At 63.7% G+C, this 114304-nt stretch carries 105 protein-coding genes (2 of these 105 cut by a window edge); 53 read left to right on the forward strand and 52 right to left on the reverse strand.

Annotated elements, in window-relative coordinates; translation table 11 throughout:
- Together Q8L25_RS08505 and Q8L25_RS08510 are read right to left on the reverse strand one after the other, a co-directional pair.
- On the reverse strand, positions 1–453 hold the 5' portion of the coding sequence (locus tag Q8L25_RS08505) for a hypothetical protein (protein ID WP_308924443.1). 471 nt of this gene lie to the left of the window's left edge; the window shows 453 of its 924 coding nt (coding positions 1–453); the start codon lies at positions 451–453; its stop codon lies off the left edge, out of view.
- Positions 414–659 (reverse strand): hypothetical protein, encoded by a 246-nt coding sequence (locus Q8L25_RS08510; protein ID WP_308924444.1) that lies wholly within the window; start codon positions 657–659, stop codon positions 414–416. Before Q8L25_RS08510 ends, Q8L25_RS08505 begins: the two co-directional genes overlap by 40 nt.
- Positions 660–903: 244 nt before the next feature.
- Between Q8L25_RS08510 and Q8L25_RS08515 the strand changes: the two genes are divergently transcribed.
- Positions 904–1440, forward strand: a complete 537-nt coding sequence (locus tag Q8L25_RS08515; protein WP_308924445.1) for a YggT family protein — start codon at positions 904–906, stop codon at positions 1438–1440.
- Positions 1441–1555: 115 nt separating this feature from the next.
- Here the strand turns inward: Q8L25_RS08515 and Q8L25_RS08520 are convergent, their stop codons facing one another.
- The 8 genes from Q8L25_RS08520 to Q8L25_RS08555 all read right to left on the reverse strand — a co-directional run bounded on the left by Q8L25_RS08520 (position 1556) and on the right by Q8L25_RS08555 (position 8543).
- Positions 1556–2494: a carbohydrate kinase family protein gene (locus Q8L25_RS08520; RefSeq protein ID WP_308924446.1), complete on the reverse strand. Its 939-nt coding sequence runs from the start codon at positions 2492–2494 to the stop codon at positions 1556–1558.
- 11 nt (positions 2495–2505) lie between these two features.
- Positions 2506–3804, reverse strand: coding sequence for a DUF3426 domain-containing protein (locus Q8L25_RS08525; protein ID WP_308924447.1), 1299 nt, complete (start codon positions 3802–3804; stop codon positions 2506–2508).
- Between the two features lie 8 nt (positions 3805–3812).
- Complete coding sequence (gene prmA, locus Q8L25_RS08530) at positions 3813–4757, reverse strand: 50S ribosomal protein L11 methyltransferase (protein ID WP_308924448.1); 945 nt, start codon at positions 4755–4757, stop codon at positions 3813–3815.
- Positions 4754–6169 (reverse strand): acetyl-CoA carboxylase biotin carboxylase subunit, encoded by a 1416-nt coding sequence (gene accC / locus Q8L25_RS08535; protein ID WP_308924449.1) that lies wholly within the window; start codon positions 6167–6169, stop codon positions 4754–4756. The genes prmA and accC overlap by 4 nt, the downstream gene beginning before the upstream one ends.
- A 102-nt stretch (positions 6170–6271) precedes the next feature.
- Positions 6272–6736, reverse strand: a complete 465-nt coding sequence (gene accB, locus Q8L25_RS08540; protein WP_308924450.1) for an acetyl-CoA carboxylase biotin carboxyl carrier protein — start codon at positions 6734–6736, stop codon at positions 6272–6274.
- Positions 6737–6827: 91 nt separating this feature from the next.
- The gene (gene aroQ / locus Q8L25_RS08545) at positions 6828–7265 is read right to left on the reverse strand and encodes a type II 3-dehydroquinate dehydratase (protein ID WP_308924451.1); all 438 of its coding nucleotides are present in this window, start codon (positions 7263–7265) and stop codon (positions 6828–6830) included.
- An 83-nt stretch (positions 7266–7348) separates the two neighbouring features.
- The gene (locus Q8L25_RS08550) at positions 7349–7900 is read right to left on the reverse strand and encodes a TlpA disulfide reductase family protein (protein WP_308924452.1); all 552 of its coding nucleotides are present in this window, start codon (positions 7898–7900) and stop codon (positions 7349–7351) included.
- Between the two features lie 22 nt (positions 7901–7922).
- Positions 7923–8543 (reverse strand): hypothetical protein, encoded by a 621-nt coding sequence (locus Q8L25_RS08555; protein ID WP_308924453.1) that lies wholly within the window; start codon positions 8541–8543, stop codon positions 7923–7925.
- A 148-nt stretch (positions 8544–8691) separates the two neighbouring features.
- Here Q8L25_RS08555 and mpl point away from each other — a divergent pair, with 148 nt between their 5' ends.
- The 9 genes from mpl (at position 8692) to Q8L25_RS08600 (ending at position 29694) form a co-directional block, all read left to right on the forward strand.
- Positions 8692–10032, forward strand: coding sequence for a UDP-N-acetylmuramate:L-alanyl-gamma-D-glutamyl-meso-diaminopimelate ligase (gene mpl, locus Q8L25_RS08560; protein ID WP_374694293.1), 1341 nt, complete (start codon positions 8692–8694; stop codon positions 10030–10032).
- Positions 10029–10613: a YqiA/YcfP family alpha/beta fold hydrolase gene (locus tag Q8L25_RS08565; protein WP_308924455.1), complete on the forward strand. Its 585-nt coding sequence runs from the start codon at positions 10029–10031 to the stop codon at positions 10611–10613. Before mpl ends, Q8L25_RS08565 begins: the two co-directional genes overlap by 4 nt.
- The gene (locus tag Q8L25_RS08570) at positions 10610–11215 is read left to right on the forward strand and encodes a chorismate lyase (RefSeq protein ID WP_308924456.1); all 606 of its coding nucleotides are present in this window, start codon (positions 10610–10612) and stop codon (positions 11213–11215) included. The genes Q8L25_RS08565 and Q8L25_RS08570 overlap by 4 nt, the downstream gene beginning before the upstream one ends.
- A gap of 2 nt (positions 11216–11217) precedes the next feature.
- Positions 11218–13272, forward strand: coding sequence for an RNB domain-containing ribonuclease (locus Q8L25_RS08575; protein ID WP_308924457.1), 2055 nt, complete (start codon positions 11218–11220; stop codon positions 13270–13272).
- 387 nt (positions 13273–13659) lie between these two features.
- Positions 13660–15090 (forward strand): TolC family protein, encoded by a 1431-nt coding sequence (locus tag Q8L25_RS08580; RefSeq protein WP_308924458.1) that lies wholly within the window; start codon positions 13660–13662, stop codon positions 15088–15090.
- Complete coding sequence (locus Q8L25_RS08585; protein WP_308924459.1) at positions 15090–15875, forward strand: efflux RND transporter periplasmic adaptor subunit; 786 nt, start codon at positions 15090–15092, stop codon at positions 15873–15875. The genes Q8L25_RS08580 and Q8L25_RS08585 overlap by 1 nt, the downstream gene beginning before the upstream one ends.
- A 34-nt stretch (positions 15876–15909) precedes the next feature.
- Complete coding sequence (locus tag Q8L25_RS08590; RefSeq protein WP_308924460.1) at positions 15910–26151, forward strand: tandem-95 repeat protein; 10242 nt, start codon at positions 15910–15912, stop codon at positions 26149–26151.
- Positions 26152–26172: 21 nt separating this feature from the next.
- Positions 26173–27555 carry an HlyD family efflux transporter periplasmic adaptor subunit gene (locus tag Q8L25_RS08595; protein ID WP_308924461.1) on the forward strand — a complete coding sequence of 461 codons (1383 nt, stop codon included), beginning with the start codon at positions 26173–26175 and terminating at the stop codon, positions 27553–27555.
- Positions 27556–27558: 3 nt separating this feature from the next.
- The gene (locus Q8L25_RS08600) at positions 27559–29694 is read left to right on the forward strand and encodes a secretion protein HylD (RefSeq protein ID WP_308924462.1); all 2136 of its coding nucleotides are present in this window, start codon (positions 27559–27561) and stop codon (positions 29692–29694) included.
- Positions 29695–29781: 87 nt separating this feature from the next.
- On the opposite strand, the gene Q8L25_RS08605 is transcribed toward Q8L25_RS08600, so the two are convergent.
- From Q8L25_RS08605 to Q8L25_RS08615, 3 genes are all read right to left on the reverse strand, one after another.
- A complete protein-coding gene (locus Q8L25_RS08605; protein ID WP_308924463.1) occupies positions 29782–30168 on the reverse strand; it encodes a hypothetical protein in 387 nt (128 codons plus the stop codon).
- 219 nt (positions 30169–30387) lie between these two features.
- Positions 30388–30669 carry a hypothetical protein gene (locus Q8L25_RS08610; protein WP_308924464.1) on the reverse strand — a complete coding sequence of 94 codons (282 nt, stop codon included), beginning with the start codon at positions 30667–30669 and terminating at the stop codon, positions 30388–30390.
- Positions 30670–30737: 68 nt separating this feature from the next.
- Positions 30738–31025, reverse strand: coding sequence for a hypothetical protein (locus tag Q8L25_RS08615; protein WP_308924465.1), 288 nt, complete (start codon positions 31023–31025; stop codon positions 30738–30740).
- Between the two features lie 317 nt (positions 31026–31342).
- Here Q8L25_RS08615 and Q8L25_RS08620 point away from each other — a divergent pair, with 317 nt between their 5' ends.
- From Q8L25_RS08620 to corA, 4 genes are all read left to right on the forward strand, one after another.
- A complete protein-coding gene (locus Q8L25_RS08620) occupies positions 31343–32233 on the forward strand; it encodes a TonB family protein (protein ID WP_308924466.1) in 891 nt (296 codons plus the stop codon).
- On the forward strand, positions 32230–33072 hold the full coding sequence (gene aroE / locus Q8L25_RS08625; RefSeq protein ID WP_308924467.1) for a shikimate dehydrogenase: 843 nt from the start codon (positions 32230–32232) through the stop codon (positions 33070–33072). Before Q8L25_RS08620 ends, aroE begins: the two co-directional genes overlap by 4 nt.
- Positions 33069–33803: a monofunctional biosynthetic peptidoglycan transglycosylase gene (mtgA, locus tag Q8L25_RS08630; protein ID WP_308924468.1), complete on the forward strand. Its 735-nt coding sequence runs from the start codon at positions 33069–33071 to the stop codon at positions 33801–33803. The genes aroE and mtgA overlap by 4 nt, the downstream gene beginning before the upstream one ends.
- Positions 33804–33995: 192 nt before the next feature.
- The gene (gene corA, locus Q8L25_RS08635; protein ID WP_065309743.1) at positions 33996–34961 is read left to right on the forward strand and encodes a magnesium/cobalt transporter CorA; all 966 of its coding nucleotides are present in this window, start codon (positions 33996–33998) and stop codon (positions 34959–34961) included.
- Positions 34962–34984: 23 nt separating this feature from the next.
- Here corA and Q8L25_RS08640 read toward each other — a convergent pair whose 3' ends face one another.
- Positions 34985–35467 carry a nuclear transport factor 2 family protein gene (locus Q8L25_RS08640; RefSeq protein ID WP_308924469.1) on the reverse strand — a complete coding sequence of 161 codons (483 nt, stop codon included), beginning with the start codon at positions 35465–35467 and terminating at the stop codon, positions 34985–34987.
- 249 nt (positions 35468–35716) lie between these two features.
- Between Q8L25_RS08640 and Q8L25_RS08645 the strand changes: the two genes are divergently transcribed.
- Entirely contained in the window at positions 35717–36436 is a 720-nt protein-coding gene (locus Q8L25_RS08645; protein ID WP_308924470.1) for an HAD-IA family hydrolase, read from the forward strand.
- A 7-nt stretch (positions 36437–36443) separates the two neighbouring features.
- Here Q8L25_RS08645 and Q8L25_RS08650 read toward each other — a convergent pair whose 3' ends face one another.
- Complete coding sequence (locus Q8L25_RS08650) at positions 36444–37427, reverse strand: helix-turn-helix transcriptional regulator (protein WP_308924471.1); 984 nt, start codon at positions 37425–37427, stop codon at positions 36444–36446.
- A 32-nt stretch (positions 37428–37459) separates the two neighbouring features.
- Positions 37460–37750: a hypothetical protein gene (locus Q8L25_RS08655; RefSeq protein WP_308924472.1), complete on the reverse strand. Its 291-nt coding sequence runs from the start codon at positions 37748–37750 to the stop codon at positions 37460–37462.
- A gap of 141 nt (positions 37751–37891) precedes the next feature.
- On the opposite strand from Q8L25_RS08655, the gene Q8L25_RS08660 reads away from it, so the two are divergent.
- From Q8L25_RS08660 to Q8L25_RS08675, 4 genes are all read left to right on the forward strand, one after another.
- The gene (locus Q8L25_RS08660) at positions 37892–38224 is read left to right on the forward strand and encodes a hypothetical protein (protein WP_308924473.1); all 333 of its coding nucleotides are present in this window, start codon (positions 37892–37894) and stop codon (positions 38222–38224) included.
- Between the two features lie 13 nt (positions 38225–38237).
- Positions 38238–38927 carry a hypothetical protein gene (locus Q8L25_RS08665; protein ID WP_308924474.1) on the forward strand — a complete coding sequence of 230 codons (690 nt, stop codon included), beginning with the start codon at positions 38238–38240 and terminating at the stop codon, positions 38925–38927.
- Between the two features lie 7 nt (positions 38928–38934).
- Positions 38935–39801: a hypothetical protein gene (locus tag Q8L25_RS08670; protein ID WP_308924475.1), complete on the forward strand. Its 867-nt coding sequence runs from the start codon at positions 38935–38937 to the stop codon at positions 39799–39801.
- A gap of 149 nt (positions 39802–39950) precedes the next feature.
- Positions 39951–41669: a PepSY-associated TM helix domain-containing protein gene (locus Q8L25_RS08675; protein ID WP_308924476.1), complete on the forward strand. Its 1719-nt coding sequence runs from the start codon at positions 39951–39953 to the stop codon at positions 41667–41669.
- Here Q8L25_RS08675 and Q8L25_RS08680 read toward each other — a convergent pair whose 3' ends face one another.
- The 12 genes from Q8L25_RS08680 to Q8L25_RS08735 all read right to left on the reverse strand — a co-directional run bounded on the left by Q8L25_RS08680 (position 41670) and on the right by Q8L25_RS08735 (position 56107).
- Complete coding sequence (locus Q8L25_RS08680; protein ID WP_308924477.1) at positions 41670–44117, reverse strand: TonB-dependent siderophore receptor; 2448 nt, start codon at positions 44115–44117, stop codon at positions 41670–41672.
- 103 nt (positions 44118–44220) lie between these two features.
- Positions 44221–45171, reverse strand: coding sequence for a FecR family protein (locus Q8L25_RS08685; RefSeq protein ID WP_308924478.1), 951 nt, complete (start codon positions 45169–45171; stop codon positions 44221–44223).
- Positions 45172–45178: 7 nt separating this feature from the next.
- Complete coding sequence (locus Q8L25_RS08690) at positions 45179–45700, reverse strand: sigma-70 family RNA polymerase sigma factor (protein ID WP_308924479.1); 522 nt, start codon at positions 45698–45700, stop codon at positions 45179–45181.
- Between the two features lie 105 nt (positions 45701–45805).
- Entirely contained in the window at positions 45806–46537 is a 732-nt protein-coding gene (locus Q8L25_RS08695; RefSeq protein ID WP_308924480.1) for an SDR family oxidoreductase, read from the reverse strand.
- Between the two features lie 6 nt (positions 46538–46543).
- Positions 46544–48088: an FGGY-family carbohydrate kinase gene (locus Q8L25_RS08700; RefSeq protein WP_308924481.1), complete on the reverse strand. Its 1545-nt coding sequence runs from the start codon at positions 48086–48088 to the stop codon at positions 46544–46546.
- Between the two features lie 18 nt (positions 48089–48106).
- Positions 48107–49201, reverse strand: coding sequence for an alcohol dehydrogenase catalytic domain-containing protein (locus Q8L25_RS08705; protein WP_308924482.1), 1095 nt, complete (start codon positions 49199–49201; stop codon positions 48107–48109).
- Between the two features lie 22 nt (positions 49202–49223).
- Entirely contained in the window at positions 49224–50231 is a 1008-nt protein-coding gene (locus tag Q8L25_RS08710; RefSeq protein ID WP_308924483.1) for a ribose ABC transporter permease, read from the reverse strand.
- On the reverse strand, positions 50209–51705 hold the full coding sequence (locus Q8L25_RS08715) for a sugar ABC transporter ATP-binding protein (protein WP_308924484.1): 1497 nt from the start codon (positions 51703–51705) through the stop codon (positions 50209–50211). The genes Q8L25_RS08710 and Q8L25_RS08715 overlap by 23 nt, the downstream gene beginning before the upstream one ends.
- 60 nt (positions 51706–51765) lie before the next feature.
- The gene (locus Q8L25_RS08720) at positions 51766–52683 is read right to left on the reverse strand and encodes an ABC transporter substrate-binding protein (RefSeq protein ID WP_308924485.1); all 918 of its coding nucleotides are present in this window, start codon (positions 52681–52683) and stop codon (positions 51766–51768) included.
- Between the two features lie 84 nt (positions 52684–52767).
- Positions 52768–53646, reverse strand: a complete 879-nt coding sequence (locus tag Q8L25_RS08725) for an AraC family transcriptional regulator (RefSeq protein ID WP_308924486.1) — start codon at positions 53644–53646, stop codon at positions 52768–52770.
- Positions 53647–53928: 282 nt separating this feature from the next.
- On the reverse strand, positions 53929–55215 hold the full coding sequence (hemL, locus tag Q8L25_RS08730; RefSeq protein WP_308924487.1) for a glutamate-1-semialdehyde 2,1-aminomutase: 1287 nt from the start codon (positions 55213–55215) through the stop codon (positions 53929–53931).
- A gap of 37 nt (positions 55216–55252) precedes the next feature.
- Complete coding sequence (locus Q8L25_RS08735) at positions 55253–56107, reverse strand: hydroxymethylpyrimidine/phosphomethylpyrimidine kinase (protein ID WP_374694250.1); 855 nt, start codon at positions 56105–56107, stop codon at positions 55253–55255.
- 96 nt (positions 56108–56203) lie between these two features.
- Between Q8L25_RS08735 and Q8L25_RS08740 the strand changes: the two genes are divergently transcribed.
- The 7 genes from Q8L25_RS08740 to Q8L25_RS08770 all read left to right on the forward strand — a co-directional run bounded on the left by Q8L25_RS08740 (position 56204) and on the right by Q8L25_RS08770 (position 66775).
- Entirely contained in the window at positions 56204–56356 is a 153-nt protein-coding gene (locus Q8L25_RS08740) for a rubredoxin (protein WP_038488910.1), read from the forward strand.
- A gap of 157 nt (positions 56357–56513) precedes the next feature.
- Positions 56514–56918, forward strand: coding sequence for a response regulator (locus Q8L25_RS08745; protein WP_308924490.1), 405 nt, complete (start codon positions 56514–56516; stop codon positions 56916–56918).
- A gap of 32 nt (positions 56919–56950) precedes the next feature.
- On the forward strand, positions 56951–57316 hold the full coding sequence (locus tag Q8L25_RS08750) for a response regulator (protein ID WP_308924491.1): 366 nt from the start codon (positions 56951–56953) through the stop codon (positions 57314–57316).
- A gap of 3 nt (positions 57317–57319) precedes the next feature.
- A complete protein-coding gene (locus Q8L25_RS08755) occupies positions 57320–57949 on the forward strand; it encodes a chemotaxis protein CheW (protein ID WP_308924492.1) in 630 nt (209 codons plus the stop codon).
- Entirely contained in the window at positions 57949–60171 is a 2223-nt protein-coding gene (locus tag Q8L25_RS08760; protein ID WP_308924493.1) for a methyl-accepting chemotaxis protein, read from the forward strand. Before Q8L25_RS08755 ends, Q8L25_RS08760 begins: the two co-directional genes overlap by 1 nt.
- A gap of 55 nt (positions 60172–60226) precedes the next feature.
- Entirely contained in the window at positions 60227–65527 is a 5301-nt protein-coding gene (locus Q8L25_RS08765; RefSeq protein ID WP_308924494.1) for an Hpt domain-containing protein, read from the forward strand.
- Between the two features lie 288 nt (positions 65528–65815).
- Positions 65816–66775, forward strand: a complete 960-nt coding sequence (locus Q8L25_RS08770) for an IS110 family transposase (RefSeq protein ID WP_308922117.1) — start codon at positions 65816–65818, stop codon at positions 66773–66775.
- 82 nt (positions 66776–66857) lie between these two features.
- Here Q8L25_RS08770 and Q8L25_RS08775 read toward each other — a convergent pair whose 3' ends face one another.
- Positions 66858–68324 carry a deoxyribodipyrimidine photo-lyase gene (locus Q8L25_RS08775; RefSeq protein WP_308924495.1) on the reverse strand — a complete coding sequence of 489 codons (1467 nt, stop codon included), beginning with the start codon at positions 68322–68324 and terminating at the stop codon, positions 66858–66860.
- A gap of 290 nt (positions 68325–68614) precedes the next feature.
- On the opposite strand from Q8L25_RS08775, the gene Q8L25_RS08780 reads away from it, so the two are divergent.
- From Q8L25_RS08780 to Q8L25_RS08805, 6 genes are read left to right on the forward strand one after another with little or no spacing between them, the layout of a single operon-like run.
- Positions 68615–69262, forward strand: coding sequence for a YqgE/AlgH family protein (locus Q8L25_RS08780; protein ID WP_374694251.1), 648 nt, complete (start codon positions 68615–68617; stop codon positions 69260–69262).
- Entirely contained in the window at positions 69259–69657 is a 399-nt protein-coding gene (gene ruvX / locus Q8L25_RS08785) for a Holliday junction resolvase RuvX (protein WP_308924496.1), read from the forward strand. The genes Q8L25_RS08780 and ruvX overlap by 4 nt, the downstream gene beginning before the upstream one ends.
- Before the next feature lie 27 nt (positions 69658–69684).
- Positions 69685–70206, forward strand: coding sequence for a bifunctional pyr operon transcriptional regulator/uracil phosphoribosyltransferase PyrR (pyrR, locus tag Q8L25_RS08790; RefSeq protein WP_308924497.1), 522 nt, complete (start codon positions 69685–69687; stop codon positions 70204–70206).
- The gene (locus tag Q8L25_RS08795) at positions 70199–71164 is read left to right on the forward strand and encodes an aspartate carbamoyltransferase catalytic subunit (RefSeq protein ID WP_034746695.1); all 966 of its coding nucleotides are present in this window, start codon (positions 70199–70201) and stop codon (positions 71162–71164) included. Before pyrR ends, Q8L25_RS08795 begins: the two co-directional genes overlap by 8 nt.
- 23 nt (positions 71165–71187) lie before the next feature.
- Positions 71188–72489, forward strand: a complete 1302-nt coding sequence (locus Q8L25_RS08800) for a dihydroorotase (RefSeq protein WP_308924498.1) — start codon at positions 71188–71190, stop codon at positions 72487–72489.
- 60 nt (positions 72490–72549) lie between these two features.
- Positions 72550–73296 carry a lysophospholipid acyltransferase family protein gene (locus tag Q8L25_RS08805; protein WP_308924499.1) on the forward strand — a complete coding sequence of 249 codons (747 nt, stop codon included), beginning with the start codon at positions 72550–72552 and terminating at the stop codon, positions 73294–73296.
- Here Q8L25_RS08805 and Q8L25_RS08810 read toward each other — a convergent pair.
- The 7 genes from Q8L25_RS08810 to Q8L25_RS08840 form a co-directional block, all read right to left on the reverse strand.
- The gene (locus Q8L25_RS08810; RefSeq protein WP_308924500.1) at positions 73286–74050 is read right to left on the reverse strand and encodes an ABC transporter permease; all 765 of its coding nucleotides are present in this window, start codon (positions 74048–74050) and stop codon (positions 73286–73288) included. The two genes, Q8L25_RS08805 and Q8L25_RS08810, sit on opposite strands and share 11 nt — an antisense overlap.
- A gap of 2 nt (positions 74051–74052) precedes the next feature.
- Positions 74053–75297: an ABC transporter substrate-binding protein gene (locus Q8L25_RS08815; RefSeq protein WP_308924501.1), complete on the reverse strand. Its 1245-nt coding sequence runs from the start codon at positions 75295–75297 to the stop codon at positions 74053–74055.
- Between the two features lie 16 nt (positions 75298–75313).
- Positions 75314–76099 (reverse strand): ABC transporter ATP-binding protein, encoded by a 786-nt coding sequence (locus Q8L25_RS08820; RefSeq protein ID WP_374694252.1) that lies wholly within the window; start codon positions 76097–76099, stop codon positions 75314–75316.
- On the reverse strand, positions 76096–77178 hold the full coding sequence (locus tag Q8L25_RS08825; protein ID WP_308924502.1) for an acyl-CoA dehydrogenase family protein: 1083 nt from the start codon (positions 77176–77178) through the stop codon (positions 76096–76098). The genes Q8L25_RS08820 and Q8L25_RS08825 overlap by 4 nt, the downstream gene beginning before the upstream one ends.
- A 13-nt stretch (positions 77179–77191) precedes the next feature.
- Positions 77192–77746, reverse strand: a complete 555-nt coding sequence (locus Q8L25_RS08830; RefSeq protein WP_308924503.1) for a carboxymuconolactone decarboxylase family protein — start codon at positions 77744–77746, stop codon at positions 77192–77194.
- A gap of 118 nt (positions 77747–77864) precedes the next feature.
- Positions 77865–78785 (reverse strand): AraC family transcriptional regulator, encoded by a 921-nt coding sequence (locus Q8L25_RS08835; RefSeq protein ID WP_308924504.1) that lies wholly within the window; start codon positions 78783–78785, stop codon positions 77865–77867.
- Positions 78786–78863: 78 nt separating this feature from the next.
- Complete coding sequence (locus Q8L25_RS08840) at positions 78864–79709, reverse strand: symmetrical bis(5'-nucleosyl)-tetraphosphatase (RefSeq protein ID WP_308924505.1); 846 nt, start codon at positions 79707–79709, stop codon at positions 78864–78866.
- A 276-nt stretch (positions 79710–79985) separates the two neighbouring features.
- Here Q8L25_RS08840 and Q8L25_RS08845 point away from each other — a divergent pair, with 276 nt between their 5' ends.
- From Q8L25_RS08845 to waaA, 5 genes are all read left to right on the forward strand, one after another.
- On the forward strand, positions 79986–81080 hold the full coding sequence (locus tag Q8L25_RS08845; RefSeq protein WP_308924506.1) for a glycosyltransferase: 1095 nt from the start codon (positions 79986–79988) through the stop codon (positions 81078–81080).
- 109 nt (positions 81081–81189) lie between these two features.
- Entirely contained in the window at positions 81190–81459 is a 270-nt protein-coding gene (locus tag Q8L25_RS08850) for an H-NS histone family protein (protein WP_308924507.1), read from the forward strand.
- A 73-nt stretch (positions 81460–81532) separates the two neighbouring features.
- Positions 81533–82915 carry a phosphomannomutase/phosphoglucomutase gene (locus Q8L25_RS08855; protein WP_308924508.1) on the forward strand — a complete coding sequence of 461 codons (1383 nt, stop codon included), beginning with the start codon at positions 81533–81535 and terminating at the stop codon, positions 82913–82915.
- Between the two features lie 33 nt (positions 82916–82948).
- Entirely contained in the window at positions 82949–83929 is a 981-nt protein-coding gene (waaC, locus tag Q8L25_RS08860; protein ID WP_374694294.1) for a lipopolysaccharide heptosyltransferase I, read from the forward strand.
- Positions 83930–83955: 26 nt separating this feature from the next.
- Positions 83956–85230, forward strand: a complete 1275-nt coding sequence (gene waaA, locus Q8L25_RS08865; protein ID WP_308924510.1) for a lipid IV(A) 3-deoxy-D-manno-octulosonic acid transferase — start codon at positions 83956–83958, stop codon at positions 85228–85230.
- A 110-nt stretch (positions 85231–85340) separates the two neighbouring features.
- Here the strand turns inward: waaA and Q8L25_RS08870 are convergent, their stop codons facing one another.
- From Q8L25_RS08870 to Q8L25_RS08910, 9 genes are all read right to left on the reverse strand, one after another.
- Positions 85341–86285: a SprT family zinc-dependent metalloprotease gene (locus Q8L25_RS08870; RefSeq protein ID WP_308925694.1), complete on the reverse strand. Its 945-nt coding sequence runs from the start codon at positions 86283–86285 to the stop codon at positions 85341–85343.
- Between the two features lie 44 nt (positions 86286–86329).
- Positions 86330–87070 carry a lysophospholipid acyltransferase family protein gene (locus Q8L25_RS08875; RefSeq protein ID WP_308924511.1) on the reverse strand — a complete coding sequence of 247 codons (741 nt, stop codon included), beginning with the start codon at positions 87068–87070 and terminating at the stop codon, positions 86330–86332.
- Between the two features lie 13 nt (positions 87071–87083).
- Complete coding sequence (gene gmhB, locus Q8L25_RS08880; protein ID WP_308924512.1) at positions 87084–87662, reverse strand: D-glycero-beta-D-manno-heptose 1,7-bisphosphate 7-phosphatase; 579 nt, start codon at positions 87660–87662, stop codon at positions 87084–87086.
- Positions 87663–87676: 14 nt separating this feature from the next.
- The gene (gene glyS / locus Q8L25_RS08885) at positions 87677–89779 is read right to left on the reverse strand and encodes a glycine--tRNA ligase subunit beta (RefSeq protein ID WP_308924513.1); all 2103 of its coding nucleotides are present in this window, start codon (positions 89777–89779) and stop codon (positions 87677–87679) included.
- Between the two features lie 26 nt (positions 89780–89805).
- Positions 89806–90738, reverse strand: coding sequence for a glycine--tRNA ligase subunit alpha (glyQ, locus tag Q8L25_RS08890; protein ID WP_308924514.1), 933 nt, complete (start codon positions 90736–90738; stop codon positions 89806–89808).
- A 156-nt stretch (positions 90739–90894) separates the two neighbouring features.
- Positions 90895–92469, reverse strand: coding sequence for an apolipoprotein N-acyltransferase (lnt, locus tag Q8L25_RS08895; protein ID WP_308924515.1), 1575 nt, complete (start codon positions 92467–92469; stop codon positions 90895–90897).
- A gap of 16 nt (positions 92470–92485) precedes the next feature.
- The gene (locus tag Q8L25_RS08900; protein WP_308924516.1) at positions 92486–93364 is read right to left on the reverse strand and encodes a transporter associated domain-containing protein; all 879 of its coding nucleotides are present in this window, start codon (positions 93362–93364) and stop codon (positions 92486–92488) included.
- Positions 93365–93471: 107 nt separating this feature from the next.
- The gene (locus Q8L25_RS08905; protein WP_308924517.1) at positions 93472–93903 is read right to left on the reverse strand and encodes a DUF4259 domain-containing protein; all 432 of its coding nucleotides are present in this window, start codon (positions 93901–93903) and stop codon (positions 93472–93474) included.
- A gap of 30 nt (positions 93904–93933) precedes the next feature.
- Positions 93934–94869, reverse strand: coding sequence for a LysR family transcriptional regulator (locus Q8L25_RS08910; protein WP_308924518.1), 936 nt, complete (start codon positions 94867–94869; stop codon positions 93934–93936).
- Positions 94870–94940: 71 nt separating this feature from the next.
- On the opposite strand from Q8L25_RS08910, the gene Q8L25_RS08915 reads away from it, so the two are divergent.
- Complete coding sequence (locus Q8L25_RS08915) at positions 94941–95900, forward strand: MBL fold metallo-hydrolase (protein ID WP_308924519.1); 960 nt, start codon at positions 94941–94943, stop codon at positions 95898–95900.
- A 35-nt stretch (positions 95901–95935) separates the two neighbouring features.
- On the opposite strand, the gene ybeY is transcribed toward Q8L25_RS08915, so the two are convergent.
- Genes ybeY through miaB form a run of 3 tightly spaced genes read right to left on the reverse strand, consistent with a single transcriptional unit; the run spans position 95936 to position 98824 of the window.
- A complete protein-coding gene (gene ybeY / locus Q8L25_RS08920) occupies positions 95936–96406 on the reverse strand; it encodes an rRNA maturation RNase YbeY (protein WP_308924520.1) in 471 nt (156 codons plus the stop codon).
- Complete coding sequence (locus Q8L25_RS08925; protein WP_308924521.1) at positions 96390–97460, reverse strand: PhoH family protein; 1071 nt, start codon at positions 97458–97460, stop codon at positions 96390–96392. Before Q8L25_RS08925 ends, ybeY begins: the two co-directional genes overlap by 17 nt.
- Entirely contained in the window at positions 97457–98824 is a 1368-nt protein-coding gene (miaB, locus tag Q8L25_RS08930) for a tRNA (N6-isopentenyl adenosine(37)-C2)-methylthiotransferase MiaB (protein ID WP_308924522.1), read from the reverse strand. The genes Q8L25_RS08925 and miaB overlap by 4 nt, the downstream gene beginning before the upstream one ends.
- A 529-nt stretch (positions 98825–99353) precedes the next feature.
- On the opposite strand from miaB, the gene Q8L25_RS08935 reads away from it, so the two are divergent.
- Positions 99354–99683: a hypothetical protein gene (locus Q8L25_RS08935; RefSeq protein WP_308924523.1), complete on the forward strand. Its 330-nt coding sequence runs from the start codon at positions 99354–99356 to the stop codon at positions 99681–99683.
- A 160-nt stretch (positions 99684–99843) separates the two neighbouring features.
- Here Q8L25_RS08935 and Q8L25_RS08940 read toward each other — a convergent pair whose 3' ends face one another.
- Positions 99844–100707, reverse strand: a complete 864-nt coding sequence (locus Q8L25_RS08940) for an HDOD domain-containing protein (protein ID WP_308924524.1) — start codon at positions 100705–100707, stop codon at positions 99844–99846.
- Positions 100704–101036 (reverse strand): hypothetical protein, encoded by a 333-nt coding sequence (locus tag Q8L25_RS08945; RefSeq protein WP_308924525.1) that lies wholly within the window; start codon positions 101034–101036, stop codon positions 100704–100706. Before Q8L25_RS08945 ends, Q8L25_RS08940 begins: the two co-directional genes overlap by 4 nt.
- Positions 101037–101254: 218 nt before the next feature.
- Between Q8L25_RS08945 and Q8L25_RS08950 the strand changes: the two genes are divergently transcribed.
- The 3 genes from Q8L25_RS08950 to Q8L25_RS08960 are packed head-to-tail and all read left to right on the forward strand — an operon-like array spanning position 101255 to position 103851.
- Positions 101255–102871, forward strand: coding sequence for an ATP-binding protein (locus Q8L25_RS08950; RefSeq protein WP_308924526.1), 1617 nt, complete (start codon positions 101255–101257; stop codon positions 102869–102871).
- Positions 102852–103415 carry a DUF1697 domain-containing protein gene (locus Q8L25_RS08955; RefSeq protein WP_308924527.1) on the forward strand — a complete coding sequence of 188 codons (564 nt, stop codon included), beginning with the start codon at positions 102852–102854 and terminating at the stop codon, positions 103413–103415. The genes Q8L25_RS08950 and Q8L25_RS08955 overlap by 20 nt, the downstream gene beginning before the upstream one ends.
- 34 nt (positions 103416–103449) lie before the next feature.
- On the forward strand, positions 103450–103851 hold the full coding sequence (locus Q8L25_RS08960) for a DUF3224 domain-containing protein (RefSeq protein ID WP_308924528.1): 402 nt from the start codon (positions 103450–103452) through the stop codon (positions 103849–103851).
- Positions 103852–103858: 7 nt separating this feature from the next.
- On the opposite strand, the gene Q8L25_RS08965 is transcribed toward Q8L25_RS08960, so the two are convergent.
- Positions 103859–104233: a hypothetical protein gene (locus Q8L25_RS08965; RefSeq protein ID WP_308924529.1), complete on the reverse strand. Its 375-nt coding sequence runs from the start codon at positions 104231–104233 to the stop codon at positions 103859–103861.
- 332 nt (positions 104234–104565) lie between these two features.
- Between Q8L25_RS08965 and Q8L25_RS08970 the strand changes: the two genes are divergently transcribed.
- Genes Q8L25_RS08970 through Q8L25_RS08985 form a run of 4 tightly spaced genes read left to right on the forward strand, consistent with a single transcriptional unit; the run spans position 104566 to position 106676 of the window.
- Entirely contained in the window at positions 104566–104895 is a 330-nt protein-coding gene (locus Q8L25_RS08970; protein ID WP_308924530.1) for a metalloregulator ArsR/SmtB family transcription factor, read from the forward strand.
- A 4-nt stretch (positions 104896–104899) separates the two neighbouring features.
- The gene (locus tag Q8L25_RS08975) at positions 104900–105331 is read left to right on the forward strand and encodes a YeeE/YedE family protein (protein WP_308924531.1); all 432 of its coding nucleotides are present in this window, start codon (positions 104900–104902) and stop codon (positions 105329–105331) included.
- Positions 105332–105334: 3 nt separating this feature from the next.
- Positions 105335–105766 carry a DUF6691 family protein gene (locus tag Q8L25_RS08980; protein WP_308924532.1) on the forward strand — a complete coding sequence of 144 codons (432 nt, stop codon included), beginning with the start codon at positions 105335–105337 and terminating at the stop codon, positions 105764–105766.
- Between the two features lie 43 nt (positions 105767–105809).
- The gene (locus tag Q8L25_RS08985) at positions 105810–106676 is read left to right on the forward strand and encodes a ChaN family lipoprotein (protein WP_308924533.1); all 867 of its coding nucleotides are present in this window, start codon (positions 105810–105812) and stop codon (positions 106674–106676) included.
- On the opposite strand, the gene Q8L25_RS08990 is transcribed toward Q8L25_RS08985, so the two are convergent.
- Entirely contained in the window at positions 106677–107486 is an 810-nt protein-coding gene (locus tag Q8L25_RS08990) for an IclR family transcriptional regulator C-terminal domain-containing protein (protein ID WP_308924534.1), read from the reverse strand. It abuts the gene before it with no gap.
- 162 nt (positions 107487–107648) lie between these two features.
- On the opposite strand from Q8L25_RS08990, the gene Q8L25_RS08995 reads away from it, so the two are divergent.
- The 7 genes from Q8L25_RS08995 to Q8L25_RS09025 form a co-directional block, all read left to right on the forward strand.
- The gene (locus Q8L25_RS08995; protein ID WP_308924535.1) at positions 107649–108347 is read left to right on the forward strand and encodes a 3-oxoacid CoA-transferase subunit A; all 699 of its coding nucleotides are present in this window, start codon (positions 107649–107651) and stop codon (positions 108345–108347) included.
- An 11-nt stretch (positions 108348–108358) separates the two neighbouring features.
- The gene (locus Q8L25_RS09000; RefSeq protein ID WP_308924536.1) at positions 108359–109000 is read left to right on the forward strand and encodes a 3-oxoacid CoA-transferase subunit B; all 642 of its coding nucleotides are present in this window, start codon (positions 108359–108361) and stop codon (positions 108998–109000) included.
- Positions 109001–109032: 32 nt separating this feature from the next.
- Complete coding sequence (gene pcaF, locus Q8L25_RS09005) at positions 109033–110235, forward strand: 3-oxoadipyl-CoA thiolase (RefSeq protein ID WP_308924537.1); 1203 nt, start codon at positions 109033–109035, stop codon at positions 110233–110235.
- A 143-nt stretch (positions 110236–110378) separates the two neighbouring features.
- Positions 110379–111671 carry an MFS family transporter gene (locus Q8L25_RS09010; RefSeq protein ID WP_308924538.1) on the forward strand — a complete coding sequence of 431 codons (1293 nt, stop codon included), beginning with the start codon at positions 110379–110381 and terminating at the stop codon, positions 111669–111671.
- A gap of 81 nt (positions 111672–111752) precedes the next feature.
- Positions 111753–112448, forward strand: a complete 696-nt coding sequence (locus Q8L25_RS09015) for a fumarylacetoacetate hydrolase family protein (RefSeq protein ID WP_308924539.1) — start codon at positions 111753–111755, stop codon at positions 112446–112448.
- Positions 112449–112526: 78 nt separating this feature from the next.
- On the forward strand, positions 112527–112847 hold the full coding sequence (locus Q8L25_RS09020; RefSeq protein WP_308925695.1) for a thioredoxin family protein: 321 nt from the start codon (positions 112527–112529) through the stop codon (positions 112845–112847).
- Positions 112848–113425: 578 nt separating this feature from the next.
- A protein-coding gene (locus Q8L25_RS09025) for an MFS transporter (protein WP_308924540.1) crosses the window boundary here: on the forward strand, positions 113426–114304 show its 5' portion. It continues 432 nt past the right edge of the window; the window shows 879 of its 1311 coding nt (coding positions 1–879); the start codon lies at positions 113426–113428; its stop codon lies beyond the right edge, outside the window.

Genomic DNA, 114304 nt, shown 5'->3' on the forward strand with positions numbered 1-114304 from the left:
AGCAACCAAGCCTGTGGCGAAACCTGCGGCCAAAGCAGCAGCGAAACCAGCGGCCAAAGCAGCAGCGAAACCAGCGGCCAAAGCAGCAGCGAAACCAGCGGCCAAAGCAGCAGCGAAACCAGCGGCTAAAGCAGCAGCGAAACCAGCGGCTAAAGCAGCAGCTAAACCTGTAGCCAAGCCAGTAGCTAAAGCGGCAGCCAAACCAGCGGCAAAAGCAGCAGCGAAACCTGCGGCCAAAGCCGCAGCCAAGCCAGCAGCAAAAGCAGCAGCCAAACCTGCAGCCAAGCCAGCAGCAAAAGCAACAGCGAAACCTGCAGCGAAACCTGCAGCGAAAGCAGCAGCCAAGCCAGCGGCAAAAGCAGCAGCCAAGCCAGCAGCAAAAGCAGCGGCAAAACCTGCAGCCAAGCCAGCAGCTAAAGTAGCGGCCACACCAGCAGCGAAACCTGCGGCCAAGGCAGCGGCCAAACCTGCAGCGAAGGTTGCAGCAGAAGCCAAGCCGGCAGCGAAACCTGCCGCCAAAGCAGCAGCCAAGCCAGCAGCCAAGCCAGCGGCAAAACCTGCGGCAAAAGCAGCAGCCAAGCCAGCCGCAGCGCCAGCCGCCGCAGCACCGGTAGCCGCAGCAGCACCTGCACCGGCCGCGACGCCAGCAGTTGCAGCACCAGCCGCCGCCAAGCCAGCCGCCAAGAAGGCCGCGCCTAAAAAGGCCGCGCCGAAAAAAGCGGAAGCCGCCAAGCCGGCAGCAGCGCCGATCGCACCTGTAGCAAAAACCGTGTTGGCACCGGCCGCAGCTTGGCCATTCCCGACCAGCACCCGCCCATCGTAATGTGACGAAGCGGATGCCTGCATGAGGCAACACGCCGCTGTGTGATAATCACACAGCGGTTTTTTTTTGGAGAATTCGTTGTGCTGATCACTATCCTTACATTGATCGTTGATACCATTGCCACGCTGCTGGGCGGCGTGCTGCTGCTGCGCTTCTGGATGCAGGCCGTGCGCGTGCGTCCGCCGTCGTCGGTGGCGCAGTTCACCTTTCAATTGACCGACTGGCTGGTGCGCCCGCTGCGCCGCGTCGTGCCGGGCGTGGGCGGCTATGACTGGGCCAGCCTGATCGGCGCCTTCCTGATCGTGCTGCTGGCCACCTGCATCTGGTTTATCGCCGGCCTGCCGGTCGAGGCGGTGCTGCTGAAAGCCCTGCAGCGCTTCCTGCAATGGATACTGTACGGTTTCATGGCGCTGCTGATCATCGAGGCGATCTTCAGCTGGGTCAATCCGCATGCGCCGCTGGCGCCATTCGTACGGGCCCTCAACGAGCCGCTGCTGCGTCCGATTCGCAAGGTGGTGCCGCTGGTGGGCAGCCTGGATTTGTCGCTGCTGGTGGCGTTGATACTGCTGCAGATTGCGCAGATGCTGGTGGGGATGATTTTTGTGATGGGAAGGTGATGCGGGCGGGGTAGGTCGGATTAGCGTAGCGTAATCCGACAACATTGTTGTCGCGGCCGGTGGTGATGTCGGATTACGGCCTGCGGCCTAATCCGACCTACGGTATTAATATCTATTAATAGCGGTAACCAAACGCCGCTTCAAACTGGTCAGCAATGCTCTCCGGCGTAAACACATGGTTTTGCGCGCCTTGGGTGGCGATCTTGATGGCGCCCAGCAGGCTGGCCAGGCGGCCGCTGGTTTCCCAGCCCAGGTCGTTGGTGATGCCGAACAGCAGGCCGGCGCGGTAGGCGTCGCCGCAGCCGGTCGGGTCCAGCACTTCCTTGGCGGCCACGACAGGAATGTCGATGCGCTTGCCGCCCACATGAATTTCCGAACCATTTTCACCGCGCGTGATGACCAGCGCTTCCAGGCGGCTGGCGATTTCCGGCAGGGTCAAGCCCGTGCGTTCCATCAACATTTCCATCTCATAATCGTTGGCCGACACATACGTCGCCTTGTCGATGAAGTCGATCAGCTGTTCGCCATTGAAGCGTGGCAATTGCTGGCCCGGATCGAACATGAAGGGAATGCCCAGCTCGGCCAGGTCGGCGGCGTGTTTCAGCATGCCCTGGTCGCCGTCCGGCGAAATGATGGCGACGCGGGCCGGGCCGGCGTTGGCGATCGGGTTTTCATGCGCGAACGACATGGCGCCCGGGTGGAAGGCGTTGATCTGATTGTTGTCGCTGTCGGCTGTGACGAAGCACTGCGCGTTGTAGCTGTCGGCCTTGATCAGGATGTTGGCGGTGGAAATGCCCAGCTTTTGCAGGCGCTCCAGGTAGGCGGCGCTGTCCTGGCCCATCACGCCGACGATGCGCGGATCGCCGCCCAGCATTTTCAGGCTGTAGGCGATATTGCCCGAGCAGCCGCCGAACTCGGTGCGCATGGTGGGCACCAGGAACGAGACGTTCACTTTGTGCAACTGGTCGGCCAGCAGCGATTCGCCGAAACGGCCCGGGAATTGCATGATGGTGTCGGTGGCGAGCGAGCCGCAGATCAATGAAGTTTTGGTCATGATAGTGTCAGTCAAGGGTAAAAGATGGCGATATGATAGCCAGACGCCGCAAGCTGGTCCAAGCTGAAATACAGTTTGATGTTCTGTTCCGAGCGCGGCGCAAAGCCTTTACTCACATCGGTGCCGGCCGGCAGGTAATCGCGCGGGGCGACCACGCGGCGCAGCACGGGCTTGCCATCGTCGTCGTTGAGGATCAGTTCGATGTTCGGCCAGGCCTGTGCGCTGCGGCCCAGGTTGCGCAGCTGCGAGACGTAGGAAAAACGGTAGGGTGCCAGGGTCTGCAGTTCGCCCTGCTCGATGGCCAGCGCTTCGATCTGCGCAGGCAGGTCGACCTGGCAGCCGCTGACCGAGCACAGCGCGGCCAGGGCCGGCTTGAACTGCGGAAACTGCGCCGCCAGCGGATTGCGGAAGGTGGTCATCACCTGCAGCAGCAACAGCAGCAACAAGGCCACCGCGCCGGCCGCCATCGCGATGCGCAAGGCCTTGCCGCTCTGTTCGCGGCGCCGGCCCTGGGTCACGAAAGCGGGTTCTTCAACCGGTGGCAGGTCGTCCAGCACATGCAGCTCGTCCGCTGGCGGCGCGCTGCCTTCCGGCAGGTCGAAGGAATGGTCGCTCAGCGTGGGTTCCTGGCGCGCACCGGCCGGGGCCGGCTGCGCAGGTTTGTCCAGGCTGACTTTATACGCTTCGGCTTCAGGCTCGGCTACCTGCTCGGCTGCTGCCGGCGCCTCGGCCTCGAACTTCGGCTCGCGCCGGCTGTCGCGCAAATAGGTGACAAAGGCGGGCGCTTCCTCGGTTTCGCGGCGGCGGAAGGGCGCCATCGGCACGGCTGTCGCCGCAATCACCGGCGCCGGCTCAGGTTCGGGTCCGGATTCGGGCACGGCTTCAGGTTCAGCTTCCGGCTCGCCGGGCAGCGCCTGGCCGATATCGAGGTCGAGCTCGATGGCTTCCTCGTCGTCGCGCCGCTCGTCCTGGCCGGCCTTCAGCTGCGCCGTTTCGGGCAGGATGCCGAAGGGATCGAACGAGGTGTCGAAGTCGAGGGTGTACACCGGCTCTGCCTCATGGCCGGCATAGGGTGGGGTGTCGTCGGGAATATCGAGCGCCAGCACTGGCGGCAGGATAGGTGCCACAGGCACCGGAGGAATCGGGCCCGCAGACGGCAACAATGCCGCGCTTGGATCGACCAGCGCGGCATTGCCGTCAAAGACTTCCTTGCAGGTGCCACAGCGTACGATGCCCCCACGTAATTTCAACTGGTCAGCGGCGACCCGAAATATCGTGTTGCAATGGGGGCATTTGGTGGCGAGGGCCATTGCTGTGCTTATGCACCTTCCGCGCGCGGCGCCGGAGCGCTGGACGCACCCAGGCGGCCGTGCAGGGCCACCCAGCCGTCTTGCTCAGCCCAGACACCGAGCTGGATGAACGGTGCGTAGGCAGCAGCGACTTCCTCGGCCTGGCGCGCCAGCACGCCCGACAGGATCAAGGCACCGCCATCTGCCACGCGGCCGGACAGCATCGGCGCCATCAGCTTCAATGGGCTCGACAGGATATTGGCCACCACGACGTCAAACTTGGCCGTGGCATGGGCCGACGTGGCGAAGGTGTCTGGCAGGAAGTAGTCGATCTCGCAACCGTTGCGTTCGGCATTGTCGCGCGCCGATTCGATCGCCTGCGGGTCGATATCGACGCCGGCGACAGTTTCCGCACCGAGTTTCTTGGCCACCATGGCCAGGATGCCGGAACCGCAACCATAGTCGAGCACGGTCTTGCCGGGCGCGGGATGCGCTTCCAGCCATTCCATGCACAAGCGCGTGGTCGGATGGCTGCCGGTGCCGAAAGCCAGGCCCGGGTCCAGCTCCAGGATCAGGCCGTCAGGGTCCGGTGCCTCGTGCCAGCTCGGCACGACCCAGATGTTCTTGCCGATGTGAATCGGCGCGAACTGCGATTGCGTCAGGCGTACCCAGTCCTGTTCTTCGACCGGACGAGTGGTGAACGCCGGCGCGTCGGCCAGGCCGATGGCGGCCGCAGCTTCTGCCACGATGGCGGCCTGGTCGGCGTCGACGTCGGTCAGCGCGACCACGCGGCTGCGTTCCCACGCCGCTTCCTTCGGTTCCATGCCGGGCTCGCCAAACAGCGGCTGCTCGGCGTCGGTGCCTTCGTCGGCGTCTTCCACCGAGACCGACAGGGCGCCCGCTTCCATCAAGGCGTCGGACATGGCCTCGGCGTTGTCGCGCGCGATCTCGATGACGATTTCAGTCCAGCTCATGCGCCCGCCTTGATTTCCGATTTCTTGGCAATGCTCGGAGTGTCGCCATGAATGTTCTTGCCCAGGTCCGGCATGTCGGCCAGCTTCTGTTCCAGGTAATGGATGTTGGTGCCGCCTTCGATGAAGCGCGCGTCAATCATCAGTTCGCGGTGCAGGGCGATATTGGTGTTGATGCCTTCGACCACCATTTCGGACAGTGCGATCTGCATGCGGCGGATGGCCTGCTCGCGCGTGGCGCCGTAAGCGATCACTTTGCCGATCATCGAGTCGTAGTGCGGTGGTACATAGTAGCCGGCATAGGCATGCGAATCGACGCGAATGCCGGGGCCGCCTGGTGCGTGCCAGGAGATGATCTTGCCTGGCGAAGGCGTAAACTTGAACGGATCTTCGGCGTTGATGCGGCACTCGATGGCGTGGCCCGACAGCAGCACGTCGCGCTGGCGATAGCGCAGCTTTTCGCCCGCAGCGATGCGGATCTGTTCCTGCACGATATCGATGCCGGTGATCATCTCGGTGACCGGATGTTCCACCTGCACGCGGGTGTTCATTTCAATGAAATAGAACTCGCCGTTTTCATACAGGAATTCAAACGTGCCGGCGCCGCGGTAGCCGATCTTGCGGCAGGCTTCGGCGCAACGGTCGCCGATCTTTTCGATCAGTTTGCGCGGAATGCCCGGCGCCGGTGCTTCTTCGATCACCTTCTGGTGGCGGCGCTGCATCGAGCAGTCGCGTTCGCCCAGCCAGACGGCGTTCTTGTGTTCGTCGGCAAGGATCTGGATTTCCACGTGGCGCGGATTTTCCAGGTACTTCTCCATATACACTTCAGGGTTGCCGAAGGCGGTGCCCGCTTCGGTCTTGGTCATCGCCACGGCGTTGATCAGGGCCGCTTCGGTGTGCACCACGCGCATGCCGCGTCCGCCACCGCCGCCGGCCGCCTTGATGATGACCGGGTAGCCGATCTTGCGCGCAATTTGCACGATCGCCTTCGGATCGTCCGGCAATGCGCCTTCCGAGCCTGGCACGCACGGTACGCCGGCCTTGATCATGGTCTGCTTGGCGGACACCTTGTCGCCCATCAGGCGGATCGATTCGGAACGGGGGCCGATAAAGACGAAGCCCGATTTTTCGACGCGTTCGGCGAAGTCGGCGTTTTCCGACAGGAAGCCGTAGCCAGGGTGGATCGCTTGCGCGTCTGTCACTTCAGCGGCGCTGATAATGGCTGGCATGTTCAGGTAGCTCAGGGCGGACTGGGCCGGCCCGATGCAAACGGATTCGTCGGCCAGCTTGACGTATTTTGCGTCCTTGTCGGCTTCAGAGTGAACTACAACCGTTTTGATGCCCATTTCGCGGCAGGCGCGCTGAATACGGAGGGCGATTTCACCACGGTTGGCAATCAGGATTTTTTCAAACATGGTAGGTTCGCGTATGTCTGTGAGAGCCGGCTAGCCGGCGGAACAACAAGTGTGAGGGGCGTTAAACTGCAAACGGCCGTTGCCGGCCGTGTGGACAGGGTATCAGCCGATCACGAACAGGGGTTGGCCGAATTCGACCGGCTGGCCGTTTTCCACCAGGATCTGGGTCACGACGCCGGCTTTGTCGGTATCGATTTCATTCAACAGCTTCATCGCTTCGATGATGCACAGGGTGTCGCCTTCCTTGACGGTGGAACCGACTTCGACGTACGCGGCGCTGCCAGGAGCGGAGGAACGGTAGAAGGTGCCGACCATCGGCGACTTGACCACGTAGCCGGTTGGCTCGGCGGCCACCACCACGGGTGCCGCTGCCGGCGCGGGCGCGGCTTGCGGGGCGGTCTGGTAAGGGGCTTGCATGCCTTGCGGCTGCATCATGACCATCTGGTTTTGCGGCATGGCCGACGATTTGACGATGCGAACCTTGCTTTCGCCTTCGGTCACTTCCAGTTCTGCGATATCCGATTCGGCGACCAGGTCGATCAAGGTCTTGAGTTTTCGTAGATCCATGTGAAACCCCTAGGAATGTAATTTGTTTTATAAGTGGTGCGGTGCGGTCGAAAAACCCGTCGCCGCGCTAATTGCGTGCAGATCGCGTAGATTAACGTTTTTTAAGCGCAAAGTCGATGGCAAACCGATATCCATCGATACCCAGTCCGCAGATCGTCCCCTGCGCGATCGCGCTCAGGAATGAGTGATGACGAAACGTTTCGCGCTGGTAAATATTCGAGATATGAACTTCCACGAACGGAATGGCCACTCCCGCCAGCGCATCGCGCAAGGCCACGCTGGTATGGGTCAGGCCACCCGGATTGATGACGATCGCGTCCACCCCTTCCGCTCGCGCGGCGTGGATACGGTCGATCAGCGCCCCTTCATGGTTACTCTGGAAGCATACCAGATCGGCGCCGGCCGCCAGGGCTTGCGCCATCGCCGCCTGCTCGATATCGGCCAAGGTGCTGGCGCCGTAGACCTCAGGCTCGCGCGTCCCCAGCAAATTCAGGTTGGGGCCGTTGAGCAGGAGGAGGTTTTTTGCCATGTATGGAAGACCGTTTTAGCGAAAGTTCCGCATTTTGCCGCCAAAGATACGCATTGGCAAGAGAAAAAAGCACGCTGTCGAATTTACAATTTGGCCAGGTCGGCGCGCAATTGATCGAATTTCAGGCGGCCCAGATAGGTCTTCTTGACTTCGCCATCAGCGCCGATCAGCACGGTAAACGGCAAGCCGCCCGTGGCATTGCCGAAATGGCGCGACAGATCGGTGCCGCTCATGCCCGATACATACACCGGGTAGGCGATCTTGACCTTTTCGGCGAAGGTGGCGATATTGCTGGCCGAATCGATGCCGATGCCGATGATCTGCAGGTTTTTTCCGGCAAATTCGCCTTGCACTTCGGACAGTTCCGGCATTTCCTGCACGCAGGGCGGACACCAGGGCGCCCAGAAGTTCACCAGCAGGTTCTTGCCTTTCCATTGCGCCAGGGCTTGCGTGGCGCCGGCCGCGTCCGGCAGCGACAGCGCATACAGCTCATTGACGGGGCCGCTGGCGCCCGGCGCCATGGTGGTGGTCACGGGCGCGGCCGCTTCCTTGTTCTTGTTCAGGCCCACGTAGGCACCCATGGCGCCGAACAGCAGGGCGACGATGGCACAGGCAATAATGTTCTTCTTGGTCATTTTGATATAAATAAAGGTTTTCTTATTCAGTCCGTGGGTCGCTCAGCAAGGTACGCAAACCGGCGATATCGGTGCGCAGCAGCCTGCCATCGGCCTTGGGCTTGAGCGCGCCGCGCATGTCGTCGAGTTCGTACATGGCAGCATGCACGCCTTCGTTTTTCCACAGGAAACTGGCGGTCTCGACAGCATCATAACGCGGCCCCTTGAAATGCGGTGTTTCCGACATGTCCAGCACCACGTTTTTATTGAGCAGGAAGATGTGGATATCCTTGGCGCTCTCGGCAAACAGCTGCAGATAGATTTCATCGTGGGGACCAGCCGTGCCATTGAGCACGGGGCCGCTGAGCAGGGGATGAAACTGTTGCAACGCTTCCATCACCTGCAGCGCGATCGTGCGCAGCTGAAACAGCCGCGCCGGCTGGCTGTCGGCCAGGAATAGCGCATTGTACAGGCGCAACTGTTCTTCGATCAGCTCGTTATCGGGCAGCAGATTGGCCCCGCCCGGCGCATCGCCCAGGATTTGCCGCGCCGCCTTGCGCTTGGCGCTGCCATAGTCGGCGCCATCCTGCGCCACCAGGCGGGCGGCGGCGGCGGCAATTTCCAGCCGTAGTTGCCGGTTGTCATCAAAAGCATCGGTCGTCATTCCTGGATCATACTCTGAAGCGGAAAAAACCATGGCGTCGGTTAAAATCCCATACTTGACCTTCGTTCCTTACATTAACAAGCACGCCTTGCGCGACTGAACCACTGATCACATGCATATTCATATCCTCGGCATTTGCGGTACCTTCATGGGCGGCCTTGCTGTCCTGGCCAAGGAAGCCGGCCATAAAGTCACCGGCTGCGATGCCAACGTCTACCCACCGATGAGTACCCAGCTGGAAGCGCAGGGCATCGAACTGATCCAGGGATTCGACCCGAAGCAGACCGAGCTGAACCCGGATTTGTATGTGATCGGCAATGTCGTGTCGCGCGGCAATCCGCTGGTCGAGGAAATCCTCAACCGCAGCTTGCCGTATGTGTCTGGTCCGCAATGGATGGGCGAACATATCCTGCGCAATAAATGGGTGCTGGCGGTGGCCGGCACGCATGGCAAGACCACCACCTCGGCGATGCTGGCCTGGATACTGGAAGACGCCGGCTACGCGCCAGGCTTTCTGATCGGCGGCGTGCCGATGAACTTCGGCATTTCGGCCCGTCTGTCGGGCAAGATGGACGGCAAGAGCGCCGAGTCCGAATTTTTTGTCATCGAAGCCGATGAATACGACACGGCGTTTTTCGACAAGCGCAGCAAGTTCGTGCATTACCACGCAAAAACCGCCGTGATGAACAACCTGGAATACGATCACGCCGACATCTTCCCCGATCTGCATGCGATCGAAACCCAATTCCACCACCTGGTGCGCACCGTGCCCGGCATCGGCCGCCTGATCGTCAATGGCGACGAAGCTTCGTTGCAGCGCGTGCTGGCGCGTGGTTGCTGGAGCGAGCAGGAAAGTTTTGGCGAGCATGCCGACTGGCAGTTGACCGAACAGGAGAACGGCAGCTTCGACGTGCAGTTCAAGGGCAAGCATGAAGGCCATGTGGCATGGTCGCTGACGGGCAAGCACAACCGCAGCAATGCGTTGGCGGCGATTGCCGCCGCGCGCCATGTGGGCGTGCCGATTGCCCAGGCCTGTGATGCGCTGGCCACCTTCGAGAGCGTCAAGCGGCGCATGGAAGTGCGCGGCGTGGTCGACAATATTACCGTGTACGACGATTTCGCCCACCATCCGACGGCGATCGCCACCACCGTCGGTGGCCTGCGCCAGAAGATAGGCAAAAGCGGCCGCATCCTGGCCGTGCTGGAGCCGCGTTCGAACACCATGAAACTGGGCGCCATGAAAGATGCGCTGCCGGGCAGCCTGAAGGATGCCGACCTGGTGTTCGGCTTTGGCAGCCAGCAGGCGCTGGGCTGGAGCCTCGGTGACGCGCTGGCGCCGCTGGGCCAGATTGCCAGCGCCTATGAAGAGATCGATGCACTGGTGGCGGCCGTGGCTGCCGCCGCCCGCCCTGGCGACCAGATCATTGTGATGAGCAATGGCGGCTTTGGCGGCGTGCACCAGAAGTTGCTGGAGGCCCTGGGCCGATGATTTTGTACCTGCATGGATTCCGCTCGTCGCCGCTGTCGATGAAGTCGCGCCTGCTGGCCGCGCAGATGCAGGCGCTGGGCCGTAGCGAAGAATGGCGCTGCCCGCAACTGCCGGCCTCGCCGAAGCTGGCGATCGAATTGGCCTTGTCGCTGGTCAAAGACGTAACCCCAGCCCAACTGACGATTATCGGCTCCTCGCTGGGCGGCTATTACGCCACCTGGCTGGCCGAACAGCTGGGCTGCCGCGCGGTGCTGCTCAACCCCGCCATCGTGCCGCTGCTGGACCTGGAGCAGCATGTGGGCGTGACGACGGCGTTTCATTCCGATGAGCCGTTCGAATTCAGGCGCGACTATATTGATGAGCTGCGCGCGTTTGCCGTGCCGGCGATTTCCCGGCCAGAACGGTATTTCCTGCTCGCCGCCACCGGCGACGAAGTGCTCGACTACCGCGACATGGTGGCGCATTATGCAGGGGCGAGACAAACCATCATCGATGGCAGCGACCATGGCATCAGCGAGTTTGCCGACTATGTGGCGCCAGTCCTGCAATTTTGCGGCATCGGCATGGAAGCCGGCCGGTGAGGCCGGGTTCGCTGCGGCAGGCGCAGTGGCATGCGCATGTCAACGCCGTCAATGCGCCGCCCGCCTTGCGGCACTGGCTGACCGGCGGCGGCTCGCTGACGGCCAAGCTGAAGGCCCATAGCCGGGCGTTTCGCGTGCAGTGTTTGCACCAGGAAACGGCGCGCTGTTTGACGGACGAGGCGGCCATCATCGGCCTGCACCGGGCGGGCAGGGTGTGGGAGCGCGAAGTGCTGCTGCGCTGCGACGGCCAGCCGGCCGTGTTTGGCCACACCGTGGTGCCGATGCAGGCGACGGCCACCGACTGGCCGCTGTTTTCCGCGCTGGGCGAACGCTCGCTGGGCACGACCCTGTTTGGCGACCGCATGGTGCGCCGCGGCGCACTGGAATTTGCGCGCCTGCGCGCCGGCCACCCGCTGGTACTGCGGGCGCAAGCGGCACTGGCGCGCGATGGGCGCCCGGCCGATGAGCAGGCGCTGTTCTTTGCGCGCCGCTGCCTGTATCAGCGCCATCAGGGCCTGCTGCTGGTCACGGAAGTATTTCTGCCGGCGGTGCTGGAATTGGCACCTGCTGTTGCAAATGACACATTAATTAATAAAGCATAACAATGAATCTATTTTTTGAAGAATCCGGCGATTTCAAGGTCGGCACGGTCCTGTCGCAGGCAGGCGAGGCATACCAGGTCGAAATGGCCAGCGGCAAGCGCACCAAGGTCAAAGTCAAGGATGTGCTGCTGCAATATGAAAAGCCGGCCCCGGGCGAACTGCTGGAGCAGGCGAAAACTGTTGCCGCCGAGATCGACCTCGACTTCCTGTGGGAAGTGGCGGGCGAAGAGGAATTCGGCTTTGCCGAGCTGGGCGCCGAATATTTCGGCCATGCGCCGCTGCCCTTCGAAGCGGCCGGCCTGATCCTGTCGCTGCATTCGGCCCCCGTGTATTTCTACAAGAAGGGCCGTGGCCGCTACAAGGCCGCGCCGGAGGCGTCGCTGAAAGCGGCCCTGGCCGGTATCGAAAAGAAAAAACAGCAGGCGCTGGTACAGGCAGGTTATGTGGACGAACTCAAGCAACACCGCTTGCCGGCTTCGATGCAGCCGATGGTGTTGCAACTGCTGTTCAAACCCGACAAGAACACCATCGAATACAAGGCGCTGGAAGCTGCCTGCAATGAACTGCATACCAGCGCGCCGCGGCTGATGCTGGCCACCGGCGGCGTCGCCACGCCGAAAGACCTGCATCTGTCGAAGTTCTTGTTTGAAAACTTCCCGAAAGGCGCCGGTTTCCCCAGCGTGCCCGTGCCATCGGTGACCGCCAAGCTGCCGCTGGCCGAGGTGGCGGCGTTTTCCATCGATGACGTGACCACCACCGAGATCGACGATGCCTTCTCGGTGCAGCCCCTGCCTGATGGCAACGTCAAGGTCGGCATCCATATCGCCGCGCCGGGTCTGGGCATCCGTCCGGACGACGCGATCGACAAGATGGCGCGCCAGCGCATGTCGACGGTCTACATGCCGGGCGACAAGATCACCATGCTGCCGGACGAGATCGTCAACGCGTTTACCCTGGCCGAAGGCACGACCTGCCCGGCGCTGTCGCTGTACGCCACCTTGGACCCGAAAGCCGACTGGGCCGTGGTCAGCACGAAAACGCGCGCCGAGCTGGTGCCGATCGCCAGCAATTTGCGCCATAACCAGCTGGACGACCTGGTCAACGAAGAAACCCTGGCCAGCGGCGAAGGCGAATACCCGCACAAGGCCGACTTTGCCGTGCTGTGGCAGTGGGCCCAGCAGCTGGAACAGGGCCGCATGAAAAAGCGCGAAGGGTTTGGCCTGAAGCCGGAACAGAACAACCGCATCGATTTCAATTTCTATGTGGAAAACGATATCGTCAGCGTGGTGCGCCGCAAGCGTGGCGCGCCGCTCGACAAGATCGTCGCCGAACTGATGATCTTTGCCAACAGTACCTGGGGCAAGATGCTGCACGACCATGGCGTGCCCGGCATCTATCGCAGCCAGGGTGGCGGCACCGGCAATGGCTGGGCGGCAAAGATGCAGGTGCGCATGGTCACCCATGCGGCGCCGCACCAGGGCCTGGGCGTGGATCAATATGCGTGGAGCACTTCGCCGCTGCGCCGGTATACCGATCTGGTCAATCAGTGGCAGATCATCGCCTGCGCCGAGCATGGCGTCACCGCCCCGCTGGTGGCGCCGTTCAAGCCGCGCGACGCCAATCTGTTCGCCATCGTCTCGGCGTTTGACGCCGCGTATGCCGCCTATGGCGACTTCCAGTCGAACATGGAACGCTACTGGTGCCTGCGCTGGCTGGCGCAGGAAGAAGCGCGCCAGGTCGATGCGGTGGTCTTGAAAGACGAGATACTGCGCCTGGTCGACATTCCGCTGGTGATCAAGCTGCCGGGCATGCCATCCGTGGCGCGTGGCGCGCAAGTCACGCTGGACTTGCTGCGCTGGGACGAAGTCGATCTGTCGATCGAAGCGCGCCTGCTGGAGATTGCCGCCGCGCCCGGCGATGCCGCCGCCACCGAAGAGTACGAGGAAGAAGAGGGCGCCGACGCCCAGGCCGAAGGCGATGCCGTCGAGCCTGCCAATCCGGCGGCCGAAGTTGAAATGGCCGAGGCCTCGGCGGAAGAACCTGACGTGCCAAAATAAAAACACCGTTACTTTACAAGCAAGGAAGCCCGGGGCAGTTGACCGGGTTTTTTTTCGTCTGTCACCGGTGAAAAATGCGCTTGATACGTCAACGAGGAAAATATTTCAGTATTGATATGGAAATGTTGTTTTCTGTATTGCCAATAAAATTTTCATATGGAAAATTGCCTAACTACTATCTTTGAAGCTAGGCAGAAATGTTTCATTAAAATATAATTGGCGAGATTCAATATTGCAAAATAGTAAATTGATAGTTCCAAATAAATAATTTCCATCGACAACCTTTCTTGCCGCCTAGATCCCATGCAAAAAAAAATCATCGTCCGAGCTGTAGCAGCTTGCGTCACCGTCATGCTGACGGCGTGTGGCACCGTTCAAGTACAACCGTTGACCAGCAATGAGCTGACGGCCCAGACCGCGCTGGATCGCCAGGCGGCAATGGAAGAAGTGCCGCCGGTGGTGGGGGCGTTGACGATGGATGAGGCGATCGCGCGCGCGCTGAAATACAATCTCGAACGCCGCACGCGCCTGATGGAAGAAGCGCTGGCGATGAACCAGCTCGACAGCGCCAGCTGGGACATGCTGCCGCGTTTGATGGCCAACGCCGGCTATACCACGCGCGATGAAGAATTGATCACGCGTAGCGTTGATTCGGTGACCGGCAAGCCATCGCTGGCCAATCCCTATATTTCGTCCGAGCGCAACCATGCCGCCTATGACCTGGGCCTGACCTGGAATGCGCTGGACTTCGGCATGAGCTACATCACCGCCAAGCAGACCGCCGACCGCGTCAATATCGCCGCCGAGCGCCGCCGCAAGGCCATGCACGTGCTGATCCAGGATGTGCGCACCTCGTTCTGGCGCATGGCCAGCGCGCAAAAACTGCGTGCCGAAGTGCAGGAAACGATCAACCTGGCGGAAGACGCACTGAAAGACGCGCGCAAGGCCGAAGCCGAGCGCCTGCGCTCGCCGGTCGATGCGCTGCGCTACCAGCGCCAGTTGCTGGAAAACCTGCGCCTGCTGGAAAGTATCGAACAGGAATTGTCGTCCGGCCGGGTGGAACTGGCGCATCTGATCAACGCACCATTGAGCCAGGTGGTGGAAGTGAGCGACCCGGGTGCGCAAGTCGATGCATCCATGCTGAACATGCCCGTCGAGCGCATGGAAGAGCTGGCGGTGATGCAAAACACCGATATCCGCGAACAGTTCTATAACGCCCGTATCGCCACCGAAGAAACGCGCCGCGTCATGCTGCGCATGTTCCCGAACCTGTCGTTCAATTACGACCTGCGCTACGACAGCGACCGCTACATGATCAACAACCGCTGGAACGATGCCGGCGTGCACCTGTCGTACAACCTGTTCAATCTGTTCTCGGGCCCGGCGCAAAAACGCCTGGCCGAAGCGGGCGTGAAACTGGCGGACCAGCGCCGCATCACGGCGCAGATGACGGTGCTGACGCAGGTGCATTTGTCGCGCCTGCAATACCAGATCGCCTATAAGCAATATCTGCGCGCCGATGAAATCTGGCAGGCCGACGCCAAGATCGCCATGCATATCAAGAATCGCGGCACCGCCGAAACCCAGGGCAAGCTGGAGCAGGTTGCCAACAGCACCACCGCCATTCTGAGCTTGCTGCGCCGCTATCAGTCGCTGGCGCAACTGCAGGCGTCGGCCAGCAAGGTGCAGGCCACCCTGGGCCTGGAACCGGTACTGGGCAGCGTCAGCGACATGCCGCTGGAACAGCTGACCAAGGAGGTCGGCGCCTCGATGGCCGGCTGGAACCAGGGCGTGCAGGCGCCGGCGGTGGCCAAGTGATGGCTGTCGCGCAACTGCGCCTGACGATGCTGTCGCTGGCTGCGGCGCTGGCCGCGCCGGTGCTGGCGGCACCGGCTACCGCGCCGGCGCCGGCCGCGCCGCGCGCGGCGATGGAGCGCCAGGAAGTGCGCGCCCAGCTGGCGCCGCGCCGCTACACCACCATCGCAGCCGAAGTCGGCGCCAAGATCAGCCGCATCGCGGTCACCGAAGGCGGCAGTTTCCGCGCCGGCCAGACCCTGATCGCGCTCGACTGCTCGCTGCAGCAGGCGCAGCGCGAAAAAGCCAAGGCCATGCTGTCGGCGGCCGAGCACACCTATAACGCCAACCGCCGCCTGGAAGAATTGCGCTCGATCGGCAAGGTCGAGCTGGAAGTGTCGGAAGCCGAAGTGGGCAAGGCCAAGGCCGAGCTGGCCTATGGCGCGGCGGTGATCGGCAAATGCAGCGTGCAAGCGCCATTTTCCGGCCGCGTGACCGAGCAGAAGGTGCGCGAGCAGCAATACGTGCAGCCTGGCCAGGCCCTGCTTGAAATCATCGATGATTCCGCGCTGGAACTGGAATTCATCGTGCCGTCGCGCTGGCTGGCCTGGCTCAAGCCCGGCTACGCTTTCCAGGTCGCCATCGATGAAACCGGCAAGACCTATCCGGCCAAGGTGCAGCGCATCGGCGCGCGCGTCGATCCGGTCAGCCAGTCGGTCAAGCTGTCGGCCGCCATCGATGGACGCTTCCCCGAGTTGATCGCAGGCATGAGTGGCCGGGTGGCATTGAACCCGCCCGCAGGCAAATAATCCATTGCAAAAAACCTACTGATAAAAATACGCCATGAAAAATCCAGACCGCATCGTCATTGAAGCTTCCACCACACCAGCCGCGCCGGCCCGCCGTGCGCTCAAGCGCCGCGCTCCGGCGCCGCTGGTGCTAGAACAGCGCATCATGTTTGACGGTGCGGCGGTCGATACCGCCGCCGGCGCCCGGGCTGCCGCCGCCGAGCACGCCGCCGCTGACGGTGCGGCGGCCGAGCGCGCCGCGGCCGAAAAAGCCGCTGCCGAGGTCAAGGTACCGGCGGCGGTACCGCCAGCGGCGGGCGAACAGCCGCGTCATGAGATCGTTTTTATCGAAGATAATGTTGCCAATCTGCAGCAACTGGTGGCCGGCGTGCGCGACGGCGTCGAAGTGGTGGTGCTGGACCATACCCGCGACGGCCTGCAGCAAATGCTGGACGCCTTGAAAGGCCATGCGCCGGTCGATGCGATCCACCTGGTTACGCACGGCTCCGCCGGCCAGATAGAACTGGGCTCGACCATTTCGGGCGCGAACATCGAGTGGTACCGCGACCAGTTCGTGCAGCTGGGCCAGTCGCTGACGGCCAATGGTGATTTGCTGATCTACGGCTGCGACGTGGCCGACGGCGCGGCCGGCCTGGCTTTTGTCGACCGCCTGGCCGAACTGACCCAGGCCGACGTGGCCGCCTCGGTCGATGTCACCGGCTCCGCCGCCTTCCACGGCAACTGGACCCTGGAAGCGCAGCGCGGCGCCATCGAAACGGCCGCCATGGCGCTGGACCGCGCTGGCTGGCAGGGCGAGCTGGCAGTCGATACCGTGTATGACGCCAAGTGGCAGCCATTGAACTTCAATGGAACGATCGGCACTGGCCTGACCAGCATCAGCGGTAGTGGCACAGGCAAGTCGGACGGTGATGTCATGCGCTTCAACAGTGTTATTACCATCGACGGCCAGGCCGTCGATGCGGTGGTGACCACTAAGCTGGATCGCGCCACTATCAGCGCTTACGATTCGATCGACAATCCATCAACCACAGGTGCTGCCTATTTCCAGCCCAATCTGAACGTCACAGCCGGCGGTGGCGGCGCCACGTTTACCATCGATTTCTATAAGGCCGGCACCTATACCGGCGCCGGTACCGGCACTGCCGTCACGTTGCAGAACGTGGCCGTCAACTCCTATGACATCGACGGCGTCAGCTCCAGCAATACCGACCGCCAGTACCAGCAGTTCAAGGGTTTTTCGCGCTATGAACTATCTGTCAATTCACAGCTCGTACCCACCACCCAAACCGACGGTTCGGTCACGTTCCAATATGTAGCAGCAAGCGGTTTTAATAATCCTTCTAGCACGATTACAGGTGATGCCTATCGCGTCAAGGTTTATTATGATTCGATGAGTTCGTTCCAGATTAAATCTGGCAGCAATGCGGTAGGGACGGGAACCCTTGATGGCAGAGCATATTTTGCACTTGACTTCAGTGTAGGTCCTGACTGGAAGGGTGACACCAACAAAGTTGAGACCCCTGCGGCCAATATCAAATACAGCACCACCAACTTCACCGAAGCGGCCGCCAATGACGGTTCGTTTACGATGACGTCGACCATCACCCTGGCCAACGGCAGCTTCAGCGGCAGTGATGGCGCGGCGCTGTCCGGCGTGACGTTTTCCAATACCCCGGCCGGCCTGACGGCGGAAATCACGCGTACCAGCGCCACCACCGCCACCTTGAAATTCACCGGCAACGCCAGCGCGCACTCCAATGCGAATGACATCAGCAACTTCGGCGTCGGCTTCGGCAATGGCGCCTTCAGCGGCGTGGCGGCCAGCGCGGTCACCGGCGCCGCGCGCGCCGATATCGTGGTCGACTTTGCCGACCCCGCCGCCAATAATGCGCCGACGGCATCGGGCACCGCCATCACGACGGCGGAAGATACCGGCAAGTCCGGCTCGCTGCCGGCCGCGACCGACCTCGATGGCGATACCGTCACCTACGGCAAGGGCAGCGACCCGGCGCATGGCACGGTGGTGGTCAACGCCAACGGTACCTACACCTATACGCCGGCCGCCAACTACAACGGCGCCGACAGCTTTACTTACACCGTCAGCGACGGCAAGGGCGGCAGCAACACCTACACTGTGGCGATCACCGTCAGCCCGGTCAACGATGCGCCGACCGCTTCGGGTACTGCCATTACCACCGCCGAAGACACGGCCAAGTCGGGCAGCCTGCCGGCCGCCACCGATGTCGATGGCGATACCGTCACCTACAGCAAGGGCAGCAATCCTGCCCACGGCACTGTGGTAGTCAACAGCAACGGCACCTACACCTATACGCCGGTGGCCAACTACAACGGCGCCGACAGCTTTACCTATACCGTCAGCGATGGCAATGGCGGCAGCAATACCTACACGGTGGCGATTACCGTCAGCCCGGTCAACGATGCACCGACCGCCTCCGGCACCGCGATTTCCACCGCCGAAGACACGGCCAAATCGGGCAGCCTGCCAGCGGCTACCGACGTCGATGGCGATACCGTCACCTATAGCAAGGGCAGCAATCCTGCCCACGGCACTGTGGTAGTCAACAGCAACGGCACCTACACCTATACGCCGGTGGCCAACTACAACGGCGCCGACAGCTTTACCTATACCGTCAGCGATGGCAATGGCGGCAGCAATACCTACACGGTGGCGATTACCGTCAGCCCGGTCAACGATGCACCGACCGCCTCCGGCACCGCGATTACCACCGCCGAAGACACGGCCAAATCGGGCAGCCTGCCGGCCGCCACCGATGTCGATGGCGACACCGTCACCTATGGCAAAGGCAGCGACCCGGCCCATGGCACAGTGGTGGTGAATGCCAACGGCACCTACACCTATACGCCGGTGGCCAACTACAACGGCGCCGACAGCTTTACCTACACGGTGAGCGACGGCAATGGCGGCAGCAATACCTACACGGTGGCGATTATCGTCAGCCCGGTCAACGATGCGCCAACCGCTTCCGGCACAGCGATTACGACGGCAGAAGATGCCGTCAAGACCGGTAGCCTGCCAGCTGCCACGGATATCGATGGCGATACCGTCACCTACGGCAAAGGCAGCGACCCGGCGCACGGCACGGTGGTGGTGAATGCCAACGGCACCTACACCTATACGCCGGTGGCCAACTATAACGGCGCCGACAGCTTTACCTATACCGTCAGCGATGGCAATGGCGGCAGCAATACCTACACGGTGGCGATTACCGTCAGCCCGGTCAACGATGCGCCGACCGCCTCCGGCACCGCCATCACCACGGCCGAAGACACGGTCAAGTCGGGCAGCCTGCCAGCGGCCACGGATATCGATGGCGATACCATCACCTACGGCAAAGGCAGCGACCCGGCGCACGGCACGGTGGTGGTGAATGCCAACGGCACCTACACCTATACGCCGGTGGCCAACTATAACGGCGCCGACAGCTTTACCTACACGGTGAGCGACGGCAATGGCGGCAGCAATACGTACACGGTGGCGATTACCGTCAGCCCGGTCAACGATGCGCCGACCGCCTCCGGCACCGCCATCACCACGGCCGAAGACACGGTCAAGTCGGGCAGCCTGCCAGCGGCCACGGATATCGATGGCGATACCATCACCTACGGCAAAGGCAGCGACCCGGCCCACGGCACGGTGGTGGTGAATTCCAACGGTACCTACACCTATACGCCGGTCGCCAACTACAACGGCGCTGACAGCTTTACCTATACGGTGAGCGACGTTCATGGCGGCAGCAACACCTATACGATCGCCATCACGATCAGCCCGGTCAACGATGCGCCAACGGCCGGCAATGATTCCATCACCACGCCCGAAGACACCATCAAGTCCGGCACTCTGCCGGCGGCCACGGACCTGGAAGGTGACACGTTCATCTACAGCACGGGAAGTGCTCCCGCGCATGGCCGGGTGGTTGTCAACGACGACGGCAGCTATCTGTATATTCCGGCGGCGAACTACAATGGCAGCGACAGCTTCACCTACAACGTAACGGACAGTCACGGCGCTTCGAACACCTATACGGTTACGATCGACGTCACGCCCGTCAACGACAAGCCGGTTGCCTCCGGCACGGCGATCATCACGGCGGAAGATACCGCCAAGACCGGTAGCCTGCCAGCGGCCACCGACGTCGATGGCGACACCGTCACCTACGACAAAGGCAGCGACCCGGCGCATGGCACGGTGGTGGTCAACGCCAACGGCACCTACACCTATACGCCGGTGGCCAACTACAACGGCAGCGACAGCTTTACCTACACCGTCAGCGATGGCAATGGCGGCAGCAATACGTACACGGTGGCGATCACGGTCAGCCCGGTCAACGATGCACCGACCGCCTCCGGTACCGTGATCACCACCGCTGAAGACACGGTCAAGACAGGTACTTTGCCAGCCGCTACCGATATCGATGGCGATACTGTCACTTACGGCAAGGCCAGCGACCCTGCGCACGGCACGGTGGTGGTCAACGCCAACGGTACTTATACCTATACTCCCGTGGCCAATTACAACGGCGCCGACAGCTTTACCTATACCGTCAGCGATGGCAATGGCGGCTCGAATACCTACACGGTGGCGATCACCATCAACCCGACGATCATCGCCAGCGAAGACACGATCAAGACAGGTACCTTGCCTGTGGCGACAGATCTCAACAGCAATGTCCTTACCTACGCCAAGGCAACCGATCCTGCACATGGCACAGTGACAATCAAGGCTGATGGTACGTACACCTACAACCCGTCGACCGACTATAACGGCGCCGACAGCTTCACTTACACCGTCAGCGATGACAAAGGTGGTTCGAACACCTACACGGCCGTGATCAAGGTCAGTCCGGTCAACGATGCACCAACGGCATCGGCCACGGCGATTACCACGGCTGAAGACACCGTCAAGACCGGCATGCTGCCAGTGGCAACGGACGTCGATGGCGATACCATTACCTATGGCAAAGGCAGTGACCCTGCGCACGGCACGGTAGTGGTCAACGCCAACGGCACCTATACCTATACACCGGTGGCCAACTACAACGGCACCGACAGCTTTACCTACAGTGTGAGCGACGGCAATGGCGGCAGCAATACCTACACCGTGGCGATTACCGTCAACCCGGTCAACGATGCGCCAACGGCATCGGCCACGGCGATCACGACGGCTGAAGACATGGTCAAGTCGGGCAGCCTGCCGGCTGCCACCGATGTCGATGGCGATACCGTCTCCTACACCAAGGCGACCGATCCCGCGCACGGAGCTGTGGTGGTCAATGCCAACGGCACCTATACCTACACGCCGGTGGCCAACTACAGCGGCACGGATAGTTTTACCTACACGGTCAGCGATGGCAATGGCGGCTCGAATACCTACACGGTGGCGATCACCATCAACCCGACGATCATCGCCAGCGAAGACACGATCAAGACAGGTACCTTGCCTGTGGCGACAGACCTCAACAGCAATGTCCTTACCTACGCCAAGGCAACCGATCCTGCACATGGCACAGTGACAATCAAGGCTGATGGTACGTACACCTACAACCCGTCGACCGACTATAACGGCGCCGACAGCTTCACTTACACCGTCAGCGATGACAAAGGTGGTTCGAACACCTACACGGCCGTGATCAAGGTCAGTCCGGTCAACGATGCACCAACGGCATCGGCCACGGCGATTACCACGGCTGAAGACACCGTCAAGACCGGCACGCTGCCAGTGGCAACGGACGTCGATGGCGATACCGTTACATATGGCAAAGGCAGTGACCCTGCGCACGGCACGGTGGTAGTCAACGCCAACGGCACCTACACCTATACGCCGGTGGCCAACTACAACGGCACCGACAGCTTTACCTACACCGTCAGTGATGGCAATGGCGGCAGCAATACCTACACCGTGGCGATCACGGTCAGCCCGGTCAACGATGCACCGGTGGCAGGCAATGATGCCATCACCACGGCGGAAGATACCGTCAAGATCGGCACCCTGCCAGCCGCCACCGATATCGATGGTGACACCGTCACCTATGGCAAAGGCAGCGACCCGGCGCATGGCACGGTGGTGGTCAACGCCAACGGTACCTACACCTATACGCCGGTGGCCGACTACAACGGCGCGGACAGCTTTACCTATACCGTCAGCGACGGCAATGGCGGCAGCAATACGTACACGGTAGCGGTCACCGTCAGTCCCGTCAACGATGCGCCGGTGGCAGGCAATGATGCCATAACCACAGTGGAAGACACCGTCAAGACAGGCACTTTGCCAGCCGCCACCGATATCGATGGCGATGCCTTTACCTACGACAAGGCGACCGATCCTGCTCATGGCGCAGTGGTAGTCAACGCTGATGGTAGCTACACGTACACGCCAGCGGCCAACTACAACGGCGCCGACAGCTTCACCTATACCGTCAATGATGGCAAAGGTGGCAGCAATACCTACACGGTAGCGATCACGGTCACGCCGGTCAATGATGCACCGGTGGGCAGCGGCACAAGCATTATCACCAGCGAAGACACGGTCAAGACCGGCACCCTCCCGGTGGCCACCGACGTCGATGGCGATACGCTGACCTACGGCAAGGGCAGCGACCCTGCGCATGGCACGGTCACCGTCAACCCGGACGGCAGCTATATCTACACACCGGCCGCCAACTATAACGGCGCCGACAGCTTCACCTACACCGTCAATGACGGCAAGGGCGGCAGCAATACCTACACCGTGGCGATCACCATCAGCCCGGTCAACGATGCACCGGTAGGCAGCGGCACGACGATCACCACGGCTGAAGACACGGTCAAGTCCGGCACCCTGCCAGTGGCCACCGATGTCGATGGCGATACGCTCACCTATGGCAAGGGCAGCGACCCTGCGCATGGCACGGTGGTCGTTAATCCTGACGGCACATACAGCTACACGCCGGCAGCCAACTACAACGGCGCCGACAGCTTTACCTATACCGTCAACGACGGCCAGGGCGGCAGCAATACCTATACGGTCAATATCGTGATTACCCCGGTCAATGATGCACCGGTAGGCAGCGGCACGACGATCACCACGGCTGAAGACACGGTCAAGTCCGGCACCCTGCCGGTGGCCACCGATGTCGATGGCGATACACTCACCTATGGCAAGGGCAGCGACCCTGCGCACGGCGTGGTAGTTGTCAATGCCGATGGCACGTACACGTACACGCCGGCAGCCAACTACAACGGCACCGACAGCTTTACCTATAACGTCAACGACGGCCAGGGCGGCAGCAATACCTATACGGTCAATATCGTGATTACCCCGGTCAACGATGCACCGGTGGGCAGCGGCACAAGCATTACCACCAGCGAAGATACCGTCAAGTCCGGCACCCTGCCAGTGGCCACCGATGTCGATGGCGATACGCTCACCTATGGCAAGGGCAGCGACCCTGCGCACGGCGTGGTAGTTGTCAATGCCGATGGCACGTACACGTACACGCCGGCAGCCAACTACAACGGCACCGACAGCTTTACCTATAACGTCAACGACGGCCAGGGCGGCAGCAATACCTATACGGTCAATATCGTGATTACCCCGGTCAACGATGCACCGGTGGGCAGCGGCACAAGCATTACCACCAGCGAAGACACCCTCAAGACCGGCATCCTGCCGGTGGCCACCGACGTCGATGGCGATACACTTACCTACGGCAAGGGCAGCGACCCTGCGCATGGCACGGTCACCGTCAACCCGGACGGCAGCTATGTCTATACACCGGCCGCCAACTACAACGGTCTTGATAGCTTTACCTACACCGTCAATGACGGCAAAGGTGGCAGCAATACCTACACCGTGGCGATCACCATCAGCCCGGTCAACGATGCACCGGTCGGCAGCGGCACGACCATCACCACGGCGGAAGACACGGTCAAGACCGGCACGCTGCCAGTGGCGCTTGATGTCGATGGCGATACGCTTACCTACGGCAAGGGCAGCGATCCTGCGCATGGCACCGTGACGGTCAACCCGGATGGGACCTATGTCTACACGCCGGCGGCCAACTACAACGGCGCGGACAGCTTTACCTACACCGTCAATGACGGCAAGGGCGGGAGCAACACCTACACCGTGGCAATCACCATCAGCCCGGTCAACGATGCACCGGTCGGCAGCGGCACGACCATCACCACGGCGGAAGACACGGTCAAGACCGGCACGCTGCCAGTGGCGCTTGATGTCGATGGCGATACGCTTACCTACGGCAAGGGCAGCGATCCTGCGCATGGCACCGTGACGGTCAACCCGGATGGGACCTATGTCTACACGCCGGCGGCCAACTACAACGGCGCGGACAGCTTTACCTACACCGTCAATGACGGCAAGGGCGGCTCGAACACCTACACCGTGGCGATCACCATCAGCCCGGTCAATGACGCGCCGGTCGGCAGCGGCACGACGATCACGACCAACGAAGACACGGTCAAGACCGGCACCCTGCCAGTGGCGCTTGATGTCGATGGCGACACGCTGACCTACGGCAAGGGCAGCGACCCCGCGCACGGCACGGTGACCGTCAACCCGGATGGCAGCTACGTCTACACGCCGGCCGCCAACTATAACGGTGCGGACAGCTTCACCTACACCATCAATGACGGCAAGGGTGGCAGCAACACCTACACCGTGGCGATCACCATCAGCCCGGTCAATGACGCGCCGGTCGGCAGCGGCACGACGATCACGACCAACGAAGACACGGTCAAGACCGGCACCCTGCCAGTGGCGCTTGATGTCGATGGCGACACGCTTACCTACGGCAAGGGCAGCGATCCTGCACATGGCACGGTGGTCGTCAACCCGGATGGCACATACGTCTACACGCCGGCCGCCAACTACAACGGTCTTGATAGCTTTACCTATACCGTCAGCGACGGCAAGGGTGGCTCGAATACCTATACGGTGAATATCGCGATTACCGCCGTCAACGATGCGCCGACCGCGTCCAACGCCACGGTGGCGGTGGATGAGGATGGGGTGCTGTCGGGCTCGCTGCCGGCGGTGGTCGATGTCGATGGCGACAGCGCGACGTATGCCAAGGCGGGCGACCCGGCCCATGGCACGGTCACCGTCAATGCCGACGGCAGCTATGTCTACACGCCGGCTGCCAATTACAACGGCGCCGACAGCTTCAGCTATACCGTCAGCGATGGCAAGGGCGGCAGCACCACCTATACCGTCAATATCACGGTCAACCCGGTCAACGATGCGCCGGTGGCGCCGGGCAATGTGCCAACGCCCGACACGCTGTCGGCCGGCGTGGCCATGCCGGCGCTGACGGTGCCGGCGTTTACCGACATCGACAGCGCCTCGCTCAATTACACGGCGACGCTGGCCAACGGCGGCGCCTTGCCGGCCTGGCTGGTGTTCGATCCGGCCACGCGTACCTTCAGCGGCACGCCGGCCAGCGATGCCGCCGGCACATACACGGTGCTGGTGCGCGCAAGCGATGGCACGGCGTCGAGCAGCGTCGCCATCAACTTCACCGTGCTGCCGCTGCCGCAGCCACCGGTGATCGCACCGGAACCGGTCACCGTGCCGACACCGGTGGTGGTGGAAGCGCCACCGGCACCGGCGCCATTGCCGGTGGCGACCTTGCCGCCGCTGCCGGTCTTCGTGCCGACGCCGGATATCGTCGACACGCGCATCAACGCCGCCGCGCCACTGAACATGGCCGGCAGCGATGCGACGATACAGCTCGATGGCCGCGGCATCCGTGCCGCCGACCTGTCGAACGGAGAATATCGCCGCGCCGCCGAAATGAGCGACCTGTACACCGACAACAACGGCTTCCGCACGGTGGTGGCGAAGGCGGAAAATCCGGCGCTGATGCTGTTCCAGGGCGTGCCCGACCAGTACGCCGAGAGTGGCCGTGCGCTGGTGATGACGATCCCGAGCGACGCCTTCGTGCACACCCAGGCCGACGCCGTGGTGCGCCTGGCCGCCACCCAGCAGGATGGCCGTCCATTGCCATCGTGGGTGCAGTTCGATGCGCAGACCGGCAAGTTTACCGGCGAGGTGCCGAAAGGCCTGGTGGGCGAACTGCGCATCAAGCTGACGGCGCGCGACATCAACGGCCATGAAGCGACGGCGCTGTTCCGCATCAACGTGGGCCAGGCGAAAAACGCCATGGGCAAGAGCGGCTTGAGCGAGCAGCTGCGCCAGGCAAGTGCGGTGAATGCGGCGTATCGCGCCAGGGCATAAGTGATGGCATTACAAGGTTAGATGATGGAAAACACGCAACAAGCCGCAGCCAGTACCGGAAACGGCCCGCTGGCAACGCTGCTCGACATGGCGCACCGTGTGCGCCATGTCGGCGAGCGGGTCGAACTGGATTTCCTGGCCGTCAACGGCAGCCATGCGCTGGCGCCCTATCGGCAGGCGGCGCTGTGGTTCGAAGACCGCAAGGCGTGCGCGCTGTCGGGCGTGGTGCAGATCGAAGCCAATGCGCCGTATGTGCAATGGCTGGAGCGGCTGTGCGCGCAAGCGCCGGCCGGTGCGCTGACGGCCGTCGATTTCGACGGCGAGATCGCGGCAGAATGGGCCGAGTGGCTGCCGGCGTATGCCTTGTGGCTGCCGCTGCCGGCTACCGAAGGGTTGTTGCAGTCGCCACGCGGCGGCTTGCTGCTGGCGCGCGACACACCGTGGCTGGAGCATGAAGTGTCGCTGCTGACCGAATGGTGCGACGTGCTGCGCCATGCGTATGCGGCCGTCATGAAGCCGGCGCCGTGGTCGCCGTTTGCATTGAAGTCGCGCTGGAAGCATCGCATGGCGCAGGAAAAAAGCGCGGCCTTGCCCTGGTGGCGCCGGCGCAAGGTGCAGGTGGCGCTGGGCGTGGCGGTATTGCTGTGCATTCCCGTGCGGCTGACCATCCTGGCGCCCGGTGAACTGGTGCCGGCCAATCCGGCCGCCATCCGCTCGCCGCTGGAAGGCGTGATCGAACGTTTTCATGTAAAACCGAACCAGATGGTCAAGAAGGGCGATCCGCTGCTGGACTTCGACCAGGCCCAGTTGGATAGCCGCTACCAGGTGGCCAGCCAGGCGCTGGCCACGGCTGAAGCGGAATACCGCCAGTCGCTGCAGCAGGCGCTGACCGACAGCAAGTCGAAGGGCTTATTGTCTTCCTTGCAGGGCAAGATCGAAGAGCGCCGCGCCGAAAGCGAATTCCTGCATGGCCAGGCCGAGCGCGCGCGCATCGTCGCGCCGCGTGACGGCATCGCGCTGTTCGACGACCCCAGCGAATGGATAGGCCGCCCCGTGATGACGGGCGAGCGCATCATGCGCATCGCCACGCCGAAAGACGTTGAGGTCGAAGCGTGGCTGGGCGTGGGCGACGCGATTCCGCTGGCAGCGGGCGCCGAAACCAGCTTGTACCTGGGCGCCAGCCCCCTGCAGGCGGTGACGGCCAAGGTCCGCTATGTATCGTATGAAGCGCTGCCGCGGCCCGACGGCAGCTATGCCTACCGCGTGCGCGCCACGCTCGATGGTGAAACTGACCACCGCGTGGGCCTGAAGGGTACGGCCAAGCTGACGGGGCGCTGGGTGCCGGCCGCCTACTGGATCATGCGCCGGCCCATGGCGGCGATCCGCCAGATGGTGGGGTTGTAAGCTTTGGACAGTCTGCTGCCGCGCCAGTTCGAGCACCTGCGCCTGCCGCCGCTGCGCGAAGAACTGAGCCTGCACGCCGGCCCCGCGCTGGCGACCGGGGAACCGAGCTACACGCTGGAGGACCCGGTGCGCAACCAGTTCTTCCGCATCGACTGGCTGACCTTCGAGGTGCTGCGGCGCTGGACGCTGGGCAGCCCGCAGCAGGTGCTGCGCGATATCGAACAGGACACGCCGCTCGATATCGGCTATGGCGAGATCGAATCGGTGCTCGGCTTCCTGGACCAGAACCAGCTGCTGCAGCCCGATCCCATTTCGTCCGTCAAGGTGATGGCCGCGCGCCACAAGGCGCAGCAGGGCGCCTGGCATACGCAACTGCTGCACAGCTACCTGTTTTTCCGCATCCCGCTGGTCAAGCCGGACCGCTGGCTGACGCGCGTGGCGCCCTCGTTCGAATGGATATTCTCGAACACCTTTGCGCGCCTGACCCTGCTGGCGCTGCTTGTCAGCGGCATCCAGATCTACCGTGAATGGGACCGCCTGGGCAGCATGCTGATGGACACCTTCACGCCCACCGGCCTGGCTTGCTACGGCCTGGCGCTGGCCGGCGTCAAGTGCGCGCATGAACTGGGCCATGCCATCACGGCCAAGCGGCGCGGCTGCCGTGTGCCGACCATGGGCCTGGCCTTCCTGGTGCTGTGGCCCGTGCCGTATACCGACACCAACGATGTCTGGCGCCTGAACAACAAGCACCATCGGCAGCAGGTGGCGGCGGCCGGCGTGGCGACGGAACTGATCGTCGCCATCTGGTCCTCGCTGGCCTGGGCCGTGCTGCCGGACGGCGTGCTGCGTTCCATCGTGTTCCCGCTGGCGACCACCACCTGGATCGCCACGCTGGCCATCAACGCCAGTCCCTTCATGCGCTTCGATGGCTATTTTGTCGTCTCCGACTGGCTCGACATGCCCAATCTGCATGGACGCTCGTTTGCGCTGGCGCGCTGGGATTTGCGCGAACGCCTGTTCGGGCTCGGCGCGCCGCCGCCCGAATACTTTCCGCCGCGCCGGCACTGGGGCCTGATCCTGTTTGCCTGGGGCGTGTGGCTGTACCGCCTGACGCTGTTCCTCGGCATCGCCATACTCGTGTATCACTTTTTTATCAAACTGGTGGGGATCTTTTTGTTTGCGATTGAAATGAGCTGGTTTATCTTGCGCCCGCTGGCGACCGAACTGCGCGTCTGGCGCAAGCTGTGGCCGCAGATCAAAACCACCCGCCGCACCCGCCGCACCGCCTGGCTGCTCGGCCTGGCCGTGCTGCTGTTCGTGCTGCCGTGGCCCACGCGCGTGCAGTCGAGCGGCGTGCTGCGCCCGGCCGAAGTGTTCCCCATCCACGCGCCCGAGCACGCCATGCTGTCCGCGCTGCCGCTGCGCGACGGCGCGAAGGTCAAGCCCGGCGACGTGATGATGCAGTTCGCGGTGGCGGAAAACGCCAGCCAGCGCCAGGGACTCGAAGCGCAGATCGACAGCCTGCGCTGGCGCAGTGAAGGCGCCGGTTTCGACGTCGAACAGCGCGCCCAGAGCATGGTGCTGCGCGAGCAGCTGGCCAGCGCCGAAGCCAAGCTCGACCTGCTCAAGGAGCAGGCCGCGCGCTACAGCCCGGTGGCGCCGTTCGCCGGCACCTTGCGCGATATCGACAGCGAACTGGCGCCCGGCGTGTGGGTCGGCAAGAACGAGCGCGTCGGCGTGCTGGTCAGCGACAAGGGCGAGGAAGTGAGCACCTATCTCGACGAAGACACGGTGCGCCGCGTCGCCATCGGCGACAGCGCGCGCTTCTATCCCGATGGCCTGGAAGGCCCGTTCGTGCGCCTGGAGGTCAGCGGCATCGACCAGGACGCCACCCACGTGCTGCCGAGCGGCATGTGGTCGGCCCAGCACGGCGGCTCCGTCACGGCGCGCGACAAGCAAGGCTACTGGTTCCCGGAACACGCCGTCTACCGCGTCAGCTTCAGGGTAACGGAATCGTCGGGTGACCTGGCCGGCCGCAGCTGGCGCGGCAAGGTGGTGATCGCCGCCGACTGGGAAGCACCGGGCGCGCGGCTGGTGCGTGGCGTGGCGGCGCTGTTGTGGCGGGAGGCGGGGTTTTAAGGCAGCCGGTTCAGCTATTGCTCTTTATTGCGTCCATTGCCAGGCTCTGTAGGCGAACCCGCCAGGATGGGACGGGGGTATTGAACGCTACGCATTTATCGCACCTAACTGGGCTAGAATCGGCGGCAGAAAAGTCTGGTCGATATTGAATTCAAACGCCAGTTTATTTCTGTTGTGAAAAGGTTGTGACCAAGCTTCACCGCTAACATCGATGTGACCCAGCTTATTTACCCGTAAATAAAAGGTCACCTGGTTCTCGCGCGACGAAAATTCGGCTACGCCTGCCAAGGCGGTGTTCAATGCCTGCAGTTCTCTCTCGAAGGCTTCAAAGTCCCCAGGTTCGAACGACGCGACGACAAGACCGTTGAAACCATGGACCTGAATTGTAATTTGTGCGCGCAGCCAGCCCGGGTATTCGGGTTCGATTTCGAGCCGCAAGAATTCTGTGGCAGTGCCAATGTGGAGTTGATGCATGGGTGGCCCAAGGTTTTATATATCGTGAATCAGCATATGCGTGATGGGTTACGTGATCCGCAAGTCTGCTGCTGACAAGTTGTTGCCATTGCCTCGTCAACTTGATTCAAGCTTGGCAGTCTCCCATGTCGTGATATCAAGGCGCCTGATGTGGAAATCGACGTACCCGTTGCATGGGGCACCCATCTTCACAATAAATCCTTGTACCTCGACCAGACCCTACGCCTGATCGATCACGCGGCCTCGCCCTCTGTACGAGTAATGTCCGGTACGTTCGATCCACTCCGTGGACAAGGCCTCTTTTTCATTTTCCGGCCAGTCCGACAGGAAGGCGGCCAGCACCTCAGCGTCCAGCACAGCCAGTCGATTGCCGATCAGGTCACCTGCCTTCAAATCACAAGGGTGGCAAAACGCGGTGACCTCGCCTGTTTTGCTGCGCAGGGTGACGGATGCAGCTTCATCATTTGGCGGATCGACCAGCACGACAGTGAGCTTGTTCATTTGTTCAAAAACCTTGTCTGTTCAAATAAAGCAGGAGATCAGAATTGCTTTTTCGTCCACCTCGGCTACTACTCTTCATCGTCATCGCTCTCAAGCAACAGGATGCGCTGTACTTCATCATCGCTTGGCTGAAAAGCGGCACCGCGTGTCGCGTAAATTTTTACCAAACCCAGTAGACTCAAAAGATCATCCGCTATAAAAATACAGTTGTCGTTTTCAGCCTGATATTGCGGTTCAGTGGTCTTGTCTCGGGTCACAACATAGCCAAGTTCTTGCAAAATGCCGAGTGCAGGAGCCAGCGTGTTAGCAGCAGCGGCAAGTCGAGTTTTATTTGTCATTTCATTCAATTCATCCATTCTTTTGAAGCATCTTGACCGCCGCAACTGCGAATGCCATCTTCAATGATCAGCCTTATCAGACGGCCATTTTCATCAACATAAGCGGCCAGTCGATCATTAAATATCCTTTAAAGAACTGGAGAAGCGTTTCATGAGTATCCATCGTTCAGTGTACGGCGCAAGTTGCTCAGACTGCAAGAGGTGCTTGGGCTCGCCATCAGCTGATCCGGTACACAGTAAACAGCTTTCCATTCATCCCGCACAAAAACTGGCAGTTGCACGCCGGCTTTGACGTAAAATTCACCATTTCCCGACGTCATGGACTTGCTGCCAGCGTGAAGCTTATCTTCTTACAACACCGATTCCTGGCCATCGCTGTCGCCGCTTCGCTGCTGGCGCATGGCGCCTTGCTGGCGGTGCATTTTGTCGCGCCCGCGCCGCAGCGCGCGGTGGCTGCCGATCCTGGCCTGGAAGTGATACTGGTCAATGCCAAGCATGCTGCCCAGCCCCTGAAGGCCGATGCTCTGGCGCAAGCCAATCTCGACGGTGGTGGCCAGGCCGACAAGGGGCGCGCCAAGTCGCCGCTGCCGGACATGCGCAAGGTGGAGGAGGGCGACAGCGTCAAGGCCAGCGCGCGCCGGATTACCGAACTGGAACAGAAGCAGCAGGAACTGCTGACCCAGGCGCAGAAGGCCACGCCCTACAGCGCCGCGCCGGTGACGGAAAAGGACAAGCCCAATCCGGTGGCGACCGGGTCGGACTTGCTGGAGAGCAGCAAGGCGATTGCCCGCATGGCGGCCGAGATCAGCCAGACCGTGGAAGACCAGAACAAGCGTCCGCGCAAGACCTTCATTACGCCCAGCACGCAGGAGGTCGGCTATGCCATGTATTACAAGACCCTGCAAAAGCGCATCGAGGATATCGGCACCTTGAACTTTCCGCAAAAAAATGGCCGCAAGATGTATGGCGAGCTGGTGGTCTATATCCCGATCTTCCAGGACGGCACGATTTACCAGAAGGAAGGCGGCATCCGCGTCGAGAAAAGCTCGGGCAACCCGGCGCTCGATGCGGCGGCGATCGCCATCGTGCGCCGCGCGGCGCCGTTTGGCCGCTTTCCGCCGAACATGCTGTCCAGCGACAAGGACGACCTGTGGGTCGTCATCACCCGATTCAAATTTACCCGCGAAGAAAAAATGGAAGCTAACCTGACAGGCGGCGGCAATTGAGCACCGAAGAGATCACTCCCGACGCCTATTGCGTGTTCGGCAACCCGATTGCCCATAGTAAATCCCCCGCCATCCATGCCGCCTTTGCCCAGCAGACGGGTGAGGCCATCGTCTATGAACGCCGGCTGGTGCCGCTGGACGGCTTTGCGCTGGCGGCGCGCGGCTTTGCGGCCGAAGGCGGCAAGGGCGCCAATGTGACGGTGCCGTTCAAGCTGGACGCCTGCGCGCTGGCGACCGAACTGACGCCGCGCGCGCAAGCGGCCGGCGCGGTCAATACCCTGCGCTTCGATGGCGACGTGATTCTTGGCGACAACACCGATGGCGCCGGCCTGGTGGCCGATATCGTGCGTAATGCCGGCGTGGCCATTCTTGGCAAGCGCGTGCTGCTGCTGGGCGCCGGCGGCGCGGCGCGTGGCGTGGTGCTGCCGCTGCTGCAGGAGCAGCCGTCAGAGTTGTTCATTGCCAACCGCACCGTGGCCACGGCCCAGGCGCTGGTGGCGCAATTCCAGGAGGCCGGCCAGGGCATCGACGGCTTGCGCGCGGGCGGTTTCGAGCAGCCCGATGGCCAGTTCGATATCGTCATCAATGCCACTTCGGCCAGCCTGGCGGGCGACTTGCCGCCGGTGCCGGCCACCGTGTTTGGCAGCCATACCTTGGCGCTGGACATGATGTATGGCGCGGCGCCGACCGTCTTCATGGATTTTGCCTCTCAGCATGGCGCACAGGTGCGCGATGGCTTGGGCATGCTGGTCGAGCAGGCAGCTGAAGCTTTTCATGTGTGGCGCGGCGTGCGGCCCGAGACGCAGGACTTGCTGGCGCTGCTGCGCGGTGCCCTGTGAAGGCGGCCAGGAAGGGCGCGCGCAAGGGCGCGTCTGCCAGCCGCTATGGCTGGATCAAATGGCTGTTTATCGTGCCGGTGCTGGCTTTTATCGTGGTGCAGCTGTATTTCTTTTTGCAGATATGGTGGTGGGTCGACCATAACCCGACCAGCACCGCCTTTATGCGCGAGCAATTGTCGAGTTTGCAGGAAAAGAATCCGAAGGCCGTCATTCAGCAGACCTGGGTGCCGTATGAGCGCATCTCGAACAACCTGAAACGCGCCATCATCGCTTCGGAAGACGCCAATTTTTCCGAGCACGAAGGCATCGATTGGGAGGCGCTGCAAAAGGCGTATGAGAAAAACAGCAAGAAACAGAAGGTGGTGGCCGGCGGCTCGACCATTACCCAGCAGCTGGCGAAGAATCTGTTCCTGTCCGGCTCGCGCAGCTATGTGCGCAAGGGCCAAGAACTGATCATCACCTACATGCTGGAAAGCCTGATGGACAAGCAGCGCATCTTTGAAATCTACCTGAACGTGGTGGAGTTCGGTCGAGGCACGTTTGGCGCCGAAGCGGCGGCGCGCCATTATTACCGCACCAGCGCGGCCAAGCTGAACGCGGGCCAGGCGGCCAAGCTGGCCGTGATGCTGCCCAATCCGCGCTATTACGACAGCCATCGCGACACCGGCTACCTGAACCGGCGCACCGGCGTGATCCTGCGCCGCATGGGCGCGGCGGAATTACCACAGTGAGCGGCGTGTTCGAATAGGCAAGCATGGCAGAAAGACAGCGTGGTATGGATGCTGCGCCGCACTATTTCGGTGAAAAAGGGCGGCGCGGGGGTGGTCGTGAAAAGGGCTTTGCGAGTACACTTGCGCTGTTTTGATTTTTGGCGCCAGCGCCAGCAAATATTACGATAACCCCACATCCGGCTGAGAGCGCGCATGATCAATGTCTTTGTATTACAGAATGGCCGGCTCAACCAGGTGCCGATCGACAGCCGCGCAGACCTCGAAAATGCCGAACCGGTGTGGGTCGACCTGACCGATCCGACCGATGATGAGCGGGCCTGGGTCAAGGCCACCTACAACGTTACCCTGCCGGGTGAAGACGAAGTCAAGGATATCGAGGCGTCGGCCCGCTACTACGAAGCGGAAAACGGCGACCTGCATCTGCGTACCGATTTCTTGCTGGAAGAAGACGACGGCCCCTCGCGCGTGATCACCGTGGCCTTTATCCTGGCCCGTAAAATCCTGTTCTCGATGCATACGGACGACCTGCCCGTGTTCCGCCTGGTGCGCATGCGCGCCCGTTCGCGGCCCGGTTCGATCGCCGACTACATGGACGTGCTGCTGGACCTGTACGCCACCGACGCCGAATACTCGGCCGACGTGCTCGAAGGCATCTACCAGAACCTGGAAGAAGTCAGCACGCGTGTGTTGCAAAAGGAATTTACCGATGCGCACGCGGCCGAAGCGCTGAACGCGATTGCCCACGAGGAAGATTTGAATGGCCGCATCCGCCGCAACATGATGGATACGCGCCGCGCCGTCAGCTTTCTGATGCGCGGCCGGCTGCTCAATTCCGAGCAATTCGAGGAAGCGCGCCAGATTCTGCGCGATATCGAATCGCTGGACGGCCATACCTCCTTCCTGTTCGACAAGATCAATTTCCTGATGGACGCCACCGTCGGTTTCATCAACATCAACCAGAACAAGATCATCAAGATCTTCTCGGTGGCCAGCGTGGCTTTCCTGCCGCCGACCCTGATCGCCAGCGTGTACGGCATGAACTTCAAGTTCTTGCCGGAGCTGGAATGGACCTTCGGCTATCCCTGGGCCTGGGGCCTGATGATCACCAGCGCGATTGCGCCATTTTTATATTTCCGCCATCGGGGATGGTTGAAATGATGAAAGGGCCTTGCGGCCCTTTTTTATTGCGCTGGCCGTTTTGGCGCAATGCCCGTGTACTGGGCCGACATCAGTTTCCAGTTTGCCCCTTCCTTGATGGCGACATAGCTGGCGCGCATTGCCATCTGGCGCTGCTGGCCGCCGGCGTTGACCGAGATCGCCAACTTGCCGATCAGCACGGCCGTGCCGCCCGTCACGCGCACCAGCGGTTCCTCGACCGTGATGACGGGCGTGGCGGTCTTTTTTTCCGGCGCATAGAAGGCCAGCATTTTCTCGCGCGTGTCGACTTCGCCCATCGGCGAGACCTCCACGTAATTGTCTGCCGTCAGCGCGGTCAGGGCAGGCACGTCGAACCGGGTCTGCGCCGCCACGTGCTGGCGCACCAGGTTCAGCACGTCGGCCGCGTCGTCCGCCAGCGCAGCTTGCGCAAAGGTGGTGCAGAAGGCGAAAGTGGCAAGGGAGGACGCGAAGGGAAATCGGCGCTGCGGCAAGCTGGAAGAAGTCATGGCTGGGGTCCGGTTGGGCCTGATTCAAGCGATCAGGGCAGCATGCAGTATGCCTTCGGTATTTGGATAAAAGCAACTGCCTGCATGGCGCCAGCGCACGGCTGAGGACGGCAGAAGGGGAAATCTGGGATAATCACAGTCTGCCGTTATCAAACCGCGTTGAAAAAAAGTATCGCAAATCATCCGCTTTTGACGTGGCCCGGCCCGTCAACTCTCCCTATCATTGCCTGTCCCTACCCTGGAGTGTCCATGCCTGATACCGCCGCCCACACTGGCCCGCGTTTTACCCACCTGATCAGCGACTGCGATGGCGTGTTGATCGACAGCGAGGCCGTGGCCCTGCAGGCGCTGCTCGACTTGCTGGCTCCGCAGCTGCCGGGTTTGCCCGAGGGTGTCACCCTGCAAGGCCTGATCGAACCGCGCCTGGGCCTGCGCCTGGTGCCCTTGATCCATGATATCTATGCCGAACTGGGCTTGCCGCAGTTGCCGGAAGAAGAAGTGCTGGCCATCGGCCACGGCGTTAACGTCCGGTGCGATGAGCAATTGAGTGCCGTGCCCGGCGTGGCGCAGGCGCTGGCCGCGATCGACCTGCCGAAGGCGGTCGCCTCGAACAGCGTCAGCGAACGCGTGCACGCCGCCTTGACCCGCACCGGCATGGTGGACCTGTTCGGTGGCCGCTACTTCACGCCCGACCTGGTCGGCCACGCCAAGCCGCACCCTGGTTTGTACCTCGCGGCGGCGGCCGCCTTCGGCGTGCCGCCAGGCCAGTGCCTGGTGCTGGAAGACAGCGTCACGGGCGTGACCGCCGCTGCCGCCGCCGGCATGACGGTGCTGGGCTTTATTGGCGGCGGCCATATCGCCGCCGGCCAGGAAGCGCGCCTGAAAGCGGCTGGGGCCAGTTACGTATTCAGCGAGATGGCCAGCTTGCCGGCGCTGGTGGCCAGCTTGATGCAGCGTACGACGGCCTGACCTGCGTTTATTCCCGCACCGCCAGCAACGCCCCCAGCAGCGCGACGTTGTTGATGTTCAGCTTGTTGAAGATGGCCTTGATCTGGCTGCGGATGGTTTCCGGCGAACGGTTGAGCTGGGTGGCCACCTGTTTTTGCGTCAGGCCGTGGGCGATTAGCTTGGCCACCAGGAATTCGCGCTCGCTCAGCGTGTCCACCGTTTCGCTGGCGCGCGCCTTTAAAAACAGCAAGCCCTGTTCGCGGTGACCCCGCACGATAACGCCGCCAGCGGCCACATGCGGCTGGTCCGGCTGGCTGACCAATTGCTTCAGCAGCGCCGGCGGCAAGTGCTGCGGATCGTCGGTGCGCCAGGCGGCAAACACCAACGCTTTGAAGCGGTCGTCGGCATGGTAAAGCACACCTCGCTGGTCAGCGATCGCGACCGACCATTTGGCGCGCACCGTGTCATGGCTCAGGCGGTCCAGGTGGACCAGGCGGTTGATGGCCAGCGCCTGCATCAGGTGCGGCGCCAGGCAGGCCAGCAGATCGATCTCCGGTTTCAGACAGCGCGCCGCCAATTCGGCACGGTACAGCGACACCCACTGCACGAACCGGGTGCCGGGATGGATGTCCGAGGTGATCAGCATGTTGACGTGGCCAAAGTCATGCAGAAACTGCCGGAACGCCGTGTTGTGCTCCCCGGGAAAATCCTCGACCCGAAAACCGATGGTCATGGTGCGCTGCGCCGTCACTTGCACGGCAGCGGTGTCGCAGTGCTTCACTTTTTCGTAGGCCTCCAGCATCGCCGGCGAGGAATTGTGCAGGTGGATGCTGTGGATGTCGATGCCACCCTCGCGCATGGTGGCGGTGCCCCACATCGAGGAGTCAAAGGCCAGGCAGGTTTTGAGCAGTGTCAGCGCCGCGTCCTGGAATAGATGGACCGGGCATTCCTGGGCCAAGCGGTAGAGCGCGAGCAGCAGATTGCTGTATTCCGGAAGCAGGCTTGGGCGCATGGAGAGAGGGACGGGTGGATCGCCCGACCACTCTAAACCAGCGGTAATGAATTGCCAAGAAGAATGCGGAAATAGCAGCGGTATTGTTGTTTTATAAATACTGGCGCATTGGACGCGTATCCACATCTCTCTCCTCTACGTGAAGTTGCTTTGCCGAAAAGAGCCCCAATGGTTGTTTCAGATAACAAAGATTTCTGTTTTCCCAATTTATCCCATAAATGGGGGATAGGCAAACCAGTTGGTTTGAGATGTAATGATGGCAACTGTTCAGCCCTATGAACAGGTGTTGTCAATAGCGAAATTCCGCTTGGAAAAGAGGTCATCTGATAAGGGGTTGCTCACTTCAAGCAAAAATTGATGTTTTTTGTGTCGCTCTCATAGGACTGAATAGTTGCGATATTTCAATACAATAATTTCCTTGTCATTCGATTAAAAAAACTGTCATATTTATATTGGGTTATGTCATGAAAAATGCTTTATTACTGACTGTGTTGCTGGGCACGATGCCATTGCATGCGATGGCGCAGACGTCGCCGGCTGTACCCGTGCCTGCGGTGGCACCCGCGCCAGCGCCCGACAAGAGCGCCGACGAGGAGGAAAAGGACGATGACCAGACAGTGGTCGGCATGAAAGATTCGGCCAGCAAGGCGCCGGTGACGACGGCTGGCGCTGTCGCCACGACGGGGATCAGTACAACGATGCTGGTAGGCATCGGCACCGCCATCGCCATCGCCATCGGCGTGGCCAGTTCGGGTGGTTCCGGTTCGTCGACCAGCCATTCGGCTGTTCATCACTAGGCGCAGGCAATCCATGGTAGCGCGCGCCACACTGATGGTCTTGTGCTGTGCCGCGCTGCTTGGCGCCTGCGCGGCGCCCAAACAGGCGGCCGTGCCGCTGTCGGCCAGCGCCTTGTCGGCCCGGCCGGTGCGCATCGGCGTGGTGATGAGCACCGTGCCGACCGCCGATACGCACTTCCCTGGCGCCGGTTGCCTGCTGTGCATCGCCGCCGTTAGCGTTTCCAATACCGCGTTGACGGCGCATGTGCGCACCTTGCCGACCGAGGACCTGCTGAGCATCAAGGAGGACCTTGCCGAGTTGCTGCGCAAAAAAGGGCACGAGGTGATCGTCATCGCCGAACCGCTCGATATCGATGCCTTGCCCGACCGCCAGGACAGCAAACCGAACGGCGCCAAAAAGGATTTTTCGGCGCTGGGCCGGCAATACCGGCTCGACAAGCTGCTGGTGATTCATCTGACCAAGGTCGGCGTCAACCGTAACTACAACAGCTATATTCCGGCCGGCGACCCGCAGGGCCTGGTAGCCGGCGCCGGCTATATCGTCAACCTCGACGATCATGCATACGACTGGTACCGTGCGCTGCGCCAGCTCAGGAGCGCCACCGGCAATTGGGACGAAGCGCCCGCTTATCCCGGCTTGAGCAATGCCTATTTCCAGGCCATCGAAGGTGCGCGCGATGCCTTGCGCAAACCCTTGTATTGACATGGCGATGCTGAGAACAGCCGCGTTCGCGGTACTGGCCTGGTCGCTGTGCGCCGGTGCGCTGGCGCAGCAGCCGGCGCTGCCTGCCACCTGGTCCTTGCGCCTGCCGCAGCAGCAGGCGGTGGCCTTTCGCGGCCTGGCCAATTTCGACAGGGCCGGCAAGGGTGCATCGGGTACCACCTACATGATGCCCGGCATCGCCGGTTTTGCGGCGGCGCTGGCCGCCCATGCCCTGGTGATCAATAGCGGCCTGGAACAGCGCAAAAGCGAGATCGAACTGGCGGCGGACCAGGTGCTGCTGCCTTACCTGCCGGTGCTCGATGCCATGCGCCAGGACACACTGATGGCGCAGGCGCTGGCACGCGTGGCGCCTGGCAGTACGCCGCGCTTGATCGCCTTTTTCGATCACGACGAATCGGGCTGGATCGTCGAAAGCACGCCGCTGTTCGCCATGACCCAGGACCAGAGCGCGCTGGTGCTCGATAATGCGATCGCCGTCCATGCGCCGGGCGCGCCGAAGCAGGCTGCCTACCGCAACACCGTGCGCGTGGTCTCGCGGGCCAGCACGCATGCCGACCTGGAAGCGTACTGGAATGCGCAGCAAGGCCGCCAGTTGCTGGACCAGAGTGCCGCCTTGCTGGCGCTGTCGATCGAGATCGCATTGCAACAGGCCTACAGCGGTGGCGATGCGCCCGCCGACCTGGGCGTTTTCAGGACGGTACGCTATCACGAAGGCCGCAAGGCAGCCGCCGAGCGCGCCCAGGTGCTGTCCGAACGGTGCGGACGCGCGCTGATTAGCAATTTGCGCGGCTGGCTGATGTCGGTGCCCTTGCTGCAGCCCGGCGCGGATCCGGCCTGTGCCACGGCGCCCTGAGGCGACGCTAGCCGGCGCCATCCACGGTTCGGCCCACACTGGCTTGGCGGTGTTGTTTTCTCCCTGCGCTGGTTCCGCTTTTATCCGCTTTATCCGATTCATCAACAAGGCCTACGCGCCACCGATGAACCGATGAAAGCCACCATTCCATGCCCTTGCACCACTCCACCCGCTACCGCCTCGGCGTGGCTGCGCGCCTGCTGGCCGCCATCCTGGGCGGTTATGTCCTGACCGTCGCCATTACCTGGATGCTGGCCGTGCTGCTGCCACAGAGCCGCGTCGATGCGGTGATGACGGCTACTCTGCTGTCTTTCCTGGTCTATGCCGTCATCATCCTGTGGGTGTTTGCCAAAAAGGGCAGCCTGCGCCAGGCCATGGCCTGGCTGCATACTTGGTCCGGGCTGTTCGTCTGCTGGCTGCTGCTGATGGTGTTCATGAGTGGCACGGCGTCGTACTACCGCGACGAAATCAGCTTGTGGATGAAGCCGGAGCTGCAGGCGGCCGCCAGCGCCGCACCGGTGCCGCCCGTGCTGGCGGCGCAATCGGCGCTGGCCTATCTGCGTGCGAACGCACCCGACGCCACGCGCTGGGTGATCGAGCTGCCGACCGGCCGCCAGCCGGCGCTGGCCGTCAGCTGGGTCGACACAAAGACGGCCGTCAAAAAACGCCGCGCGCGCCAGGACCAGGTGCTGCTCGACCCGGCCAGCGGCGCACAGCTGCCGGCGCCGCGCGCCACCGAAGGCGGCGACTTCCTGTTTCGTCTGCATTTTGATCTGCACTATATGCCGATCGTGTGGGGGCGCTGGATCGTCGGCATCGCCGCCATGGGCATGCTGGTGGCCATCCTCAGCGGCGTGATCACGCACCGGCGCATCTTCAGGGATTTCTTTACCTTCAGGCCGCACAAGGGACAGCGCTCGTGGCTCGATGCGCACAATGCGGTGGCCGTGCTGGCGCTGCCGTTTCATTTGATGATCACCTATACGGGGCTGGTGACGCTGATGTTCATGTATATGCCGGCGCCCAAGCAGGCGCTGTATGGCGGCGACCAGAAGACCTGGCTCAAGGACGCGTATCCACAAACGGCGCGCAAGGTCACGCCCTCGGGCCAGCCGGCGCCGTTGACGGACCTGGCGCCGCTGCTGGCGCAGGCGAGTACACGCTGGCGCGGCGCGGCGCCGGGGCGCATCGTGATCGATTATCCGGGCGACGCCAGCGCCACCATCGCGCTTGCGCGCCAGGCGGGCCTGTCGTTTTCGAATAGCGAGCCGGTGCTGCTGTTCCAGGGCGCCAGCGGCCAGCTGCTCGCCGCCACCGACTACGACGCCATCACGCCCTCGGAAGCGCGGCGCGCCATGTACGGCTTGCACCTGGGCCGCTTTGCCGATCCCTTGCTGCGCGCGCTGTTCTTTTTGTGCGGCCTGGCCGGCTGCGCCATGGTGGCCACCGGCGCCGTGCTGTGGGGCGTGCGCACGCGCGCCCAGGCGGTAAAGGCCGGACGTATCGGCTTCGGGCTGCGGCTGGTCGACGCCCTGAATATCGGTGCGATTGCCGGCCTGCCGATCGCGTTTGCCGCGTTTTTCTGGGCCAACCGGCTACTGCCGGTCGGCATGGCGCAGCGCGCCGACAGCGAGATCGCCTGCTTCTTCGGCGCCTGGGCCGTGGCGGCGCTGCTGGCACAGATCCGTCCGACTCTTGGCATGTGGCGGTTTCAGCTGGGGCTGGGAGCGGGATTGTGGGGCGGGCTGATGCCGTTGACCCTGGCGACCACCGAGGTGGCGCTGGCGGGTTTTGACTGGGTGGCGCTGGTGGCGGGGCTGCTGCTGGCGGGGACGGCGTTCAAGCTGAAAAGCCGCCCCCGGGACTGATCAATACTGGCCGCGTACCGTCAACATGGCACCGCGCGGGGCGCCATAGTAGTAGCCGGGGCCATACTCGCGGATCTTCTCGTAGTACACCTTGTCGAACAGATTGCTGACATTGAGCTGCGCCTGCAGGTTGCGGCTGATGCGGTAGGAGACAAACGCCGAAGCGGTGGCATAGCCGCCCTGGCGCGCAAACGCGGTGCCGCTCTGGCTGGTGATTTCGCTTTGCAGGTTGACGCCGCCGCCGGCCGACCACGCATGCAGGTCGCCGGGCAGGGTGTAGCTGGAAAACAAACGCAGCAAGTGGCGCGGCGTGGTGGTGCGGATCGCCTTGCCCGTATTGCTGGCCGTGTCGCGCACGTTTTTCGTGTTGTTCAGGGTGTAGCCGGCCGACAGGTTCCAGTTGCTGCCGATCTGGCCCGACACTTCCGCTTCCACGCCGCGGCTGCGCTGCTCGCCCTGGGCGATCTGGCAATAGCCGTTGCTGTAGTCGGGCAGGCAGGGGTTGGTCGAACTGAGGTCATCGACGCCCTTGCCGTTCTGTTCCAGCTGGAAGATGGCCAGGTTGGTATGGAGCTTTTTGTTGAAAAACTCGCCTTTGACACCGAGTTCGAGATTGCGGCCGGTGATCGGCGCGAGCGCCTTGCCGGTCTTGTCGAAGGCGCGCTGCGGGGTAAACACGTCGGCGTAGCTGCCGTACAGGCTCAGATTGTCATTGAGCGCATACAGGGCCGCCACGTAGGGTGTGAATTCCGCATCGACGCTGTAGGCGCCGGCACGGTTGTTCGGCTTGTAGTCCCACCAGCTCATGCGCGCGCCAAGGATGACGGTGAGCGGATCGCTGACATTCAGGCGCGCGGTCGCATACGCGCCCTGTTGTTCCGTCAGGTTTTTGACATAGGTGCCGGTGAAGGCCGGCATGGCGGGCATGGCCACGTTGTACGGGTCCCAGGTGTAGGGATCGAGGCCGGTCATCGATGGCAGGCCGGCCAGGGTGGCGCAGGAGCCGGCGGTCGGCTGGGCATAGTCGCGCGAGCCGTTGGCGCCGACCACCAGTTCATGCTGGCGGCCCAGCAGGGTGAACGGGCCGCTGGCGTACAGGTCCCAGCTGGTCTGCTGGGCCGTGTAGTCCTTTTCGCCGCAGCGGCTGATCTGGTAATTGATCTTCGATGGATCTTTTGCGTTGCGCGAGATCAGCGTCTGCACATAGCCGTCGGCGCCGTGCATGCGCTTCATGTTGATGAAGTTGAAGCTGGCCTTGGCGCTCCAGCCATTGCCGAACTGGTGTTCCAGGCTGGCGAAGGCTTGTTTGTTTTCGCGGTCCCAGTGGTTTTCCGACGAACCCAGGTAGGTGTCGCGCGCGAATTGCATCGGACTGCCGTCGATATTGGCCAGCAGGTTGCCCCAGGCGCCATTGGTTTTCAGGGTCGACCATTCCAGGCCGGCCAGCAAGGTGGTGGCCGGCGCGATGTCCGCCTCGAGCACCGCATACAGCACGCTTTTGTCGGACTTGCGCGCCTTCTGAAAATGGTGGCGGCGGTCTTCCACGGCCACCACGCGGCCACGCACGCTGCCCGAGGCGTTCAACGGCGCCGAGATATCGCCTTCGGCCCGATACGTATCCCAGCTGCCGACGGTGGCCGCGCCGCCCGCGGAAAACTGCGAAGTCGGGCGCTTGCGCACCAGGTTGACGGCGCCCGAGGGGCTGCCGGCGCCGCGCATCAGGCCGGCCGCGCCGCGCAGCACTTCGGCGTGATCGAGGGTCGCCATGTCAGGCTGGATATAGAAGCCGTTGCCGCTGCCCGGCGTGATGGCGGCGTTGCCGTCGAACTGCACGTTGGTGATTTCCTGGCCGCGCGCGTAATAGCCCACGCGCTCGGAATCGGTGTTGAACACTTCGATGCCGGGCGTGCTGCGCAAGACATCGGTCAGGTCCGTCAAGCCCTGGTCTTCGATCTGCTGGCGCGAGATGATGGTGACGCTGTGCGGCGTGTCGCGCAGGCTGGCGTTATTTTTACCCAGCGACAGGGCGCCGCCGCTGTAGGCGCCGCTGCCTTCGCTGGTGCTGTCGCGCGCGCTGACCACGCTGATGGCCGCCATGGTTTTATAGCCGGTGGCGTCGACCTGCGCCGGCGGCGCCGCGCGGCGCAGGGTGTAACTGCCATCGGCATTGCGCACCGCTTCCAGGCCGCTGCCGGACAACAGCTGCGCCAGGGCGGCGTCGACGCCATGGCTGCCCTGCAGGCCGCCGCTGGCCTTGCCATTGGCCAGCTCGGTGCTGCCGGCCAGCAGGATGCCGGACTCGCCGACAAAGCGGGCCAGCACGGCGCTCAAGGGGCCGGCGGGAATCTGGTAGGCGCGCACTGGCGCAGCTTGTTGTGCGTACACCGCGACAGGTGCCAGGAAGGCACTGGCAATGGCCAGGCGCATCAGGTAGGAAGAATTGGACATGGATAAGTTGGGGTCAGGGGTTCGGTAAAGGATGCGGCGATGCCGTCTTATCCTGTGTATCGAACCAGTGCGCCAAATGCGGAACCGTCAGCCGATAAAATTTTTAAATAGCTTCCAGCGTGGTCCACCACGGCAGGGGGCGCCGCACGCGCAGCGGCAGCACGGCCGCCAGCATGCGCAGGGTTTTGTCCAGGTCGTGCAGCGGGTAGCCGCCCAGCACGCGCAGCTGCGCCACTTCGGGCGACACGCCGATATGGCCACGGTGATAGCGCTTCAATTCGGCCACCACGTCCTGCAGGGCCATGTTATCGGCCAGCAGCACGCCGCGCGACCACGCTTCGCGGGCCGGGTCGGCCGCTTCTGTCTTGCCGATGGCGGTGGCGCTGAACGTGACCTGGCTGCCGGCCTTGACGATGCGCGTGGCGCCGCCGCTGCTGCGCACTTCCACCGCGCCGCCATATACGGCCAGGTAGGTGGCCCCATCCAACAGGCGCACCGTAAAGCGCGTGCCCAGCGCGCGCAGGCGGCCATGGGCCGTATCGACCACCAAAGGACGCGTGCTGTCATGCGCCGTGTCGACCAGCATTTCGCCATCGAGCAAGCGCAGGCGGCGCAGGCTGGCGCTGTAGTCGGTGTCAAACGCGCTGGCCGTATTGAGCCAGACGCTGCTGCCGTCGGCCAGGGTCAGGCTGCGCAGCTCGCCGGTGCCGGTGCGGTACTGCGCCAGCAGGTAAACAGGATGGGCGCGCCAGGCCTCGACGCCCAGCAGCGCGCCGCCCCCCAGGATGGCGAGCGCGCCCAGCACGCGCCGGCGCGGCAGCGACTTGGCGCGCGCGCCGTGCAAGGTATCGGTGGCGGCATGGCGCAGTTCGGGGCTGCGCACCGGTTCGAAACGCCGGGCGACGGTTTCGGCATGGGCCCAGGCGTCGCGGTGTTCGCGCTTTTGATCGAGCCAGGCCTGCCAGGCATGGCGGTCGCTGTCGCTGGCCTCGCCCGAGCGCAGCAGGGCAAACCATTCGGCCGCCTGCCGCATGGCGGCGTGCGAATTGCTCATAAGGTGCTCATGGCGTCTCCAGCGCCGCTTCCAGCAGCATGCAATGCAGCAGGGCCCTGGCCATGTATTTGCGCACCATGCGGTCCGACACGCCCAGCTGCGCCGCCACTTCCTTGTCCGTCATGCCATGCACCATTGCCAGCACGAACGCTTGCGCCACCTTGGCCGGCAGGCTGCGCAGCATGGCGTCAATCTCGCCCAGCGCCTGCAGCACGCTGGCCTGCTGTTCGGCCGAGCAGGCGTGGGCTTCCGGTTGCGCCGCCAGCGCGGCCAGCCAGGCTTGCTCGATCTCGCGGCGGCGCCACAGGTCCACGCACAGGCCGCGCGCCACCGTGCTCAGATAGGCGCGCGCGCCTTCGAAGCTGTCGAAACTGCGCGGTTTGCTCAGCAGGCGCACAAACGCGTCATGCGCCAGGTCGGCCGCGTCGAACGCATTGCCCAGGCGCCGGCGCAGCAACGATTGCAGCCAGCCATGGTGGTCGGCATACAGGGTCTCGACGGGCTGTGGGGGAGCTGGGGCAGCCGGCATGGGCAGTCGCTTCGTGATTGCAAATAAGAATTATTCTCATTGTAATGCGGGAAGCGGCCGCTTGGCAATTGCGCTGCTTGTTGTATTTTTGCCTGTCGGGCCAAGTCAGCGGCAGGTATAGCCGCCATCGATGGGCAGGCTGACGCCGCTGATCATGGCGGCCGCGTCGCTGAGCAGGAACAGGATGGGCCGTGCCACGTCTTGCGGCGTGGCGAAGCGGCGCAGCGGAATCGCCGCCAGCATCGGGCCGCTTTTGACCGGGTCGCTCCAGGCCCGTTCGGCCATCGGCGTCAGGGTCACGGTGGGGTTGACGCTGTTGACGCGGATGCCGCTGGGTCCCAGTTCCAGGCACAAGTTGCGCGTGATGGCGTCCAGCGCCGCCTTTGAGGCGCAATACGCCAGGTGGTCGTCCAGCGCCACCAGCGACGCCTGGCTCGACACATTGACGATGCTGCCGGCGCGGCCGTCGCGCAGCATGCCCTGCGCCACATGGCGCGCCATCATGGCCGCGCCGCGCGCATTGATCGCCATCACCTGGTCGAAGCGTTCGGCGTCGAGCGCCAGGCAAGGGTCGAGCAGGGCGATGCCGGAGCAGTTGACGAGGCCATCGATATTGGCCAGCGGCGCGATCGCCGCCGCCATCGCCGCGCTGTCGGCGATATCGAGCTGCAAGGGCTGGCAGCCGGTGTCCTGCGCCAGCGCGGCCAGCTTGCCGGCGTTCTGGCCGATGGCGATCACCTCGGCGCCGGCCGCGCGCAGCAAACGGGCCGTGACTTCGCCGATGCCGCTGGACGCGCCCGTGACGATATAACGCTTGCCGCTGAAATCGAATTGCATGCTGTTCTACTCCTGGTGGTCGTGGTGGATGCGGTGCATCAGCCCTTGCAGGGCGGGATAGGCGTCGCGGTAGCGGCCGAAGGCGCGGCGGTAGGCGGCGCTGGCCTCGGCTTGCGGCGTGCTGCGCGGCACCAGCGTGACCCAGCCCTGCTGCGCCGTCTCGCGCGAGATCAGGCCGGCGCCCAGCGCCGCCAGCAAGGCCGCCCCCAGCGCCGCTTCGACGTTTTCGGCGATCGTGTAGACCTGGTAGCCGGTGATGTCGGCGATGATCTGCATCCACAACGGCGAGTGCGCGGCGCCGCCGACGACGATCAGTTTGTCGTCCAGCGTGGCCGCGCCCTGGCTGCCCGCGTCGATATTGTGTTTCAGCGCAAAGCTCACGCCTTCCAGCACGGCGCGGTACAGATGGGCGCGGCCGTGGTACAGGTTCAGGCCTAAAAACGCCCCGCTGGCTTTCGCGTCCCAGATCGGGCTGCGCTCGCCCATCAGATAGGGCAGGAACAGCACGCCATCGGCGCCGGGCGGCACCTTGGCCGCGTTTTCTTCCATCAGCTGGTGCACATCGCCATAACCTTGCCGCTTGGCCTCGTCGATATCGGCCTGGCAGAAGGCGTCGCGGAACCAGCTGACGGAAGCGCCGGCCGTGATCGCGCCGCCGAACACGTATAAATCGTGCTGGCTGTTGAATACATGCGGCATGCTGATCAGGCCGTGGCTGGCCTCGGCCTGCTGGCGTATCGTGCCCCAGCACATGCTGGTGCCGATCATGGCCACATGCTGGCCGGCGCGGCTGACGCCCGCCGCCAGGGTGGCGACCGCCGCATCGACGCCGCCGGCCACCACCTTTGTTCCGGCCAGCAAACCGAGCTGTTCGGCGATGGCCGGCAGCAGGGGGCCGACCACCTCGGACGAATCGACCAGGCGCTGCGGCATCATGCGCGCGGGGATGCCCAGCGCATCGAGCATTTCACCGGACCAGTTGCGCGCCGCCATGTCGTACACGCCGCCGATATTGCCGGCCGAACTATGGTCGACCGCCACCTCGCCGCACAGCAGGTAGTTGATATAGCTGTTCGGCGGCAGCAGATACCGCGTGCGTTCCCATATGGCGGGCTGGTGGTTTTTCAGCCACAGCATCTTGGTATAGCCGTAGTAGCTGTCGACGCCATTGCTGGTGACCGCATGCAGCCGTTCCAGGTCGATCTGTTGCGTGACCCACTCCACTTCCTCGGTGGCGCGGCGGTCCATCCAGATCAGGCAGGGGTGCAGCGGCTGCATGGCCTCGTCGACGGGTATGCCGGAGCCGCCGTACAGGCTGCTCACGCAAATGGCCTTGATATCGGCCGCGGCCACGCCGCTTTTTGCCACCACCTCGCGCACGCAGGTGAGCACGGCCCGGTACCAGACATCGGGCCACTGCTCGGCCCACAGCGGCTTGGGCGTGTCGACTTGGTAGCCTTGCGCGTGCTGGGCGATGATGGCGCCCGCGCGGTCGACCAGCAAGGCCTTGGTGCTTTGCGTGCCGATATCGACACCGATGATGTATTCCATGCAGCAGTCTTCCTTCAGTTAAACAGGTACCGATGGTTTCAGCAGTACCTTGATCGAATCGAGTGAATTGGCCAGCGCGAACGCCTGCTCCCAGTCTTCCAGCGCGAAACCGTGCGTGACGATGCCCTTCGACGTCACCAGCCCCCGTTCCAGCAGGTCGATGGCGATCGGATAGCAATACGGCCCCAGGTGGGCGCCGCGCACGTCGAGTTCCTTGCGGTCACCGATGATAGACCAGTCCGCGCTGGTTTCCTTGCCAAATACGCTGAATTCGACGAAGCGGCCCAGCTTGCGGATCAGATTGAGTCCCTGCGTCACGCCGGCCGGCACGCCCGTCGTTTCGATATACACGTCGCAGCCGTAGCCCCCGGTCAGGCCATGGATCACGGCCAGCGCGTCTTCGCGGCCGGGGTCGATGACGACATCGGCGCCGAACTGTCGCGCCAGCGCCAGGCGCTCGGGCACCAGGTCGATCACCACCAGTTTTTTCGGCGTCTTCAGGGCGGCGATCTGCGTCATCATCAGGCCCAGCGGACCGGCGCCGGCGATCACCACCACGTCGTCCAGTTCCACGCCGCCGCGGTTGACGGTGTGGATGGCGCACGCCAGCGGCTCGATGATGGCGGCGTCCTCCAGCGAAATGCTTTCCGGGATTTTATGCACGCGGGCGGTGGCCGGGATGCGCATGTAGTCGGCCATGCCGCCATCGGCCACTTCGCGCTGGAAGCCGAAGATATTGTGCACTTCGCACATCCAGTATTTGCCCGAGGTGCAAAAGCGGCACTTGTCGCACGGCACGATCTGCTCGGCGATGATGCGGTCGCCCACCCGCACGCCGAAGTGTTCTTCGCCATGTTCGCCGGCCTCGACCACGTAGCCGAAGAATTCATGGCCGGGCACCACCGGGGGCTTGACCCACGAACTCTGGCCCTCGCCGCCCCAGAACATCGCCGCGCCCGAATGGCATTTGCAGTCGCTGGCGCAGATGCCGCAGGCGGCGATACGGATCAGCAATTCGTTCAGGCGCGGCGAAGGGCGTGCGATTTTTTGCAGGCGGTAATCTTTCGGGCCGTGGCAGACCACGGCTTGCATGTCGACTTCGGTGTATTTCATGGTGTCTCCGGTGGGGAAGGTGTCAGGACCGCTTGCTGCTGTTGCGGCTGATGTAAATGGCGAGCAGGATGATCACGCCCTTGATGATGTTTTGCAGATACGGCGACACGCCCATCATGTTCAGGCCGTTGTTCAGCACGCCCAGCATGATGGCGCCGATCAGGGTGCCGATGATGGAGCCGCGCCCGCCCGTGATCGCGGTGCCGCCCATCACCACGGCGGCGATCGCGTCGAGCTCGAAACCGACCCCGGCATTCGGCTGGCCGCTCATCAGGCGCGAGGTGAGCACCAGGCCGGCGATGGCGGCCGTGCAGCCGCTGAGCGCATACACCAGCAGCTTGTAGCGCGAGACCCTTACGCCGCTCAGGCGCGTGGCTTCCTCGTTGCCGCCGATGGCATAGATATAGCGGCCCAGCGCCGTATGGTCGAGCAGGATATAGGCGACGATAAACACCAGCAGCATCACCAGGATGGGCGTCTGCACGCCCAGCACATTGCCGCGGCCGAAGAACTCGAACCAGTCCGGCAGGTCGTTGATCGGATAGCCGCCCGTGTACAGCAGGGCCAGGCCGCGCGCGATGCCCATCGTGGCCAGGGTGACGATAATCGGCGGCATTTTTGCGTAGGCGATGAAAAAGCCGTTGCCCACGCCAAAGGCGATGCCGACCGCCAGGCCGGCCATGATGGCCAGGCCGGGCGGCAGGCCGGCCACCATCAGGCCCGCCGTCAGCGTGCCCGTCAGCGCCATCACGGAGCCGACCGACAGGTCGATGCCGCCGGAAAGGATGGCGCAGCTCATGCCGACGGCGATGATGGCGTTGATCGACACTTGCCGGGCGATATTGATCAGGTTGTCGCTGGAAAAGAAATGGTCGGTGGTGGCGGCCATCGCCACCGACACCAGCAGCAGGCCGATCAGCGGCAAAAAGGCTGGCGACTTTTTCAGCAGCGTCCAGAGCGCGGCGGCGCCCTGGCTGGTGGCACCGTGCGGCGTGGCGGAGAGGGAACTATTGTTTACCGGCTGTTGCATGGCGCATTACCTCGCTGGAGTGGATGGAATCGCCTTCGAGCAGGGCCACGATGGCGCCCTGGCGGAAGACGGCGACGCGGTCGCACATGCCGGTAATTTCCGGCAGTTCCGATGAAATCAGGATGATGGAATAGCCATCGCCGGTCAGGGCGCGCATCAGGCGGTAGATTTCCGCCTTGGCGCCCACGTCGATGCCGCGCGTCGGTTCGTCGAAGATCAGGATCTTGCAGTGGTGGTTGAGCCAGCGCGCGATCACCACTTTCTGCTGGTTGCCGCCGCTCAATGACCCCACGCGCGTGGCCGGCCCCGGCGCCTTGACGCCCACCTTGGCCATCATGGCGCGGGTGGTGGCCAGCTCGCGCTTGCGGCTGATCAGGCCGTGGCCCGTGTACTTGCCCAGGTTGTTGATCGACATGTTTTCCGTGATAGCGAAATCGATGATCAGGCCCTCGGCCTTGCGGCTTTCCGGCAGCAGGCCTATGCCGTGGCGCAAGGCATCGGCCGGATCGTCGAGCCTGGCGGGTTGGCCATGCAGGCGGATCTCCTTGTGCCAGGCCGGCTGGGCGCCGATCACGGCCAGCGCCAGTTCCGTGCGGCCCGACCCGACCAGGCCGGCAAAGCCGAGGATCTCGCCCTGGTGCAATTGAAAGCTGTTGGCGGGGCTGTCTTTTGCCAGCTTCACTTCGCGCGCTTCGAGCACGATGGGCGCGGACGGCAGGCGTACGGGTTTGGGGGGGAAGCTCGCTTCGAGCTTGCGCCCGACCATCATTTCCACCAGCCGCGCCACGTCGGTGTCGGCGACGTCCCGCATGCCGACATACTGGCCATCGCGCAAGACCGTGATGCGGTCGCATACCTCGAAAATTTCTTCCATATGGTGCGAGATGAAGATCATCGCCACGCCCTGCTGCCTGAGTTCGCGCATGATGGAAAACAGATGGCTGGCCTCGCCGGGCGTCAGGGTGGCGGTCGGCTCGTCGAGGATCAGGATGCGGGCGTTGAGCGACAGCGCCTTGCCGATTTCGACGAATTGCTGCTGGGCGATGCTGAGCTGGCTGATCTCTGCCGTCAGGTCGATCTCGACCCCCAGGCGCGCAAAGATCGCCTGCGCCTGGCGGCGCATGGCCTGCTTTGACAGCAGGCCCAGGCGATTGCTCAGCTCGCGCCCGAGGAAGATATTCTCCACCGCGTTCAGATAGGGGATCAGCGAAAATTCCTGGAAGATGATGGCGATGCCGGCGGCGATGGCATCGTTATAGCTGTGAAACTCGCGCGCCTGACCGTCGACCACGATGCTGCCCGCATCGGGACGATAAATACCGCTGAGAATTTTCATCAGGGTGGACTTGCCGGCGCCGTTCTCGCCCAGCAGGGCGTGGATTTCGCCGGCCGCGATCGACAGGCTGATGCCATCCAGGGCCTTGACGCCCGGAAAGCCCTTGCTGATATGTTGTAATTGCAAGATCGTGTTCATGATGGACCCCGGGCTACGGTGACACTCCCGCCGCGTGGCGGGAGTCCTGGACAAGCTGCCTTACCAGCTGAAGGATTTGGCGCCCGCCTTGTCCACCAGTTTCACGTCGACCGGGATTTGCGCCGGCACATTGGCGCCCCATTTCCTGGCCAGGGCGACGCCCAGCGCCAGGCGTATCTGGTCGCGCGGGAACTGGGCGGCCGTGGCGATGAATTTCGAATTGGCTTTTTGCATGGCCTTGATCGCTTCCGGCGCGCCGTCCACGCTGGTCAGTTTCACGTCCTTGCCGCTCGCTTCGATGGCCGACAAGGCCCCCATGGCGCCGCCATCGTTGACGCTGAAAATGCCTTTCAGCTTGGGGTTGGCCTGCAGCATGTTTTCCGTGACCGTCAGGGCCTGGTCGCGTTCCTGCTTGCCGTTCTGGGTGGTGACGATCTTGATGCCGGGAAAGGCCGCCAGCGCATCCTTGCAGCCGCGCACGCGCTCCAGGATAGGCACCACCGGGATGCCGTCGAGGATGGCGATATCGCCCTTGCCGTCCAGGCTCTTGGCCAGGTACTGGCAGGCCATCTGGCCGGCCGTGAAGTTTTTCGAGCCGACAAAGGAATCGACGGGGCCGTTGGCATTGGCGTCGACCGCCACCACGATCACGCCGGCCGCATTGGCCGACTTGACGGCCGACTGGATGCCGACCGAGTCGGTCGGGTTCAGCAGCAGGATGTCGATCTTTTTCTGGATCATGTCTTCCACGTCGCTGGTCTGCTTGGCCACGTCGTGGCGCGCGTCGGTGATGACGACGGTGGCGCCGATGCTGGCGGCCGCGTCTTCCAGCGCTTTCTTCATGGTGATGAAGTACGGGTTATTAAGCTCCTGGAAAGACATGCCGATCTTCAAGGGGGCGGCACTGGCGGGCAGGGCAAGGCCGGCGGTGCACAGGGCGGTGGTGGCCAGGGCAAGCAATTTCTTTTGCAGCATCATGATGTCTCCTAGTTTTTAGTGTTTTTATACTTCTGGTTGGCAGCATGGTGTGCCTGCTGCCGGGGCATGGCAAAAAAAACGGTGTCAGTTGAGCGGACTGGACAGGCGCAAGCCGTCGTAGCGCCGAAATTTCGAGGGCGAGATACCCTTGTGCGCAAGAAACTGGCGGTTGAAATTGGACAGATTGTTAAAGCCCACCTGGTAGCAGATATCGGTGATGCTCAGTTCGCTGTTGCTGAGCATTTCGCAGGACAGCTTGATGCGCAGCAAGTTCACGTATTGCACGAACGAGATGCCCGTGTGCTTGCTGAAAGCGCGTGAAAAAGAGCTGACGTTCTGGCCGATCAGTTCGGCCAGCGCCGATTCGCGCAGTTCGGTCGACAGATTCTTGCCGATATACGCCAGCGCCAGGTTGATCTTCGACGACATGTAGCTGTGCGGATCGGGCAGGTAGCTGGGGCTGGACAGCCGCTTGCGCTCGCCGTCGCGCAGCAGCAGCTCCAGCAGCGAAATGAACAGCAGCACCCGGCGGCAGCCGCGCGCCGTCAGCAGCTCCTGCATCAGGGGGCGTGCCGCCGCGCCCGCTTGCGGCGTAAACAGCAAGCCGCTGCGCGATTCGGCCAGCAGCGCTTGCACCGGCTGCAGTTCGGGAAAGGTGGCCATCGCGCCGGCGATGAAGTCGGCCGTGAACTGCAGGATCAGGCAGCGCTGGGCGACCGGCTGGTTGTCCGGCAGTTCGCTGACCCAGTTATGCGGCAGGTTGGGGCCGGACATGACCAGGTTGCCTGGTTCGAAGTCGCCGATATAGTCGCCGACAAAATACTTGCCCGTGGTTTCCGTGATCAGCTGGATTTCATATTCGGGATGAAAGTGCCAGCGCACCGTGCGGTAGGGATAGCCGTGCGACCAGGCGGCGAACGACTCGTCGGGCTGCACACAGACGACTTCAAGATCTGGCTTCAAGGCGTGTCTCCTGCTGGGTTACCGTGCGCTCCGGCGATGCTGGCGGCCGGGCGGGTTTTTGGTTTATCTGCGTATTCTATGCAGGCAAGCCGTACCGAGCCACCGATTACATGATCGTAAACTGATACTTTCTTTGCATTTCTGGGTTGAAACTATGCGCGAGGTCAAATTTTGTGCATTGCGTCAAATGCTTGCAGCAATGCGGGGACGGCGGGAGGGGAGGGTACGCGGCGGCCAGGACGGCCACCGCGAAGAACAGCTTGAAACGCTTACTTCAAGGGATTACTTGAGCGCGGCAAACACCTTGCGTGCGGCGGCGATCGTGGCGTCGATCACGGCGTCGTCGTGCTGCGCCGAGACAAAGCCCGCCTCGAACGCCGCCGGGGCGAAGTACACGCCTTCGTCCAGCATGGCGTGGAAGAAGGCGTTGAACTTGCTGCGGTCGCCGGCCATCATTTCGGCGTAGCTGGTCGGTGGCGTGGCGCTGAAATAAATGCCGAACATGCCGCCGATGGCGTCGGCGCAGAACACCACGCCCGCTTCTTGCGCCGCTGCCGTCAAGCCATCGGCCAGGCGTTTTGCGGTGGCGCCCAGCTGCTCGTAGAAGCCCGGCTGCTGGATCAGTTTCAGGGTCGTCATGCCGGCGGCGACCGCCACCGGATTGCCCGACAGGGTGCCGGCCTGGTAGACGGCGCCCAGCGGCGCCATATTGTGCATCAGCGCCGCGCTGCCGCCAAAGGCCGCCACCGGCATGCCGCCGCCGATCACCTTGCCGAGGGCCGTGAGGTCGGGCTTGATGTTGTACAGCGCCTGCGCGCCGCCCAGCGCCACGCGGAAGCCGCACATGACTTCATCGAAAATCAGCAGTGCGCCGTGCTGGGTGCACAAGTCGCGCATCGCCTGCAGGAATTCGGGCGTGGCTTTCACCAGGTTCATGTTGCCGGCCACCGGTTCGACGATCACGCAGGCAATCTCGGTGCCGAAGCTGTCGAAGGCGTCCTTCAATTGTTCCACGTTGTTATAGTCGAGTACCAGCGTGTGCTTGACGAAGTCTTCCGGCACGCCGGCCGAGGTCGGGTTGCCGAAGGTGAGCAGGCCGCTGCCCGCTTTCACCAGCAGCGAATCGGCGTGGCCGTGGTAGCAGCCTTCGAACTTGACGATCTTGTCGCGTCCGGTGGCGCCGCGCGCCAGGCGCAGCGCGCTCATGGTCGCTTCCGTGCCCGACGACACCAGGCGCACCTGTTCGATCGACGGCACCAGGCGCGTGATTTCCTCGGCCATCAGGATCTCGCCTTCGGTCGGCGCGCCGAACGACAGGCCCAGCGCGGCCGCGTCCTGCACCGCTTTCACCACTTGCGGGTGGGCGTGGCCGACGATGGCCGGGCCCCAGGAGCCGATATAGTCGATATAGCGCTTGCCGTCGGCGTCCCAGAAGTACGGGCCTTCGGCGCGCGTGATGAAACGCGGCGTGCCGCCTACCGAGCGGAAGGCGCGTACCGGCGAATTGACGCCGCCCGGCGTGGTTTTCTGGGCGCGGGCGAACAGGGTATCGTTTTGCGAAGTCGTCATGAGATTGCCTTGTATGGTGTGTAAGGGGAGTCGGGGGTCAGGCGCCGGCCTTGAACAGGCGGTTCGGCACCAGCTTGCCCATGCCGAAGCGCCGCGCATGCGTCAGCGCGCCGGCCGTGTATTCCTGCGCCGCCACCACGGCCTGCTGCACGTCGTTGTCGACATCGCCGCCGCCCTGGTCCAGTGCCAGCAGCGCCGTGGCGGCCGCCGACAGGGTGCTGCCGGCGCCGTTGAAGATGCCTGGCAGATGGCGCCACACGTCGTGGCGCACCACGCCGTCTTCGCCGAACAGGGTGTTGGCGCGCAGCTTGCCTTCGCCGGTGCCGCTCTTGCCGGCGTCGGCCGGCATGCAGGTCACCAGCACGTATTCGCAGCCCAGGGCGACCAGGTAGTCGACGTCGTTTTGCAGGGTGTCGGACGGATCGCTGTCGCGCCAGGTTTCGGCCAGGCGTTCCAGTTCCACCGGCGACAGCACCAGCAGGGTGGTTTGCGGGATCAGCAGCTGGCGCACGGCGGTCAGGATGTCTTCGTCGTCCATGCCCTGTTCCGGCAGCGCCGAAATGAAGGGGTCGAGGATCAGGGGCACGTTGGGGTAGTCGGACACGATTTCGGCGATCGCCGTGACGTTTTCCACGCTGCCCAGCGCGCCGATCTTGATGGCGGCCACCGACATGTCTTCGAGCAGCACGCGGGCCTGGTCGGAGACCCAGTCCGGGTCGACCGCCTGCATGTCTTCCACACGGGCCGTATCGCTGATCAGCAGGCCGGTGGTGACCGACAGGCCATGGCAGCCAAAGGCGGCAAAAGTGGCCAGATCGGCCTGGATGCCGATCGCGCCGACGGGATCGGACACGCCGAAGCTTAATATGAGGGGAGAAGTTTGGTTTTGCACGGCGGGTAGATTAAGATACCTAATTCAGCATTTTACTTGATTGAAGGGTGGCGGAACGTGAGTAGCAACGAAACAACGCAGCAACTCCAAACGTGGATGTGTCTTATCTGCGGCTGGGTTTATGATGAAGCGGCCGGCCTGCCAGACGAAGACATCGCTCCCGGCACGCGTTGGGCCGATGTACCAATGAACTGGACCTGCCCGGAATGCGGCGCGCGCAAGGACGACTTCGAGATGGTGGCTATTTAAGCAATTTTATACGATAGTCATGCCGTTCGCCAAGGCGGAAGCCAAGGCGGAAGCCAAGGTGGAAGCCACGGCGGCTGCGGCGCAGCAGCTTGCGGCGGCCTATGCTATGGTGTGAATAATTGCCGAATGATTACATTGAGCCACCGTTGAGCCACCCTTGAACAGCCCTTGCCCGGACGCCGGCGGCATCACCATCCTGGTGATCGACGACAGCGCCACCATGCGTACCTGCGTGGCCGGCTATCTGCGCGATGCCGGCTACCGGGTGGTGCTGGCCGAAGATGGCTTCGATGCGCTGGCCAAGCTGGGCGACTGCAGGCCAGTTCTGGTGGTGTGCGACGTGGTGATGCCGCGTCTCGATGGCTACCGCACTTGCGCCCTGATCCGCGCCAGCGCCGGTTTTCGCGCCACGCCGGTGCTGATGTTGTCGTCGAAAGAGGGCTTGTTCGACCGGGCCCGCGGCAGCCTGGCCGGCGCCAGCGCCAGCCTGGCCAAGCCGCTGGCGCGCGAGGCGCTGCTGGCGGCCGTGCGGCAGCATCTGGCCGCAGGTACGCCGCGGTAGCGCCGTTATTAACCAATGCAGCAAGGAAGCTGATGTCCATACATACAATTCTGATCGTCGATGATTCGCCGACGGAACGCTACTACCTGAGCGAGATGCTGGTGCGCGCCGGCTATGCCGTGTCCACCGCCGAAAACGGCGCCGACGCGCTGGCGCAGCTCAAGCAGGACAGGCCCGACCTGATCCTGATGGACGTGGTGATGCCGGGCGCGAATGGCTTCCAGATCACGCGCGCCATCGCGCGCGACCCCGAACTGGCGCATGTGCCGGTGATCATCTGTTCCAGCAAGAGCCAGGAGACGGACCGCATCTGGGGCTTGCGCCAGGGCGCGCGCGACTACCTGATCAAGCCGGTGGTCGAAGCGGACCTGCTGGCCAAGATCGCGGCGCTGTCCTGACCCATGCGGATCACGCCCGGCATCAGCGCCTCCGGATCGCCACCTGTTGAAGGCGGTGCGCGGCACGGGCGTTTGCGCCAGTACCAGTTGCAGCTGCACGAAAGGGTGCAGGCCGCGCGCAGCGGCGTGCTGGCCGGGCGCAAGGACCTGGGCGTGCTGCTGGGCGGACGGCACTGCCTGCTCGACCTCACGCAACTGGGCGAGATCGTGATCCCGGCCGGCCTGCACATCCAGGGCGTGCCGCTGGCGCAGGACTGGTATCTGGGCCTGGCCGCCATGCGCGGACGCCTGACGGCCATCATCGACCTGGCGCGCTACATGGGCCAGCCGGCCTGCGGCATCACCGGCGACAGCCGTTTGATCACCTTTGCGCCGCGCCTGGGGCTCGATTGCGCCGTGCTGGTCGAGCGCGTGCTGGGCCTGCGCCAGCAGCGCGGCATGCTGGCCATGGCGCCGCCGGCGCTGTTGCAGGAATTTCCATGGGCCGCGCATGCGCTGCGCGACAGCGAACACCAGCCCTGGCTGCGGCTGGACCTGGCGCAGCTGGCGCAAGCCGAACGCTTTCTCGATGCCGGCTTTGCCGGCGCCCTCTGCGGCCCCCAGATCGCTCACACACACAAGGAATTGCGCTGATGGGCGACCACTCTTCGATCCTGGCCGACGGCGCCTTGCCTGCCGCCACCATCTCGCCCGACGATTTGCCCTTGCGCCTGCGCGATGCGCTGGGACGGCGCAAGACGCTGGCCAGCGCGCCGGCGGCCGACCTGAAGCTGCCGCTGATCGGCCATCTGCCGCTGCAAAAACAGCTGTCGGTGCTGACCACGGTGATGGCCCTGAGCCTGGCCGCCAGCCTGCTGTTTGTCGGCCTCAATACCCGCAGCGGCAATATCGCCTCGGCCCAGACCCAGCTGGCCGGCGACGCCCTGATGCACTCGCAGCGCCTGGGGAAAGCCGCGCCGAACGCGGTGCAGGGCAATCCCGAGGCCTTCCGCCAGCTCGAGGAAAGCCGCAATGAACTGAACCAGGATTTCCGCCTGATGGTGCGCGGCGGGACGTATCACGGCCGCGATATCGGCGAGTCGCGCGCCAGCCTGCTGGCGGCGGTGGCCGACGCGCGTAAAAAATGGGCCAGCAGCGACCGCGCGGCCGGCACCATCCTGCGCCTGAAGGCGGAACTGGGCCAGTTCGACCAGACCTTGCAGCAGTTGAATGCGCGCACGCCGGCGCTGCTGGCGCAGACCGAGGAAATCGCGGCGCTCAAGGTGCAGCGCGGCGGCAACGGGCGCGAGCTGGCCGTGATCGGCCGCCTGATGATGCTGACCCAGCGCATGAGCCGCAGCGCCAGCGGCTTTATCGGTTCCGGCAGCATCAGTTCGGAAACCGCGTTCGCGCTGGGCCGCGACACCACGTATTTCCGCGCCGCCGTCGACGGCCTGCTCAATGGCAGCGGCACCTTGCAGCTGGCGCCCACGCGCGACGCGCAGTTGCGCGAGCAGCTGGTGGCGCTCAAGGCCGGCTTCGACAGCTACCAGAAGCTGGTCTCCTCCCTGCTCGACGGGCTCGACAAATTCAGCGCGGCGAAAAGCGCCGAGCAGCTGATCTTCAGCGAAAACGAAGACCTGCGCCAGCGCCTGACCCTGCTGCAGCAGATGTACCATCTGAACCAGGAAACCCTGGGCGCGGCCTTCTGGCTGATGGTGGGCGGCGTGCTGCTGACGCTGGTGGCGGCGGCCGGCATGGGCCGCGTGCTGCTGCAGGACTCCGTCAACCGCACGCGCGACGCCGAGCGGCGGCGCCAGGAGGCGGAGATCCGCCGCCTGCTGTCGCAGGAAAAAGAGGAGGCGGCCAAGGCGCAGAACGACCAGAACCAGGCCGCCATTTTGCGCCTGATGAACGAACTGCAGAAGGTGGCCGATGGCGACCTGACGGTGCAGGCGACGGTGTCGGAAGACATCACCGGCGCGATCGCCGATTCGGTCAACTACACGGTCGAGGAATTGCGCGGCCTGGTGGGGCGCGTGACGGCGACGGCCGAACAGGTCAACCGCGCGTCGACCCAGGCCCAAAGCATCTCGAGCAAACTGCTGATCGCCTCGCAGCAGCAGTCGCGCGAAATCCAGGGCGTCAGCGCCACGGTGGTGAAGATGGCCAATGCGATTACCGAGGTGTCGAAGTCGGCCAGCGTCTCGGCCGACGTGGCGCGCCAGTCTGTGGCGGCGGCCCTGCAAGGCTCGACGGCGGTTGAAAACGCCATCAAGGGCATGCATGAAATCCGCGACCAGATCCAGGACACCTCCAAGCGCATCAAGCGCCTGGGCGAATCGTCGCAGGAAATCGGCGAGATCACCGAACTGATTTCCGACATCACCGAGCAGACCAATGTGCTGGCGCTGAACGCCGCCATCCAGGCCGCCTCGGCCGGCGAGGCGGGGCGCGGCTTTTCGGTGGTGGCCGAGGAAGTGCAGCGCCTGGCCGAGCGTTCGGCGGGCGCCGCCAAGCAGATCGGCGCGCTGGTGCGCACCATCCAGGCCGATACCCAGGATGCGACGCGGGCGATGGAAAAATCGACCCAGGGTGTGGTCGAAGGCGCGCATCTGTCCGACGCGGCCGGCGCCGCCCTGAACGATATCAGCAAGGTGTCGAAACACCTGGCCGAACTGATCCAGGGCATGTCGTTCGCCACCGGCACGCAAGCCGGTTCGGCCAGCGGCGTGGCCCTGAATATCCAGCATATCCTGAGCGTGACGGAACAGACCCAGGATGGCACGCAGCAAACGGCGCAGTCGATCCACAAACTGTCGCTGCTGGCGCAGGAGCTGAAAAATTCGGTGTCGCGCTTCCGCGTCGCCGCGTGAGCCAGCGCCCGGCGCGTGCCGATTTTTGCGTTATGAATTCTTTACCGAGGCAGGCATGAGCACACCAGATAATCCGCAGCAGTCCAGGCCGCAGCAGTCCAAGCCGTTTGACAGCGAGCCCTTGTCTTGGGTGATGGTGGAAATCCGCGAAGCGCTGGCCCGTTCCCGCACCGCCTTGTTCGAGGCGGGCGGACGCGAGCGCGAGGAACGCGCCACCGCCCTGCAGCATGCGCGCTCGCACCTGCACCAGGCGCATGGCGCGCTGGTGATGGTCGACGTGGCCGGCGCCGGCCTGCTGACGGCGGGCGCGGAACAGGCGCTGACGCGTTTTCGCGACGGCAGCCTGGAATACACGGTCGACCATGCGCAAGTGGTGGCCGAGCTGTACCAGGCCCTCACCGAATACCTGGAAGACCTGCTGGCCGGCACGCCGCCGCAGCCCACCCGCCTGTTCCCGTATTACCGCGCGCTGCAGACCATGCTGGGGGTGGAACGCGTGCATCCGGCCGAACTGTTTTTCCCGCCGTCCGTGGACCGGCACCACGCCATCGCGCTGGCCGAGCCGGTGATCGCCGCCGACTATCCGGCCTGGCGCAGCCGCTTTGAAAAGTCGCTGCTGCCGTTCCTGAGGGCGCCGGATGCCGAGGCGCGCCAGCCGCATGCGCAAGCCCTGCACGATACCTTGCAACTGGTGGCCGATGCGCAGGGCGAGGCGTCGGCGCGCACCTTCTGGTTCACCATGCAGGCCGTGGCCGGCCTGGCGGCCCAGGGCCAGGGCGGCGACAGCCTGTACATGAAACAGCTATTTGGCCTGATCAACCTGCAATTGCGCCGCCTGGCGCAAGGCACTGCCGGCCTGCCCGACACCTTGCTGCGCGATGCGCTGTACCTGATCGCCGCCGCCAGCGAGCCCACGCCGGCGGCGCGCCAGCTGCGCCAGGCCTTCGAGCTCGATGGCCTGGTGGCCGAGGATGTGGAGGCGCGGCGCTATGGCCAGGTCGATCAGGCCGCCTTGCAAAGTGCGCGCGAGGCGCTGGCCCGCGCGCGCGCCAGCTGGCGCGACACCGCGCCGGGCGAGGCTTTCAGCGAGGCGCTCGATGAGGTGGCGGCGCAGGCGGAGACCTTGAAAGTGCCGGCGCTGGCCAGCCTGCTGCGCCAGGGCGCCGACGTGGCGCGGCAGGCAGCCGCCAGCGGCCGCCACGCCGCGCTGGCGCAGGAAATGGAGACGGCGCTGCTGTTTGCCGAAACCGGCCTGGAACAGTTGCGCAGGCTGCCCGACGATTTCGCCAGCAATGCCGAAACCATCGCCGCGCGCTTGCAGGCGCTGCAGGACGGCGAGGCGCCATCGGCGCCGGCGCAGGGCGAATTGTCGCGCCAGATCGAACAGGGGCAAGTGGCGGGCGCGCTGGCCGAGTCCATGAAAGCGGGCTTGCGCCAGGTCGAGCAGCTGCTCAACGCCTATTACGCCGATATTGGCCGCCGCGCGGAACTGGCCGGCGTGGCGCCGCTGCTGCAGCCGATGCGGCAGACGCTGGAGGAACTGGGGCAGGCCGCCGCCAGCGCCGGCATGCAGCAGGTGGTTTCCAGCGTCCAGCTGCTGCTGGACGGCGACAGCCAGGCGCCGATGGAAGCGCTCGACGAGATCGCGCAAAACGTCAGCGCGCTGGGCTTTTTTGTCGACATGCTGGGCCGTAATCCCCAGGGGGCCGGCGCGCGCTTCCATTTCGATGCCGCCAGCGGCGCCTTCCGCGCGCTGCCGTTTGAAAAAGTGGCGGCGGCCGGCAGCGTGCCGGTGCCGGTGCTGGAGCATCCTTTGCCGCCGCAGTCGATCACGCCGCCAGCGGACAACGGCACAGCGGCCGGCGGCGATCTCGACGCCGAGATGCTCGATATTTTCCTGGCTGAGGCGCGCGAGGTGCTGGCCTTTGTGGAAACCAGCCTGGCCGCGCTGCGCGCCGAGGCGGGCGCCGGCAGCGGCGAACACCTGGCCATGCTGCGCCGCTCGTATCACACCCTGAAGGGCAGCAGCCGCATGATCGGCCTGGCGCAGTTTGCCGAAGCGGCCGGCGCCATCGAAAAAGTGCTCAATACCTGGCTGGCCGAGGCGCGCCCGGCCAGCGATGATCTGTACACCCTGCTCAATTACGGCTGGTACCAGTTGAGCGAATGGGTGGCCGAGCTGGAGGGGGGCGGCGCGCGCGGGCGCGAGGCGGGCATGCTGCCGGATGCGGCCGAGCGGGTGCGCGAAGGCGGGCCGTTCGAACTGCGCAAGCGGCGCCCTGCGGCCAAGGAGGCCCCGGCGCCGGTCAATACCGGCAACGGCAATGTGATCGGATTTCCGCCGGCCACCGCGCCCACCGTGCACGAGGCGCCGGACGACAACCTGAAACACGTGGGCGAGCTGCGTATCAGCCTGCCGCTGTATAACATCTACCTGGCCGAAACCGACGAACTGCTGCGCGTGCTTGAGCGCGATTTCGGCGAATGGCGCCATGAAGCGCGCGCCGTCAGCGCCGACGCGCTGCAGGCCGTGCATACCCTGGCCGGCAGCTCCGGCACCGTCGGCTTTAGCGCCTTGCGCGACCTGGCGCACGCGCTGGAAATCGCCATCGAAACCGTGGTGGCGCCGCGCGCCGGGCTGGCCGACGCGCAGCACGACGTGCTGGAACACGCCACCGATGGCATCCGCCAGATGCTGCAGGCGTTCGCCCTGGGCGACCTGGCGCCGGCGCAGCCGGCACTGATCGAGGAACTCAATACCTTGTGGCGCGCGCTGACGGCACCGCCAGGGGAGACTGCGCCCACACCTGAAAACAGCCTGGATGCCCTGTTCGCCGCCACCTATGCCAGCATTATGGACGACCGCGGCAAACCTGCCGAGACCGGCCTCGATGCGCTGTTTGCCGCCGCCTACGCCAGCATCGTCGCCGATGGACCAGGGCAGGGCCCCACCACGCTGGAGGAAACACCGCCAGCGCGCATGAAACTGCCGCCGGCGCCCGATACCAGCGCCATCGACGACCTGTTCGACTCCGTGTTCGATACGCCGCCAGCGGCAGCCGAACCGGAACCGGAACCGGGACCGGAAACCGAACCGGAGACCGAGGCGCCGGCGATGGTGCCGGCCGACGCGCAGGCCCTGCTGGCGGCCAGCGCCGGCATCAGCGACGAGCTGGACCTGGACTTGCTGCCGGTGTTCCTGGAAGAGGGCGCCGATTTGCTGCCGCAGATCGGTGCGGCGCTGCGCAACTGGCAGCAGCAGCCGCAGGACAGCAGCCAGGCGCAGATGCTGCTGCGCACCCTGCATACGGTCAAGGGCAGCGCGCGCATGGCCGGCGCCATGCGCCTGGGCCAGCACGCGCATGAAATCGAAACCCATATCGAAAACATGCTGCACGCGGGCACGGCCACGCCACAGGCTTTCGAGGAATTGCTGGCCCATTACGACCATGCGCTGCATCTGTTCGAACAGTTGCAGCAGCCTTTGCTGCCGCTGCCGGGCATGGAAGACACGCCGCCGCCGGAACCGAAGGCGGCGCTGGTGCGCGTGCGCGCCGACATCCTCGACCGCCTGGTGAACCAGGCCGGCGAAGTGTCGATCACGCGCTCGAAAATCGAAAACGAAGTGGGCGTGCTGGGCGCCTCGCTGGGCGAGTTTTCCGACAACCTGGCGCGCTTGCGGCGCCAGTTGCGCGAAGTGGAAATGCAGGCCGAATCGCAGATCGCCTCGCGCATGGCGGTCGGCAGCGAGCGCGATTTCGATCCGCTCGAATTCGACCGTTTTACGCGCCTGCAGGAACTGACGCGCATGATGGCCGAAAGCGTCAACGACGTCGCCTCCTTCCATGAACACCTGAGCCAGAGCGTGGGCACGGTGGGCGACGACCTGGTGCTGCAGGCGCGCCTGACGCGCGAACTGCAGCGCGACCTGATGCAGATCCGCATGGTGCCGTTTGCCAGCATCGCCGAACGGCTGTTCCGCGTGGCGCGGCAAAGCGCCAAGGAAGTCGACAAGCGGGTCAACCTCGATATCCGTGGTGGCAATGTGGAGATCGACCGCAGCGTGCTCGAACGCATGGCCGCACCGTTCGAACACCTGCTGCGCAACGCGATCGCGCATGGCATCGAACCGCGCGAGGCGCGCCTGGCGGCGGGCAAGAGCGAAACGGGCGAGTTGCTGGTGCAGGTCAGCCAGCAGGGCAATGAAGTGGCGATCGCGTTTTCCGACGATGGCGCCGGGCTGGACCTGGACCGCATCCGCGCCAGGGCGCGCAGCGCCGGCCTGGTCGCGCCGGACGCCGACGTCAGCGACGCGCAGGCGGCCGAACTGATCTTCGCACCCGGCCTGTCCACCGCCGACAGCCTGACCGAACTGGCCGGCCGCGGCTTCGGCATGGATATCGTGCGCTCGGAAGCGCTGGCGCTGGGCGGGCGGGTCGACACCGCGACCGAAGCGGGCCAGGGCATCCGTTTTACCATCCATTTGCCCCTGACGCTGGCGGTGACACAGGTGGTGCTGCTGGCGGCCAACGGCAAGACCTATGCCTTGCCCTCGGTGCTGGTCGAGCAGGTGCTGCACCTGAAGGGCGAGCAGCTGGCGCAGGTGACAAGCTCCGGCCAGATCGATGCGCACGGCCAGTTGCTGGCGCTGCACCAGTTGTCGACCATGCTGGGCGACCCGCCGGCGGCGCCCGCTACCCAGCGCCATGCGCCGGTGCTGCTGCTACGCAACGGCAACGACAGGCTGGCGCTGCAGGTCGACGATGTGCTGGGCAACCGCGAAGTGGTGGTCAAGCATGTGGGGCCGCAACTGGCGCGCATGCCGGGCATCGCCGGCGCCACTGTGCTGGGCACCGGCGACATCGTGCTGATACTGAACCCGGTGGCGCTGGCGCAGCACCTGGCTCACCACCCGGAACTGCTGGCGCAGTATGCGGCGGCCGCCGGCGAAGGCCGCGTGGCGCTGCCCGCGCCGCGCGCCTGCGTGATGGTGGTCGACGATTCGCTGACCGTGCGCCGCGTGATGCAGCGGCTGTTCGAGCGCGAAGGCTACCTGGTGCTGCTGGCCAAGGACGGCGTCGACGCGCTCGAGCAATTGCATGAACTCGACCCGGCCGCGCTGCCGGCGCTGATGCTGGTCGACGTCGAAATGCCGCGCATGGACGGTTTCGATTTGACGCGCAATGTGCGCAGCGACGAACGCACGCGCGCCATTCCCCTCATCATGATCACCTCGCGCAGCGCCGACAAGCACCGCCAGCACGCCCTGGAACTGGGCGTGAATGCGTATTTCGGCAAACCGTTCCAGGAAGAGGAACTGCTGGCGGAGGTGGATCGGTTGCTGACGGGGGGGTGACGGCAAGCGCCAACAATGTTGTCGGATTACGGCCTGAGGCCTAATCCGACCTTGTATTATTCCTCTCATGCGGTTGGTGGTGTTGCGAACAACATCGACCGCTGTCAAAATTCTTGGTAGGCATATCAAGACCGGGTAACTGGATGCCGTATCCGCCCTTAGGCTCAAAGCCAGCGATGTAGATCTCGCACCAGTTACCCACCCTCCATGTCAAGATCGGACAGTATCTTTGGCACCGGCACGCCGGTTAGCCCGCATTCACAAGGTAGATCGCAAGAGGACCACAGCATGTTTAATTTAGGAATCGACGTTGCCAAGGCAAAGCTTGACTGCGCGCTGCGCCTGCCCAATGGCAAGCACCGTAACAAGGTAGTAGAGAATAACTACAAAGGATTTGTTGTACTGAAAGAATGGCTGCTCAAGCATGATGCCAGCAACCCGAGAGTGTGCATGGAGGCGACTGGCACCTATTGGGAAGGTGTTGCAGAATATCTGGCAGGACTTGGTATGGTGGTGAGCGTTATCAACCCTGCGCAGATCAAGGCCTTTGGCGCCTCGCGTCTGGTACGCACCAAGACCGATAAAGTTGATGCTCAGTTGATTGCTGACTTCTCCCATGAACGCCAGCCTGAGCCCTGGATCGCACCATCGCCAGCTGCACAAGCACTGCGCGCCATGGTGCTGCGCCTGGAGGCGTTGCAGGCGATGCGATTGCAGGAGACGAACCGGCTCGATGTCGCGCGTGAAGCGGTACGCCAAGGTATCGAAGAGCACATTGCGTGGCTCGATAGACAAATCAAGGAACTCATCGAGGCGATCAAACGCCATATCGATGACGACCCGGACTTACACGACAAGCGTGATCTGCTCGATAGCATTCCTGGCCTGGGAGAGCGTACGATTCCCGTCCTGCTGTCTTACTATGCCGACACGGAACGCTTCGATAACGCCAAGCAAGCCGTGGCGTTTGCCGGCCTCGATCCACGCCAGCACGAGTCAGGATCGAGCGTTCGTGGCAAGCCGCGCATGTCGAAGATCGGCCATAGCTTCCTGCGCAAAGCCCTGTATATGCCGGCTATGGTGGCCGTACACAGAACCGAGTGGGGTAAGCGTTTCGGTCAACGGCTTAACGCAGCTGGGAAGGCGCCGAAGCTGATCATCGGCGCCATGATGCGCAAGCTGGTGCATGTGGCATTCGGTGTGCTCAGGTCTGGAAAAATATTTGATCCGACCTTGCACAACGCTTGACGGGGATAACAGTATCTACGGGCCTTTATCGCTTCGTAGGTCGGGTTAGCGCAGCGTAACCCGACGTCAACAATAAGCCGGGTTACGCGACCTTGACGGTTTTCACCACCTCGTAACGCTCCAGCGTCTCTTTCCTCGCCTCGTCGTGCTGCACGATGGGCGCCGGGTAATCGCGGCCCAGCACGATGTTTTTTTGATCGAGCAGCATGCGCGGCACCAGCCACGGCGCGTGGATTTCCTTGTCGCCCAGCGCTTTCAGCTGCGGCAGGTAACGGCGGATAAAGCGGCCGTTGGCGTCGAATTTTTCCGACTGGGTGATCGGGTTGAAGATGCGGAAATAGGGCTGGGCGTCGCAACCCGACGACGAGGCCCACTGCCAGCCGCCGTTGTTGGAGGCCAGGTCGAAGTCGTTCAGGTGCAGCGCGAAATACGCTTCGCCGCGGCGCCAGTCGATGCCGAGGTCCTTGATCAGGAAGCAGGCGGTGACCATGCGCAGGCGGTTGTGCATGTAGCCGGTCTGGTTCAGCTGCAGCATGGCCGCGTCCACCAGCGGATAGCCGGTGCGGCCCTCGCACCAGGCCGCAAATGCGTCGTCGGCCAGTGTTCCCGTTTCCCAGGCGATGGCGTCGTAGGCGGGCTTGAAGGCACCATGTTCCACGTGCGGATTCTGGTACAAAATCATGGCGTAGAAGTCGCGCCAGATCAGTTCGGCCAGCCAGACGGGCGCGCCGTCGCCACCACCACCGCGTTCCATCAGGTCGACCATGATGCGTACCAGGTAACGCAGCGACACGGTGCCGAAGCGCAGATGCAGCGACAGGTAGGACGGCCCTTTCAGTGCAGGAAAATCGCGCGCCACATCGTATTTGTCGACGCGTTTCAAAAAGTCGTCAAACAGCTGCGCGCCGCCCGACATGCCGGTGGGAATCGCCAGCTCGGCCAGGTTGCTGGGCTCGAAACCCAGCTGATCCAGGGTGGGCAGGGCGGCCGGCTTGCCGCGCGGCGGCGCCAGCCGGGCCGCGTGCGGCTCGATATCGTACGGCGCCAGGCACGATGGGTCGGCGCGCATTTTTTTCAGCCAGGCATTTTTATATGGCGTGTAAACGGTATACGGCTTGTCGGACAGGGTCAGCACTTCGTCTTTTTCAAAGATCACCTGGTCCTTGAAGCTGAACCACAGGCGGGCGTCTGCCGTCAGGGCCGCTGCCACGCCAGCGTCGCGGGCGATCGCCTGCGGCTCGTAGTCGTGGTTGGCGAACACGGCGTCGGCCTTCAGTTCGGCCGCCAGGCGCGGGATTTCGGTGGCGGCATTGCCGTGCAGCACGATGAGGTCGCCACCGAGCTGGCGCAGTTCGGCGGCCAGTTCGGCGATGCTGGCATGGATGAAGTCGACGCGGCGGTCGCGCCGCGGCAGGCTGTCCAGAATCGCGCTGTCGTAGACGAAGACGCAGTGCACGGCCTGGCTCTGGCGCAAGGCATGGTGCAGCGCAGCATGGTCAAACGCGCGCAGGTCGCGGCGGAACCAGACCAGGGAGGTGAGAAGTGTCATGGTGGCGGATAGTGCTTATTGTCGTTGTAAAAGGTCAAGAAAGGGCGATTTTTCGCCGCTGGCGGCGCATTATGCCCGCCCGCGCCGCGCCTTGGGCGTCGCCGGCATGGCAATTCAGTGTAAACTAGCGCCTGATTTCGCAGTGCTTACGCGTGCGCCAGCAGAACGGTAACGATTTTACAATCGACCTCCCCACGCAAGCCACGCGCACTGACAACCGGATCTTACAAATAATAACGACAGCAGGGGTAAAGTGTCTTGCCAGCAAGCCCACAGAGAGAGCAACGCGTATGAAAAAGAGTAAAATCGACCACACGCTCCCGGGACATCGTTTGATGCAGAGCGCCAGCGAAGGCGCCGCCACCGGTTCGTCCACCTTGAATCTGGCCAACCATTTTCTGATCGCCATGCCGGCGATGCAAGACCCGATCTTCGGCGGCACCGTCGTCTATGTGTGCGAACACAATGAGAACGGCGTGCTGGGCGTGGTCATCAACAAGCCGACCGACATGACGATGGATGTGCTGTTCGAGCGCATCGACCTGAAACTGGCGGCCGGCAGCGATGCGCCCATCGTCAATGAACCCATCATGTTCGGCGGCCCGGTGCAGGACGACCGCGGCTTCGTGCTGCACACGCCGGGCGCGCGCTATTCCTCGTCGCTGACGGTGACCGACGAAGTGGCGTTTACCACCTCGATCGACGTGCTCGAAGCCGTCGCCAAGGGCGAAGGGCCGCAGCGCATGCTGGTCTCGATCGGCTATTCGGGCTGGAGCCCGGGCCAGCTGGAAGACGAGATCGGCCGCAACGGCTGGCTGACGGTGGGCGCCTCGGCCGATATCCTGTTCGACTTCCCGATCGCCGAGCGCTACGTGGCGGCCATCAAGCTGCTGGGCATCGATCCGCTCATGTTGGCATCGGAAGCCGGCCACGCATGAACGGCGAGGCCATCGACACCATTCTCGCTTTTGACTTTGGCCTGAAACGCATCGGCGTGGCCATCGGCAATACCATGATCTGCCAGGCCAAGCCGCTCAGCGTGATCACGGCGATTGCCAATGAACCGAAGTTTGCCGCCATCGCCGCCTTGATCAAGGAATGGGGCGCGACCCGCATCGTGGTGGGCTTGCCCAGCCACCCGGACGGCACCGAACACGAGATGAGCGCGCGCTGCCGGCGCTTCGCCAACCAGATGCACGGCCGCTTCGGCCTGCCGGTGGAACTGGTCGACGAACGCTATTCCTCGGCCGTGATTGCCGCCAAACGCGGCGAGGTGATCGATGACCGTGCCGCCGCCGTGATCTTGCAGCAATATTTCGACGCGCAGTCCTGAACCGTTTTTTTGACTACTCCTCCATTTATGTCCAATCTTGTGAACCCCTCCCAACTCGACGCCGAGGCCCTGTACGGGGTACTGCTGGCGCAAGTGCGCAGCGGCCTGGCCGGCGCCAGCAACGTGGCCATCGTCGGCATCCACTCGGGCGGCGCCTGGCTGGCCGAACGCCTGGCGCGCGACTTGGACCTGACGGCCCGCCTGGGCGTGCTCGACGTGTCCTTTTACCGCGACGACTTCGCGCAGAAGGGCCTGCACGCCGACGTCAAGCCGACGCAAATCGCGTTTGACGTGGCCGGCGCCACCATCCTGCTGGTCGACGATGTGCTGTACACGGGCCGCACCACGCGCGCGGCCATCAACGAGTTGTTCGATTACGGCCGTCCGGCCAAGATCATGCTGGCCGCCCTGGTAGACCGGGGCGAGCGCCAGTTGCCGGTGGCCGCCGATTTCGTGGCCGCCTTTACCGCCGTGCCGCCGGGCCAGGCGCTGGTCCTGAAGCAGGCCGGCGATAAATTCACGCTCACCATAGACACCCACCATGCTTAATCCGCAACTGAATAAACACGGCGAACTGCAGCACCTGTTGACTATCGAAGGCTTGCCGAAGTCTATCGTCAACCATATCCTCGACACCGCTTCCTCGTTCGTCGGCATCTCCGACCGCGATGTGAAAAAAGTGCCGCTGATGCGCGGCAAAAGCGTGTTCAACCTGTTCTTTGAAAACTCCACGCGCACCCGCACCACCTTCGAGATCGCCTCGAAACGCCTGTCGGCCGACGTCATCAACCTGAACATCCAGGCCTCGTCGGCCAGCAAGGGCGAGTCCCTGCTCGACACCATCGACAACCTGTCGGCCATGCATGCCGACATGTTCGTCGTGCGCCATGCGCAGTCGGGCGCGCCGTACCTGATCGCCAAGCACCTGATCGACACCAAACAGCCGCATGTCCACGTGGTCAACGCCGGCGACGGCCGCCACGCGCACCCGACCCAGGGCCTGCTCGACATGTACACGATCCGCCACTACAAGAAGGATTTCACCAACCTGACGGTGGCCATCGTCGGCGACATCCTGCACAGCCGCGTGGCGCGTTCCGACATCCATGCCCTGACCACCCTGGGCGTGCCCGAAGTGCGCGCCATCGGCCCGCACACCCTGCTGCCGGGCGGCCTGGAGCAGATGGGCGTGCGCACCTTCACCAACATGGATGAAGGCCTGAAAGGCGTCGACGTGATCATCATGCTGCGCCTGCAGAACGAGCGCATGAGCGGCGCGCTGCTGCCGTCGGCGCAGGAGTACTTCAAGAGCTATGGCCTGACGCCGGAGCGCCTGGCGCTGGCGAAACCGGACGCCATCGTGATGCACCCGGGGCCGATGAACCGCGGCGTCGAGATCGATTCGGCCGTGGCCGACGGCCCGCAGGCGGTGATCCTGCCGCAGGTGACCTTCGGTATCGCCGTGCGCATGGCGGTGATGAGTATTTTGGCTGGTAATCAGGGCTGATGGCCCAAGGACGAGAAGCAAGCATGACGACACTACATATCAAGAATGGCCATCTGATCGACCCTGCCAACGGCATCGACGGCCTGCAGGACCTGTTTATCGCCGACGGCAAGGTCCTCGCCGTGGGCAGCGCACCGGCCGGCTTCGTGGCCGACACCACCTTTGACGCGGCCGGCCTGGTGGTTTCCCCTGGCCTGGTCGACCTGTCCGCGCGCCTGCGCGAGCCGGGTTACGAATACAAGGCCACGCTGGAGTCCGAATTGCAGGCGGCGCTGCAGGGCGGCGTGACCAGCCTGGTGTGCCCGCCCGACACCGACCCGGTGCTGGACGAGCCGGGCCTGGTGGAGATGCTGAAATACCGCGCCAAGACGCAGGACAAGGCGCATGTGCACCCGCTGGGCGCGCTGACGGTGGGCCTGAAAGGCCAGTCGCTGACGGAAATGGCGGAACTGACGGAAGCGGGCTGCATCGGCTTTGCGCAGGCCGAGGAGCCGATCGAAGACACCACCGTGCTGCTGCGTGCGATGCAGTATGCGAACACCTTTGGCTACACCGTGTGGCTGCGTCCGCAGGACCCGCATATCGGCCGCGGCGGCATCGCCCACAGCGGCCCGCTGGCCTCGCGCCTGGGCTTGTCGGGCGTGCCGGTGATGTCGGAAACCATCGCCCTGCACACGATTTTCGAACTGATGCGCGCCAGCCGCGCGCGCGTGCACCTGTGCCGCATTTCGTCCGCCGCCGGCCTGGAGCTGATCCGCGCCGCCAAGGCCGAAGGCCTGCCGGTCACCTGCGACGTCGGCGTACACCATGTGCACCTGACCGACGCCGATATCGGCTTCTTTGATCCGAACGCGCGCGTCACCCCGCCGTTCCGCAGCCAGCGCGACCGCGATGCGATCCGCGCGGCGCTGTTCGACGGCACCGTCGACGCCATGTGCTCGGACCATACGCCGGTCGACGACGATGAAAAACTGCTGCCCTTCGGCGAAGCGTCGCCTGGCGCGACCGGCCTGGAACTGCTGCTGTCGCTGGCCCTGAAATGGGCCGACGACTACGCGCTGGCCCAGCCGCAAGCCGGTGCGCGTCCGCTGGCGCGCGCCGTGGCCAAGGTCACGGCCGATGCCGCCAAGGTGGCCGGCATCCCGGCCGGCAGCCTGGCCATCGGCGCAGCGGCCGATATCTGCGTGTTCGACCCCGCCGCGCGCTGGACCGTGTCGTCGTCCTCGCTGGCCAGCCAGGGCAAGCACACGCCCTTCCTCGGCTATGAACTGAGCGGCGTCGTCAAGGCAACCATCGTGGCTGGACGGGTGGCGTTTCAGCGTTAATCTGTAGTTTGATTGCCGGCGGGCGGCTGCGGCTGCTCCCGGCACTTGATTTGGTGTCATTTGAAACTTCTGCTTACCTGGCGCCTCGCGCGCGTCGCCCTGCATCTTGCCATCGGCATGACCAAAAGCCTGCTGCTGTTTCCCTGGCTGGACGTGGAGGGGCGCAACCGGCGCATCCGCGCCTGGTCGCGCCAGCTGCTGGTTATCTGTAATGTCACCGTGGAGGCGTCCGCCAGCCATGCGCTGGCGCTCGACCATTGCCTGGTGGTGGCCAATCACGTTTCCTGGCTCGATATCTTTGTCATCGACGCGGTTCACCCTTGCCGCTTTGTCGCCAAGGCCGAGATCCGCTCATGGCCGATTTTGGGCTGGCTGGCGGCGCGCGCCGGCACGATCTTTATTTCACGCGGCAACAAGCGCGATTTGCGCAAGATCTTCCAGGGGCTGGTCGACAAACTGCAACAGGGCGAACGGATCGGCGTATTCCCCGAAGGGACCACGGCCGCACAGGGAAACCTGCTGCCGTTTCACGCCAATCTGTTCGAGGCGGCGATCGACGCGCAGGCGCCGGTGCAGCCGTTTGCCGTGTCCTACGTGGATGCGGCGGGCGTGCCGCACGATTCCATCGACTTTATCGGCGAGATGACGTTCGCGCAAAGCATGGTGCGCATCCTTAGTGGCAAGCCCGTCATCGCGCGCCTGGCGTGCCTGGCGCCGATCGCCACGGTCGGCGCGCACCGGCGCGAACTGGCGCTGGCGGCGCATGCCGCCGTCGCGGGTTCTTTAGGCGTCAGCACTAGCGTTTGACATGCAGCCAGCGCGCATGCGCGCTCCTGGCCAGGTAGTCGAGCATGAAACCCAGTATGCCGATCAGCACGATGGCCGCCATCAGTTCCGAATACGCCAGGCGGTCGCGCGTATCGAGGATAAAGTAGCCGAGGCCGGCCGACACGCCCAGCATTTCGGCCGGCACCAGCACGATCCAGATAATGCCGATGGCCAGGCGCACGCCTGTCAGAATGTCCGCCGTAATGCCCGGCAAAATCACCTTGAAGACGATCTCGCCACGCGTGGCCGACAGGCTGCGCGCCAGCAGCAGCCAGTTCGGATCGAGCCGCGCCACGCCGGCCGCCGTATTGAGCAGGATCGGCCAGACGGCCGCAAACGCCAGCAGGAAGTAGACCGGCGCGCCGCCGACACCCAGCACCATCACGGCAATCGGCATCCACGACAGCGGCGAAATCATGCGCAGCAGCTGGAACAGCGGCATGGCGGCGCCCGAAAAACTTTTCGACATCGCCACCAGCACGCCGAGCGGCACGCCGATCACGATCGCCAGGCCCAGGCCGACGGCCACCCTTTGCAAACTGAGCGTCACATGCAGCCAGATGTCGGCGCCCGCCAGCATGTCCCTGAATGCCAGCGCCGTGGGCAGCGGCGCAAAGGCGGTGGCGATCGGCGTGGATTTTTCCAGCTGCCACACACCGAGCGACCACAGTAACAAGGCGCCGGCCAGCCCCACCAGCGGCAGGCCCAGGCGCATGAACCACGTTCTTGCCATCGTCAGACCGCCACGGTTTCGCTGCGCAGCAGGTTGGCCGGCAAACCGAAGGCGGCCGGGCCGCCGACCGCGTTGATCGCCTTGCGCACGAAGCGGTCATCAACCAGGTCGCGCGCGGCGAACTTCGGATCGAGGCTGGCCAAAAAGCGCGTATCGCCCTCCACCTTGGTGCGGCCGATCGCCCGTACCAGTTCTTCCGTGTACGAAGCAAACGGATACGGCTGGAAGTCGATGCGGCGCTGCTGCCAGTTTTTGTGCACGATCAGGCCCTGTTTTTCATAGGTGGCGTAATCGGTGGTGGCCAGCACTTTCGTCAATACCTGCAGCGGATGCGGCGTATAGCGGTGTTCGCCCACGTTCGACAGCAGCTTGGCCGTGTCGACCTGGTTCGAACGCGTCCACAGCTGTGCCTTGACGATGGCGTTGGTGACTTTTTGCGCCCATTCGGGACGGGTATTGATGTCGCGCTCGGACAAAAAGGTCACGCAGCAGGCATGGTTCTTCCACACATCGCCCGAGAAGCGCAATATCTTGCCGATGCCGGCGTTTTCGGCCGCCGCATTGAACGGCTCGGCCACGATATAGCCGGCGATCGCCTTGCTGGCCAGGGCCGAGACCATTTCGGCCGGCGCCAGCACGATCAAATTCACTTCGTTCGGCTTGATGGCCGCATTGCGCGCGCGTGTGACGGGCGTCAAGCCGTTGGCCGACAGAGTCTGCTGCAGCAGGATATTGTGGATCGAGTACCAGAACGGAATCGCCACCGTGCGCCCGCCCAGGTCCTGCACCTTGTCGATCTCGTTGGCCACCGTCAGGGCGGAGCCGTTGACGTGGTTCCAGGCCACCACTTTTGCCGGGAACTTGGCGCCATAGCGCACCCACAGGGTGGCCGGCGACAGCAGGTGGATCACGTTGACCTGGCCGGCCACGAACGCTTCGATGATCTGCGCCCAGCTGCGGAACAGGCGCGGCGTTTCCGCCTGCAGGCCTTCGGCCTCGAACAGCTTGCGGGCGTGCGCCACCAGCAAGGGTGTCGCGTCGGTGATCGGCAGGTAGCCGATCTTCACGGGCTGGTCGTCGCCCTTCGGTCCCTGCTGGGCCATGGCGTCGCCGGCGAACAGCAGCGGCGAGGCCACGCTGGCCGTGGCCAGCGCCGACATGCGCAGGAAGTCGCGGCGCGTCAAACCGCAATCGCAGTCGGACGAGGCGCAGATATGCAGGGGGGAGTTCTCTTTTTGGAAGGACATGCGATGCTCCGTTCGATTAAAGGGGGAGGGCAGGTTGCGGTTTTTGCAGCGACTGCAGGGCGTCGAGGATTTCCATCTTGAGGGCGACCACGCCGGCGCCATGGCTGATACGCGGCTGGGCGATATCGACCGGCCACTCGCGCACGATATTGCCCGGCTTGCCGCCCATCAGCAGGATGCGGTCGGCCACCAGGATCGCTTCATCGATATCGTGGGTGACCAGCAGCACGGCCGTGTGCCAGCGGTGCACCACCTCGACCAGCAGCGACTGCATCTCGGCGCGCGTAATGGCGTCCAGGGCCGAGAAAGGCTCGTCGGCGAACAGCAGTTCCGGTTCGCGCGCCAGGGCGCGCGCCAATGCCACGCGCTGCGCCATGCCGCCCGACAGGGCCGACGGATACAGTTTTTCGCGGCCCTGCAAACCGACCGCCTCGATCGCCTGCGCCACGCGCGCGGCGTGCGCTTCGCGGCTCAGTTTCGGCTGGTGCTTGAAGTCGAGGCCAAAGCCGGCATTGCCGGTGACGTTCAGCCAGGGCAGCAAGCTGGCCTGCTGGAACACCAGCGCGCTGCGCGGATCGGGTTCGCGCATGGGCGCGCCGAGGAAGTCGATGGTGCCGCCGGACGGCGCCTGCAAGCCGGCCAGCACGCGCAGCAAGCTCGATTTGCCGCAGCCGCTGCCGCCCAGCAGGCAGACGATCTCGCGCTTGCGCACGCCCAGCGAGACATCCTGGAACACGGGCGGCAAGCCCGGATAGGCATAGGAAAGCCCCTGCGCCTGCAGCGCCCAGTCAGCCATCGTCATGGCTGGCCTGCCGCTTTGGCGGCCTGCTGGCTGTCGAACTGCTGCAGCGCCGACTGCAATTGCGTCAGGCTGGGCGTGACGATGGGAATAAAGGCCGATTCGCGCCAGCGGCGGGCAAAGCCCTGCTGCTGGGTGCTCAGGTAAGCGCGCCCGCCCATTGCCTGCAGTTCCAGCATCATGGCTTGCTGCAGCAGTTCGGCCAGCTGTATGCGCAGGCGGAACATGGCCGGCGCTTCCTTGACGAAGCGGCCATCGTGCACGCCGGCCAGCAGGGTGGCGGTGGCGAGTTCCAGTGTTTCCTTCAGCGCGGCGATGCGCGGCGTGAGGGCGTTGCGCGAACCTTGTGAAATCAGCGCCGCCTGCGCCAGGCTGGCGCGCGCGAGACCGATCGACATGCCGCACTGCATGCCGAGGAAGGCCGGGCGCACCTGCGGCAGCCAGGCCGGCGCATTGTCGCTGATGATATCGTCCGCTGAAATCGACACGTGGGTCAGCTTGACCGATGCCGTATTGCTGCTGCGCAGGGCGATCAGGTCCAGGTCGGCATTGCGCTGCACGCCGGCCAGCTGGCTGTCGAAGGCGACGATCACCGGTGGCGCGCCGTCATGTGGCGCGACGGCGGCGGCGGCGACAAAACCGGCTTTGCGCAAGTTGGTGACCCAGGCCAGGGCACCGTCGACCAGCAGGCCATCGCCCTGGCGCGCGGCCGTGATTTGCAGCTGCTCGATGCCGGACAAGAATTTCATGGCGTTCGACAGGCCGCTGGCGCCGGCCTGCGTGCCGGCCAGCAGCGCCGGCAGGCGGCGTTCGGCCAGTGCGCGGTTCGGGCTTTGCAGCATGAATTCGATAAAGCAGCGCTGGCCCCAGAACACAAAGGCGCTGGTCAGCGACAGTTCGGCCACCTTGGCGATCGCTTCGATGGCGTCGCGCACGTCGCCGCCCGCACCGCCGTGTTCCTGCGGCACGCCGGTCGCCAGCAGCCGGTCGCCGGCCAGCGCCGGCAGCACGCTTTCAGCCAGTTCGTTCGATTCGTCGAGCCGGTCGGCATGCAGGTGCAGCCAGTGCACGAGGTTGGGCATCAGATTCGCCATCTCAGACGGCGCCTGGCAGGTAGGGCGTCAGTTGCGGATTGACGGGGGTGCCGGCCAGGCTGTTGGAGAAATTGCACAGGGTGGCCAGGCTGATGCCGAGCACCACTTCCAGCGCCTGCTGTTCGTTATAGCCGGCTGCCAGGAAGGCCTGGTATTCAGGGTCGGCGACGGCGCCACGGGTGGCGATGACGGCGCCGGCAAAGGCGGCCACGGCGTCGAGTTTTGCGTCGCCAGTCGGCTGGCCATGCTGCAGGGCGCGCACGGTATCCGGGCTTTCACCGGCTTTTTTCAAGGAGATGGCGCTATGGCCGGCGATGCAGAAATCGCAGCCATGGATGCGCGCGGCCGTGATCTGCACCACTTCGCGCTCCATCAGACTCAGGCTGGCGCGGCCATTGATGCCCGAGACGGTCAGATAGGTTTCCAGCGCCAGCGGCGCATTGGCCAGCACGCCGATCAGGTTGGGCAGGAAGCCATTGTTGGCGATCGCCTTTTCCACGAAAGGGCGGCTCTCGGCCGGGGCGGTGTCTAGCGTGTGCAGCGTCAGTCGGGACATGGGGAGCCTTGCCAGGTTGGTTAATCACCAGCTGATTATATCGGCGCCCCCAGGCGCATAACAGACGCCAACGTCGCCATTTTCTGCTCATTCGTCTGCGATGTTGAAATCCTTGATCTCAGTTCGATAGCTGCCGCTGGCGCTGGTCGCGGCGGTAGGCGCCGGGCTGTTCGCCGGTGGCCCGTTTGAAGGCGCGCGTGAAGGCTGCATGCGAGCGGTAGCCGACCAGTTCGGCCACGCGCTCGACCGAGGCGCCGTCGTGCAGGCGGCGCGCGGCGATCTTCATGCGCAGCAGGAGCAGGAACTGCGCCGGCGAGTGGCCGCTGGCGCTGGCGAAGTGCTTGCAGAAGCTGGCGCGCGACATGCACGCGGCCTTGGCCATGTTTTCGATCGACCAGTCGGCGGCGGGCGCGTCCAGCATGCGTTCGAGCAGCGGCGCAAATTCGGTCCGGTGCAGCAGCGACAGCAGGCCGCCCGCCACTTGCTCGCCCTGCGCCACATGGCGGATCAGGTAGAAGAACAGCAGCTCGACCAGGCGCGCCATCAAGGGGGAGGGTTGTTCCGGGTCGCCGCCCGCCTCCTGCAGGATCAGGTCGAACAGCGCGGCGGCGGCGGCAAACGCGGGCGCGCCGCCGCGGATCAGCAAATAGGGCGGAAACGAGTCGACGATCAGCTTCGAGGCCGCGCCCTGGAACTGGAAAAAGCCGCAGGCCAGCGCGGTGGCAGGGCTGTCGCTGGGGGTATGCAAGGGGCGCATCGCTTGCGCGCCGGCCGTCTGCAGCGGGTCAATGTCGGGGCTGAGAAAGTGCGGCAGGTCGCGCAGCAGGAAGACGCCGTCGCGCGGTCCCAGCGCCACCGGCGGCGCGCCATCGACGTGCAGATAGCAATGACCGTCGAGCACCAGGTGAAAGCTGCCCAGTTCCCGTCCGGCCGTGGAAGCGCGCCAGCGGCCGCAATACTGGCCCGCGTGCAGCACCGCCGTGTCCAGTTGCAGGCTGCCCAGCAGCCAGCGCGCCAGCTGGTCGGTATCAGGAGTCATCGGGTCGCACAGGCAAAAGCATGATCATACGATGCGTGCCGGTGGGGGCAAACGACCGATTCCGAGCAAGCATATGCGTTATCTGGCGGCCTTGCCGGCGGGCTGCCGGAAGGCCGGACAGTCGACCTGGATCAGGCTGCGGTCCTCCAGGCAGACGGCGGACAGTTTGCCGCCCCAGACGCAGCCGCTATCGAGGCCGATCAAGCGGGGGCCCAGCATCAGGCCCAGCGCCGACCAGTGGCCAAATACCACCGTCTCGCCGGCGCTTTGCCTGTCCGGCACGTCGAACCAGGGCATCAGGCCGGAGCCCTGTGGCGCACTGCCGCTTTCCTTCATCTTGAAGTCCATGCGGCCTTCGTCGGTGCAAAAACGCAGCCGCGTCATGGCGTTGATGATGCAGCGCAGGCGGTCGGCGCCGCGCAGGTCATCGCTCCAGATGGCCGGCTCGTTGCCGTACATGCTGCGCAGGAAGTCCACCCAGCCGTCGCTGGCAAGCATGGCGGACACTTCCTCGGCCAGCGACAGGGCCTGTGCCACGCTCCATTGCGGCAGCAGGCCCGCGTGCACCAGCAGATGGCCGTCGTGGCGCAGCGCCAGCGGACGGCGGCGCAGCCAATCTATCAGTACATCGCGATCGGGCGCGGCCAGGATACCGGACAGCGTGTCGGACGCGTGCTGGGGACGGATGCCGTTGACGACGGCCAGCAAGTGCAGGTCGTGATTGCCCAGCACGCTATCGGCCAGGCCCTGTTGCGCCAGTGTATGGACCAGCCGCAAGGTCGCCAGCGAATCGGGGCCACGATTGATCAGGTCGCCGGCAAACAGCAGGCGGTAAGGCCCGTTTGCCGTCTTGGCGATACGGGCCAGCAAATCCAGCGTCTGGTCGTGGCAGCCCTGCAGGTCGCCGATAAAGTAAGTTTTCATGGGGTGGTGGATAGTGATCTCTGCATGATCGTAACAGACGATTTGCTTGCACCACATCATGCCTGAAGTGAGACCTGCGGTGCGGGGCATATGATTTATCGCAAACAAGTTAAAGCTAGTTGCTGTTTCGCTTGCCAAAAAAGCCAGCGGCTGTGTATCAATGGTAAATGGACTGAACAATCATGGGATGTTGCTCTGCCGTTTGGCTCATGCCAGGAGCATGGCATTCCCCATTTTTTAAATGGATACATTCACACGATCTTTGATTGATTAAAAATGTTTTCTTTCATCGTGAGCTTTGTTGTATCCGCCTTGTTGACCTTGTTAATCATAAAGCAGGTGCATTTGCATAAGTCCGCGCTCGATTCGGATTTTCATGGCGTACAAAAAGTGCATTCGCATCTGGTGGCGCGTATCGGCGGCCTGGCGATTTTCCTGGCTGTGTTGCTGGGTGCCACAGTGTCGATCTGGCGCCTGCCGGCCATGGCTTACTGGATGACCGGGCTGCTGCTGTGCTCGGGCATTGCCTTTGTCGGCGGCATTGTCGAGGATTTCACGGGCAAGGTCAGCCCCATCGGCCGCTTGCTGCTGACCATGGCCGGCGCCCTGCTGGCGTATTACCTGGTCGACGCGCGCATCGATCGCATCGACTGGCTGTTTTCCAGCTGGGCCATCCCCTTTATCTGGCTCAGCTTGCCGATCACGGTACTGGCCGTGGCGGGTATCGCCAACGCCATCAATATCATCGATGGCTTCAATGGCCTGGCCAGCGTGGTGTCGATCTGCATGTTGTTGTCGCTGGCCTATGTGGCCTTGCAGGTCAACGATTCGTTTATCCTGGTCACCGCGCTGCTGGTGGCGGGCGCGATCACCGGTTTCCTGATCTGGAACTATCCGGTCGGCCTGATCTTTCTCGGCGATGGCGGCGCCTATTTCATCGGTTTCATGCTGGGCGAACTGACCTTGCTGCTGGTGATGCGCAATCCGGAAGTGTCGACCTGGTATGCCGTATTGCTGCTGATTTATCCGACCTTTGAAACCCTGTTTTCCGCCTACCGCCGTGCCTTCATTCAAGGTAAATCACCGGTCATGCCCGATGGCATACATTTGCACAGCCTGATTTTCCGCCGTATCGTGCGATGGACGGTGGGTCGCAAGGAAGCGCGCGCGCTGATGCGCCGCAATTCCCTGACGTCGCCGTATCTGTGGCTGTTTTCACTGATGGCGGTGATACCCGCATCGTTATTCTGGCGCCATAGTTGGCTGCTGATTTGCTGCTCCCTGATATTTATTGCCACTTATATTTGGTTATATCTTCGCATTATTCGTTTCAAATCACCGCGCTGGATGATAGTGCGCAAGAAGAGTTAATATGTTTTCACGAATCGGTGTATATTCCATGGGTTTTTGATATGCATATTAATTTTCCGGAAAGTGAAGCATGAATTTATCGATATTGACCATGGCAGAATTATGCAATTTGGCGGAGAAGGTCCAGCAGGAAGTCAGCCATCGTGAACGCGATGACTTGAACAAGGCGCGCGAACAGATCATGGCGATCGCCCAGCAGGCCGGCATTCCGCTGAAACAGCTGATCCTCGATGGCCTGCAGCCGCGCGCGGGCAAGGTGGCGGTACAGTATCGCAATCCCGATAATGCCAGCGAGCAGTGGACAGGCCGCGGCCGCCAGCCACTGTGGGTCAGGCACTGGGTCGAGTCGGGCAAGTCGATCGATCTGCTGCGCGTATAATTCGGTATGTCGTTGGCGCAGTGGCAAGCCCGCTGCGCCGATTTTCTACCCTCTTCATTTTTACGCCCAGACCATGCTTCCACTGTCAAAAACGATTTTCAAAGCTTATGATATCCGCGGCATCATCGACAAAACCCTCGATGCCGGCATAGCGAGAAAGATCGGACAGGCCTTTGGCCAGGCTGCCCTGGCCAAGGGCGAAAAAAGCGTGGTGATCGGCCGCGATGGCCGCCTGTCGGGTCCGGCACTGGCCGCGGCGCTGGCGCAAGGCCTGCAAGCGGCCGGCGTCGACGTGATCGACCTGGGCGTGGTGGCCACGCCGATGGTGTACTTCGGCACCAATGTGCTCGACACGAAGTCGGGCATCATGGTCACCGGCAGCCACAATCCACCTGACTACAACGGTTTCAAGATGGTGCTGGCCGGCGAAGCGATCCATGGCGAAGCGATCCTGGCGCTGTACCGGAGCATCGTCGACCACGACGGCAGCGACAGCGCCACTCCTGGCGGCTATGCCACGCATGACATCCGCGCCGCCTACATCGACCGCATCCTGGGCGACGTGACACTGGCGCGCCCGATCAGGATCGCCGTCGACTGCGGCAATGGCGTGGCCGGCGCGTTTGCCGGTGACCTGTTCCGCGGCATGGGCTGCGAGGTGATCGAACTGTTCTGCGAAGTCGATGGCAATTTCCCGAATCACCATCCGGACCCGGCCCACCCTGAAAACCTGCAGGACCTGATCCGCTGCCTGGCCGAGAGCGACGCTGAAATCGGCATCGCCTTTGACGGTGACGGCGACCGCCTGGGCGTGGTCACCAAGGATGGCCAGATCATCTATCCGGATCGCCAGATGATGCTGTTCGCCGCCGACGTGCTGACGCGCCATCCGGGCCAGCAGATTCTGTATGACGTGAAATGCACGCGCCACCTGGCGCCGTGGATCACCAAGCATGGCGGCGTGCCGCTGATGTGCAAGACCGGCCATTCGCTGGTCAAGGCCGAGCTGCGCGCGACGGGCGCTCCGCTGGGTGGCGAAATGAGCGGCCATATCTTCTTCAAGGACCGCTGGTACGGTTTCGACGACGGCCTGTATGCGGGCGCGCGCCTGCTGGAAATCCTGACCCGCGAAAGCGATCCCTCGGCACTGCTGAACGCTTTGCCGCAATCGGACAGCACGCCCGAGCTGCACCTGGAACTGAAGGAAGGCGAAAACGTCGCGCTGATGGACATGCTGCGCCGCGACGCTGTTTTTCCTGGCAATGAACGCATCATCACCATCGACGGCCTGCGCGTGGAATACGCGGACGGCTTCGGCCTGGCCCGCTCGTCGAACACCACGCCGGTGATCGTGATGCGCTTCGAAGCGGAAACGCCGGCAGCGCTGGCGCGCATCCAGGGCCAGTTCCGGCGCGTGATCCTGGCTGCCAAGCCTGACGCCGTCTTGCCGTTCTGACGCGTGGCCGGCGATGCTGGCGCGCGGGCGCCCTTGAAAATCCTGCTGGTGCGCGTTTCCTCGCTGGGCGACGTGCTGCACAACCTGCCGATGGTGGCCGACATTGCCCGCCATTATCCCGACGCCACCATCGACTGGGTGGTGGAAGAGGGCTATACCAGCCTGGTGCGTCTGAACCCGCGCGTCGGCACCATCTTTCCGTTCGCGCTGCGGCGCTGGCGCAAGAGCCTGGGCAAGAAGGAGACGCGCACCGAAATCGCCGCCTTCTTCCGCACCCTGCGCCAGACCCGCTACGACTATGTGTTCGACACCCAGGGCCTGCTGAAAACCGGCATCATCATGGGCGCGGCACGTCTGGCGCCCGGTGGCCAGAAGGTGGGCCTGGCCAATGGCAGCGAAGGCTCGGGCTACGAAGGCATTTCTCGCCTGTTCCATACCAACAGCATCCCGCTCGATCCGCGCACCCATGCGGTGGCGCGCGGCCGCCTGGTCGCCGCCGCGGCGCTCGGTTATGCGGTCGACACGCCGGCCGATTTCGGCCTGCCCGCATTGTCCGCCGCTGACACACGTCCCGAGTGGATGGGCGCGGCGCCCTATGCCGTGTATTTCCACGGCACCGCGCGCGACGCCAAGAAATGGGCGCCCGAAAACTGGATCGCCCTGGGCCAGGCCCTGTCACCGATGACCATCCTGCTGCCCTGGGGTTCGCCCAAGGAAAAGCTGGAAGCGGAAGTGCTGGCGGCCAGCCTGCCGAACGCGCGCGTGCTGCCGAAGCTGTCGATGGCCGATGCGACCTTGCTGGCGCGCCATGCGGCGCTGGTGGTCGGCGTCGACACCGGCCTGACCCATATCGCCGCCGCCTTCGTGCGCCCGACGGTGGAAATCTACGCCGATTCGCCGCTGTGGAAAACCGAGGGCAACTGGTCGAACAACATCATCAACCTGGGCGACCAGGGCCAGCCGCCCGGCGTGCCGGAAGTGCTGGCCGCGGCCAGGTTGCTGCTGGCCGACTGACGGCCAGGCTTATTCAAGGTTTATTCATGCGACTACTCTATACCCTGGCCTGGTGGCTGGCCCTGCCGCTGGTGCTGGCGCGCCTGTGGCTGCGAGGGCGCCAGGAACCGGGCTACCGCCAGCACTGGGGCGAACGCCTGGGCTTTTACGGCCGCAAGGCGCCGGCCAGCCCCATGACCATCTGGCTGCACGCCGTCTCGGTCGGCGAAACGCGCGCGGCCGAACCGCTGGTCGACGCGCTGCTGGCCGAGTGGCCCGGCTGCCGCATCGTGCTGACGCACATGACACCCACCGGCCGCGCCACCGGCAAGGCGCTGTTTGCCAAACACGGCGCGCGCCTGGTGCAAAGCTATCTGCCATACGACACGGGTGCCATGCCGGCACGCTTTATCCGTCACTACGCGCCGCGCATCTGCATCCTGATGGAGACCGAAGTGTGGCCCAACCTGATCCACCAGTGCCGGCGTTACCGGGTGCCGGTGGTGCTGGCCAATGCGCGCCTGTCGCAGCGTTCATTGAAGAAGGCGCAGCGCCTGGGCCGGTTGATCCTTGAGGCCGCGCGCTCCATCACCCTGGTCGCGGCGCAAACGCCGGACGACGCCGCGCGCGTGCGCCAGCTCGGTGTGCCGGACGTGGCGGTCACCGGCAGCATCAAGTTCGACGTGGTGGTGCCTGCTAGCGCACTGGCCACCGGCGCCTGGCTGCGCGCGGCGATTGGCCAGCGCCCGGTGCTGCTGTGCGCCAGCACGCGCGAAGGAGAAGAGGAACTGATCCTCGACGCCTTTGCCCGCGCCAGCCTGCCGGCGAACACCTTGCTGCTGCTGGTGCCGCGCCATCCGCAGCGTTTCGATGAAGTGGAAAAGCTGGTCGCCGCGCGCGGCCTGGCCGTGCAGCGCCGTTCAATCCTGGCAGGTAGCGCCGTGGTGGCGCCTGCCACCCAGGTGTTGCTGGGCGACTCGATGGGCGAGATGTTTGCCTATTACGCGGCCTGCGACTGCGCCTTTGTCGGCGGCAGCCTGCTGCCGCTCGGTGGGCAGAACCTGATCGAACCGGCAGCGCTGGGCAAGCCGGTGCTGATCGGCCCGCACACCTTCAATTTTGCGCTGGTGACCGAGCAGGCGATCGAGGCCGGCGGCGCCGCGCTGGTGGCGGACGCCGATGCGCTGATGGCGCAGGCGGCTGAACTGCTGCAGGATGCGCCGCGCCTGGCGGCGATGGGTGAACAAGCGCTGGCGTTTGCGGCGCAGCACCGTGGCGCCACGCCGCGCACCATTGCGGCGATCAAACCCCTGTTGCCTTGATCATGTAACAACCGTAGGTCGGATTAGCGCGCAAGCGCGTAATCCGACAACAGTGTTGGCTCTGACCCTGGTGGTGTCGGATTACGCTACGCTAATCCGACCTACCCGACCTACCCGAACAGGACGGGCAGCTCCTGCGAGCGCTTCCTGAGCGCCTGCTTGGCGCCGTCGTAATCGGGATAGATCGACTCCACCGTGGCCCAGAAGCGGGGGCTGTGGTTCATTTCCAGCAGGTGCGACAGTTCGTGCGCCACCACGTAGTCGACCAGCGGCAGGGCGAAGTGGATCAGGCGCCAGTTCAGGCGGATCTTGCGTTGTACGGTGCAGCTGCCCCAGCGCGTGCCGGCCGAGGACAGCGACAGGGAATCGTAGCGCACGCCCAGCCTGGCCGCATACAGGTCCAGCCGTTCCTCGAACAGCTGGCGCGCCTGGTGCTGGAACCAGGCCTTCACTTTTTCCTTCAGCTGCTGCTCGGTGCCGGTCGGCGTGACCCACACATGCAGCTCACCGGTGTCGCGCTGGAAGCTGGCGCGGTGGCGCGCTGCCTGGTGCAGGCGCAGGGTGATCTCGCCGCCCAGGTAGGGCAGCACGGCGCCGTCGACCCACACCACGGGAGGGCGCTGCTGGCGCTGTACCTTGCGCTCGCCGCGTTCCTGCAATTTCGAGATGATCCAGCCCTGCTTGGCGCGTATCGCGTTGTCGATTTCGGCCAGGGTGACGCGCTTGGGCGCGGTCACGCGCAGGCCATTGTCGTCGATCATGAAGCCGATCGAGCGGCGCGTCGAGCGGCGCAGGGCGAATTCGAGCAGGTGGGGGCCAAGCTGCAACTGGCGCAGCGGCGGGCCGTCGGCGGTGCGGGGAGGGGAAGGAAGCGGAGGCAGGGAAGGTGGAGAAGGAACAGCGATGGGTGGTGCAACCAGCGGTAACGGGACCGGGACCGGTTCGGCAATGCGAAGCACCGGCGGCGCCGTGGGGCGCGCCACCGGGGGCGTGCTGGTCGAGACGTCATGCGCGAACAGATCCAGTTGCTGGTCGCCGACCCTGATGGTCTTCATCTGCTCGCGCAGGGTCGGCTCCTGGATGACCGCGCTGATGCCGTCTAGCCAGCGTTGTAGGCGTGAGGCGAAATGACGCGCATTTCTGATTCTATCCAATTTTCCACCTGTTGCATCATGCTGTCCGGGGTTTGCCCTTCCGGCGAAATCGGTTTGCCTATCGAGACCGTGATCACTCCCGGCCGCTTGAGAAATGACTGCTTGGGCCAGCACTCGCCCGAGTTATGGGCGATCGGCACCACCACCGCGCCGGTGGCAATCGCCAGGCGCGTGCCGCCGCTCTTGTACTTGCCTGCCTGGCCGACCGGGATGCGGGTGCCTTCGGGGAACATGATAATCCATTGGCCATCGGCGAGGCGGCGTTTTCCGTGCGCGACCACGCTTTTGAAGGCGTGCTTGCCCTGCTTGCGGTCGATCGGGATCATGCGCAGCAGCGCCATGGCCCAGCCGAAAAACGGAATGTACAGGATTTCCTTCTTGAAGACATACACCAGCGGGCGCGGCAGGCTGGGCAGCAGGAAGATGGTTTCCCAGGCCGACTGGTGTTTCGACAGCACGATGGCCGGCGCGTCGGGGAAGTTTTCGGCGCCCTTGACTTCATAGCGGATGCCGCAAATGACCTTGGCGCACCAGATGATGAACACGTTCCAGCGCGACGTGAACCAATAGCGCTTGTTATAACTGAATGGCGCGGCAAAAAAACAGGCGCAGGCCCAGATGATGGTGGCCACGATCATGATGACCATGAACAGCAGGGACCTGAGGAACAGGGAAATGGTACGCAAGCGGTTCTCCGGATTAAATACTGAATGCCACGGTGGGCGATGGCGCGGCGGTAGCCGGCGCCTTGAGCAGGTGGTTGACCATGGCGGCCAGGTCGGCGAAGACCTGGGTGCCGGGTGGCAGTCCGCCCGTTTCATTGGTGCTTGTGCCCTTGCCGGTCAGGACCAGGTAGGGCACGCAGCCGCTGATGAAGCCGGCCTGCAGGTCGCGCAGCGAATCGCCGACGGTCGGCACGCCTTTCAGGCTGGTGTTGTAGCGCTGCGAGATTTCATGGAACATGCCCGGCTTGGGCTTGCGGCAGTCGCAATTGTCGGCGCCCGCATGCGGGCAGAAGAAGATGGCGTCGATATCGGCGCCGACCTGCTGCGCCAGGGTATGCATCTTCTGGTGGATCGCGTTGAGCACCGACATGTCGAAGTATTCGCGCGCGATGCCGGACTGGTTCGAGGCGATCACCACCCGGTAGCCGGCCTGGTTCAGGCGGGCGATCGCTTCGAGCGAGCCCGGTATCGGCAGCCATTCGGCCGGCGACTTGATGAAGTCCGGCGAATCATGATTGATGACGCCATCACGGTCGAGGATGATCAGTTTCATCGCCGGCGCGCCCATTATGCCGCCAGCTTGGAAATGTCGGCCACGCGGTTCATCATGCCGTGCAGCGACGACAGCAGGGCCAGGCGGTTGTTGCGCAGGGCGACATCCTCGGCCATCACCATCACGTCGTTGAAGAAGCCGTCGACATCGTCGCGCAGCTGCGCCAGCGTCTGCAGGGTGCCCGTGAAGTCGCCCCTGGCGAAGGCCGCGTCGACTTCCGGCTGCACGCGCGAGACGGCGGCGGCCAGTGTTTTCTCGGCCTCGTCCTGCAGCAGCGCCACGCTGACGCCATTATCGGCAACCAGCTTGAGTGCTTCCTCGTTCTTTTTCAGGATATTCGTGATGCGCTTGTTGGCCGCGGCCAGCGAGGCGCTTTCCGGCAGCGCGGCAAACGCCTGCACCGCTTCCAGGCGCTGCACGATATCGTCCAGGCGATCCGGGTTCTGCGCCACCACCGCTTCGATCTCGTTCGGCGAGAAACCGCGCTCGCGCAGGATGCCGCGCAGGCGGTCCAGCATGAAGGTGGTGACGTCGGCCACCGGGTCCTTGAAGCCGGGAACGGCTGCAAATTGCGCGGCGGCGTCCGCCAGCAAGCCCTGGATCGACAATGGCAGGCGTTTTTCCAGCAGCATGCGCAGCACGCCCAGCGCATGGCGGCGCAGCGCGAACGGGTCCTTGTCGCCGGTCGGCGCCAGGCCGATGGCCCAGATGCCGACCAGGGTTTCGAGCTTGTCGGCCAGCGCCACGGCCGTGCCGGTGGCGGTCGACGGCAGCGCGTCGCCGGCAAAACGGGGCTGGTAGTGCTCGGAGGCGGCCAGCGCCACTTCTTCCGGCTCGCCGTCATGGCGCGCGTAATAGGTGCCCATGATGCCTTGCAGCTCGGGGAATTCGCCGACCATGTCGGTCAGCAGATCGGCCTTGGCCAGCAGGGCGCCGCGTTTTGCCAGCTCGACGTCGCCACCTAATTTTGAAGCAATCGCGCCGGCAATCGCGGTGACGCGTTCCGTGCGCGCGGCTTGGGTGCCCAGCTTGTTGTGGTAGACCACATTGGCCAGCAGCGGCAGGCGCGATGCCAGCGTTTTCTTCTTGTCCTGTTCGAAGAAGAACTTGGCGTCGGACAGGCGCGGACGTACCACGCGCTCATTGCCGCCGATAATGTGCTCGGGCGTGTCGGTGGCGATGTTCGAGACGATCAGGAAGCGCGAGCGCAGCTTGCCATCCGCATCGGTCAGCGCAAAGTATTTCTGGTTGGTCTGCATGGTGAGGATCAAACATTCCTGCGGCACGGCCAGGAATTCTTCCTCGAAGTGGCACTCGTAGACCACCGGCCATTCGACCAGGGCGGTGACTTCATCGAGCAGCGATTCGGGCATCAGCACTTGATCGGCGCCGGCTTTTTCCAGCAGCTGGGCGCGGATGGTGGCCTTGCGTTCTTCGACGCTGGCGATCACGCTGGCGTCGAGGATCAGGCTGGCGGCATAGTTTTCCGCGTGCTTGATGGTGATCGGTTCGCCATTGGTCAGGAAGCGGTGGCCGAGGGTCTCGCGGCCGGCCGTCAAGCCCAGCAGGGTCAAGGGCAGCACGTTGATGCCGTGCAGCGCGATCAGGCTGTGGGCCGGGCGCACGAATTGCACGGTGCTGCCGTCGGGGCGCTGGTAGCTCATCAGTTTTGGAATCGGCAGCTTGGCAGCCGATTCTTGCAGCGCCGCCTGCGCGCCGGTGGCCAACTGGCTGCCCGGCGCCGTATGCGTGTAGAAAAAGCTCTCGGCCTTGCCGTCGGCGGCGCGTTCCAGGTCCGCCACCGCCAGGTCGGGAAAGCCCAGCGCGGCCAGTTTTTTCGCCAGCGGCGCGGTGCCGTTGCCGTTCGCGTCCAGCGCCACCGAGACCGGCAGCACTTTTTCGCGGATCGATTTGTCGGGCGAGACTTCGCGCACATTGGTGATCGAGACGGCCAGGCGGCGCGGCGAGGCGTAGCTGGTGGCGACGCTGTCTTCTTCCAGGAAGTCGCGCGATTTGAGGCCGTTGACGATGCCGGCGGCAAAGGCGGCGCCCAGCTTGGCCAGCGCTTTCGGCGGCAGTTCTTCGGTCAGCAGTTCAATAAGCAGTGTTTGGTTCATGGTGTTCTTGTCTGGTACGGCGTCAGTTAGGCGGCAGGAGCGGCAGGGGCTTCGGTACGTTCGGCGGCTGGCAGCATCGGGAAGCCGAGGCGCTCGCGCGAGTCGTAATAGGCCTGGGCGACCAGGCGCGACAGGGTGCGCACGCGGCCGATATAGGCGGCGCGCTCCGTCACCGAGATGGCGCCGCGCGCATCGAGCATATTGAAGCTGTGCGAGGCCTTCATGATTTTTTCGTAGGCCGGCAGGGTCAGTTGCAGCTCGATCAGGCGCTTGGCTTCGGCTTCGTAGTTGCCAAACTGTTCGAACAGCAGCTCGGTGTTGGCGTGCTCGAAGTTGTAGGTCGACTGCTCCACTTCGTTCTGGTGGAACACGTCGCCGTAGGTCAGTTTTTTCGTCGTGTCGTTTTCTTCCCACTCGGTCCAGACCAGGTCATACACGTTTTCCACGCCCTGCAGATACATCGCCAGGCGTTCGATGCCGTAGGTGATCTCGCCCAGCACCGGCTTGCAATCGAGGCCGCCCACTTGCTGGAAGTAGGTGAACTGCGTCACTTCCATGCCGTTCAGCCAGACTTCCCAGCCCAGGCCCCAGGCGCCCAGGGTCGGGCTTTCCCAGTCGTCTTCGACAAAGCGCACGTCGTTCTGCTTCAGGTCCAGGCCCAGCGCGGCCAGCGAACCGAGATACAGGTCGAGGATGTTTTCCGGCGCCGGTTTCAATACCACCTGGTACTGGTAGTAGTGCTGCATGCGGTTCGGGTTTTCGCCATAGCGGCCATCTTTCGGGCGGCGCGACGGCTGCACATACGCGGCGCGCCATGGTTCCGGGCCGATCGCGCGCAGGAAGGTGCCGGTGTGGAAGGTACCGGCGCCGACTTCCATGTCGTAGGGCTGGAGCAGGGCGCAACCTTGCTTGTCCCAATAGGTTTGCAAGGTCAGGATAATTTGTTGAAATGTGAGCATCGTATGGGTTCGCCGCGCGAAAAGCTGCGCTTTGTTAAGGTTTGCTTGAAGCCAGGACGCCTGCGCTGCAAGGCAGGCAGGCGTCCGGGCCGGGATTTTGCTAATTTTAGCGGGTTTTATGACGCTACTGTGACTCTTGTGTCAATTCGCCTTTGCTCACAGCTTGCGGGCGCGGCGGCCCAGCAGGAAGGCGGCGAGCAAGGCCAGCGCGTTCAGGGCCAGCATCAGTTTGTTGCCGTACAAGATATACGGCGTCATGCCGCCCATGCCCTGCACCGTGGCCGCCAGGGTGCCTTGCTGCGCCGGTGGCAGCAGGCTCACTACCACGCCCTTGCCGTCGATCACGGCGGTGGCGCCGGTATTGGTCGAACGCAGCATCGGCCGGCCCGTCTCCAGGCTGCGCATCTGCGAGATCTGCAAATGCTGGGGAATCGCGATCGAGTCGCCGAACCAGGCCAGGTTCGAGATATTCAGCAGCACCGACGCCGATTGCTTGCCATGGCGGTGGGCATTGGCCAGCTGGCCGGCGATCTCTTCGCCGAACAGGTCTTCATAGCAGATATTCGGCAGCACCAGCTGGTCGCGTACCTGCAACGGCGGCTGCACGCGCGCGCCACGGCCCATGTCACCGAGGGGAATCGCCATCATGGCGACAAACCAGTGCAGGCCGGGCGGCACGAATTCGCCGAACGGCACCAGGTGGTGCTTGCGGTACTGGTAGTAGGAACCCGGCGCGCCGTTCGGCGTGATGCCGACCGCCGCGTTATAAAAGCGGCGTTCTTCGTCCAGCACCGGCATGCCGACCAAGAGCGTGCTGCCGGTCTGCCGGGCATACGCGCCCAGGCCTTCCAGGTAGCCGTCTGGCAGCTGATGCGGCAGCACCGTGACGGCCGTTTCCGGCGTGGCGATCAGGTCGGCCGGCGCGCTGGTGATCGCCTGCTGGTACATCCGCAGGGCGCCCAGCACGAAGGCGGGATCGAATTTCTGCTGCTGCGGCACATTGCCCTGCAACAGGCGCACCGTGATCGGGCGGCCCACCGCATGCGTCCAGTCGACATGGCGCAGGCCGATGCCGGCGCCATACAGGGCCAGCACGCCGGCGAGGGCGATCCAGCGCGTGCGCGGCAGCGGATGCGTCAGCAGCAGCAGGGCGCCGGCGGACAGCGCCGCCAGCCAGCCCAGGCCATACGAACCGATGACGGGCGCAAAGCCGCCCAGGGGGCTGGCATTGTGGGCGTAGCCGGTGGCCAGCCACGGAAAGCCTGTAAACAGCCAGCCGCGCGTCCATTCGAACAGGGTCCACATTGCAGGTAACACCAGCAGTGTCATGGCCGGCAGGGACAAGACCCAGCGGCGGCGCAGCCAGGCGGCAGCGCCCATCGCCATCGCCACGTAGATCGCCATCAGCAGCGCCAGCAAGGCGACGGCGATGACGGCCAGCGGCGCGGCCATGTCGCCATAGCGGTGCAGCGAGATATACAGCCAGTGGGTGCCGGCGCCGCACCAGCCGAAGCCGTAGGCCCAGCCGACGCGTGCGCTGCTTTTGATGTCGGCCGCGCGCAGCACCTGGTAGAACAGCACGGCCAGGCTGATGATTTGCAGCGGCCAGTAGCCGAAAGGGGCAAAGGCCAGCACCGCCACCGCGCCGGCAATGGCGGCGATCAGCATGCGCGAACCCGTGCTGCGGGGCGGCTTGGCGGCGGCGTTGGGATCAACGCGTCGGAAACGCATCTACAGCACGCGCATGTCAGAGTTCCAGTTCCGGCACGTCGGGCAGGCGCTCGACCAGCAGCACGTGCACCTGGCGCGCGTCGGCGCGCAGCACCTCGAAGCGCAAGTCGCCCAGGTCGAAGATATCGCCCTTGTGCGCCATGCGGCCCAGATGCTTGGAGACCAGGCCGCCGATGGTGTCGACATCATCGTCCGACAGGCGGCAACCGAGTTCCTGGTTGAACTGCTCGATCTCGGTCAAGGCCTTGACCCGCCAGCGCGGGCCGAACTGGCCTTCCCTGAGCGACAGGATATTGTCCTCGGCTTCGTCGAAGTCGTATTCGTCCTCGATATCGCCGACGATCTGTTCCAGCACGTCTTCGATGGTGATCAGGCCGGCCACGCCGCTGTATTCATCGACCACGATGGCCATGTGATTGTGGTTGGCGCGGAAGTCGCGCAGCAGCACATTCAGGCGTTTCGATTCGGGGATGAAAATGGCGGGGCGCAGCATCTCGCGCACGTCGAAGGACTCTTCCGCGTAGTAGCGCAGCAGGTCTTTCGCCAGCAGGATGCCGATGACCTTGTCGCGTTCGCCCTCGATCGCGGGAAAGCGCGAGTGGGCGGTCGACAGGACTTCCGGCATCCATTCCTCGATCGGCTTGCTGATGTCGATGACATCCATTTGCGAACGGGGAATCATGATGTCGCGCGCGCAGAGATCCGACACCTGGAACACGCCTTCGATCATCGACAGGGCGTCGGCGTCGATCAGCTTGCGTTCGTGCGCATCGTGTAGAACCTCGAGCAATTCTGCACGGTTCTCTGGCTCGGGGGAAATGAGTGCGGTCAGGCGTTCAAACAGTGACCGGTGGGGCTTGACGTCAGTTCTGACGCCACTAGGATGCTCGGGCATAGGAGGCGTGAGCCGTTGTTGCGAAGGGATACAGGATACACCAAAAGCGGCCGGATGCCGATATTCCGCGCTTTTGGTGTGAATTTACTACGTTTATTGCCGACGTTTCAGGCAGCTGGCGCACCGGATACACCGAGCACGCGCAGCCGCAAGGCGGCCACCTCGGCCTGCCATTCCGCGAAATGTTCGCTTTCCTGCCACAGCTGGCGCAGCTCCGAGGAGTCCGAGACGATGCGCTCGAAGGCCAGGCGCGCCTTGTCCAGCAATGGCGGCGTGATCTTCTTCTTGCAGGCCGCCACCCATTCGTCGACTTCGGCCGTGGCGGGGTCGGCTGCCCCCGGCTTGCCGAGCAGGCGCGCGATCACGTCCAGCGCGGCCAGCGCTTCGGCGGCGAATGGCGCTTCCAGTTCTTCTTCAGTGCTGTCGATCACGTTGTCAAGCGTGGTCTCGACCAGTTCCAGGGTTTTATATTCCTGCAGATCCTGCGCCCAGTCCATGGCGTAGTCGTTGCCGAAGGCGTCCAGTGCCCAGGTGCCCATAGTATGTCCTTGCGTGGTTGTTTGATGCCGCTATTGTGGCATGCCCGGGCTGCTTGCCACCACCTGCTCGCGCAGCCAGCGCAAACCCGCATCGTGCTCGCTGCGCGGATGCCAGGCCAGCGACAGGTCCAGCGCCGGCACGCGCAGTGGCAAGTCAAACGTGTCGAGCTGGCCTTCAAAGCGCTCCAGGAAGCGCGACGGCAGCGTGCAGACCAGATCCGTGGCCGCCAGCATCGGCGGCACCAGGTTGTACTGGGCCACGGCGATCGGTACGCTGCGTACACGGCCTTCCCGCGCCAGCATCTCGTCCATAAAGGCGTGAAAGCTGCCGTTGGTCGACACGACGATATGGCGCAGCGCGCAATAGCTGTCCAGGTTCAGCGGCGCCACGCCGCGCGGATGGCCCTTGCGCTGTGCCATGCGGTGCTCGACCAGCAGCACCGGGCTTTTGTGCAAGGTGGCGGGCACGAAGCGGCTGCCGCCGACCAGCAGGTCGATCTCGCCACGTTCCATCTGCCCGGCCAGCTGTGCCGGTTCGGGCGTGCGAAATGCCAGTTTCAGCCCTGGCCCGCCGATTGCCGCCACCTGTTGCACCACCGGCAGCATCAGCATCAGCACGGCGTTGTCGTTGCCGGCGATATGAAAGGTGCGTTCGGCCGTGCGCGGATCGAACGGCGGCGCATCGCGGCGCACGGCTTGCCCCAGCATCGCCAGCGCCGCGCGTAGCGGCGCCTGCAATTGAAGCGCGCGCGGCGTGGCCAGCATGCCGCGCCCGGAGTCGGCCGGCACCAGCAGGGCGTCGTCGAACAGCGCGCGCAGCCGGGCCAGCTGGGCCGACATGGCGGGCTGGCTCAGGTGCAAGCGGACGGCCGCGCGCGTCACGTGTTTTTCGTCCAGCAGCACGTCGAGCGACACCAGCAGGGGCAGGTCGACGCCACGGATATCCAGCATTTGGATGCCTTTCATTCAAATAATCAATTTCATTTATATATGGTAAAGGAGTCTACTGCGGTATCGCTTCTTTTGAAAGGTCTTCCATGTTTGCTCGCAAAACCCTGGCCGCCGTTGCGGCCGGCCTGACGCTGTCCCACGCGGCGCTGGCCGCCGCGCCGTTCGACCAGACGCCGGCGCCGGGCATCTATCGCATGATGCTGGGCCAGTTCCAGGTCACGGCCCTGTCCGACGGCACCGTCACCATCCCGCTCGACAAGCTGCTGACCGAGATCAAGCCGGCCACCCTGGCCGCCAGCCTGCGCGACGCCCACTTGCAGCCGATGACGGAAACCTCGATCAATGCCTTTTTGATCAATACCGGCAAGCAACTGGTGCTGGTCGATACGGGCGCGGGCGACCTGTTTGGCCTGCCCAGAGGCGCCCAGGCGGGCCGCTTGCAGCGCAGCCTGCGCAATGCCGGCTACGCGCCCGAACAGATCGATGCGGTGCTGCTCACGCATATTCACGCCGACCATTCGGGCGGCCTGTCGCATGACGGAAAGCGCTTGTTCCCCAATGCGCAAGTGTATGTGGACCGGCACGACAGCGACTTCTGGCTGAACCGCGCCAACCAGGCCGGTGCCGCCGAAGGCCAGCGCCATGGTTTTGACGAAGCGCAGGCGATGCTGGCGCCGTATGTGGCGGCGGGCAAGCTGACACCGTTCCAGGGCGGCGCCGAGATCGTGCCCGGCATCCGCGCGGTGGCGGCCCCTGGCCATACGCCGGGCCACAGCTACTATGCGGTGGAAAGCGGCGGGCAGAAATTGCTGCTGCTGGGCGACATGCTGCATGCGGGCGCGGTGCAATTCCCGCATCCCGGCACCACCATCCGTTTCGATGTCGATGCGGCCGCGGCGAAAGCGCAGCGCGCCGGCGAGCTGGCCGATGCGGCGAAAAACGGCTACTGGGTCGGTGCGGCGCACCTGAGCTTTCCCGGCATCGGCCATATCGCCAAAGAGGGTGACGGCTACCGCTGGCTGCCGGCCAATTACAGCGCGTGGTGATGCCGTAAAAAAGCCGGCATGTGCCGGCTTTGCGATTACTTCTGGTCCGCGTACGGGTCGCCGATGCCCAGCGTCGCCAGGATCTCCGTTTCCAGATCTTCCATTTCGGTCGCCTCCTCGTCATCCATGTGGTCGTATCCCTGGGCATGCAGCACGCCGTGCACGATCAGGTGGGCGGTGTGCTCTTCCACGCTTTTCTGTTGCTCCTGCGCTTCCTTTTCCAGCACGTCGGTGCACAGGATGATGTCGGCGCGGGTCGGTTCGTCGTCGCTCAGCTCTTCGCCTTCGTTGTAGGCAAACGTCAGCACATTGGTGGCGTAGTCTTTTTCGCGGTAGTCGCGATTGAGGGTACGGCCTTCATCGAGATCGACAAAGCGGATCGTCAGTTCGGCCGGCGCCAGCAGGGCCGCCTGGACCCAGCGCCGGATCTTCGGGCGCGTGATCACGGTGGCCAGGCGGGTGTCCGGGTATTGCACGGACAGGGACAGTTTATTTTTTTCGGACATTTTTGGCGGCAGCTGGTTTCAATAGGGGGACGATGGTGGCGTCGGTATCGGCCGCCTGCGCCGTTTCATAGGCGTCGACGATGCGCGCCACGAGCGGGTGGCGCACCACGTCGGTGCTGTTAAATTGCGTGAAGCCGATGCCGCGCACGTCCTTCAATACCTGCACGGCGTCGATCAGGCCGCTCTTCTGGCTTTTCTGCAGGTCGACCTGGGTCACGTCGCCCGTCACCACGGCCTTGCTGCCAAAGCCGATGCGGGTCAAAAACATTTTCATCTGTTCGACGGTGGTGTTCTGCGCCTCGTCGAGAATCACGAAGGCGTGGTTCAGGGTACGCCCGCGCATATACGCCAGCGGCGCGATCTCGATCACCTGTTTCTCGAACAGCTTTTGCGTGCGGTCAAAGCCCAGCAAGTCGTACAGGGCGTCGTACAGCGGGCGCAGGTAAGGGTCGACCTTTTGCGCCAGGTCGCCCGGCAAAAAGCCCAGGCGCTCGCCCGCTTCGACGGCCGGGCGCGTCAGAATGATGCGCTTGACAGCGTCGCGTTCGAGCGCGTCCACCGCGCAGGCGACGGCCAGATAGGTCTTGCCGGTGCCAGCCGGGCCCACGCCGAAGCTGATGTCGTGTTCGAGGATGCTGCGCAGGTAGGCGATCTGGTGCGGCGTGCGCCCGCGCAGGTCGCTGCGGCGCGTTTTCAGCACCGGGCTGGCGATATCGGGTTCGACAAAGGTGGACGCGGGTGCGTCGGCCTGGTGCGCATGGTGTTCCGACGCGGCCGACAGGCCGGCGCGCTGTTCCACCAGGGCCAGCTGCACTTCTTCCAGCGGCACGACCTTGTTGGCGATGGCGTAGAACTGTTCCAGGATTTCCACGGCGCGCCCGGCGTTGCTGCCGCCGACGATGAATTTTTCGCCGCGGCGGAAGATCGTCACGTCGAGGGCGGCGGAAATCTGGCGCAGGTTTTCATCGAGCGGCCCGCACAGATGCGCCAGGCGCGTGTTGTCGAGCGGCTCGGGAATGAAGTAGTGCGGCTGGATCGGGGCTTTGGTTTTCAACTGGCTCTTTTCAATGCGGTGGCGCCGGCGACGAGTTCGCCGCGCAGGGTGTAGGAATGGCTCTCGGTGATGCGCACCTCGACCAGCTGGCCGATCAGGTGCAGCCCATCGGGGCCGGCGTCGAAATTGACCACGCGGTTGTTCTCGGTGCGGCCTTGCAGTTCGCGATCAATCGTGTCCTTCTTCGAGCGGCCTTCGACCAGGATGGTCTGCACCGTGCCGACCATCGCCAGGCTGTACTTGCGCGTATTGGCGTCGATGGCCGCCTGCAGCTGCTGCAATCTGGCCAGTTTCACTTCATGCGGCGTGTCGTCTTCCAGGTTGGCGGCCGGCGTGCCGGGGCGCTTGCTGAAGATGAAGCTGTAGCTGTTGTCGAAACCGACATCAAGAATCAGTTTCATCATGGCGTCGAAGTCGGCTTGCGTCTCGCCCGGGAATCCCACGATGAAGTCCGACGAGATCGCCATGTTCGGGCGCACGGCGCGGATGCGGCGGATGATGGACTTGTATTCCAGCCCCGTGTAGCCGCGCTTCATGGCGCCGAGGATCTTGTCGGAGCCGTGCTGGGCCGGCAGGTACAGGTGGTCGACCAGCTGCGGGATCTTGGCATAGGCTTCGATCAGGCGCTGGGTAAACTCCTTCGGATGGCTGGTGACGAAGCGCATGCGCGCAATGCCGGGAATATCGGCCACGTATTCGAGCAGCAGTGCGAAGTCGGCGATCTCGCCGCCTTCCATCACGCCGCGGTAGGCGTTCACGTTCTGGCCCAGCAGGGTGATTTCCTTGACGCCCTGGGCGGCCAGGCCCGCCACTTCCGTCAGCACGTCTTCGAAGCGGCGCGACACTTCCTCGCCGCGCGTGTACGGCACCACGCAGTAACTGCAGTATTTGCTGCAGCCTTCCATGATCGACACGAAGGCCGAGGCGCCGTCGACCTTGGCCGGTGGCAGATGGTCGAATTTTTCGATTTCCGGAAAGCTGATGTCGACCTGCGCGGCGCCGCTCGAACGGCGCAGTTCCATCATCTGCGGCAGGCGGTGCAGGGTTTGCGGGCCGAACACCATGTCGACATACGGCGCGCGCTTGACGATGGCGTCGCCTTCCTGCGAGGCCACGCAGCCGCCCACGCCGATCAGCAGGTTGGGGTTGGCCAGCTTCAGTTCGCGCAGCCGGCCCAGGTCCGAAAACACTTTTTCCTGCGCCTTTTCACGCACCGAGCAGGTATTGAGCAGGATCACGTCGGCGTCTTCCGGCGTGTCGGTACGCACCAGGCCATCGGAGGCGCCCAGCACGTCGGCCATCTTGTCCGAGTCGTACTCGTTCATCTGGCAGCCGAAGGTTTTAATGAATACTTTTTTCTGCATGGAGTCAGGCGCTTTAGCGGTAATGGGTGCGGGGGTGGATGCTGCGCAGAGCGGGCGCGGGCGCGGTACAGGTGCTGGTACGTCTCGGGCCGGGTCGTGCGGCGGCAGGCAAGCTGCGGTCAGGCGATAGTTTAACGTAAATTGCCGCGCCGGGCCATGGCGCGCTTGCCCCCGGGCAGGGGCGAGCCAGTTGGGTGCAAAGGCAACCATTGCCGTGTGTCACCATTGATTTGTAACAAGTTGCTGCAAAGCCTAGTGTGCGGCCGGTTCGCATCCTAATGTGTTGAAATGGCATCGTTGCAAAGGCAACCAGCAGCTTGATTGATATTTAACAATCGTGAGGGTTGCGTTGCGCGCGAGTGCTGGCGGTTTGAACTAGTATATTGCCTTATATGCAATTCATTCGGATTATCGAGTGTAGGGGATTGAGGGGAGGGAAAGGCTGGGACCGCGTTCTTTTGAAACACTCTAAGCCAGCCTTAAGTTCAGATCGGCATTATTTTCAACATTCACCAGACGAGGAAAAATCATGGCACATCATGCACTGGCATCTCAAGAAAGCTACAACCCCAACCACCTGCTCGACATTTTGCTGAGTAAGATGCAGCTGAAAAACGATGCAGCCTTGTCGCGTCTGCTGGAAGTGGCGCCACCGGTCATCAGCAAGATCCGCCACCACCGCTTGCCGGTCGGCGCCTCGCTGCTGATCCGCATGCACGAAGTGACGGGCATGAGCATCCGTGACCTGCGCGACCTGATGGGCGACCGCCGCACCAAGTACCGCCTGTCGGACGCCCAAGGCCGTCCAAAAGCGGAAGAGCGCGGTGATGCAAAAGAATCGAATTACGCGCATCACTGATGTGGCGCCTGGGCGCTGAGCGTGACGCTTGCAGCGCTGCAGGCGGCCACGCTCCAGCGGCAAGCGGGCGGCATGGGACCCTGCAGTACGGATAACGGCTTTCGCCTTGCGGCGCGAGCCGTTTGCGTTTGCGTGCCCGCTATTGATCAGCCTGCCTTATTCAGCCTGCCTGATTCAGCAGGGCGGCCGTGATTTCGTCATAGCGCAGCTCGGTTTCGCGGAACAGCTGCAAATACGTTTCTTCCGACAGCCCCAGCGCATTCCACGCCACCAGCGACACCTGCGGCACCATGTCGTCGCCGGCCTGCGCCAGATCCAGCGCGCAGACGATGGCGTTGGCCACATGGATCAGGGCGGCCAGGAAACCGGCGCCCGGCGCTTCCGGCGTCGGATAGTTGCCGATCGCCAGGCGCATGGTGTCGGAAAAATTCCAGCGCTCGGCCAGCGCCACGCCGGCCTGTACATGGTCCACGCCCAGCACCGTGCGCTCGGCTTCGAGCACGGTGCAATCGTGTTCGGTGCGGTACGCGATCACTTGCGCATACTGTTCCGGAAAGCTCGATACCAGCACCAGGCGGCCGATATTGTGCAACAGCCCGGCCGTAAACGCGTAATCCTGGTTGAAGCGGATCTGCCGCGCCAGCACCTTGGCGCAGGCGGCGGTGGCCACCGAGTGGCGCCAGAATTCCTTGTCGTCAAACCCCGCGCAGCGCCCTTCCGGAAAGCAGCCGGTAATCGCCGCCGACATGATCAGGCTGCGCGTGGTCTGGAAGCCCAGGTAGGTGATCGCCTGCTGGATGGTGGTCGCCTTGACCTGCAGGCCGTATTGCGACGAGTTCGCCAGGCGCAGGGTCTTGGCCGTCAGCGCCTGGTCATACGATACTTTTTTCGCCAGCACGGAAATATCGACGTCTTCCTGGTCTATGCTGTTGAGCAATTCCATCACCACCACCGGCAGCGACGGCAGGTCGTCGAGATGGGCCACGATATCGTCGGCCGTCAGCTGGGCCTGGCCGGGGTTCATGCCTGTGCTCCCAGTCGGTAGCTGCTGACATAGCTGTGCAGCATGCTGGTGGCCGCGTCGGCGGGATGGTCGGGGTCATACTTGCGGAACAGATAGTCCAGCCGCGCGCGGTGCGCTTCCTGCTGCTTTGCTTGCTCTTCCGGCGACATGCCGGGCGCGGCGATGGGCAGCATGTCGATGCCGTGGCGCGGCATCAGCGACAGCATGTTTTCCGTCAGGACCGCGCCTTGCGGCAGCAGGACTTGCCCGTGTGCATCGAGCAGCACATCGGACAAGATCATGCCCGGACGGACCTGGTCCAAGGGTAAATGTTGATGCGTGACCGCCATGACGACTCCTCCTGTGATGCACGATATTACCATTGCCGTGGCGCAATTAACCCTTTGTGGCCCCGGGTGATTCCGCAGCCATGCTACGCCTGGGGCGCGTTTGCTGTAAATCCCGCTTATTCTTGCCAATCTGCAGGCCATACCGTACATTTCACGGTGTCTGACGTCTCCATGCCCGCGCCGCGGGCCGCCAGACCAGGCCCTGGGAGTGTTGTTTGATGGTACGTATCCAAGTCCGGCTGACCTTGCTTTTCATCGTCATCGTTACCCTGGTGCTCGGCATTTCCGGCAGTTATACCCAATATACTCTCAGCAAGGAACTCGAAGCGGGCAGCACACGCTTGCGCAGCGGCGTGCTGACGCGCTTGCAGACCAGCTTGCCCTCGGCCCTGTGGGACCTCGACAAAACCAAGGTCGACAGCATCGTCGCGGCCGAAATGCTGCCGCCGGAACTGGTCGGCATCCGCGTGTACGACGCGTCGGTGGGGCTGTTCGCCGGCGAAATGCGCGACACCAGCGGCGCGCTGGCGCCCCTGGTGCGCGATGGGGCGATGGGCGGCACGGCGATCGAGGCGCCGCTGGTGTTTCGCGACGCGGTGGCCGCCGCCAGCGGCGGCACGCCGGTAATCGTGGGCAAGGTGGTGGTCAATTTCAGCCGCGAGCAGATCGATGCGGCGCTGCACGGCGAAGTGCGGCGCAAGGTGATCGAAGTGCTGCTGCTCGACGTGATCCTGGTGGTGGCGCTGGGCCTGAGCCTGCGCATCGTCTTCGGACCGCTGCGCCAGTTGCGCGACGGCCTGTTCGACCTGGCCACGCGCGGCAGCGACGAGGTCGAGGAATTGCCGGAAAACCGGCGCGATGAACTGGGCGACGTGATCCGCGGCTTCAATGCGGTGCAGCGCAAGCTGAAATCGATTATCGAGCGCACGCGCCATGCCGAAGACGCGGCGCGCCGCTCGCAGCAGGAAACGGCGCAGGCCATGATGGATTTGCGCCGCACCCAGGAATCCCTGCTGCAGTCCGAACGGCTGGCCTCGCTGGGCAGCCTGGTGGCCGGCGTGGCGCATGAAATCAATACGCCGGTCGGCATCGCGCTGACCAGCGCCTCGGTGCTGAAGGAGGCGACCGACCATATCGGCGCGGCGGTGGCCACCGGCAATATCAAGAAGACCGATATCGTGCGCTACCTGGAAACGGCCAGCGAAAGTTCGCGCCTGATCATGAACAATGCCTACCGCGCCGCGCACCTGATCCACAGCTTCAAGCAGATCGCCGTCGATCAGGTCAGCGAGGCACGCCGCGCGTTCGAGTTGCGCGCGTATATCGTCGAAGTGATGGACAGCCTGCAGCCGACCTTGAAAAAGACCCGCAGCGAAGTCATCATCGACTGCCCGTCCGGCATCGAGTTCGACAGCTACCCCGGCGCGCTGGCGCAGGTGCTGACCAACCTGGTCCTCAATTGCGTCGAGCACGCGTTCGACCCCGACACGGCCGGCACCATCCATATCGGCGTGCGCTGCGAGGCGGACGGAAACGCGGAGGGGGAACCGGACGCCAGGGCGGAGTGGATCATCATGCAGGTGCGCGACAATGGCCGCGGCATTGCGCCCGACCTGCTGGAACGCGTGTTCGACCCGTTTGTCACCACGCGGCGCGGCCAGGGCGGCACCGGTCTCGGTTTGAATATCGTGTTCAACTTGATTGCCAAGCAATTTGGCGGCACCATCACGGTCAGCAGCACGCTGGGCCAGGGCGCCACTTTTCTGTTGCGCCTGCCGCGCGTGACGCCATTGGCGCACAGCAAAGGAGAAGGGCATGGCGATCGAACACAATGAGCGGCAGGTGGCATTGCTGCGTGGCATCAATGTCGGCCGCGCCAAGCGCGTGGCGATGGCCGACCTGCGCAAGCTGCTGGCCGACCTGGGCTACGGCGAGGTGCGCACCGTCCTCAACAGCGGCAATGCCGTGTTCGAGGCTGACGGCGTGCCGCCGGCCACCTCGGCCACGCGCATCGAGGAAGCGCTGGTGCTGAAACTGGGCGTGGCCGCGCGGGTGACGGTATTGTCGGCCGGCCAGTTCGGCGAACTGATGGCGCAAAATACCCTGGCGCCGTCGAGTGACCCGGCGCGGCTGCTGGCGCTGGTGCTGAACAAGCCGGCCGACACCGCGCGCCTGGCGCCGCTGCTGGGCCAGCCCTGGCAACCGGAAGCGCTGGCCGTCGGCAACTGGGCCGCGTATGCCTGGTGTCCCGATGGTGTGCTGGCCAGCAAGGTGGTGGCCGCGCTCGGCATACTGCTGGGCGACGGCGTGACTTCGCGCAACTGGGCCACCATGCATAAACTCGCTGCCTTGCTGAACGGACCGGCAACGGCAGCGTGATCTACTTTCCACTTATTTCAGTACAGGAGACGGCATGCCACAGATCAGCGGACTATTTGACGTCACGATGGCCCCCGAAGCGCTGTCGGCCACGGCCGCGCAATCGGGACTGGGGCGCATGTCGCTCGACAAGCGCTATCACGGGCCGCTGGATGCCAGCGGCCACGGCGAAATGCTCAGCGTGCGCGCCAGCGAGCCGGGCTCGGCCGGTTATGTGGCGCTGGAACGGGTGCAGGGCAGCCTGGACGGGCGCCAGGGATCGTTTTATTTGCAGCACAGCGGCACCATGACGCGTGGCGCGCCCACCTTGTCGGTGACGGTGGTGCCGGACACGGGCACCGATGCCTTGCAGGGCTTGCAGGGCAAGCTGGCGATCCGCATCGAAAACGGCAAGCATTACTATGATTTCACGTACGACTTTGCGCCGGCGCCGTAAGGCGCGCTCAGCGGCCCTGGTCGAACTTTTCCTGCTTGTCGCGCGGTACGCATAGCGCCAGCAAACCCAGGCCCACCAGCAGCATCGAGTACATGCTGGTCTCCGGCACGGGCTTGATGACATTGGCCTGCCGCGCCGGCGCGGCCGGATGGGGGCCGCGACGCGCGTTGCCGGCCAGGCTCCAGTGCGGTGTTGACGTTGGCACCTGCGGGCCAGCCAGCGGGCGCGCAGGCGGCAAGTCCGCTTCGCGCCATGGCGGCGTGTCGGTGATGCGCACGGTATCATCGCGCATCACGCTATCCTGCGCCGCCACTCCAGCCTGGGCCGGCAGCATGCCCAGCATGGCCATCAAGGCCGTTCCTGCGATGTGATGCATTTTCATCTTGTTCCCCTGGCTGCCTGCGGCATCGTGAACCATCCGCTGTTATGGCATATCAATATTAGACCACAAATCGTGATGATTTTTATATTGATATTTGCTTCTGGTTACGAATATTTAGTATTTTGATAGCTATTTTGCTATCGTCAGATGTCAAACCGGATGCCTGCGCTATGGCTGGAAAAAAACGCTGTTGTTTTTTTGGCGCGCGTGGCAGCAGGAAAACACTATATCGATTAGTATATTGTTCCAGGGCCGTCCGCTTGGCGGCTCGCTGATGACGACCGCGCCTGTGGGAGGGCATGATGGAAACGCTGCAAGCACCTGATACATCGATGCAATTGAATCTCGACGCCATGCGCGCGTCCGCCTACAAGGCCAGTTCGCTGCTGAAGGCGATGGGCAATGCCGACCGCCTGATGCTGCTGTGCCAGTTGTCGCATGGCGAGCATTGCGTCAGCGACCTGGAACAGAAGACCGGCATCGGCCAGCCGAGCCTGTCGCAGCAGCTGGGCGTGCTGCGCGAAGACATGCTGGTCGCCACCCGCCGCGACGGCAAGCAAATCTATTATCGTGTCGCCAGCGCCGCCGTGCTGGCGGTGCTGCAGGTGCTGTACGTGCAATTTTGCACGCCGCGGCCGCTGTTCAACGACGAAGCGGACTGACGCCATGCAGATCGCCTGGCAGCAGTTCACACCTTTAGCCTCGTTGGCCGGCGGCATGCTGATCGGCCTGGCCGCCGCCATCTTGATCCTGTTTAATGGCCGCATCGCCGGCATCAGCGGCATTGCCGGTGGCCTGCTGCGTCCGCGCCACGGTGACGTGGCCTGGCGCCTGGTCTTTTTGGCCGGCTTGCTGGCCAGCCCCTTGCTGTATCGCTTGTTCCATGCGCTGCCGGCGGTGCACATTGGCGCCGGCACGCCCGCCTTGATCGTGGCGGGCCTCTTGGTCGGGCTGGGCGTGCGCTATGGCGCCGGCTGCACCAGCGGCCATGGCGTGTGCGGCCTGTCGCGCTGGTCCGGCCGTTCGCTGGCGGCCACCAGCGCCTTCATGGCGGCCGGTTTTGTCACCGTGTATCTGTTGCGCCATGCCCTGGGTTGACACATGAGACTGCTGTTTTCCCTGTTCAGTGGCCTGGTGTTCGGCATCGGCCTGTTGATCTCCGGCATGAGCAATCCGGCCAAGGTGCTCGCTTTCCTGGACCTGGCCGGCAGCTGGGACCCCTCGCTGGCGCTGGTGATGGGTGGCGCCATCCTGGTGGCCATGCCCGCCTTCTGGCTGGCGCGGCGGCGCCGCACGGCCTTGCTGGGCGATGCCATGCAGTTGCCCACCGCGCAAGGCATCGACCGCCGCTTGCTGCTGGGCAGCCTGGCTTTTGGCGCTGGCTGGGGCATCGCCGGCTTTTGCCCGGGGCCGGTGCTGGTATCGCTGCTGACCTTGTTGCCGCAGGCGTGGATTTTTGCATGCGCCATGCTGGTGGGCATGCTGATCTTCGAAGCGCTGGAACGCCGCAAAGCTGCTCGCACCCGCGCCTGAGACGGTACAATCTGGCGCATCGCCATTCCAGGAATCCCCGACCATGAAGACCATCACCTTCCGCGCCATCGCGCGTACCGCCACGCGCGCCACCCTGTTGTGCGGCGTGCTGGCGCTGGCCGCCTGCGGTGGCTTGCTGAAAAAGTCGCCGCCGCCGGCGCCCGTGCCGGTGGCCGACAGCCTGCCCAATCCGCAAGTGCTGCTGCTGGGCGAAGTGCACGACAATGCCCAGGGCCACCGCCTGCGTTTCGAGGAATTGCATCGCCGGGTCGCCGCCGGCTGGCGTCCTGCGATTGCTATGGAACAGTTCGACCGCGAAACCCAGCCCCTGCTGACGCGCGCGGCCCGCGATTGCGCCGATCCCGAGTGCATCATCCGCGTGATGGAACAGCCGCGCTGGGACTGGAGCTTGTACCGCCCGGTGCTCGACCTCGTCATCAGCTACCAGTTGCCGCTGATCGCCGCCAACCTGTCGCGCTCTGATGCCTCGCGCACCGTGCGCGATGGCGTGAAATGGTCGATGACGCCGGCCATGGTCAGCACCTACCTGGCCGCGCCCGTGCCGGCCGACATCCTCGCAGCGCAAAAGAAGGAAATCCAGGATGGCCATTGCGGCATGCTGCCCGACATGATGATAGGCGGCATGGTCGACGCCCAGGTGGCGCGCGATATCTGGATGGCCAAGGTGATCCGCGACCAGGCGCCGCGCGGCGTGGTGCTGTTTGCCGGCAATGGCCATGTGCGCAAGGACATCGGCGTGCCGCGCTGGCTGAAACTGGCCGACCCGGAGCTCAATGTGCGCACCATCGGCTACCTGGAGCCGGGCAGCAGCTATCCGGGCGCCTTCGACATGACGCAGACCATGCCGGCGCAGCCGCGGCCCGATCCATGTGCCAAGTTTAAAAAATAACTATTGCTGCACGCGTACCAAGGCACTGACCCGGCTTGCCGTCTCCAGCAGTTTCGGCAAGCTGTGTTCCATCAGTTGCGCCACCGACGGCCCCGCCGTCTGGCCGCTGACATTGATCGCCGCCACCACATGGCCAGCCCGGTCAAATACGGGCGCGGCCAGCGCGATCAATCCCTGTTCCAGTTCTTCCTGCACCAGGCACCAGCCCTGGCGCCGTACCTGGGCGATCTCTTCCATCAGTGCCTCGATATCGACTTTGGTGGCCGGCGTGATTTTCAATAGCGCCATCTTCGACAGCCGCGCGCGCAATGCGTCGGGCGCCAGGCCTGAGAGCAGCACGCGGCCCATCGAGGTGCAGTAGGCGGGCAGGCGGCTGCCGATGCCCAGGTTGATCGACATGGTGCGGTGCGCCGACAGCCGCACCACGTAGACGATATCGTCGCCGTCGAGCACGGTGGCCGAGCACGACTGGCGCAGCGCCTGCATCAATTCCTCCAGCAGCGGCTGGGCCTGGGTCCACACGGGCAAGGAGGACAGATAGGCGTAGCCAAGGTCCAGCACTTTCGGCGTCAGCCGGAACAGCCGGCCGTCCGCTTCCACATAACCGAGTTGCAGCAAGGTCAGCAGGATGCGCCGCGCGCCGGCCCGCGTCAGCTGCGCCCGTTCTGCCACGTCGCTCAGGGTTTGCTGCGGCGCCTCGGCACCAAAGCTGCGCAGCACGGCCAGCCCGCGCGCGAACGATTGCACATAACTGTCGCCGGGGCGCGGGGTTTCTTCGGTGGTGAGAAGGGGCGTGCTGGGCTGGTTCATGGGCATTCCAGTTGATCAAGGTGGCAATTATAGCCATGCCTTAGTCACGAACGGCAAATTGACAAGCACGGCGAACAGGCATATTCTCATGAATATGTTCTAAATACGAATAATTGTTCGTCTAAAGAACAAATTTCACGGATTCCAACCAGGAGACAGCGCATGATCGATAAACTCCGTACCAGCGTGCTTGAGGCGCTGGCCGATATCCACGATGGCGCCACCGTCATGATTGGCGGCTTCGGCGGCGCCGGCCAGCCGGCCGAGCTGATCGACGGCCTGATCGCCCATGGCGCGCGCGACCTGGTGATCGTCAACAACAATGCGGGCAATGGCGACACCGGCCTGGCCGCGCTGCTGAAAAACGGGCAAGTGCGCAAGATCATCTGCTCGTTTCCGCGCCAGGCCGATTCGCACGTGTTCGACGCTTTGTACCGCGCCGGCAAGCTGGAACTCGAATTGGTGCCGCAGGGGAACCTGGCCGAGCGCATCCGCGCCGCCGGCGCCGGCATCGGCGGCTTCTTTACGCCCACCGGCTATGGCACCGAACTGGCCAAGGGCAAGGAAACGCGCGAGATCGACGGCCGCATGTATGTGTTCGAGTCGCCGATCCACGCCGACTTCGCGCTGATCAAGGCCGAACAGGGCGACCGCTGGGGCAATCTCACCTACCGCAAGACGGCGCGCAACTTCGGTCCCATCATGGCCATGGCCGCCAAGGTCAGCATCGCCTCCGTGCACGAGGTGGCCGAACTGGGCGCCATCGATCCCGAACACGTGATCACGCCCGGCCTGTTCGTGCAGCGCATCGTGCAAGTGCCGCGCACCGCCACCGGCCCGGCCGGCTTCAAAGCTTCCTGAAGGAAACCAGCATGAACAAATGGAATCGAGACCAGATGGCGGCCCGCGTGGCGGCGGACATCCATGAAGGCGCAGTCGTGAATCTGGGCATCGGCTTGCCGACCCTGGTGGCCAACCACCTGCCGGCCGGCGCCGAAATCATTTTGCACAGCGAAAACGGCGTGATCGGCATGGGTCCGGCGCCCGCGCCCGGCGAGGAAGACTACGACCTGATCAATGCGGGCAAGCAGCCCGTCACCCTGCTGCCCGGCGGCAGCTATTTTCACCACGCCGACAGCTTTGCCATGATGCGCGGCGGCCACCTCGACATCTGCGTGCTGGGCGCCTTCCAGGTGTCCGCCACCGGCGACCTGGCCAACTGGCATACGGGCGCCCCGGACGCGATTCCGGCCGTCGGCGGCGCCATGGACCTGGCCATCGGCGCGAAAAAAACCTGGGTCATGATGGAATTGCTGACCAAGGCCGGTGACAGCAAGCTGGTGCAGGCCTGTACCTATCCCGTGACCGGCGTTGGCTGCGTCAGCCGCATCTACAGCGACCTGGCCGTGATCGACCTGGGGCCGCAGGGCGCCAGCGTGATTGAACTGGTCGATGGTCTGAGCTTTGAACAATTGCAGGCCCTGACACCGGTCGCCCTGGCCGACGCCCGCTGATTTTTTTGTACCCTTTCTTGGAGGAAAGTAACATGACCGCAGCTTTTATTTGTGACGCCCAGCGCACTGCCTTCGGCCGCTACGGCGGGGCCTTGTCCGGCGTGCGCGCCGATGACCTGGGCGCCGTGCCGATCCGCGCCCTGATGGCGCGCAATCCGAACGTCGACTGGGACGCCGTCACCGACGTGCTGTACGGCAGCGCCAACCAGGCCGGCGAAGACAATCGCAACGTGGCGCGCATGGTGGCCTTGCTGGCCGGCCTGCCCATCTCGGTGCCGGGCGCCACCCTGAACCGGCTGTGCGGCTCGGGCCTGGACGCGGTCGGCAGCGCCGCGCGCTTTATCAAGAGCGGCGAAGCGGGCCTGATGATCGCCGGCGGCGTGGAAAGCATGAGCCGCGCGCCGTTCGTGATGGGCAAGGCCGACAGCGCTTTTTCGCGCGGCATGAAAATGGAAGACACCACCATCGGCTGGCGCTTCGTCAACCCCTTGATGAAAGCCCAGTACGGCGTCGACTCGATGCCGGAAACGGCGGAAAACGTGGCGACCGACTTTGGCATCAGCCGTGCCGACCAGGACCTGATGGCGCTGGCCAGTCAAACCAAGGCCCTGGCGGCGCAGCAGGCCGGCGTGTTCGACAGCGAAATCTGCCCGGTCACCATCGCGCAAAAGAAGGGCGACCCGATCATCGTCAATCGCGACGAACACCCGCGCGCCACCACCCTGGAAACGCTGGCGAAACTCAAACCCGTGGTGCGTCCTGACGGCACCGTGACGGCCGGCAATGCTTCCGGCGTCAACGACGGCGCGGTGGCGATGCTGCTGGCCGACGAAGCGAGCGCCGCCCGCCATGGCCTGACGCCGCGCGCGCGCGTGGTGGCGATGGCGACCGCCGGCGTGGCGCCGCGCATCATGGGCATCGGCCCGGCGCCCGCCACCCTGAAAGTGCTGGCCATGACGGGCCTCACCATGGCGGATTTCGACGTGATCGAGCTGAACGAAGCGTTTGCCGCACAGGGCCTGGCCGTGCTGCGCCAGCTGGGCGTGCGCGACGACGATCCGCGCGTCAACCCGAACGGCGGCGCGATTGCGCTCGGCCATCCGCTGGGCGCTTCGGGCGCACGGCTGGCCATGACGGCCGTCAACCAGCTGCACCGCACCGGTGGCCGCTACGCGCTGTGCACCATGTGCATCGGCGTCGGCCAGGGCATCGCGCTGGTATTGGAACGGGTGTAATCGTTCTTTCGGCGTATTGCCTGCCATACGTATTTATGCGTATGACAGGCGGCCGCACAGCGCGTTTTCAGCGCGTATGATGTAAAGCCAGCCCCGCAACCCCGGGTTGGCGTTGGTTTTTTTACACGAACAAGAAGACTCATATGACACAAGACACACCGCATGACGTTTCGCAGCTGACATCGCAACAACGCATCAAGGCCATTATCGGCGCCTCTTCCGGCAACCTGGTGGAATGGTTCGACTTCTACATTTATTCCTTCTGTGCCCTGTATTTCTCGCACGCCTTTTTCCCTTCCGGTAACCCGACCACGCAGCTGCTGCAAACGGCCGGCATCTTTGCCGCCGGTTTCCTGATGCGTCCGGTCGGCGGCTGGCTGTTTGGCCGCATCGCCGACAAATACGGCCGCCGCCAGTCGATGATGATTTCCGTGCTGATGATGTGCGGCGGCTCGCTGATGATCGCCGTCATGCCCACCTACGACACCATCGGCGCCTTCGCGCCCTTCCTGCTGCTGGTGGCGCGTTTGTTCCAGGGCTTGTCGGTCGGCGGCGAATACGGCACCAGCGCCACCTACATGAGCGAAGTGTCGGAATCGGGCAAGCGCGGCTTCTTTGCCTCGTTCCAGTACGTGACCCTGATCGGCGGCCAATTGCTGGCCCTGCTGGTACTGGTGATCCTGCAGCAACTGCTGACCCTGGAAGAACTGCGTGCCTGGGGCTGGCGCATCCCGTTCGTGTTCGGCGCCCTGGCCGCACTGGTGTCGCTGAACCTGCGTAAATCCCTGACGGAAACCACCACCGCCAGCGAGCGCAAGGACAAGGACGCGGGCAGCCTGCGCGGCTTGCTCAAGCACAAGCGCGCGTTTATCACCGTGCTGGGCTTTACGGCCGGCGGTTCGCTGGTGTTCTACACCTTTACCACCTACATGCAGAAATACCTGGTCAACACGGCCGGCATGGACACCAAGACGGCCAGCGCCGTGATGACTTGCGCCTTGCTGGTCTACATGATCCTGCAACCCATCTTCGGCGCCCTGTCGGACCGTATCGGCCGCCGCACCTCGATGCTGTTCTTCGGCGGCCTGGCCACCCTGTGCGTGCTGCCGATCATGCATGCCCTGAAAGACATCAGCAGCCCGTACGCGGCGTTTGGCCTGATCATCATCGCGCTGGCCATCATCAGCTTCTATACCTCGATCAGCGGCCTGATCAAGGCAGAGATGTTCCCGGTCGAAGTGCGTGCGCTGGGCGTGGGCCTGTCGTATGCGGTGGCCAACGCCATGTTCGGCGGTTCGGCCGAATACGTGGCGCTGCAGTTCAAGGCCTGGCACGTGGAAGAGTATTTCTACTGGTACGTGACCGTCATGTGCCTGATCTCGTTCATCGTCGCCATCCGCATGCCGGACCCGAGCCGTTCGGGCCTGCTGAAATAAGGCAAACGTCGTAGAATAGGCATCCAGGAAATGGCAGCGTAATGGCTGCCATTTTTTTACCGATTTTTTCCAGGAGAGACCATGTCGTATGTTTTCGCCGCGCCCGTGCAGGCCGCCGTGCCCGTTAGCGGGCAGGACGCGCTGTTTCCCGTCCACCGCATCTATTGCGTGGGCCGCAACTATGTTGATCACGCCAAGGAAATGGGCCACACGGGCCGCGAGGCGCCGTTCTTCTTCATGAAGCCGGCCGACGCGGTGCTGCCGGTGGCCGCTGGCACGACCGGCGAGCTGTCGTACCCTGCGCAAACGGACGATTTCCAGCACGAGATGGAACTGGTGGTGGCGATCGGCAAGGGCGGCAGCGAGATCGCCGTGGAAGGCGCTCTCGAACACGTGTGGGGCTATGCCATCGGCCTGGACATGACGCGCCGCGACGTGCAAGGCGCGGCCAAAAAACTGGGCCGTCCCTGGGATACGGGCAAGGCCTTTGAACAGTCGGCACCGATCGGCCCCATCACGCCAGCCGCCCAGGCCGGCGATATCGGCCGCGCGGCGATTACCCTGCAGGTCAATGGCGCCGTGCGCCAGAGCAGCACCATCGACATGCTGATCTGGAACGTGGCCGAAACCATCGCCGACCTGTCGAAGTACTTTACCTTGCAGCCGGGCGACCTGATCTACACCGGCACGCCGGCCGGCGTGGCGGCGGTGCGGCGTGGCGACGAACTGGCAGGGACCATCACGGGCCTGGGCGAACTGCGCCTCAAGGTGGTGTAAAAGCGGCCTGCCGCACAGCGCCGCCAGCCCGCCTGATGCATGCTCATCGGGCGGGCTTTTTTCAAGGAGACAGCGATGATGAGCAACACTTATGCCGTGGCCCAGCCCACGCGTGCCGAGATCGACGCCTTGCCGGGCGCTACCGTGCTGGAATTTGGCACCGGCTGGTGCGGTCACTGCCGCGCCACCGATGCGCCGCTGGCGGCTGCCTTCGAACAGCACCCCGACCTGCCGCACCTGCGCGTGGAAGACGGCAGCGGCCGCGCGCTGGGCCGCTCGTTCAAGGTCAAGCTGTGGCCGACCCTGGTTTTCCTGAGGGACGGCCAGGAAGTGGCGCGCCTGGTGCGTCCGCTCGACAGCCGCGAGATCGGGCAGGCGATGGGGTTGATTGATCTCTGAGCAAGTGAAATCCAGGGTCAGACCCCCGCGAGCGTTGGCGCAAGCCTATGAGTTAGCGGCATTGAGGGGCTGACCCTAAACAACTTTCTTGCCGCAGTGCACCACTGCGCGTATCATGAAACCATACAGCAAGATCAACCGCATCCTTCACCGGATGCTGGCGCGATCATCACGGCCCGCTACACCGCGAGCGGCCGCAGGCAAGGATTCACCACAAATGACCGATGCCGCGATGCCACGCGCGGGTCTGGTACGGAAATGCCTGGCAATAGCCGGGCGCTGACACACGTCCTCATCCCCTGACGCCCTTCCTGCCGTGCCCCGGAAAACCGGAAGGCGCACGACCGTTGTTACTCTGATCAGTCACTATCACGGCGCGTTGACGCGCGTTGCCGACAGTTCGCTACGGCAATGAAAACCGTTGTTTTTTGTTTGCACATTTATTAGCAAATGCGCAGCAAACGCCTGCGCGCGCGGCTATGATATGCCAGCGACGCGTCGAGACAACGCGCCGTGCTGCTGCCTGAACAAACATCCAGAGAATGGCCTTTAGACACCCTCCCCAAGGAGCGCAGTACATGAGTTATACGCGGAGTAATACCACGAGCAATGCACCAAAGAAGAATTCACCGCGCACGGTGCTGTTCGCCAGCCTGATCGGCACCACCATCGAGTTCTTCGACTTCTATATCTACGCCACCGCCGCCGTGCTGGTGTTCCCGAAACTGTTCTTCCCCGCCGGCGACCCGTCGGCCGCCGTGCTGCAGTCGCTGGCCACCTTCGCCATCGCCTTTTTCGCGCGCCCGATCGGCTCGGCCGTGTTCGGCCACTACGGTGACCGCATCGGCCGCAAGGCGACCCTGGTGGCGGCCTTGCTGACGATGGGTATTTCCACCGTCATCATCGGTTTGCTGCCGACCTATGCCGCGATCGGCACGCTGGCGCCGTTGCTGCTGGCGCTGTGCCGCTTCGGCCAGGGCCTGGGCCTCGGTGGTGAATGGGGCGGCGCGGTACTGCTGGCGACGGAAAACGCGCCACCGGGCAAGCGCGCCTGGTACGGCATGTTCCCGCAGCTGGGCGCACCGATCGGCTTTTTCCTGTCGGGCGGCATTTTCCTGCTGCTCAGCGAAACCCTGACCGAAGAGCAGTTCTTCAGCTACGGCTGGCGCATTCCCTTCCTGGCCAGCGCGCTGCTGGTGATCGTCGGCCTGTATGTGCGCTTGAAGATCACGGAAACGCCGGACTTCCAGAAAGTGCTCGACAAGAACGAGCGCGTCAAACTGCCGGTGGCCACCGTGTTCCGCCAGCACGGCCGCATGCTGTTCCTGGGCACCATCGTGGCGCTGGCCACCTTCGTCCTGTTCTACCTGATGACGGTGTTCGCATTGAGCTGGGGTACCACCAAGCTGGGCTTCACGCGCAAGGAATTCCTGATCGTGCAATTGTTCGCCGTGCTG

This window comes from Janthinobacterium sp. J1-1 (genome assembly GCF_030944405.1).
Lineage (GTDB): Bacteria > Pseudomonadota > Gammaproteobacteria > Burkholderiales > Burkholderiaceae_D > Janthinobacterium.

Bases quoted from the DNA above. Each gene is read 5' to 3' on its own strand.
- Q8L25_RS08520 (WP_308924446.1), bottom strand. From the start codon at position 2,494: ATGACCAAAACTTCATTGATCTGCGGCTCGCTCGCCACCGACACCATC.
- Q8L25_RS08525 (WP_308924447.1), bottom strand. From the start codon at position 3,804: ATGGCCCTCGCCACCAAATGCCCCCATTGCAACACGATATTTCGGGTC.
- prmA (WP_308924448.1), bottom strand. From the start codon at position 4,757: ATGAGCTGGACTGAAATCGTCATCGAGATCGCGCGCGACAACGCCGAG.
- accC (WP_308924449.1), bottom strand. From the start codon at position 6,169: ATGTTTGAAAAAATCCTGATTGCCAACCGTGGTGAAATCGCCCTCCGT.
- accB (WP_308924450.1), bottom strand. From the start codon at position 6,736: ATGGATCTACGAAAACTCAAGACCTTGATCGACCTGGTCGCCGAATCG.
- aroQ (WP_308924451.1), bottom strand. From the start codon at position 7,265: ATGGCAAAAAACCTCCTCCTGCTCAACGGCCCCAACCTGAATTTGCTG.
- Q8L25_RS08550 (WP_308924452.1), bottom strand. From the start codon at position 7,900: ATGACCAAGAAGAACATTATTGCCTGTGCCATCGTCGCCCTGCTGTTC.
- Q8L25_RS08555 (WP_308924453.1), bottom strand. From the start codon at position 8,543: ATGACGACCGATGCTTTTGATGACAACCGGCAACTACGGCTGGAAATT.
- mpl (WP_374694293.1), top strand. From the start codon at position 8,692: ATGGGCGGCCTTGCTGTCCTGGCCAAGGAAGCCGGCCATAAAGTCACC.
- Q8L25_RS08565 (WP_308924455.1), top strand. From the start codon at position 10,029: ATGATTTTGTACCTGCATGGATTCCGCTCGTCGCCGCTGTCGATGAAG.
- Q8L25_RS08575 (WP_308924457.1), top strand. From the start codon at position 11,218: ATGAATCTATTTTTTGAAGAATCCGGCGATTTCAAGGTCGGCACGGTC.
- Q8L25_RS08585 (WP_308924459.1), top strand. From the start codon at position 15,090: ATGGCTGTCGCGCAACTGCGCCTGACGATGCTGTCGCTGGCTGCGGCG.
- Q8L25_RS08590 (WP_308924460.1), top strand. From the start codon at position 15,910: ATGAAAAATCCAGACCGCATCGTCATTGAAGCTTCCACCACACCAGCC.
- Q8L25_RS08595 (WP_308924461.1), top strand. From the start codon at position 26,173: ATGATGGAAAACACGCAACAAGCCGCAGCCAGTACCGGAAACGGCCCG.
- Q8L25_RS08605 (WP_308924463.1), bottom strand. From the start codon at position 30,168: ATGCATCAACTCCACATTGGCACTGCCACAGAATTCTTGCGGCTCGAA.
- Q8L25_RS08610 (WP_308924464.1), bottom strand. From the start codon at position 30,669: ATGAACAAGCTCACTGTCGTGCTGGTCGATCCGCCAAATGATGAAGCT.
- Q8L25_RS08615 (WP_308924465.1), bottom strand. From the start codon at position 31,025: ATGGATGAATTGAATGAAATGACAAATAAAACTCGACTTGCCGCTGCT.
- corA (WP_065309743.1), top strand. From the start codon at position 33,996: ATGATCAATGTCTTTGTATTACAGAATGGCCGGCTCAACCAGGTGCCG.
- Q8L25_RS08640 (WP_308924469.1), bottom strand. From the start codon at position 35,467: ATGACTTCTTCCAGCTTGCCGCAGCGCCGATTTCCCTTCGCGTCCTCC.
- Q8L25_RS08645 (WP_308924470.1), top strand. From the start codon at position 35,717: ATGCCTGATACCGCCGCCCACACTGGCCCGCGTTTTACCCACCTGATC.
- Q8L25_RS08650 (WP_308924471.1), bottom strand. From the start codon at position 37,427: ATGCGCCCAAGCCTGCTTCCGGAATACAGCAATCTGCTGCTCGCGCTC.
- Q8L25_RS08655 (WP_308924472.1), bottom strand. From the start codon at position 37,750: ATGACCTCTTTTCCAAGCGGAATTTCGCTATTGACAACACCTGTTCAT.
- Q8L25_RS08660 (WP_308924473.1), top strand. From the start codon at position 37,892: ATGAAAAATGCTTTATTACTGACTGTGTTGCTGGGCACGATGCCATTG.
- Q8L25_RS08665 (WP_308924474.1), top strand. From the start codon at position 38,238: ATGGTAGCGCGCGCCACACTGATGGTCTTGTGCTGTGCCGCGCTGCTT.
- Q8L25_RS08670 (WP_308924475.1), top strand. From the start codon at position 38,935: ATGCTGAGAACAGCCGCGTTCGCGGTACTGGCCTGGTCGCTGTGCGCC.
- Q8L25_RS08675 (WP_308924476.1), top strand. From the start codon at position 39,951: ATGCCCTTGCACCACTCCACCCGCTACCGCCTCGGCGTGGCTGCGCGC.
- Q8L25_RS08680 (WP_308924477.1), bottom strand. From the start codon at position 44,117: ATGTCCAATTCTTCCTACCTGATGCGCCTGGCCATTGCCAGTGCCTTC.
- Q8L25_RS08685 (WP_308924478.1), bottom strand. From the start codon at position 45,171: ATGAGCAATTCGCACGCCGCCATGCGGCAGGCGGCCGAATGGTTTGCC.
- Q8L25_RS08690 (WP_308924479.1), bottom strand. From the start codon at position 45,700: ATGCCGGCTGCCCCAGCTCCCCCACAGCCCGTCGAGACCCTGTATGCC.
- Q8L25_RS08695 (WP_308924480.1), bottom strand. From the start codon at position 46,537: ATGCAATTCGATTTCAGCGGCAAGCGTTATATCGTCACGGGCGCGTCC.
- Q8L25_RS08700 (WP_308924481.1), bottom strand. From the start codon at position 48,088: ATGGAATACATCATCGGTGTCGATATCGGCACGCAAAGCACCAAGGCC.
- Q8L25_RS08705 (WP_308924482.1), bottom strand. From the start codon at position 49,201: ATGAAATACACCGAAGTCGACATGCAAGCCGTGGTCTGCCACGGCCCG.
- Q8L25_RS08710 (WP_308924483.1), bottom strand. From the start codon at position 50,231: ATGCAACAGCCGGTAAACAATAGTTCCCTCTCCGCCACGCCGCACGGT.
- Q8L25_RS08715 (WP_308924484.1), bottom strand. From the start codon at position 51,705: ATGAACACGATCTTGCAATTACAACATATCAGCAAGGGCTTTCCGGGC.
- Q8L25_RS08720 (WP_308924485.1), bottom strand. From the start codon at position 52,683: ATGATGCTGCAAAAGAAATTGCTTGCCCTGGCCACCACCGCCCTGTGC.
- hemL (WP_308924487.1), bottom strand. From the start codon at position 55,215: ATGACGACTTCGCAAAACGATACCCTGTTCGCCCGCGCCCAGAAAACC.
- Q8L25_RS08740 (WP_038488910.1), top strand. From the start codon at position 56,204: ATGTGTCTTATCTGCGGCTGGGTTTATGATGAAGCGGCCGGCCTGCCA.
- Q8L25_RS08750 (WP_308924491.1), top strand. From the start codon at position 56,951: ATGTCCATACATACAATTCTGATCGTCGATGATTCGCCGACGGAACGC.
- Q8L25_RS08755 (WP_308924492.1), top strand. From the start codon at position 57,320: ATGCGGATCACGCCCGGCATCAGCGCCTCCGGATCGCCACCTGTTGAA.
- Q8L25_RS08760 (WP_308924493.1), top strand. From the start codon at position 57,949: ATGGGCGACCACTCTTCGATCCTGGCCGACGGCGCCTTGCCTGCCGCC.
- Q8L25_RS08765 (WP_308924494.1), top strand. From the start codon at position 60,227: ATGAGCACACCAGATAATCCGCAGCAGTCCAGGCCGCAGCAGTCCAAG.
- Q8L25_RS08770 (WP_308922117.1), top strand. From the start codon at position 65,816: ATGTTTAATTTAGGAATCGACGTTGCCAAGGCAAAGCTTGACTGCGCG.
- Q8L25_RS08775 (WP_308924495.1), bottom strand. From the start codon at position 68,324: ATGACACTTCTCACCTCCCTGGTCTGGTTCCGCCGCGACCTGCGCGCG.
- Q8L25_RS08780 (WP_374694251.1), top strand. From the start codon at position 68,615: ATGAAAAAGAGTAAAATCGACCACACGCTCCCGGGACATCGTTTGATG.
- ruvX (WP_308924496.1), top strand. From the start codon at position 69,259: ATGAACGGCGAGGCCATCGACACCATTCTCGCTTTTGACTTTGGCCTG.
- pyrR (WP_308924497.1), top strand. From the start codon at position 69,685: ATGTCCAATCTTGTGAACCCCTCCCAACTCGACGCCGAGGCCCTGTAC.
- Q8L25_RS08795 (WP_034746695.1), top strand. From the start codon at position 70,199: ATGCTTAATCCGCAACTGAATAAACACGGCGAACTGCAGCACCTGTTG.
- Q8L25_RS08800 (WP_308924498.1), top strand. From the start codon at position 71,188: ATGACGACACTACATATCAAGAATGGCCATCTGATCGACCCTGCCAAC.
- Q8L25_RS08810 (WP_308924500.1), bottom strand. From the start codon at position 74,050: ATGGCAAGAACGTGGTTCATGCGCCTGGGCCTGCCGCTGGTGGGGCTG.
- Q8L25_RS08815 (WP_308924501.1), bottom strand. From the start codon at position 75,297: ATGTCCTTCCAAAAAGAGAACTCCCCCCTGCATATCTGCGCCTCGTCC.
- Q8L25_RS08820 (WP_374694252.1), bottom strand. From the start codon at position 76,099: ATGACGATGGCTGACTGGGCGCTGCAGGCGCAGGGGCTTTCCTATGCC.
- Q8L25_RS08825 (WP_308924502.1), bottom strand. From the start codon at position 77,178: ATGCCCAACCTCGTGCACTGGCTGCACCTGCATGCCGACCGGCTCGAC.
- Q8L25_RS08830 (WP_308924503.1), bottom strand. From the start codon at position 77,746: ATGTCCCGACTGACGCTGCACACGCTAGACACCGCCCCGGCCGAGAGC.
- Q8L25_RS08835 (WP_308924504.1), bottom strand. From the start codon at position 78,785: ATGACTCCTGATACCGACCAGCTGGCGCGCTGGCTGCTGGGCAGCCTG.
- Q8L25_RS08840 (WP_308924505.1), bottom strand. From the start codon at position 79,709: ATGAAAACTTACTTTATCGGCGACCTGCAGGGCTGCCACGACCAGACG.
- Q8L25_RS08845 (WP_308924506.1), top strand. From the start codon at position 79,986: ATGTTTTCTTTCATCGTGAGCTTTGTTGTATCCGCCTTGTTGACCTTG.
- Q8L25_RS08855 (WP_308924508.1), top strand. From the start codon at position 81,533: ATGCTTCCACTGTCAAAAACGATTTTCAAAGCTTATGATATCCGCGGC.
- waaA (WP_308924510.1), top strand. From the start codon at position 83,956: ATGCGACTACTCTATACCCTGGCCTGGTGGCTGGCCCTGCCGCTGGTG.
- Q8L25_RS08870 (WP_308925694.1), bottom strand. From the start codon at position 86,285: ATGAAGACCATCAGGGTCGGCGACCAGCAACTGGATCTGTTCGCGCAT.
- gmhB (WP_308924512.1), bottom strand. From the start codon at position 87,662: ATGAAACTGATCATCCTCGACCGTGATGGCGTCATCAATCATGATTCG.
- glyS (WP_308924513.1), bottom strand. From the start codon at position 89,779: ATGAACCAAACACTGCTTATTGAACTGCTGACCGAAGAACTGCCGCCG.
- glyQ (WP_308924514.1), bottom strand. From the start codon at position 90,738: ATGCTCACATTTCAACAAATTATCCTGACCTTGCAAACCTATTGGGAC.
- lnt (WP_308924515.1), bottom strand. From the start codon at position 92,469: ATGCGTTTCCGACGCGTTGATCCCAACGCCGCCGCCAAGCCGCCCCGC.
- Q8L25_RS08900 (WP_308924516.1), bottom strand. From the start codon at position 93,364: ATGCCCGAGCATCCTAGTGGCGTCAGAACTGACGTCAAGCCCCACCGG.
- Q8L25_RS08905 (WP_308924517.1), bottom strand. From the start codon at position 93,903: ATGGGCACCTGGGCACTGGACGCCTTCGGCAACGACTACGCCATGGAC.
- Q8L25_RS08910 (WP_308924518.1), bottom strand. From the start codon at position 94,869: ATGAAAGGCATCCAAATGCTGGATATCCGTGGCGTCGACCTGCCCCTG.
- Q8L25_RS08915 (WP_308924519.1), top strand. From the start codon at position 94,941: ATGTTTGCTCGCAAAACCCTGGCCGCCGTTGCGGCCGGCCTGACGCTG.
- ybeY (WP_308924520.1), bottom strand. From the start codon at position 96,406: ATGTCCGAAAAAAATAAACTGTCCCTGTCCGTGCAATACCCGGACACC.
- miaB (WP_308924522.1), bottom strand. From the start codon at position 98,824: ATGCAGAAAAAAGTATTCATTAAAACCTTCGGCTGCCAGATGAACGAG.
- Q8L25_RS08935 (WP_308924523.1), top strand. From the start codon at position 99,354: ATGGCACATCATGCACTGGCATCTCAAGAAAGCTACAACCCCAACCAC.
- Q8L25_RS08940 (WP_308924524.1), bottom strand. From the start codon at position 100,707: ATGAACCCCGGCCAGGCCCAGCTGACGGCCGACGATATCGTGGCCCAT.
- Q8L25_RS08945 (WP_308924525.1), bottom strand. From the start codon at position 101,036: ATGGCGGTCACGCATCAACATTTACCCTTGGACCAGGTCCGTCCGGGC.
- Q8L25_RS08950 (WP_308924526.1), top strand. From the start codon at position 101,255: ATGGTACGTATCCAAGTCCGGCTGACCTTGCTTTTCATCGTCATCGTT.
- Q8L25_RS08955 (WP_308924527.1), top strand. From the start codon at position 102,852: ATGGCGATCGAACACAATGAGCGGCAGGTGGCATTGCTGCGTGGCATC.
- Q8L25_RS08960 (WP_308924528.1), top strand. From the start codon at position 103,450: ATGCCACAGATCAGCGGACTATTTGACGTCACGATGGCCCCCGAAGCG.
- Q8L25_RS08965 (WP_308924529.1), bottom strand. From the start codon at position 104,233: ATGAAAATGCATCACATCGCAGGAACGGCCTTGATGGCCATGCTGGGC.
- Q8L25_RS08970 (WP_308924530.1), top strand. From the start codon at position 104,566: ATGCAATTGAATCTCGACGCCATGCGCGCGTCCGCCTACAAGGCCAGT.
- Q8L25_RS08975 (WP_308924531.1), top strand. From the start codon at position 104,900: ATGCAGATCGCCTGGCAGCAGTTCACACCTTTAGCCTCGTTGGCCGGC.
- Q8L25_RS08980 (WP_308924532.1), top strand. From the start codon at position 105,335: ATGAGACTGCTGTTTTCCCTGTTCAGTGGCCTGGTGTTCGGCATCGGC.
- Q8L25_RS08985 (WP_308924533.1), top strand. From the start codon at position 105,810: ATGAAGACCATCACCTTCCGCGCCATCGCGCGTACCGCCACGCGCGCC.
- Q8L25_RS08990 (WP_308924534.1), bottom strand. From the start codon at position 107,486: ATGAACCAGCCCAGCACGCCCCTTCTCACCACCGAAGAAACCCCGCGC.
- Q8L25_RS08995 (WP_308924535.1), top strand. From the start codon at position 107,649: ATGATCGATAAACTCCGTACCAGCGTGCTTGAGGCGCTGGCCGATATC.
- Q8L25_RS09000 (WP_308924536.1), top strand. From the start codon at position 108,359: ATGAACAAATGGAATCGAGACCAGATGGCGGCCCGCGTGGCGGCGGAC.
- pcaF (WP_308924537.1), top strand. From the start codon at position 109,033: ATGACCGCAGCTTTTATTTGTGACGCCCAGCGCACTGCCTTCGGCCGC.
- Q8L25_RS09010 (WP_308924538.1), top strand. From the start codon at position 110,379: ATGACACAAGACACACCGCATGACGTTTCGCAGCTGACATCGCAACAA.
- Q8L25_RS09015 (WP_308924539.1), top strand. From the start codon at position 111,753: ATGTCGTATGTTTTCGCCGCGCCCGTGCAGGCCGCCGTGCCCGTTAGC.
- Q8L25_RS09020 (WP_308925695.1), top strand. From the start codon at position 112,527: ATGAGCAACACTTATGCCGTGGCCCAGCCCACGCGTGCCGAGATCGAC.